117 protein-coding genes and 1 tRNA gene (2 of these 118 cut by a window edge) are annotated in these 111,386 nt (G+C 63.0%); 51 read left to right on the top strand and 67 right to left on the bottom strand.

Annotation, left to right across the window (positions count from 1 at the left end):
• Together AV059_RS19720 and AV059_RS19715 are read left to right on the top strand one after the other, a co-directional pair.
• Positions 1-646: the 3' portion of a DUF1611 domain-containing protein gene (locus tag AV059_RS19720; RefSeq protein ID WP_058997279.1), read on the top strand. Its footprint begins 365 nt before the window's first position; only the last 646 of its 1,011 coding nucleotides appear in the window; its start codon lies beyond the left edge, outside the window; it ends in the stop codon at positions 644-646.
• Positions 643-1,680, top strand: coding sequence for a dipeptide epimerase (locus AV059_RS19715; protein WP_058997277.1), 1,038 nt, complete (start codon positions 643-645; stop codon positions 1,678-1,680). Before AV059_RS19720 ends, AV059_RS19715 begins: the two co-directional genes overlap by 4 nt.
• A gap of 43 nt (positions 1,681-1,723) precedes the next feature.
• Here the strand turns inward: AV059_RS19715 and AV059_RS19710 are convergent, their stop codons facing one another.
• Positions 1,724-2,197 (bottom strand): peroxiredoxin, encoded by a 474-nt coding sequence (locus AV059_RS19710; protein WP_058997276.1) that lies wholly within the window; start codon positions 2,195-2,197, stop codon positions 1,724-1,726.
• Between the two features lie 333 nt (positions 2,198-2,530).
• Here AV059_RS19710 and AV059_RS22150 point away from each other — a divergent pair, with 333 nt between their 5' ends.
• Positions 2,531-3,841, top strand: coding sequence for a hypothetical protein (locus tag AV059_RS22150; RefSeq protein ID WP_195156686.1), 1,311 nt, complete (start codon positions 2,531-2,533; stop codon positions 3,839-3,841).
• A 1-nt stretch (position 3,842) separates the two neighbouring features.
• Here AV059_RS22150 and AV059_RS19705 read toward each other — a convergent pair whose 3' ends face one another.
• From AV059_RS19705 to AV059_RS19695, 3 genes are all read right to left on the bottom strand, one after another.
• On the bottom strand, positions 3,843-5,762 hold the full coding sequence (locus AV059_RS19705) for a hypothetical protein (protein WP_058997275.1): 1,920 nt from the start codon (positions 5,760-5,762) through the stop codon (positions 3,843-3,845).
• A 57-nt stretch (positions 5,763-5,819) separates the two neighbouring features.
• Positions 5,820-6,332, bottom strand: a complete 513-nt coding sequence (locus AV059_RS19700; RefSeq protein WP_058997274.1) for a gamma carbonic anhydrase family protein — start codon at positions 6,330-6,332, stop codon at positions 5,820-5,822.
• Between the two features lie 111 nt (positions 6,333-6,443).
• Positions 6,444-6,875 (bottom strand): universal stress protein, encoded by a 432-nt coding sequence (locus tag AV059_RS19695; protein ID WP_058997273.1) that lies wholly within the window; start codon positions 6,873-6,875, stop codon positions 6,444-6,446.
• 181 nt (positions 6,876-7,056) lie between these two features.
• Between AV059_RS19695 and AV059_RS19690 the strand changes: the two genes are divergently transcribed.
• The 5 genes from AV059_RS19690 to AV059_RS19670 all read left to right on the top strand — a co-directional run bounded on the left by AV059_RS19690 (position 7,057) and on the right by AV059_RS19670 (position 13,716).
• On the top strand, positions 7,057-7,623 hold the full coding sequence (locus AV059_RS19690; RefSeq protein ID WP_058997269.1) for an HTH domain-containing protein: 567 nt from the start codon (positions 7,057-7,059) through the stop codon (positions 7,621-7,623).
• A gap of 58 nt (positions 7,624-7,681) precedes the next feature.
• Positions 7,682-9,610, top strand: a complete 1,929-nt coding sequence (gene thrS / locus AV059_RS19685; RefSeq protein ID WP_058997267.1) for a threonine--tRNA ligase — start codon at positions 7,682-7,684, stop codon at positions 9,608-9,610.
• A gap of 94 nt (positions 9,611-9,704) precedes the next feature.
• On the top strand, positions 9,705-10,745 hold the full coding sequence (locus AV059_RS19680; RefSeq protein WP_058997266.1) for a hypothetical protein: 1,041 nt from the start codon (positions 9,705-9,707) through the stop codon (positions 10,743-10,745).
• 49 nt (positions 10,746-10,794) lie between these two features.
• On the top strand, positions 10,795-11,697 hold the full coding sequence (locus AV059_RS19675; RefSeq protein WP_195156685.1) for a diacylglycerol kinase family protein: 903 nt from the start codon (positions 10,795-10,797) through the stop codon (positions 11,695-11,697).
• A 90-nt stretch (positions 11,698-11,787) separates the two neighbouring features.
• Positions 11,788-13,716 carry an SLC13 family permease gene (locus AV059_RS19670; RefSeq protein WP_058997262.1) on the top strand — a complete coding sequence of 643 codons (1,929 nt, stop codon included), beginning with the start codon at positions 11,788-11,790 and terminating at the stop codon, positions 13,714-13,716.
• A gap of 18 nt (positions 13,717-13,734) precedes the next feature.
• On the opposite strand, the gene AV059_RS19665 is transcribed toward AV059_RS19670, so the two are convergent.
• Entirely contained in the window at positions 13,735-14,577 is an 843-nt protein-coding gene (locus AV059_RS19665; RefSeq protein WP_007189024.1) for a PspA/IM30 family protein, read from the bottom strand.
• Between the two features lie 60 nt (positions 14,578-14,637).
• Here AV059_RS19665 and AV059_RS19660 point away from each other — a divergent pair, with 60 nt between their 5' ends.
• From AV059_RS19660 to AV059_RS19635, 7 genes are all read left to right on the top strand, one after another.
• Positions 14,638-15,231 (top strand): alpha/beta hydrolase, encoded by a 594-nt coding sequence (locus AV059_RS19660; RefSeq protein ID WP_058997261.1) that lies wholly within the window; start codon positions 14,638-14,640, stop codon positions 15,229-15,231.
• 135 nt (positions 15,232-15,366) lie between these two features.
• Complete coding sequence (locus tag AV059_RS22565) at positions 15,367-15,540, top strand: hypothetical protein (protein WP_195156684.1); 174 nt, start codon at positions 15,367-15,369, stop codon at positions 15,538-15,540.
• A gap of 66 nt (positions 15,541-15,606) precedes the next feature.
• On the top strand, positions 15,607-15,798 hold the full coding sequence (locus AV059_RS19655) for a hypothetical protein (RefSeq protein ID WP_011224820.1): 192 nt from the start codon (positions 15,607-15,609) through the stop codon (positions 15,796-15,798).
• Between the two features lie 77 nt (positions 15,799-15,875).
• A complete protein-coding gene (locus tag AV059_RS19650; RefSeq protein ID WP_058997260.1) occupies positions 15,876-17,537 on the top strand; it encodes a CTP synthase in 1,662 nt (553 codons plus the stop codon).
• Complete coding sequence (gene guaA / locus AV059_RS19645; RefSeq protein WP_058997259.1) at positions 17,537-18,454, top strand: glutamine-hydrolyzing GMP synthase; 918 nt, start codon at positions 17,537-17,539, stop codon at positions 18,452-18,454. The genes AV059_RS19650 and guaA overlap by 1 nt, the downstream gene beginning before the upstream one ends.
• On the top strand, positions 18,451-18,762 hold the full coding sequence (locus tag AV059_RS19640) for an NAD-binding protein (protein WP_058997258.1): 312 nt from the start codon (positions 18,451-18,453) through the stop codon (positions 18,760-18,762). Before guaA ends, AV059_RS19640 begins: the two co-directional genes overlap by 4 nt.
• A 151-nt stretch (positions 18,763-18,913) precedes the next feature.
• Positions 18,914-19,882, top strand: coding sequence for a hypothetical protein (locus AV059_RS19635; protein WP_058997256.1), 969 nt, complete (start codon positions 18,914-18,916; stop codon positions 19,880-19,882).
• 10 nt (positions 19,883-19,892) lie between these two features.
• Here the strand turns inward: AV059_RS19635 and AV059_RS19630 are convergent, their stop codons facing one another.
• The 5 genes from AV059_RS19630 to AV059_RS19610 form a co-directional block, all read right to left on the bottom strand.
• Positions 19,893-20,567: an MBL fold metallo-hydrolase gene (locus AV059_RS19630; protein ID WP_058997255.1), complete on the bottom strand. Its 675-nt coding sequence runs from the start codon at positions 20,565-20,567 to the stop codon at positions 19,893-19,895.
• Between the two features lie 69 nt (positions 20,568-20,636).
• A complete protein-coding gene (locus AV059_RS19625; RefSeq protein WP_058997254.1) occupies positions 20,637-21,749 on the bottom strand; it encodes a glutamate-cysteine ligase family protein in 1,113 nt (370 codons plus the stop codon).
• Positions 21,750-21,975: 226 nt separating this feature from the next.
• Entirely contained in the window at positions 21,976-22,800 is an 825-nt protein-coding gene (locus AV059_RS19620; RefSeq protein ID WP_058997253.1) for an aldo/keto reductase, read from the bottom strand.
• Between the two features lie 80 nt (positions 22,801-22,880).
• Positions 22,881-23,846 (bottom strand): hypothetical protein, encoded by a 966-nt coding sequence (locus tag AV059_RS19615; RefSeq protein WP_058997251.1) that lies wholly within the window; start codon positions 23,844-23,846, stop codon positions 22,881-22,883.
• 206 nt (positions 23,847-24,052) lie between these two features.
• On the bottom strand, positions 24,053-25,030 hold the full coding sequence (locus AV059_RS19610) for a MogA/MoaB family molybdenum cofactor biosynthesis protein (protein WP_058997249.1): 978 nt from the start codon (positions 25,028-25,030) through the stop codon (positions 24,053-24,055).
• 112 nt (positions 25,031-25,142) lie between these two features.
• Here AV059_RS19610 and AV059_RS22560 point away from each other — a divergent pair, with 112 nt between their 5' ends.
• The 3 genes from AV059_RS22560 (at position 25,143) to AV059_RS19600 (ending at position 27,538) form a co-directional block, all read left to right on the top strand.
• On the top strand, positions 25,143-25,307 hold the full coding sequence (locus AV059_RS22560; RefSeq protein ID WP_195156683.1) for a hypothetical protein: 165 nt from the start codon (positions 25,143-25,145) through the stop codon (positions 25,305-25,307).
• A 128-nt stretch (positions 25,308-25,435) separates the two neighbouring features.
• The gene (locus tag AV059_RS19605) at positions 25,436-25,756 is read left to right on the top strand and encodes a hypothetical protein (protein WP_058997247.1); all 321 of its coding nucleotides are present in this window, start codon (positions 25,436-25,438) and stop codon (positions 25,754-25,756) included.
• Positions 25,757-25,798: 42 nt separating this feature from the next.
• Positions 25,799-27,538: a histidine kinase N-terminal 7TM domain-containing protein gene (locus AV059_RS19600; RefSeq protein ID WP_058997245.1), complete on the top strand. Its 1,740-nt coding sequence runs from the start codon at positions 25,799-25,801 to the stop codon at positions 27,536-27,538.
• A gap of 10 nt (positions 27,539-27,548) precedes the next feature.
• On the opposite strand, the gene AV059_RS19595 is transcribed toward AV059_RS19600, so the two are convergent.
• The 3 genes from AV059_RS19595 to AV059_RS19585 all read right to left on the bottom strand — a co-directional run bounded on the left by AV059_RS19595 (position 27,549) and on the right by AV059_RS19585 (position 29,619).
• On the bottom strand, positions 27,549-28,247 hold the full coding sequence (locus tag AV059_RS19595; protein WP_058997243.1) for an SDR family NAD(P)-dependent oxidoreductase: 699 nt from the start codon (positions 28,245-28,247) through the stop codon (positions 27,549-27,551).
• Positions 28,248-28,372: 125 nt separating this feature from the next.
• Positions 28,373-28,936, bottom strand: a complete 564-nt coding sequence (locus AV059_RS19590) for an NUDIX domain-containing protein (protein WP_058997241.1) — start codon at positions 28,934-28,936, stop codon at positions 28,373-28,375.
• A gap of 47 nt (positions 28,937-28,983) precedes the next feature.
• Complete coding sequence (locus tag AV059_RS19585; protein ID WP_058997239.1) at positions 28,984-29,619, bottom strand: helix-turn-helix domain-containing protein; 636 nt, start codon at positions 29,617-29,619, stop codon at positions 28,984-28,986.
• Positions 29,620-29,812: 193 nt separating this feature from the next.
• Between AV059_RS19585 and AV059_RS19580 the strand changes: the two genes are divergently transcribed.
• From AV059_RS19580 to AV059_RS19565, 4 genes are all read left to right on the top strand, one after another.
• The gene (locus AV059_RS19580) at positions 29,813-30,226 is read left to right on the top strand and encodes an SRPBCC family protein (RefSeq protein WP_228841845.1); all 414 of its coding nucleotides are present in this window, start codon (positions 29,813-29,815) and stop codon (positions 30,224-30,226) included.
• Positions 30,227-30,339: 113 nt separating this feature from the next.
• Positions 30,340-30,645, top strand: coding sequence for a CGCGG family rSAM-modified RiPP protein (locus tag AV059_RS19575; protein ID WP_058997235.1), 306 nt, complete (start codon positions 30,340-30,342; stop codon positions 30,643-30,645).
• Positions 30,646-31,719, top strand: a complete 1,074-nt coding sequence (locus AV059_RS19570; protein ID WP_058997232.1) for a radical SAM/SPASM domain-containing protein — start codon at positions 30,646-30,648, stop codon at positions 31,717-31,719.
• A 65-nt stretch (positions 31,720-31,784) separates the two neighbouring features.
• Positions 31,785-32,432 (top strand): helix-turn-helix domain-containing protein, encoded by a 648-nt coding sequence (locus AV059_RS19565; RefSeq protein ID WP_058997231.1) that lies wholly within the window; start codon positions 31,785-31,787, stop codon positions 32,430-32,432.
• Positions 32,433-32,447: 15 nt separating this feature from the next.
• Here AV059_RS19565 and AV059_RS19560 read toward each other — a convergent pair whose 3' ends face one another.
• The 5 genes from AV059_RS19560 to AV059_RS19540 all read right to left on the bottom strand — a co-directional run bounded on the left by AV059_RS19560 (position 32,448) and on the right by AV059_RS19540 (position 35,881).
• Positions 32,448-33,608 carry a hypothetical protein gene (locus tag AV059_RS19560; protein ID WP_058997229.1) on the bottom strand — a complete coding sequence of 387 codons (1,161 nt, stop codon included), beginning with the start codon at positions 33,606-33,608 and terminating at the stop codon, positions 32,448-32,450.
• 1 nt (position 33,609) lies between these two features.
• Positions 33,610-33,843: a DUF2249 domain-containing protein gene (locus AV059_RS19555; protein ID WP_058997228.1), complete on the bottom strand. Its 234-nt coding sequence runs from the start codon at positions 33,841-33,843 to the stop codon at positions 33,610-33,612.
• A gap of 110 nt (positions 33,844-33,953) precedes the next feature.
• Positions 33,954-34,250: a hypothetical protein gene (locus tag AV059_RS19550; protein WP_058997226.1), complete on the bottom strand. Its 297-nt coding sequence runs from the start codon at positions 34,248-34,250 to the stop codon at positions 33,954-33,956.
• A gap of 28 nt (positions 34,251-34,278) precedes the next feature.
• Positions 34,279-34,557 (bottom strand): winged helix-turn-helix domain-containing protein, encoded by a 279-nt coding sequence (locus tag AV059_RS19545; RefSeq protein ID WP_004593670.1) that lies wholly within the window; start codon positions 34,555-34,557, stop codon positions 34,279-34,281.
• 202 nt (positions 34,558-34,759) lie between these two features.
• A complete protein-coding gene (locus tag AV059_RS19540) occupies positions 34,760-35,881 on the bottom strand; it encodes a pyridoxal phosphate-dependent aminotransferase (protein WP_058997224.1) in 1,122 nt (373 codons plus the stop codon).
• Positions 35,882-36,132: 251 nt separating this feature from the next.
• Here AV059_RS19540 and AV059_RS19535 point away from each other — a divergent pair, with 251 nt between their 5' ends.
• Positions 36,133-37,965 carry a S8 family serine peptidase gene (locus AV059_RS19535; RefSeq protein ID WP_058997223.1) on the top strand — a complete coding sequence of 611 codons (1,833 nt, stop codon included), beginning with the start codon at positions 36,133-36,135 and terminating at the stop codon, positions 37,963-37,965.
• A gap of 146 nt (positions 37,966-38,111) precedes the next feature.
• Here AV059_RS19535 and AV059_RS19530 read toward each other — a convergent pair whose 3' ends face one another.
• From AV059_RS19530 to AV059_RS19525, 3 genes are read right to left on the bottom strand one after another with little or no spacing between them, the layout of a single operon-like run.
• A complete protein-coding gene (locus tag AV059_RS19530) occupies positions 38,112-39,275 on the bottom strand; it encodes a thiolase family protein (RefSeq protein WP_058997221.1) in 1,164 nt (387 codons plus the stop codon).
• Positions 39,276-39,330: 55 nt separating this feature from the next.
• The gene (locus AV059_RS22555) at positions 39,331-39,486 is read right to left on the bottom strand and encodes a hypothetical protein (RefSeq protein WP_195156682.1); all 156 of its coding nucleotides are present in this window, start codon (positions 39,484-39,486) and stop codon (positions 39,331-39,333) included.
• A gap of 46 nt (positions 39,487-39,532) precedes the next feature.
• The gene (locus AV059_RS19525) at positions 39,533-40,300 is read right to left on the bottom strand and encodes a MarR family transcriptional regulator (protein ID WP_058997219.1); all 768 of its coding nucleotides are present in this window, start codon (positions 40,298-40,300) and stop codon (positions 39,533-39,535) included.
• A 137-nt stretch (positions 40,301-40,437) separates the two neighbouring features.
• Between AV059_RS19525 and AV059_RS19520 the strand changes: the two genes are divergently transcribed.
• On the top strand, positions 40,438-41,118 hold the full coding sequence (locus AV059_RS19520) for a metallophosphoesterase (protein WP_058997216.1): 681 nt from the start codon (positions 40,438-40,440) through the stop codon (positions 41,116-41,118).
• Between the two features lie 37 nt (positions 41,119-41,155).
• Complete coding sequence (locus AV059_RS22550; RefSeq protein WP_195156681.1) at positions 41,156-41,314, top strand: hypothetical protein; 159 nt, start codon at positions 41,156-41,158, stop codon at positions 41,312-41,314.
• A gap of 36 nt (positions 41,315-41,350) precedes the next feature.
• Here the strand turns inward: AV059_RS22550 and AV059_RS19515 are convergent, their stop codons facing one another.
• Positions 41,351-42,604, bottom strand: coding sequence for an NAD(P)/FAD-dependent oxidoreductase (locus AV059_RS19515; RefSeq protein ID WP_058997214.1), 1,254 nt, complete (start codon positions 42,602-42,604; stop codon positions 41,351-41,353).
• 83 nt (positions 42,605-42,687) lie between these two features.
• Here AV059_RS19515 and AV059_RS19510 point away from each other — a divergent pair, with 83 nt between their 5' ends.
• Together AV059_RS19510 and AV059_RS19505 are read left to right on the top strand one after the other, a co-directional pair.
• On the top strand, positions 42,688-43,860 hold the full coding sequence (locus AV059_RS19510) for a pyridoxal-phosphate dependent enzyme (RefSeq protein ID WP_058997212.1): 1,173 nt from the start codon (positions 42,688-42,690) through the stop codon (positions 43,858-43,860).
• A 105-nt stretch (positions 43,861-43,965) separates the two neighbouring features.
• Positions 43,966-44,979: an alcohol dehydrogenase catalytic domain-containing protein gene (locus tag AV059_RS19505; RefSeq protein WP_058997210.1), complete on the top strand. Its 1,014-nt coding sequence runs from the start codon at positions 43,966-43,968 to the stop codon at positions 44,977-44,979.
• A 45-nt stretch (positions 44,980-45,024) separates the two neighbouring features.
• Here AV059_RS19505 and AV059_RS19500 read toward each other — a convergent pair whose 3' ends face one another.
• Positions 45,025-45,444 (bottom strand): universal stress protein, encoded by a 420-nt coding sequence (locus AV059_RS19500; RefSeq protein ID WP_058997209.1) that lies wholly within the window; start codon positions 45,442-45,444, stop codon positions 45,025-45,027.
• Positions 45,445-45,688: 244 nt separating this feature from the next.
• Here AV059_RS19500 and AV059_RS19495 point away from each other — a divergent pair, with 244 nt between their 5' ends.
• Positions 45,689-46,579: a universal stress protein gene (locus tag AV059_RS19495; RefSeq protein ID WP_058997207.1), complete on the top strand. Its 891-nt coding sequence runs from the start codon at positions 45,689-45,691 to the stop codon at positions 46,577-46,579.
• An 18-nt stretch (positions 46,580-46,597) separates the two neighbouring features.
• On the opposite strand, the gene AV059_RS19490 is transcribed toward AV059_RS19495, so the two are convergent.
• From AV059_RS19490 to AV059_RS19460, 7 genes are all read right to left on the bottom strand, one after another.
• On the bottom strand, positions 46,598-47,221 hold the full coding sequence (locus AV059_RS19490) for a J domain-containing protein (protein WP_058997205.1): 624 nt from the start codon (positions 47,219-47,221) through the stop codon (positions 46,598-46,600).
• Between the two features lie 96 nt (positions 47,222-47,317).
• Positions 47,318-48,076 carry a proteasome assembly chaperone family protein gene (locus AV059_RS19485; protein ID WP_058997203.1) on the bottom strand — a complete coding sequence of 253 codons (759 nt, stop codon included), beginning with the start codon at positions 48,074-48,076 and terminating at the stop codon, positions 47,318-47,320.
• A 5-nt stretch (positions 48,077-48,081) separates the two neighbouring features.
• Positions 48,082-48,264: an RNA-protein complex protein Nop10 gene (locus AV059_RS19480; RefSeq protein ID WP_058997201.1), complete on the bottom strand. Its 183-nt coding sequence runs from the start codon at positions 48,262-48,264 to the stop codon at positions 48,082-48,084.
• 30 nt (positions 48,265-48,294) lie between these two features.
• A complete protein-coding gene (locus tag AV059_RS19475) occupies positions 48,295-49,095 on the bottom strand; it encodes a translation initiation factor IF-2 subunit alpha (RefSeq protein ID WP_058997199.1) in 801 nt (266 codons plus the stop codon).
• Between the two features lies 1 nt (position 49,096).
• The gene (locus AV059_RS19470; protein ID WP_004963588.1) at positions 49,097-49,270 is read right to left on the bottom strand and encodes a 30S ribosomal protein S27e; all 174 of its coding nucleotides are present in this window, start codon (positions 49,268-49,270) and stop codon (positions 49,097-49,099) included.
• Positions 49,271-49,272: 2 nt separating this feature from the next.
• Entirely contained in the window at positions 49,273-49,551 is a 279-nt protein-coding gene (locus AV059_RS19465) for a 50S ribosomal protein L44e (protein ID WP_004593654.1), read from the bottom strand.
• 139 nt (positions 49,552-49,690) lie between these two features.
• Positions 49,691-49,954 carry a hypothetical protein gene (locus tag AV059_RS19460; RefSeq protein WP_058997196.1) on the bottom strand — a complete coding sequence of 88 codons (264 nt, stop codon included), beginning with the start codon at positions 49,952-49,954 and terminating at the stop codon, positions 49,691-49,693.
• 174 nt (positions 49,955-50,128) lie between these two features.
• On the opposite strand from AV059_RS19460, the gene AV059_RS19455 reads away from it, so the two are divergent.
• A complete protein-coding gene (locus tag AV059_RS19455; RefSeq protein WP_004593652.1) occupies positions 50,129-50,401 on the top strand; it encodes an HAH_0734 family protein in 273 nt (90 codons plus the stop codon).
• Between the two features lie 56 nt (positions 50,402-50,457).
• On the opposite strand, the gene AV059_RS19450 is transcribed toward AV059_RS19455, so the two are convergent.
• Positions 50,458-52,776: a DUF2298 domain-containing protein gene (locus AV059_RS19450; protein ID WP_058997194.1), complete on the bottom strand. Its 2,319-nt coding sequence runs from the start codon at positions 52,774-52,776 to the stop codon at positions 50,458-50,460.
• 117 nt (positions 52,777-52,893) lie between these two features.
• Between AV059_RS19450 and AV059_RS19445 the strand changes: the two genes are divergently transcribed.
• From AV059_RS19445 to AV059_RS19435, 3 genes are all read left to right on the top strand, one after another.
• A complete protein-coding gene (locus tag AV059_RS19445) occupies positions 52,894-53,661 on the top strand; it encodes a glycosyltransferase (RefSeq protein WP_058997193.1) in 768 nt (255 codons plus the stop codon).
• Positions 53,661-54,143, top strand: a complete 483-nt coding sequence (locus AV059_RS19440; RefSeq protein WP_058997191.1) for a GtrA family protein — start codon at positions 53,661-53,663, stop codon at positions 54,141-54,143. Before AV059_RS19445 ends, AV059_RS19440 begins: the two co-directional genes overlap by 1 nt.
• Positions 54,144-54,217: 74 nt before the next feature.
• Positions 54,218-54,292: transfer RNA gene (locus AV059_RS19435), tRNA-Met, on the top strand.
• 293 nt (positions 54,293-54,585) lie between these two features.
• On the opposite strand, the gene AV059_RS19430 is transcribed toward AV059_RS19435, so the two are convergent.
• The 21 genes from AV059_RS19430 to AV059_RS19330 form a co-directional block, all read right to left on the bottom strand.
• Entirely contained in the window at positions 54,586-55,056 is a 471-nt protein-coding gene (locus AV059_RS19430; protein WP_058997189.1) for a hypothetical protein, read from the bottom strand.
• Between the two features lie 93 nt (positions 55,057-55,149).
• Positions 55,150-55,719 (bottom strand): hypoxanthine/guanine phosphoribosyltransferase, encoded by a 570-nt coding sequence (gene hpt, locus AV059_RS19425; protein WP_004518711.1) that lies wholly within the window; start codon positions 55,717-55,719, stop codon positions 55,150-55,152.
• A 44-nt stretch (positions 55,720-55,763) separates the two neighbouring features.
• Entirely contained in the window at positions 55,764-57,668 is a 1,905-nt protein-coding gene (locus AV059_RS19420) for a hypothetical protein (RefSeq protein WP_058997187.1), read from the bottom strand.
• Entirely contained in the window at positions 57,665-58,153 is a 489-nt protein-coding gene (locus AV059_RS19415) for a hypothetical protein (RefSeq protein ID WP_058997185.1), read from the bottom strand. Before AV059_RS19415 ends, AV059_RS19420 begins: the two co-directional genes overlap by 4 nt.
• An 85-nt stretch (positions 58,154-58,238) precedes the next feature.
• Complete coding sequence (locus AV059_RS19410; RefSeq protein ID WP_058997184.1) at positions 58,239-58,718, bottom strand: type IV pilin; 480 nt, start codon at positions 58,716-58,718, stop codon at positions 58,239-58,241.
• A gap of 263 nt (positions 58,719-58,981) precedes the next feature.
• Positions 58,982-59,560, bottom strand: a complete 579-nt coding sequence (locus AV059_RS19405) for a hypothetical protein (protein WP_058997689.1) — start codon at positions 59,558-59,560, stop codon at positions 58,982-58,984.
• Positions 59,561-59,672: 112 nt separating this feature from the next.
• Positions 59,673-60,137 (bottom strand): type IV pilin, encoded by a 465-nt coding sequence (locus AV059_RS19400; RefSeq protein ID WP_058997687.1) that lies wholly within the window; start codon positions 60,135-60,137, stop codon positions 59,673-59,675.
• 194 nt (positions 60,138-60,331) lie between these two features.
• Positions 60,332-62,113, bottom strand: coding sequence for a Na(+)/H(+) antiporter subunit D (locus AV059_RS19395; RefSeq protein ID WP_058997181.1), 1,782 nt, complete (start codon positions 62,111-62,113; stop codon positions 60,332-60,334).
• Entirely contained in the window at positions 62,113-63,810 is a 1,698-nt protein-coding gene (locus tag AV059_RS19390; RefSeq protein WP_058997179.1) for a cation:proton antiporter, read from the bottom strand. Before AV059_RS19390 ends, AV059_RS19395 begins: the two co-directional genes overlap by 1 nt.
• Positions 63,807-65,300: a monovalent cation/H+ antiporter subunit D family protein gene (locus AV059_RS19385; protein WP_058997176.1), complete on the bottom strand. Its 1,494-nt coding sequence runs from the start codon at positions 65,298-65,300 to the stop codon at positions 63,807-63,809. Before AV059_RS19385 ends, AV059_RS19390 begins: the two co-directional genes overlap by 4 nt.
• Complete coding sequence (locus AV059_RS19380) at positions 65,293-65,649, bottom strand: cation:proton antiporter subunit C (protein WP_058997174.1); 357 nt, start codon at positions 65,647-65,649, stop codon at positions 65,293-65,295. Before AV059_RS19380 ends, AV059_RS19385 begins: the two co-directional genes overlap by 8 nt.
• Positions 65,649-66,122, bottom strand: a complete 474-nt coding sequence (locus AV059_RS19375) for a Na(+)/H(+) antiporter subunit B (RefSeq protein ID WP_058997172.1) — start codon at positions 66,120-66,122, stop codon at positions 65,649-65,651. The genes AV059_RS19380 and AV059_RS19375 overlap by 1 nt, the downstream gene beginning before the upstream one ends.
• On the bottom strand, positions 66,119-66,670 hold the full coding sequence (locus AV059_RS19370; RefSeq protein ID WP_058997171.1) for a DUF4040 domain-containing protein: 552 nt from the start codon (positions 66,668-66,670) through the stop codon (positions 66,119-66,121). The genes AV059_RS19375 and AV059_RS19370 overlap by 4 nt, the downstream gene beginning before the upstream one ends.
• On the bottom strand, positions 66,667-66,987 hold the full coding sequence (gene mnhG, locus AV059_RS19365) for a monovalent cation/H(+) antiporter subunit G (protein WP_058997170.1): 321 nt from the start codon (positions 66,985-66,987) through the stop codon (positions 66,667-66,669). Before mnhG ends, AV059_RS19370 begins: the two co-directional genes overlap by 4 nt.
• Positions 66,984-67,259, bottom strand: a complete 276-nt coding sequence (locus AV059_RS19360; RefSeq protein WP_004963535.1) for a cation:proton antiporter — start codon at positions 67,257-67,259, stop codon at positions 66,984-66,986. Before AV059_RS19360 ends, mnhG begins: the two co-directional genes overlap by 4 nt.
• Positions 67,252-68,292 (bottom strand): monovalent cation/H+ antiporter subunit E, encoded by a 1,041-nt coding sequence (locus AV059_RS19355; RefSeq protein ID WP_058997685.1) that lies wholly within the window; start codon positions 68,290-68,292, stop codon positions 67,252-67,254. Before AV059_RS19355 ends, AV059_RS19360 begins: the two co-directional genes overlap by 8 nt.
• A 152-nt stretch (positions 68,293-68,444) precedes the next feature.
• A complete protein-coding gene (gene coaBC, locus AV059_RS19350) occupies positions 68,445-69,611 on the bottom strand; it encodes a bifunctional phosphopantothenoylcysteine decarboxylase/phosphopantothenate--cysteine ligase CoaBC (protein WP_058997169.1) in 1,167 nt (388 codons plus the stop codon).
• 71 nt (positions 69,612-69,682) lie between these two features.
• Positions 69,683-71,227, bottom strand: a complete 1,545-nt coding sequence (locus AV059_RS19345; RefSeq protein WP_058997167.1) for a hypothetical protein — start codon at positions 71,225-71,227, stop codon at positions 69,683-69,685.
• Complete coding sequence (locus AV059_RS19340; protein ID WP_058997164.1) at positions 71,224-72,549, bottom strand: DUF58 domain-containing protein; 1,326 nt, start codon at positions 72,547-72,549, stop codon at positions 71,224-71,226. The genes AV059_RS19345 and AV059_RS19340 overlap by 4 nt, the downstream gene beginning before the upstream one ends.
• A complete protein-coding gene (locus tag AV059_RS19335) occupies positions 72,546-73,286 on the bottom strand; it encodes a hypothetical protein (protein WP_058997162.1) in 741 nt (246 codons plus the stop codon). The genes AV059_RS19340 and AV059_RS19335 overlap by 4 nt, the downstream gene beginning before the upstream one ends.
• The gene (locus AV059_RS19330; protein ID WP_228841844.1) at positions 73,286-74,398 is read right to left on the bottom strand and encodes a DUF4129 domain-containing protein; all 1,113 of its coding nucleotides are present in this window, start codon (positions 74,396-74,398) and stop codon (positions 73,286-73,288) included. Before AV059_RS19330 ends, AV059_RS19335 begins: the two co-directional genes overlap by 1 nt.
• 101 nt (positions 74,399-74,499) lie before the next feature.
• Here AV059_RS19330 and AV059_RS19325 point away from each other — a divergent pair, with 101 nt between their 5' ends.
• Positions 74,500-75,558, top strand: a complete 1,059-nt coding sequence (locus AV059_RS19325) for a M48 family metalloprotease (RefSeq protein WP_058997161.1) — start codon at positions 74,500-74,502, stop codon at positions 75,556-75,558.
• A 70-nt stretch (positions 75,559-75,628) separates the two neighbouring features.
• Here AV059_RS19325 and AV059_RS19320 read toward each other — a convergent pair whose 3' ends face one another.
• Complete coding sequence (locus AV059_RS19320) at positions 75,629-76,369, bottom strand: NAD(P)/FAD-dependent oxidoreductase (RefSeq protein ID WP_058997158.1); 741 nt, start codon at positions 76,367-76,369, stop codon at positions 75,629-75,631.
• Positions 76,370-76,524: 155 nt separating this feature from the next.
• On the opposite strand from AV059_RS19320, the gene AV059_RS19315 reads away from it, so the two are divergent.
• The 6 genes from AV059_RS19315 (at position 76,525) to AV059_RS19290 (ending at position 81,818) form a co-directional block, all read left to right on the top strand.
• Positions 76,525-77,739, top strand: coding sequence for a proteasome-activating nucleotidase (locus AV059_RS19315; RefSeq protein ID WP_058997156.1), 1,215 nt, complete (start codon positions 76,525-76,527; stop codon positions 77,737-77,739).
• A gap of 127 nt (positions 77,740-77,866) precedes the next feature.
• Positions 77,867-78,448 carry a DUF420 domain-containing protein gene (locus AV059_RS19310; RefSeq protein ID WP_058997154.1) on the top strand — a complete coding sequence of 194 codons (582 nt, stop codon included), beginning with the start codon at positions 77,867-77,869 and terminating at the stop codon, positions 78,446-78,448.
• A gap of 61 nt (positions 78,449-78,509) precedes the next feature.
• Entirely contained in the window at positions 78,510-79,733 is a 1,224-nt protein-coding gene (locus AV059_RS19305) for an HD domain-containing protein (RefSeq protein WP_058997152.1), read from the top strand.
• Between the two features lie 21 nt (positions 79,734-79,754).
• Positions 79,755-80,780 (top strand): amidohydrolase family protein, encoded by a 1,026-nt coding sequence (locus AV059_RS19300; RefSeq protein WP_058997150.1) that lies wholly within the window; start codon positions 79,755-79,757, stop codon positions 80,778-80,780.
• Positions 80,781-80,813: 33 nt separating this feature from the next.
• Positions 80,814-81,266 (top strand): SHOCT domain-containing protein, encoded by a 453-nt coding sequence (locus AV059_RS19295; protein WP_058997149.1) that lies wholly within the window; start codon positions 80,814-80,816, stop codon positions 81,264-81,266.
• A 72-nt stretch (positions 81,267-81,338) separates the two neighbouring features.
• Positions 81,339-81,818, top strand: a complete 480-nt coding sequence (locus AV059_RS19290; RefSeq protein ID WP_058997147.1) for a universal stress protein — start codon at positions 81,339-81,341, stop codon at positions 81,816-81,818.
• 20 nt (positions 81,819-81,838) lie between these two features.
• Here AV059_RS19290 and AV059_RS19285 read toward each other — a convergent pair whose 3' ends face one another.
• From AV059_RS19285 to AV059_RS19270, 4 genes are all read right to left on the bottom strand, one after another.
• The gene (locus tag AV059_RS19285; RefSeq protein ID WP_058997144.1) at positions 81,839-82,786 is read right to left on the bottom strand and encodes a biotin--[acetyl-CoA-carboxylase] ligase; all 948 of its coding nucleotides are present in this window, start codon (positions 82,784-82,786) and stop codon (positions 81,839-81,841) included.
• A gap of 63 nt (positions 82,787-82,849) precedes the next feature.
• Positions 82,850-84,694, bottom strand: a complete 1,845-nt coding sequence (locus tag AV059_RS19280; RefSeq protein WP_058997142.1) for an acetyl-CoA carboxylase biotin carboxylase subunit — start codon at positions 84,692-84,694, stop codon at positions 82,850-82,852.
• A gap of 140 nt (positions 84,695-84,834) precedes the next feature.
• Positions 84,835-85,140 carry a hypothetical protein gene (locus AV059_RS19275; RefSeq protein WP_058997140.1) on the bottom strand — a complete coding sequence of 102 codons (306 nt, stop codon included), beginning with the start codon at positions 85,138-85,140 and terminating at the stop codon, positions 84,835-84,837.
• A gap of 2 nt (positions 85,141-85,142) precedes the next feature.
• Positions 85,143-86,693 carry an acyl-CoA carboxylase subunit beta gene (locus AV059_RS19270; RefSeq protein WP_058997138.1) on the bottom strand — a complete coding sequence of 517 codons (1,551 nt, stop codon included), beginning with the start codon at positions 86,691-86,693 and terminating at the stop codon, positions 85,143-85,145.
• 141 nt (positions 86,694-86,834) lie between these two features.
• On the opposite strand from AV059_RS19270, the gene AV059_RS19265 reads away from it, so the two are divergent.
• Positions 86,835-87,458: a uracil-DNA glycosylase family protein gene (locus tag AV059_RS19265; RefSeq protein ID WP_058997135.1), complete on the top strand. Its 624-nt coding sequence runs from the start codon at positions 86,835-86,837 to the stop codon at positions 87,456-87,458.
• Positions 87,459-87,504: 46 nt separating this feature from the next.
• Here AV059_RS19265 and AV059_RS19260 read toward each other — a convergent pair whose 3' ends face one another.
• Positions 87,505-88,296 carry a winged helix-turn-helix domain-containing protein gene (locus tag AV059_RS19260; RefSeq protein ID WP_058997133.1) on the bottom strand — a complete coding sequence of 264 codons (792 nt, stop codon included), beginning with the start codon at positions 88,294-88,296 and terminating at the stop codon, positions 87,505-87,507.
• A gap of 224 nt (positions 88,297-88,520) precedes the next feature.
• Here AV059_RS19260 and AV059_RS19255 point away from each other — a divergent pair, with 224 nt between their 5' ends.
• Positions 88,521-89,501 (top strand): DMT family transporter, encoded by a 981-nt coding sequence (locus AV059_RS19255; protein WP_058997130.1) that lies wholly within the window; start codon positions 88,521-88,523, stop codon positions 89,499-89,501.
• Between the two features lie 472 nt (positions 89,502-89,973).
• Here AV059_RS19255 and AV059_RS19250 read toward each other — a convergent pair whose 3' ends face one another.
• From AV059_RS19250 to AV059_RS19240, 3 genes are all read right to left on the bottom strand, one after another.
• A complete protein-coding gene (locus AV059_RS19250) occupies positions 89,974-91,311 on the bottom strand; it encodes a sodium-dependent transporter (RefSeq protein ID WP_058997128.1) in 1,338 nt (445 codons plus the stop codon).
• Positions 91,312-91,538: 227 nt separating this feature from the next.
• Positions 91,539-92,249, bottom strand: coding sequence for an SDR family oxidoreductase (locus AV059_RS19245; RefSeq protein ID WP_058997126.1), 711 nt, complete (start codon positions 92,247-92,249; stop codon positions 91,539-91,541).
• Positions 92,250-92,344: 95 nt separating this feature from the next.
• The gene (locus AV059_RS19240) at positions 92,345-93,301 is read right to left on the bottom strand and encodes an NADPH:quinone reductase (RefSeq protein WP_058997124.1); all 957 of its coding nucleotides are present in this window, start codon (positions 93,299-93,301) and stop codon (positions 92,345-92,347) included.
• 342 nt (positions 93,302-93,643) lie between these two features.
• Here AV059_RS19240 and AV059_RS19235 point away from each other — a divergent pair, with 342 nt between their 5' ends.
• Positions 93,644-95,899, top strand: coding sequence for a methyl-accepting chemotaxis protein (locus tag AV059_RS19235; protein WP_058997123.1), 2,256 nt, complete (start codon positions 93,644-93,646; stop codon positions 95,897-95,899).
• A gap of 2 nt (positions 95,900-95,901) precedes the next feature.
• Positions 95,902-96,612, top strand: a complete 711-nt coding sequence (sop2, locus tag AV059_RS19230) for a sensory rhodopsin II (protein WP_058997121.1) — start codon at positions 95,902-95,904, stop codon at positions 96,610-96,612.
• Between the two features lie 163 nt (positions 96,613-96,775).
• On the opposite strand, the gene AV059_RS19225 is transcribed toward sop2, so the two are convergent.
• Together AV059_RS19225 and AV059_RS19220 are read right to left on the bottom strand one after the other, a co-directional pair.
• A complete protein-coding gene (locus AV059_RS19225; RefSeq protein ID WP_058997119.1) occupies positions 96,776-97,108 on the bottom strand; it encodes a hypothetical protein in 333 nt (110 codons plus the stop codon).
• A gap of 141 nt (positions 97,109-97,249) precedes the next feature.
• The gene (locus AV059_RS19220; RefSeq protein WP_004518753.1) at positions 97,250-98,209 is read right to left on the bottom strand and encodes a transcription initiation factor IIB family protein; all 960 of its coding nucleotides are present in this window, start codon (positions 98,207-98,209) and stop codon (positions 97,250-97,252) included.
• Between the two features lie 265 nt (positions 98,210-98,474).
• On the opposite strand from AV059_RS19220, the gene AV059_RS19215 reads away from it, so the two are divergent.
• Together AV059_RS19215 and AV059_RS19210 are read left to right on the top strand one after the other, a co-directional pair.
• Complete coding sequence (locus AV059_RS19215; RefSeq protein ID WP_058997117.1) at positions 98,475-98,999, top strand: hypothetical protein; 525 nt, start codon at positions 98,475-98,477, stop codon at positions 98,997-98,999.
• Positions 98,996-99,721, top strand: coding sequence for an RNA methyltransferase (locus AV059_RS19210; protein WP_058997114.1), 726 nt, complete (start codon positions 98,996-98,998; stop codon positions 99,719-99,721). Before AV059_RS19215 ends, AV059_RS19210 begins: the two co-directional genes overlap by 4 nt.
• A 3-nt stretch (positions 99,722-99,724) precedes the next feature.
• Here the strand turns inward: AV059_RS19210 and AV059_RS19205 are convergent, their stop codons facing one another.
• Complete coding sequence (locus AV059_RS19205) at positions 99,725-102,199, bottom strand: bacterio-opsin activator domain-containing protein (protein WP_058997112.1); 2,475 nt, start codon at positions 102,197-102,199, stop codon at positions 99,725-99,727.
• 299 nt (positions 102,200-102,498) lie between these two features.
• Between AV059_RS19205 and AV059_RS19200 the strand changes: the two genes are divergently transcribed.
• Positions 102,499-102,987 carry an HTH domain-containing protein gene (locus AV059_RS19200; RefSeq protein ID WP_058997110.1) on the top strand — a complete coding sequence of 163 codons (489 nt, stop codon included), beginning with the start codon at positions 102,499-102,501 and terminating at the stop codon, positions 102,985-102,987.
• Positions 102,988-103,039: 52 nt separating this feature from the next.
• Positions 103,040-103,459, top strand: coding sequence for a hypothetical protein (locus AV059_RS19195; protein ID WP_058997108.1), 420 nt, complete (start codon positions 103,040-103,042; stop codon positions 103,457-103,459).
• Here AV059_RS19195 and gatE read toward each other — a convergent pair.
• Positions 103,456-105,327, bottom strand: a complete 1,872-nt coding sequence (gatE, locus tag AV059_RS19190) for a Glu-tRNA(Gln) amidotransferase subunit GatE (protein WP_058997106.1) — start codon at positions 105,325-105,327, stop codon at positions 103,456-103,458. The genes AV059_RS19195 and gatE overlap by 4 nt on opposite strands.
• A gap of 88 nt (positions 105,328-105,415) precedes the next feature.
• On the opposite strand from gatE, the gene AV059_RS19185 reads away from it, so the two are divergent.
• Positions 105,416-106,210 (top strand): hypothetical protein, encoded by a 795-nt coding sequence (locus AV059_RS19185; RefSeq protein WP_058997104.1) that lies wholly within the window; start codon positions 105,416-105,418, stop codon positions 106,208-106,210.
• A gap of 33 nt (positions 106,211-106,243) precedes the next feature.
• On the opposite strand, the gene AV059_RS19180 is transcribed toward AV059_RS19185, so the two are convergent.
• Positions 106,244-106,540, bottom strand: coding sequence for a hypothetical protein (locus AV059_RS19180; protein ID WP_058997102.1), 297 nt, complete (start codon positions 106,538-106,540; stop codon positions 106,244-106,246).
• 158 nt (positions 106,541-106,698) lie between these two features.
• On the opposite strand from AV059_RS19180, the gene AV059_RS19175 reads away from it, so the two are divergent.
• Positions 106,699-107,202 (top strand): GNAT family N-acetyltransferase, encoded by a 504-nt coding sequence (locus AV059_RS19175; protein WP_058997101.1) that lies wholly within the window; start codon positions 106,699-106,701, stop codon positions 107,200-107,202.
• A 286-nt stretch (positions 107,203-107,488) separates the two neighbouring features.
• Here AV059_RS19175 and AV059_RS19170 read toward each other — a convergent pair whose 3' ends face one another.
• Complete coding sequence (locus AV059_RS19170) at positions 107,489-108,895, bottom strand: class II fumarate hydratase (protein WP_058997099.1); 1,407 nt, start codon at positions 108,893-108,895, stop codon at positions 107,489-107,491.
• A 561-nt stretch (positions 108,896-109,456) separates the two neighbouring features.
• Here AV059_RS19170 and AV059_RS19165 point away from each other — a divergent pair.
• Together AV059_RS19165 and AV059_RS19160 are read left to right on the top strand one after the other, a co-directional pair.
• The gene (locus AV059_RS19165) at positions 109,457-110,521 is read left to right on the top strand and encodes a carbohydrate ABC transporter permease (RefSeq protein ID WP_058997097.1); all 1,065 of its coding nucleotides are present in this window, start codon (positions 109,457-109,459) and stop codon (positions 110,519-110,521) included.
• On the top strand, positions 110,518-111,386 hold the 5' portion of the coding sequence (locus AV059_RS19160) for a carbohydrate ABC transporter permease (protein WP_058997095.1). 61 nt of this gene lie beyond the right edge of the window; the window shows 869 of its 930 coding nt (coding positions 1-869); the start codon lies at positions 110,518-110,520; its stop codon lies beyond the right edge, outside the window. Before AV059_RS19165 ends, AV059_RS19160 begins: the two co-directional genes overlap by 4 nt.

The following is a 111,386-nucleotide window of genomic DNA, read 5'->3' as shown; positions in this document are numbered from 1 at the left end:
CGACCTCCGCAAGCCACCCGAAGACCTGACCGTGGCAGCAGGGACCGCCGGCGACGTGGACGCGACGGTCGTGACGACCGTCGGCACCGACTGCTCGACAGGGAAGATGACTGCCTCGTTCGAGATTCGCGACGCGGCGCGGGAACGCGGCCTCGACGCTGCCGTCGTCCCGACCGGCCAGACTGGCATCGCCATCACCGGCTGGGGCATCGTCGTCGACCGCGTCATCGCTGATTACGCCGCCGGCGCGGTCGAGCGGCTGGTTGAAGAAGCGCAGGCGGCGGACCTCCTTGTCGTCGAAGGACAGGGTGCGCTGGCACATCCGGCCTATTCGGGTGTGACGACGAGTATCCTCCACGGGTCGGTCCCGGATGCGCTCGTCATGTGTCACGAGGCTGGCCGCGAAGTCATCCACGGCTACGAGTCGTTCGACATTCCACCGCTCCCCGAGTACGTCGACATCTACGAGCGTCTGGCCGCGCCAATCTCTGATGCCTCCGTCGTCGCGGGAATGTTGAACACCCGCCACCTCGACGACGATGCGGCCGCGGATGCTGTTGCAGAGTACAGCGACGCTCTGGACGCACCGGCGACTGACCCGGTCCGCCACGGCGTTCCCGACGAGGTACTGGACGCCATCCTATGAACTGGCGCGTCGACCGCTACGACCTGCCGCTGTCGAACCCATTCGGCATTTCGCGGGAGACCAGCGAGACCAGCGAGACCGTCACGGTTGAACTCTCCCACGAGGGAACCACCGGCATTGGAGCCGTCACGCCGTCGGCATACTACGACGAGAGCGCTCAGTCAGTGGCTCAAACGCTGCCGTCGCTCTGTGAGACCGTCGACCGCATCGGCGACCCACACGCCCAGCAACGCATCGAGCGGGACCTCGCCGAGCAAGCGCCGGACCAGCCAGCCGCCCGGATGGCACTCTCTATTGCCATCCACGACCTCGCCGCTCGGCAACTGGACCTGCCGCTGTACCACCAGTGGGGGCTCGACTCCGACGCGGTCCCGCCGACCACCTACACGGTCGGCATTGACTCACCCGAGCGGATGGCCGAGAAAGCAAGGGAGGCGGCCAACACCGGCTTCGGCCACCTGAAAGTCAAACTCGGGACCGACGACGACCGGGCGCGACTGGACGCGGTCCGGGACGCTGTTTCCGACGCCGAGATACGGGTCGACGCCAACGCCGCTTGGACTGCACAGGAAGCTATCGACAATGCGGACTGGCTTGCCGACGCTGGCGTCACGATGCTGGAACAGCCGGTTGAGGCTGACGATATCGACGGCTTGCGCCGCGTGACCGACGCGACCGAAATCCCCGTCGCCGCCGACGAGTCCTGCGTGACTGCGTCGGACGTACCGCGGGTCGCTGACGCCTGTGATATTGTCAACGCCAAACTGGTCAAATGCGGCGGCCTCCGGCCCGCAACCCGACTGCTCAACGCCGCCGACGCCCATGGCCTCGACTTGATGCTCGGGTGTATGGTCGAGTCCAACGCCAGTATCGCCGCAGCGGTCCACCTCGCACCGCTTGTCGACTACGTTGACCTCGACGGGGCGCTCTTGCTGGCAACAGACCCGTACGCCGGCGTGCCGTTAGAGGGCGACGTGTTCGACCTCACCGCAGTGTCGGCCGGCACCGGGGTCCGGCGGACACGAGACGCGTAGCTCCGAGGTCGTAGAATAAAAATCAGGTTCGCCCGGTGACTACTTACGCCGACTTGACAGCGTCCAGCAGCTCTTCGTAGTCCGGCTCGTTGGTCGGATCGTCGGCGACCCAGCTGTAGGCGACCTCGCCGTCGTCGTCGACGACGAACACGGCGCGGTTTGCAACGCCGAGCAGCCCGAGGTCTTCGATATCAATTTCGAGGTCGTAGTCCTGAATCGCCGACCGGCCCATGTCACTGAGCAGGTCGAACTCCAGCCCGTGCTCATCACGGAAGGAGTTCAGCGAGAACGCCGAGTCGGCGCTGAGGCCGAGGACCGTCGCGCCGGCGTCGTGGAAGTCACCGAGGTGCTCCTGCAGGGCCACCATCTCGTTGGAGCACGGCGGTGTGAACGCGCCCGGGAAGAAGGCCAGCACGACCGGCCCATCACCAAGGTGGTCGCTCAGTTCGAAGTCCTCTACCTCACCGTTCGCGATTGTCGCCGAGATGTCCGGCGCTGTGTCGCCTGTGGATACCATCACCCGAATATAACGGCGTCAGCCGAATAAATACCCGCCATCCGGCAGGGCGGTCTCGGCTCCGATCAGTCTTCTTTGTCCGCTTCCTAATGGAGTATTTTGAAGCGACCAATCCCAAGACTGAGGAACTCAAGTGAAATTGCCTGGGGTTCGACACAGATTGACTACAGCTCTCACCCACCGAGAAGAGTGGCCACATCATACTCCCGCTGGTAGAATATAGAGATACTCCGACACGGGTCTGCCGCAAGTCTTGATCCGGCGACGATGCTACAGATTCGATTTTGTTGTCAGATTCACCAAGAGTTTATAACTTGAGAAGAACTATGTATTATGCCCTCCATCACTCGAAGGAAACTTCTCAGAACGGCCGCTGCCTCGGGCGGTCTGCTGACGGCTACAACAGGCTCTGCTCGCAGGGTAGAGCTATCTTGGAAAGACCGTCAAAACGTGGAATACGTAGACACAGCTTTTGTTGGCGATAAAACATTTATTTTGCGTACATCTGATATTGAAGATGGTAAAAACGAGGGGCTTCTTGTCTTCGATGAAGACGGACTGCAAGAACAAATCTCACTAGAAGGCAGTGCATTCCCTGCTGATTTTCACTCACTGGCAGCCTTTGATGAAGAGGTACTTATTGTCGGAGAAAATTCAAAAAATAACCCTGTCGTCACTTCGATAACCAGTGCTGCGGAAATCAATTGGCAGACGCAGGCCAGCCCGGGACCGTATATGAAGTGGGTCTGTGCCAATTTGGCCAACGAACAGATTATTCTGGTTGGACTTGACCATGGAACGGCAACTTCCAGAACGAAAATAGCTGGCATTGATCGTCAAAGTGAAGAAATAAATTGGGTGGTTGATGCATTTTCCCCCGACTTCTTTGCAGAGTCAATACACCCATATGAAGATGGTTGTATAATCGCCGGTACCACTTCCACTTCTGAGGGGCACAGTTGGGTAGCTAGAATATCTTCCACAGGGGATATTCTTTGGGAGCGATTCTATGATGATCAAGAATACGCTAATTTCCTCTCAGTCTCTAGTACCGGCCAGGGAAAAATTGTCCTCTTAAGTTCTGATAGGGAGTCAAAGACAGCGTATAAGCTACTAACCTTGGATAGTGATGGGCAAACAATCTCGAGTATAAAGGAGTCCGTTCCTGGTGAATATGACCGCTCATTCGATCTATTTAGCGATGATCCGGAAGGTGGTTACATTGTGGTATCCGGACAGATTGCATCTACACTTGCTGTCGGCAAGGTAGATAGGTCTGGCCGGCTACAGACTATGCGGACCTACTCACCATGGAATGAACAGTTCAGTCCAGAGGCGGTCCACACGGTTTCAAACCAAATTAGGGTAATAGGGCATTTCATCTCTCCGGATGTTAGCTCTCCAGGAGTAGTAGCCATTCCACGCCCACTGGTGGGAGCAGAAACTAAGACACAGGAACGTACCTCAATACAAACTGAGTCAGCCACTTTCCCTCAAAACGACACCACCACCACCGAACCGCCATTGACCGAAACAACTGATGGCTCAGGACCGGGACTGGGTCTCCTGACTGGGATTATATCGACTGGACTCGTGTCCGTCTATACTGTACTTAAGAGGCAAAGCGAGACCGAAAACCGGTAGCCTACATCCATTCAGCGAAGGAATGGTGCTCACGACTTGCCTCAATGTAGTCCCGCTGCATCGACTGGATGGCTGTCGAGAGGTTGTTGCCGTCGTCGAGGTACTCGCGGACGCGAGCGATCTTCCAGTCGCTCGGGGTCATACCGGCTTCGTAGCGGGCTTCAATCGGGTCGAGATACTCGTCGATGCGAGCCTCGGGCACGCCCTGCTCGGCTAGCCCCAGACGGGCGTACTGGAAAACCTCGTCGTAGATGTCGTCGTGATCAACCGTCCGCTCGCCCTCGGCCGTCACCCACGAGAGGTCCGCGTCAGAGCCGTCCTGTGCGGCGCTGTAGAAGCTCCGCTTGGCCTCCTGCCACGGTAGTTCCGCGGCGGGGTGGTCGGCGACGACTAGCCCGCGGATGAGGCCGACCGTCAGCGCCTGCAGCCCGATCATGTCCTTTGCGTGTGGCTGGGTCGGGAGCGGGCGGTACTCGATGCGGAGCGACTTTTCGGTGCTTGCCCCGTCGACGGGCGCGCCGCCGACGACACAGCGGAGCCAGCGCCAGTAGGTCCCGCGCTTGTGGTCGAACTCCCAGAACTCGTCTTCGAACCCGGTCCGGTCGTCGTCGTGCAGGAACTCTCGGAGGAACGGTGCGAACAGGTCGTCATTGACGACGCGGCCGACGACGTCCGTCGTGTCGTCGAGGTCCCGCGGGACCCGGACCTTTGGGTTATCACTGGTGTTGACCGACTGCTCAAAGGCCGCGATTCGGAGTTCGTGGTGGGTGTTCGCACAGAGCCACTCGCCGTCGGTGTCACCGTACATATCGGCAGGGAGGAACGGCGAGTTCACCGACAGCGCAAGCAGCGGCCCGAGCGTCCGGATCGCGGCGTTGTAGTACTCGGGGAACGCCGCGGCGTCCGGAATCTGGAGGTGAGGCTGGATCGAGGTGGCCAGCGACTCGAACAGAATCGTCGGGAACGACCCGCTGTACCCCGGCACGTCGAAGTCGATGCTGCCGCCGGCGTGGTCCAGCGCTTCGTTGTCTAGCGCCACATATCTGGGAGCCTGCCGCATATTGTCCGCGAGGACAACGCCGTCGTTCGTCTCGTGTGCCGAGAGGTACTGCTCGCTGCCTTCCTCGGGTGGGATGGTCCACATCGCGTCGAGGACGAGTTCGCAGTTGTGCTTGCTCGCCTGCTGGCGGGCCTGTTTCGTCTGCATCTCCACCGCCGTTGTCTGGACCTCCATCCCGGTCTGGTCGAAGCTGTTCGGCTCGGTGTTGACTTCGGCGTTGTGCAGGCCCAGTTCCTTGTTGGCCTCCCCCTCGAACACCACATCTGGCAGGCGGGTCAGCCGCCCCTTCCAGTCCTCGGGGTCCATGTACGGCTCGTCACTTTCTTCCTCGACTGACGACTCGACGGCCGGTTCGGCCTCTTCTTCCTCTGGCGTCTCCGGTTCGTCCTCTGCCAGCGGGCTGTCCGGGTCGATGTCGAGTGACGGCCCCTCTCCGGGACCGAAAGAATCCTCGGGCTCGTCGGCGGTTTCGCCAGCATTCTGGTCCGGAGACGCATCGCCGTCGGGTTCCAGTGGATTACTATCGTCTGGCTCCAGTGATGCGCCACCGCCGCCTTCCGGTTCCGCCGGCGCGTCGAGTGACCCGCTCCAGGCCGCGCTTCCCGATCCGCTCAGGTCGTCGTTCAGTTCCTCCTCGGTGGCTTCCTCGCTGTCTTCCCCATCGTCCGGTTCGGGCGGGTCCGGCTCGGCGTTGATCGCGTATAGCTCGATTTCCAGACCGACGGAGAACGCCTCGTTGTCGAACTCCCCGGCCTCGATGGCGTTCCGGAGCTGCATCGCCTGTTCGTCGACCCGCTCAGTGAACGCCGCGGCAGTCTCGTCAGCGAGCGACCGGGTCACCAGGTCGACGATATCGTCCATGCACGGTACTGTGTGGGTTCTTCCATTATAAGTGACCCGTCGTTGTCCGACGGGGCGTTACTCGAAGAGGTCTTCGTGGCGGGCCGCGAGGTTGGCGTAGTCGCCGGAGCTGAACGCCTCGAACACCTCGTTGGGGTCAATCGTGGTCTCGGATAGCGGCGTCACTGTGGCCGGGCTCCCACGGACGAAGGATTCCGCGGGCACCTCGTAGCCCGGTGGAACAACCGTTCCCATCGCGACGATAGAGCCCTCGCCGATGGTGGCATCGCTGACCGTCGAATTGAACCCGACGAGCGCACCGTCGCGCACATGAGCGTCGTTGAGGACGGCTCCGTGGCCGACCATCACCTTCTCGCCGACGGTCGAGGCATGGACGATGGCGCCGTCACCGATCGCCGATTCGCGGCCCACCTCGACGGGGGCCACGTCGCCGCGCAACACGACACCGGGCCAGACGTTCGCGTTCGGGCCGACGGTGACATCACCCACTAGTGTCGCCTCGCGGCTGACGTGGGCGTATCCGTGAATATCTGGCGTGGCTCCTTCGAAGGCGTACTCTCGGCTGTCCATACTGCCACCATCGTGTCGGCGGCTCGAAAAGATACCGGTCAGAAGGGGGTGCTACCGGTCGTATAGCCGCTGTCGCGTCCGTCCTCACTGCACCCGTCAGTGAACACCGGGCTATTCGATGTGGACGACGAGAACGGGAACGGGTGCGCTCTGCACGACGCGCTCGGTGACGCTCCCGAGATTAGCGACCCGGTCCCGTCCGGTTCTGCCGTGGGTCCCCATCACGATGAGGTCGATATCCTCCTCTTCGGCGTAGTCGGTAATCGTCTTGTGGGGAATCCCTTCCGCCATGGTCGTGACGACCTCGACGCCGGCCTCCTCGCCCCCAACCACGATGTCGTCAAGCGCGACATCTCCCTCTTCCTCCAGCGACTGACGCACCTCGTCTTGATTGGCCTTGTCGGCCGCGACGTAGAGCCGCCTGTCCACGACGTACAGTCCATGGAGCGTCGCGTCGTTGTCGCGCGCGATCGAGGTGGCGTGTGCGAGCGTCTCCGTCGTTCCCGAACTGCCGTCTGTGGCCACGAGCACCGAATCGTACATATCCGGCTTCTCATGCGAACTGTGCCCACATAGTACTCCCTATCACGCTGACACGGCCCGTGGCTGTCCAACCGACGGTGTAACCGTCGATTCAGTTTCCGTCGTTCAGTGTATAACTGTTCTAACCATTATTTGTCAACAGGAATACTTTTGCCAGTAGCTACCCATTAATTTCTATACGATGCAGGGGAGCACGCAGCCAGACGGGACACGGGCAGAACTGTACGTTCGTTCACTACTGCCCGACGGGCACACGCAGCAACAGGCTGCGGTCATCGATCGACTTCAGGGGCTGTCGGACACTGATGCTCTGTCAGATGTCTCTGTTCAGGTTATCGGTCGGCAGATACCGTCCACACCAGCGGAGGCACGGACCGAACTCGGCCTATTCGCACTCAACCGAGTGAGCGTCTTTCAGGAGTGGGCAAAACGCAACGGATGTTCACTCGAACCTGCGTTTCAGGTCCGGTCGGTTGACTCCGAAATATCGGGAGAGCAGTACCGGGCACTTGTGTTTCCGGTCCAACTATTAGCCGAGTACGCTGGCTCGGAACTCAAGTGCGTGACGCCGCACACGACCGATGGAGAGACCGTCACTGTCATGGACCGGCTTACCATGATCGAAGGCGAGGAAGAATCGACGTTCGCATCGCTGGAACGGGCAAGCGCGGCACGGCCGCCGGCCCAGTCCGAGCTGTCGGCGGCCGACACCGCCGACGAGGATTCGGACCCGCCGTTACCAGAGTAACGCCAGCGTCGCCCGCGTCTCAATACACTTATCCCCGGCCGCCGTCGTATCCTCGGGTATGAGTACGGTCACGGTCACGCTGCCCGACGGGACCCCACTAGAGGTCGAACGCGGCAGCACGGTCGAGGATGTCGCCTACGAAATCGGGCCAGGGTTAGGTGACGACACGGTCGCCGGCGTCGTCGACGGCGACCTTGTCGACAAACACGCGCCGTTGACAGCAGACGTCAAACTCGAAATCGTCACCGAGAGCAGTGACGAGTATCTCGACGTGCTTCGTCACTCCGCCGCCCACGTCTTCGCACAGGCCCTGCAGCGCCTCTACCCCGATGCCAAGCTCACAATCGGGCCGTGGACCGACAACGGGTTTTACTACGACATCACCGGCGTCGATATCGACGAGGACGACCTCGAAGCCATCGAGGCCGAAGCCGAGGAGATCATCGAGGAGGACCTTGACATCGAACGCGAACTCGTCGACCGCGACGACGCCTTCGAACGCTACGAGGATAATCAGTTCAAACAGGACATCCTCGAAACCGAGGCCGCGGACGACGAGGAGGTCTCTTTCTACACCCAGGGCGAGTTCGAGGACCTCTGTCAGGGGCCCCACGTCGAATCGACCGGCGAAATCGGCGGCTTCGCTCTGCTTGAAATCTCCGCCGCCTTCTGGCGCGGCGAGGAGGAAAACGAGACGCTGACCCGCGTGTACGGAACCGCCTTCCCGACGGAGGACGCGCTCGATGAGTTCCTCGAACAGCGCCGCAAGGCCGAGGAGCGCGACCACCGCAAGATCGGCCAGGAGATGGACCTGTTCTCCATCGACGAAACGACCGGGCCGGGCCTGCCGCTGTACGAGCCCAACGGCAAGAAGATCCTCAACGAGCTGACGGACTACGTCGCCGGCCTCAACCGCGACGCCGGCTACGACGAGGTCGAGACGCCCCACGTCTTCCGCACCGAACTCTGGAAGAAGTCGGGCCACTACGAGAACTACGTTGACGATATGTTCCTGCTCGATGTCAACGACGAGGAGTACGGCCTGAAGCCGATGAACTGTCCCGGCCACGCCACTATTTTCGAGCAGAACTCCTGGAGCTACCGGGACCTGCCGGTGCGGTACTTTGAGGACGGGAAGGTGTACCGCAAAGAGCAGCGCGGCGAACTCTCCGGGCTCTCCCGGACGTGGGCCTTCACCATCGATGACGGCCACCTGTTCGTCCGCCCGGACCAGATCGAGGAAGAAGTGCTGGCGACGGTCGACATCATCCTCGACACGCTGGACACGTTCAATCTCGACTACACTGTCCAGTTCGCCACCCGGCCCGAGAAGTCCGTCGGCGGCGACGAGATCTGGGAGAAAGCCGAATCCCAGCTTGAATCCGTCCTTGACGAGCAGGACATCGACTACGTCGTCGAGGAGGGCGACGGTGCCTTCTACGGCCCGAAGATCGACTTTGCCTTCGAGGACGCGCTCGGTCGTCACTGGGACGGCCCGACTGTGCAGCTGGACTTCAATATGCCCGAGCGGTTCGATCTCTCCTACACCGGTGAGGACAACGAAGAGCACCGCCCGGTGATGATCCACCGCGCGCTGTATGGCTCCTACGAGCGGTTCTTCATGGTGCTGACCGAGCACTACAACGGGAAGTTCCCGCCGTGGCTCGCTCCCGAACAGATCCGCCTGCTGCCAGTCAGCGACGATAACATCGCCTACTGCGAGGAGATTCAGGATGAACTCGACGACTTCCGGGTCACTATCGAGGACCGCTCCTGGACCGTCGGCAAGAAGATTCAGCAGGCCCACGACGACCGCGTTCCCTATATGTGTGTCATCGGCGACAACGAGGAGGAAGCCGGGACCATCTCGGTTCGTGACCGCAAGGAACGCGAAGAGAAAGACATCGACATCGCCGAGTTCCGCGACCACCTCGAAACCGAAGTCGAGCAACAGCGCACCGCGGTGACGTTCCTCGCCGGCCGATAGCTGCTGTTCGCTCGGCCGATTCTCGCTGCCGATGTGCTGACTCCCGGGATGTGTCGGGCACGTCCTTTTAACCCCGGCGGGCGAGCCGACCTGTATGACCACTGACAGCGGTGAGTCGAGCGACACCATGCGGGGGCGCGCCGCCGGCGATACGCGACTCCTCTGGTTCCTCCTTGATGCGGACCGCTGGCTCGTTACCGCCCTCCTCTCCGGTGTCCTATTTTTTGGGGTTCTCGCAGCCGGACACTTGCACCCCACACCGGCTATGACGCTGCTGACTCGCGGTGACCCGGTCGAAACGCTGTTCCAGGCGCTGATTACGGGGACCATAACCGCAGTAACACTGGTCCTGACACTGAACCAGCTCGTCCTCTCACAGGAACTCGGTGCGGTGGGTGATCAGCGCGAACGGATGGATGGGTCGATGCAGTTCCGCGCCGACGTTGCTGACGCCGTCGACACGCCAGTCAGCCCCGCCGAACCCTCGGCGTTCCTCCGGTCGCTGGTCCGCGGGACCACCGAACGGGCCGAGAATGCCCAGAACGCCGCCGAGGGGGCGGCGCTCGATGACGACCTGTCGGCGTTACTGTCGAACTATCTGGCGGACGTGCGAACCAACGCTGACAGCGTTACCGAGCAGCTCGAAGGCGGAACCTTCGGCGAGTTCGATGTCGTCAAGGCCGCGTTGAACTACAACTACTCCTGGAAGCTGTATGCCGGCCGGCGCATCCGGGAAGCATACGCCGACGAACTCACCGACGAGGTCGACGACTCGCTTGCGGAACTCGTCGAGATGCTCGAACTGTTCGGCCCGGCCCGGGAACACTTCAAAACGCTGTATTTTCAGTGGGAGCTGTCCGCCCTCTCCCGAACATTGCTGTACGTCGCCATCCCGGCGCTTACCGTCGCAATCACCTCGTTGTTGTTCCTCGATGTGCAGGATTTCGTCGGCGTCACAGCCGGCGTCCCCGACGCATTGTGGCTCCTCGCGGTGACGACGACAGCATCCCTGCTTCCGTTCACAGTCCTGATATCGTACATCCTCCGTATTGTCACGATAACCAAACGAACGCTCGCAATCGGCCCGTTCATTCTCCGCGAGACGAACCGGAGTGTCGACGTCGACTGGGAGTGACGCCGGCACATCACCACGGTATAAGTGCTGGTCCGGACTCGCTATGACTATGCAGATTGGTTCGCGTCGGTGTATCCTCAACTCCGTCAGCGGCGACGGCGAGCACGCCGACTACGTTCCGCGGCTGATGAAGGCACGCGGGTTCGAGGTGTACGAAACCGAGGCGGCCGGCGACGCGGTCGAACTCGGCCGCGAGGCCGGGCGGGCCGAGGCCTCTGAGGTCGCCGTCTGTGGCGGCGACGGGACGGTGAACGAGGTCGTCCGTGGGCTCGACGACGTCGGTCACCTCGACTCGGTGACGCTGAGCGTCATCCCGGCCGGGACGGCGAACCTGCTGGCCGGGAACATCGGTGTCACGGACATCGAACACGGCGTCGAAATCGCCGATGTCGGAGAGGCGCGGCCGGTCGACGTGGGTGTCGCCGGCGACGAACCGTTTCTGGTCTCCTGTATCGCCGGCCTCCCCGCTGACGCCAGCGTCTCGACATCAGGCGACCTCAAGGAGCGGTTCGGCACGCTGGCGTTTCTGCTCACTGGCGCACAGGAGGCGCTCCGCTTCGACGGGCTTGACATCACTATCGCGGCTGTCGGCGAGGACGGGCCGTTCACCTGGTCCGGCGAGGCTACCTGCCTGCTGGTGGGCAACGCCCGCAAGTTCGTCGCTGAGGGTGGGCAGGCAAACATGGAAGACGGGCTGCTCGACGTGGCCATCGTCGAACAGATGCCCACGGGAAACCTCGTCGCGGAGGCCATCGGCCAGCGGCTGCTGGCGCTGGATACCGACGGGGTGACTCACGTTCGGGCGGACGAGATTACCGTCGATGGTCACGACGAGGCAATCACATTCAGCCGGGACGGCGAACTCAGTACGCACGAGATGCTGTCGCTGTCGGTGCGTGAGACCACACTGACGCTGCGAGTCGGGCCGGGCTACGAGCCGGACCCGCAGTGAGGCCGGTCGGCTGGCACACCTGTCCGACAGTGGGGTGACCGGTCCGAATGGCCCCTGACGCTTTTGCCGCCATCCATCGAGGGAACTGGTATGCCCTCGCTCTCGATGGGCGCGCTCGTGGTTTTCGCGCTCGTCGCCGCCGCGCTGACGCTGTTTGTCACCGAATGGCTCCCGCCCGACATGACGGCCATCGCCGTCCTCGTTGCGCTGGTCGTGCTGGAACCGTACACCGGCGTCCCGGCGCGGACAGCCATCGAGGGGTTCGCCAGCCCGGCGGTGGTTACTATCGTCGCGATGTACATCCTCAGCGCCGGCGTCGAATCGGCTGGCGTCGTCGACTGGTTGGCCGGACGACTCGCGGCGCTGACCGGTGGCGACGAACGGCGTCTGCTGACTGCCATCGTCGGCACGACGGGCGTCAGCGCGGGCTTTGTCAACAATACGCCCGTGGTTGCCGTCTTCATCCCGCTGGTCACCGGGCTCTCGGAGCGATACGGTATCTCGCCGTCGAACCTGCTACTGCCGCTCTCCTTCGCAGCGATGCTCGGCGGAACGCTCACGCTGGTCGGTACCTCGACAAACCTGCTCGCGAGCGACCTCTCGGCGCAGTTGCTTGACCGGTCGTTCTCGATGTTCACGCTGACGCCTGTCGGTGTCGTCATCCTCGCTGTCGGCGTGGCCTACCTGCTGACGGTTGGTCGGGCGCTCGTCCCCGAACGGGTCCACCCCGCGGCCGACTTCACGGAGGAGTTCGACATGGACCGCCACCTGTCGCAGTTACAGGTGCGGGACTCGTCGCCGCTGGTCGGACTGACGGTGCAGGAGGCGCTGGAAGGCGGCGTCCCAGACGATGTGGTTGAAGCAGTCGTGGACGTGATCGATGCGGGAGAGTCGCTGCCGACCGAGGCCACCGTCGAACAGGTCCTCGCCGCGAGCGACCCACTTGACATCGACGTGCTCCAGATCGACCGCAACGGCGAGTCGTTCTTCGCGACGGCCACAGACCGGCCGCTCGAACCCGGCGACGTGCTGACGGTCCGTGGCAACCGCCAGGCCGTCAACCAACTCGCTCAGACGCTCGACCTTCGGGACCTCGCCCGTGAGTCCGTTACGGCGGACCTTCTGGCGGAGAGCGGCCATCTGGGCGTTCTCGCGGAGGCCGTCATTCACAGGGAGTCCCGGCTCCGCGGGCGAACGCTCGCCGACGTGCAACTGCGCAGTCGGTTCGACGTGACGGTCCTCGCCGTCCGCCGCGGCGACGAGATCATCCACGAGAATCTCGCAGCGGTCGAACTGTCCGCCGGCGACCTGCTCTTGCTCCAGACGCCTCTCGACGAGGTGGGCCACCTGCAGGACGAGGGGTACCTGGTCCTGACTGAGGGCCCCCCGGAACTGTTCGATGCGCTTGAGGGCGGCCCACCCTCGCTTGACGCCGCTGCGGCGGTCCCGCTCGCGACCCTGCTCGCCGTCATCGCGCTCGCAGCGCTGGACCTGCTGCCCATCTATATTGCCGCGCTGGGCGGCGTCGTCGCCACGGTCGCGACCGGCACACTGAGCGCGTCGAGGGCCTACGATGCGGTGAGCTGGAATGTCGTGTTCCTGCTCGCCGGCCTGCTCCCGCTCGGCCAGGCGATGCAGGCCACCGGCGGAGCCGCGTTCGTCGGCGGGCTCCTTGTCGACGCCGCCGGCGTCCTCCCGCCGCTCGCGCTGCTGGCGCTGGTGTACCTGTTGACGGCCGTCCTCGCCAGCGTCATCACCCCGCCCGCGACCGTCGTACTGATGATCCCGATCGCCGTCGCCACCGCCGCCGAGATCGGCGTTTCCGGGTTCCCGTTCCTCGTCGTCGTGACGTTCGCGGTCGCGACGGCCTTCCTGACACCCATCGGGTACCAGACGAACCTGATGGTGTACGGCCCCGGCGGCTATCGCTTCACCGACTTCGCGCGCGTCGGCGGACCGCTACAACTGCTTCTGTGTGCCGTGACGACGCTCTCGGTGTCGGTCGTCTGGCCGCTGTAAAAGTCCCGCGTCGGCGCGTTACTGCTCGTCCTCTTTCAGTTCGTCAAGTTCCGACTCAACCTCGCTCTCGTCGACGTCGACCTGCGTACTCTCGTCGGCGAGTTCCTGTTCCAGCTCGGCCTCGGAGACATCTGCGTCGCTTGATCCGCTGTCGCCGTCCTCGGCTTTCCCCATCTCGGCTTTCAGCGTGTCGAGTTCGGCGTCGACTGACCCTTTCTGTCGGACTTCTTCAAGCTCCCGCTCCAGCGAACTCTCGTCCGATATCTGACTTTCGAGAACACCGTCTTCCCGGAGTTCGTCCATCGCCTGCGAACGAGCTTCCATGTCTTCGGTCCGTTCCTCCGCACGCTCGATAGCCTGATTGATATCCTGCATCTCGTCGCCCGCGCCGGTCATCGCCTCGTTGACGCGCGCCGACGCCTTCGCGGCCTCGTGGCGAGCCTTCATCGTTTCCTTCTTCGTCCGGAACTGCTCGATCTGTTTCTGGAGTTCGTCTTTCTGCTCGACCAGCTGGTCCTGTTGGCTCTGTAAGTCCTGTATCTGGCCTTCCAGATCCTCGATCTGGCTCATCTTCTGCTTTTTCTTTTCCAGCGCCTGGCGGGCGAGGTCCTCGCGGTCCTGCTCAACGGCCTGGCGCGCCTGTTCGTTGTGCTTCTCGACGTTCTCTTCGAGGCGGCGCTTCTGAATTTCCAGTCGCTTCTTTTGGGTCGTCAGGTCCGCGATGCCCTGCTTGACATCTTGCAGTTCGTCACGCAACTGCTCGTAGCTGTAGTCGAGGGTCTCTGTCGGGTCCTCCGCTCGGTTCAGGACGGCGTTGAGCTTAGAGCGGATGACGTACGACGCGCGCGAGAGGATTCCCATGTATGCGCATTGGTCTCTCCAACCTTAAATTTCTTACAGAGGGCTGGCGAGTGAACACGTATGACTACCGTCGGGATCTCGGGTGGGCGAGACGTCACCGCATCGCTTGACCGGCCAGCATCGGACACCGTCGTCGTCGCGTGCCCGCCCCACCCGAAGTACGGTGGCTCCCGGTCTGATAGTCGGCTTACGGCGGTCAGCGACGCGCTCGCCCCCGAAATCGGCTGTCTCCGGTTCGACTACGGCGCGTGGGACGAGGGCCGTGGCGAGCGGGCCGACGCCGAGAACGCGCTGGCGTGGGCCGACGAGCGCTACGACGCAGTCGGCCTGTTTGGCTACAGTTTCGGCGCGGCTGTGGCGCTCTGTGCGGCCGCCGAGGCCGATAGCGACGCCGGTCCAGCGGTCCTGTCAGTGCTTGCGCCGCCCGCCAGCCTGACTGAGAATCTCGATGCGGCCGCTGCGCTTGATGCCATCGACTGCCCGGTACAGGTCGTGGTCGGGGAGCGCGATGCGACAGTCGACTGGGAGCCGGTCGTTGACCGGGCTACCGAGCTGGGCCAGACGGTTGAGCGCCTGCCAGCCGACCACCATTTCGTCGGGCAGAGCGGCCGTATCGGCGAGACGGTTGGGCCGTTTCTCCGCGACCACCTGTAGCTGCTGGGAACCCGGTGTTCAGAGTCCGCGGTCGATTCCTGTCGCCGGTTCAGCGCCCAGTGAAAATGTAGCTCAGGCACCACACCTGCTGGTCAGTATCGAAAGACAGAGGCGCTGCCGGCTCGACTCCATACTATGAACCGCCCGCTCTCGTTTGCTGCCGTGTCATTTCTCGCCACGCTGGTGACGCTGTTAGTGCTGATGCAGACGGCACTCGTCGCGGGCGGGCCGCTCCGGGCACTCGTGCTCGCCTCGGTTGGTGCCATCGGGACGTACTTCGCCATCCGGTCCGGCGTCCTCAAGCCCTGACCGTCGCCGAACCTGCCCACCAATACCGAAGATACATTTATACTATATAACAATAAATAATGTTGTATGTCAACGCGAACCAGGGCGGCGGTGTCTCACTCGACGCGGCACGGCGTCGTCTCGCTTCTGGGCGGGTTCATCGCCGGGTACCTGTTGTTTATCGCCATCGGCTCTAGTCCCAGTGATGCGGTGTTTTCGGCGCTGTCACTTGCCGCGCTCGTGGCTGCGTGGCGCGTCCTCACGCAGCCCTCACTGTAGCCGCGTTGACACTGCGACGGGGTGGCGAACAGTGCGCGCTCCGAAACCGTTTAGACTACGCGGGGTTCACCGTCGGTATGCCGACCGAACCCGAAACGGACTACGACCCGGAACTGGGTCGGAAGTTCATCTTCGTCACCGGTGGCGTGATGTCTGGCCTGGGGAAAGGCATCACTGCCGCCAGCACAGGTAGATTACTCAAAAACGCCGGGTTCGACGTTACAGCGGTCAAAATTGACCCGTATCTGAACGTCGACGCCGGTACGATGAACCCCTTCCAGCACGGCGAGGTGTACGTGCTCAAAGACGGCGGGGAGGTCGACCTCGACCTGGGGAACTACGAGCGGTTCCTCGACATCGACATGACCTTCGACCACAACGTTACCACGGGGAAGACCTACCAGCACGTCATCGAGAAGGAGCGGTCCGGCGACTACCTCGGTCGTACGGTCCAGATTATCCCGCATATCACCGACGACATCAAGCGCCGTATCCGCGAGGCTGCCGAGGGCAACGACGTCTGTATCATCGAAGTCGGCGGCACGGTCGGGGACATCGAAGGGATGCCGTATCTCGAAGCGCTCCGGCAGTTCGCCCACGAAGAGGACGAGGACGATATTCTCTTTACCCACGTCACGCTCGTCCCATACTCGAAAAACGGCGAGCAAAAGACCAAGCCGACCCAACACTCCGTGAAGGAACTGCGCTCTATCGGTCTTCAGCCCGACATTCTGGTCGGCCGCTGCTCGGACAAACTCGATATCGACACCAAAGAGAAGATCGGGTTGTTCTGTGACGTGCCGACGGAAGCCGTCTTCTCGAACCCCGATGTCGACGACATCTACCATGTCCCGCTGATGGTCGAGGAGGAAGGACTCGACCAGTACGTGATGGAAGAACTCGACATCGCCTCGGAGGCACTGCCCGAAGACGAGCGGGAGAACCGCTGGCGCGACCTCGTCACCCAGAACACCGAAGGCGAGGTCGAAGTTGCGCTCGTCGGCAAGTACGACCTCGAAGACGCCTACATGTCCGTCCACGAGGCGCTGAAACACGCCGGCCTTGAGAAAAACGTCGACGTGAACGTCCGGTGGGTCAACTCCGAGAAGATGAATGACCACCATGCTGACCGGATGCGCGAGGCCGATGCTATCGTCGTGCCGGGCGGCTTCGGTGCCCGCGGCACGGAGGGTAAAATCGAGGCGATCCGGTACGCCCGCGAGAACGACATTCCGTTCCTCGGCCTGTGTCTCGGCTTCCAGATGGCTGTCGTCGAGTACGCCCGCAACGTGCTGGATCTGGACGACGCCCACTCGGCGGAACTGGAGGAGGACACACCACACCCCGTCATCGACATCCTCCCCGAGCAGTACGAGATTGAGGATATGGGCGGGACGATGCGACTGGGGGCCCACGAGACCGAAATCGACGCGAACACGCTCGCCGCGACGCTGTACGGCGGCGAGTCCTGTACGGAGCGGCACCGCCACCGCTACGAGGTCAACCCCGAGTACATCGACGACCTCGAAGCCGCCGGGATGAAGTTCTCCGGCTACGCCGAAAACCGTATGGAGATACTCGAACTCGGACCCGAGGACCACCCATACTTCATCGGGACGCAGTTCCATCCGGAGTTCCGCTCCCGACCGACGCGTGCCAGCCCGCCCTTCGTCGGCCTGCTTGAGGCCGTGCTCGGAGACGACCCCCACACTGTGACGACTGAGGAGGTGAGCCACTGATGGTGAACGTCGACGAGTTCATCGAGGAGGCGAAAGCCGAAATCGCCGAGCAGATCGGGGACAAGCACGCCGTCATCGGGCTCTCCGGCGGCGTCGACTCCTCGACGGCCGCCGCGCTGGCCTACGAGGCTATCGGCGACCAGCTCACCGCCGTCTACGTCGACACCGGGCTGATGCGGAAAGGCGAGACCGACGAGATCCGCGAGACGTTCGATTACATGGACTCGCTGCGCATCGTCGAGGCACAGGACCGCTTCCTCGACGAACTCGAAGGCGAAACCGACCCCGAGGAGAAGCGCCACATCATCGGCGAGCAGTTCATCCGGGAGTTCGAGACAGTCGCCCGCGAGGTCGACGCCGACTACCTCGTGCAGGGGACTATCTACCCCGACCGCATCGAAAGCGAGGGGACGATCAAGTCCCACCACAACGTCGGCGGCCTCCCCGAGCGCATTGACTTCGACGGTATCGTCGAGCCGATGCGGGACCTCTACAAGGACGAGGTCCGCGAAGTCGCCCGCGCGCTCGACCTCGAAGAGATCATCTCCGAGCGGATGCCGTTCCCCGGTCCGGGACTCGCCGTCCGTATCATCGGCGAGGTCACTGAGGAGAAACTGGAGGTGGCCCGCGAGGCCAACCACGTCGTCGAGGAGGAACTGGAGGAGTACGAGCCGTGGCAGGCGCTGGCCGCCGTCATCGGCAAGGCCACGGGCGTCAAGGGCGACAACCGCGTCCACGGCTGGGTCGTCGCCGTTCGCTCCGTCGAGAGCCGGGACGGCATGACCGCCCGCGCACAGGAACTCGACTGGGACACGCTCCAGCGCATGCAGTCGCGCATCACCGGGGCGCACGAGAACGTCGCCCGCGTCGTCTACGACGTGACCCACAAACCGCCGGCGACAATCGAGTACGAATGAACGTCGTTCTCGTCGGCTCGGACCCCAACGGACTCACGGACGCGCTCGAAGCCGAAGGACACACTGTGACGGTCGCTGACGTAGGCAACCGCCCCGGGCTGGAGGAGGCCGGCATCCACGAGGCGGACGTGTACCTGCTGACTGAGATGTCACAGGCCACCTCGATCGCTGTTGCGAAGGATCTCGCCCCCGACCTCCGGATCGTCGTCTACGCAGAGGGCTCCCTGCCCGACTTCGCCAGCCGACAGACGGACCTCGTCGTCGACCCGGACTTGCTCGGCTCCGACGCGGTCGCCGAGGAACTGTAGGATAGCCCGGTCTTTTCGTGTCTATGACGTCCACCTAGCAGTACCAACAGCCGGTCCGGTTGCACACTCTTGCTGTTGAAGAAGAGATAATTTAATACATTCTTCGACGGATTTAATAGGAAGATTAAGAGAGTAGATACCGGATACACCTATGCTAGCGATTCAGGCCGTCACGGAACGACCGCTTTTGCTGCAAGCGAACGTCACTGAGCGCATTATCGCGTTTCTGACAACACTCGTCGCCGACGGCGTATCGGCCGTCGGGACGATACTGATTGCGACAGTCATCCTCGCCATCGGTTACGGGGTCGGCGCGTACCTCGACGACGCGGTGTACGACTGGACGCTCGAACGCGGGCTCGACGACCGCGCCGAGGAAACGCCGGTGTCGGTCGTCACAGCGGAGTCGGATCCGGTCGCGTCCGCAGCAGGTCTGCTCGCCCGATATCTCGTCTATCTGGTCGCTGTTCTTGCGGCGGTCAGAACGCTGAACATCAGCGAGCTCCGGACGCTCGCCGCGACGCTGTTTGGGTACGTTCCGAACATCGTCGCCGCCGCAGTGTTCTTGGTTGTCGGATTCGGTCTCGGCCGACTGCTGGGCACACTCGTCCCCGGCCTCGTCTCCCGGCCCGGTCTCACGGAGAAGTTCCCGGAAACGCACCTCGGACAACTGCTCGACGCTGGCAGCGGTACCGTTGGCAGAGTGGCTGGTCTAGTCGTCGAGTACTACGTCTACGCGGCGGCCGTCTACGTCGCTGCGGCGACGCTCACTCTCGCTCCCGTCGCGGCCCTGCTTCGTGATGGATTGGCCTACGCGCCGACCTTCGTCGGTGCTCTCGTCGTCCTCGTTCTGGGGGCACTAGTTGCTGACCACGTCGGCGACGTGGTCACGTCGGTCGATGCTGCCGAAGAGTGGGTCTCGAAGCCGCTTCTCTCGGGAACGCTGCAGGCGCTCGTCTACCTGTTTACCGCCGTTATCGCGCTCAACCTCGCGGGCGTCGACTCGCTGCTGCTCGCCGTGTTGTTGCTCGCGGTCGTGTTCCCTGTCGGGATCGGGTTCGCGCTGGCGGTCGGGCTGGGCGGCCAAGACTTCGTGGCTGGCCGGCTCAGTAGCGACTAAGCCAGCCGTTTCACAGCGTCGCTGCCAGCTCACTGAGTTTTGCGGAACCCTCTTCCTCGAAGGGGACGCCGTGGCCCGGGACAGCGATCTCAAACCGCGGTGCGCGCTCGACGAACTCACTGATACTCTGCGTGACGGCGGCGGTATCGTAACTCAACAGCCACGGCGAGGGCTCGAAGCGGCCGCCGTCCTCACGGACGAGGTCGCCCAGCAGTCCCAGCGATAGCGACTCGCTGACGTAGCAGACGTGCCCCGGCGTGTGTCCAGGGGTGTGATACGCGGTGAAACTGCCAACGGTATCGCCGTCAGCCAAGGGGACGACATCGTTGTCCGGCGCGTCCAGAAACGGTGAGACGAGTCGCTGGAACGCACCTTTGTGGTTTCCCAGCGGCGGCGACCGCTCACCGGTGACCAGCGGTGCGTCCCGCTTGCCGACGTAGATGGGCACGTCGATGCCGTCGAAGGCCGTCAGTCCGCCGACGTGGTCGAGATCGAAGTGTGTGAGGAGGATTCGGTCAAGATCCCGGAGTTCGTAGCCGGCCTCGCTCAGGCCGGCGATGAGCCCGTTGCCGTGCCAGGGCAGCCCCGTGTCCACGAGCGTGAGTGCGCCGTCGTCGTCAACGAGCGTCGCGTTGACGCCCGTGAGATCGTACCACCAGACATCATCGTCGAGCGCCGTTACCATAGCGCGGGATTGGTGTGGCGATTCCTAAACCCTTGGTCACCACTCCGTCTCGGCGAGCCGACTCCGGTTCTAATCGAGTGCGACCGGCGCAGCCTGTCGCACATCGTCCTGAAGTCGGTCAGCGTGTTCGAGCCGAATCTCGCGAGCATCGTGAGGTGTGACCGGTTCTGGTCTGTCGAACGTCGGCGCGACCGGTTCGTACGCGTCCACGTCGAATCCCATCCGGTCGAGATACGACCGAACGCTATCGCAGGTGGCCCCGTCCCGGATAGCGTCGTTCGCGTACGAAAGGACAGCGTCGAACTCCGGGAGCACGATTTCGTCGTCGGTAACGCGGCCCGTTTCGCCCTGGATACGTACTTCGGTTTCCCTGAGGTGGTCCATGAGAGACGCAACAGCATCGGCGAGTTGCAGGACCTGACTCGGGAGTGCAGCGTCGGGCGACCGCCACTCGACGGTGCCGAACTCGGCCCGAAGCTGGACCGGCGTCCAGATCGTGCTTTCGGGCTCGAAGTTCGCTGCGACAGTCCGGCGGTCGACACCAGCGTCAACAGCCGCGGTCACGAACTCATCGTAGCGCCGTTCGAGCCGGCGGTCCCACTCTGCAGTGCCGTCGAGATACGACCACAGCCAGCCCTGGTGTGGCACTGAGTTGTACGCCATCCAGCGGTACAGCTTCGAGCGCGCACTGTCGGCCAGCCGCCGGCCACGGAAGTACGGCGAGGATGAGACGAGCGCTAGCGCGGGGTCAATGGCAATCAGCGCGTTCAACTGGTCGATTTCCCGCCCCGACTGCTGTTCGACATGGATGTGCGTGCCGGCACAGTGGCGGACGTACTCGAAATCGTCGCCGACGACACAGTTTTGAATCCGGGTCCGGTCACACGGAATCTCCTGAATCTCGTCAGCGTTGACTGGGGTCGAAAGCGGCACGAGCCCTTTCCCGAGGTCGTCGGCCCGTCGCAGCACAGACCCGAGCCGGTCAAGGAGTTCCTTGCGCAGTTCTGTCGCTGTCTCACACGGGGTCGTCTTGACTTCCAGCAGGGGCTCGACGAACTCCCGCTCTGCCCCAGGGGTTGCGTCGACGAGCGCGCCCGGTTCGACCAGCCGGCCCACGTCGTCGATGACCCAGTACTCCACTTCGATGCTCCGTCGTATCGGATCGGATTCGTGTACTGACACAGTGGCCTCGCTGTGGGTTCAGCGGTGTGTTCCCGCGCCGAAATACAGTGGTAACACACCACACAAAAGCTGCGGCCAGACGGCTTATCATAGTTGTGTGATTAGTAATATTTGCCACACCAAGCGACACGATTACTGGGGTAACTGCTATAAAATACACCATACGTGCCACGAAATGCGGAATACTCTCCTATCCAGAGATCGTTGGTTCGAAACGGAACACCGCTCAGAACGGCAACTGCGACCGGACGAACTGCACGCCGGTCTTGACCTTCGACGGGTCCCGAATCCGTTCCATCTCCGCGTCTGTGAGTTCGAAATCGAAGACTGCCAGGTTCGCTTCGAGGTGTTCGCGGCTGGATGCCTTCGGAATCGCGGCCACACCGTCCTGCTGGAGGAGCCACCGGAGCGCGACCTGCGCCGGGGATTTCCCGTATTTGTTTCCGATCTGGACGAGCGCGGGGTCGTCAAGGACGCCGCCGCGGGCCAGCGGGCTATACGCGGTCAGGAGCACGTCGTGGATGCGACAGTAATCCAGCAGTTTCCGCTGGTCCCAGTAGGGGTGGTACTGGACCTGATCGGTGAAGATAGGGGCCGAAGAAATGTCCCGCGCCCTGTCCAGCAGCGACGGCGAGAAGTTGCTGACGCCGATGTGGCGGACCAGCCCCTCCTCGACGAGGTCGTTCATCGCCCCGAGCGTCTCCGACAGCGACGCCATCCACGGGGTGTTCGGCCAGTGGATGAGCAGGAGGTCCAGATAGTCTGTTCCCAGTTTGTTCAGGCTCTCTCGTGTCGACCGGCGGACGCTGCGCTCGTCGCGATTGGACCCGTCGAGCTTTGTCGTCAGAAACACGTCCTCGCGGTCGACTGTGGCGGCCTCTATCCCCAGCCCGACCTGCCGCTCGTTGCCGTAGGCCTGTGCTGTGTCGATGTGGCGATAGCCCATCTCCAGGGCCGTCTCGACAGTTTCGCGGCAGGTCTGGCCAGTGAGCTGCCACGTTCCGAGGCCAAGTGCGGGGACCGACGTCCCCTGAACCTGAATGTCGTCCATGTACGGTGTTGGAGGGGGCCGGTGAAAAGTCAGTGGCTCCGATGTGTCGCGGCCTCGAACCAGCCAGCGCTACTGTGGCGTCACTTCTCGAAGATTGTTCCGCCTGAACCGACTGCGATGTCGGTGCCGCCGCGGACGACGGCCGTCAGGTTCTCGCCGGCGGGGGTCTCCTCCTGTGTCCAGTCGCCACCACCGAGGGCGTACACCTTGCCGCCGCCACCGACCGTGTAACCGGTGCTGTCGTCGTCGGTGACCTCGATATCGCGCAAACCGGCGTCGCCTGTGTCGGTCGGCGTCCATTCAGAGCCGTTCCAGTGGAACACCATACCGCCACCGCCGGAGACCCACACGTCGTCCGGGCCGTCGGAGTCGACGCCGTAGAAGTTTACGTTGGCGTCGGCGAGGCCGATCTTGTCCCACGTCGACCCGTCATCGGTGACGAAGACGCTCTTGTTGCCGTCGACGATATGGCCCGAGCGGACCCCGTGGAAGTCGACAGCGTTGATGGCTGACCCGGACCCGGGCGTGGTGTAGTCCCACGTCTCACTCGCGCCGTTCTCGAAGCTGTAGTACATCTTGCCGGAGTCGCCGGCGACGTAGACGTTTGCCTCGCCAGCGGTGCCGGTGACGGACACGTCGTTGAAGTTGTTGGTGACATCCATCGGCGCGCTGTGGTCGGTAAGCACGCCCGACTCCACGTCGTACTCGCCGATAGCCCCCGAGGCCCCGACGAACCAGAGGACCTTGCCGTCGTCGGTCACGTCGGCCCCGTAGAGACTGTTCCCATTGCCGGTTGGGCCGCCGCCGATGACCTTCCGCCAGCCCGTGCTGGTTCGTTCGAGGACGATACCGCCACCCGCCACCGCGTACGCGCCGGTGGCCGTGTATTCGACGTCGTGGAGGGTGTTCCCGGTCGGGGACTCGACGGACTCCCAGGGACCGGTCGCCGCAGCCGTCCCGGAGAGGGCCGCCCCACCCAGTGCAGCCGCAGCCGTCGCGCCGATACCCTTGAGTACGCCGCGTCGTGTCGCGTTGCGATCGGACATGGCATCAGGTCCTGTGGACTGTCTCCACTTCAATGGGGGACGCAGTTAACGACCTTTCACGGCGATTTAACCGTTTAAACGACCGATATTCGGGAGGATACCCCGTCCGCCGTAGAAAAATTGACGGCCCGGAACGAACCGGCAAATATCACGTTAAGTCGGGTAAACGGACACAAGACTGATACCACGAGTCCGCCGGCTGTGGGTCAGGACAGTTCAGCGACGAGCGACGGGGCTTGCGCCGCGATGATCTCGTCGATAGCGACACGGGCCGCCGCTGGGTCCGCGGGCAGGCAAAACACCGGGGTCCCGTCGGCGATCCCGGCCGTCGCGCGGACAGCGATGACACCGGTACCCTGCTGTTCGAAGAGGAGGCTCCGGTACACTTCCTCGAATCCCGGCAGGGCCTTTTCGAACAGCGGGTGGACCGCTTCGAGCGTCTGCTCCGATGGAGCGATACCAAGGCCACCGGCAGTGACGACGACCGCCACGTCGTCGCGCCCGACCAGCCTGTCGACGGCCCCTTGAATGCCGTCGTAGTCTCCCCGCAGGCGCTCGCGGGCCGTGACCGTCTGCCCGGTCGCTTCGAGTGCTGTCTCCACTGCCTCGCCCGTCGGGTCGCCTTCCGCTGTCGCCGTCCCGACCGTGACGACGGCGGCGGCAACCGACTGCTCCTGCGACGCGTCGGCCTGGGCTACTGCCTGCGCTGTCGTCTCATCCGTCGCCTGAACCGCCGCTTCCTGCGGTGTATCCGCCGGTTCGGTCGGTGCCTGTGGCTCAGAGAGAGGGTCCTGGTGGGGGGCCTCATCAGGCTCCTGTGTCGCCTTATCAACTCCCCCAGTGTTCTGTGTTTCATCCGCTGGCTGGCTGTCTGTACTTTGGTTCGCCGCCTCGTCGATTCGTTGTGTAGCAGAGCCGTCGGTTTCGGACTCCGATGTGTGTCCGTCACTACCCTCCGCAGTATCATCCGTTGCAGGAGTCTCTGTGCTGTCAGCCTCACCTGCTGCTATATCGTCGTTTTCCGCCGCTCTGTCGGTCGCTTCGGTGGGCTCCGAACTGGCGGCCTCGGTATCAGTATCGACTGCCGCGGATTCCTCGTCGTCCCCCGTCTCGCCCTCGTCTGTCTCGTCGTCTTCCCCGTCAGTCGGACCCCGGCGTGTGTCACGGGACTGGAAATCCACCATACTTCTCCATCGGTTGCGGTGGATAAATACCCTGACGACCGTTTGCAGGACTGTAATACATATAATATCTGAAACCGACAGTATTAAAATATAGCAATAGGAAATAAAATGTATGGTTGGGAGCTACCACGTCGTCTGCCATGAGTGTGCGTTTGAGGGACTCTACGAAGACTCGTCGGTCGCGGAGGGACAGCGGGACGCACACGTTTCCGACAGCGGCCACCGGATGAGCCTGCGTGACATCTCAAGCCAGGAAGCCCCCGGTCTGTCGCAGTAGCGGGACCGTTAGCGTTTTGCACACGCTTGCCTGACTCCGAGATATGCAGCCACGTTGTTCTGTCGGTATTACTGGAGGTGGGCCCATCGTGACACACCGTTCGAGCGGGCGCGACGGGGTGCGTGCTGATGGCTGACGACGAGTCTGGCTACGTCCACCGCTCTGACACAGAGCCACAGTCCACGGATGCGTCGCGTGCGGACCGTGAGATGGGCACGGAAGCCGCCGACGGCCCCGAGTTCGGGACGAGCGGCTGGATTCTCGTCGGGATGATCGGCGTGGCGTTCCTCCTCGTTCCCGGCGCAATTTTGCTCTTGCCGTCCGCACAGGTTGTCATCCGTAGCTTCGGACTCACGCTTTGGGATGCCTATCTCACGCTCCCGCTCGTTCCGGCGTTCGTCCTCGGTGCGCTCGCGGTGTGGTCCGCGGTTCGCTCGCAGTCGGGGTGACCGAGAATAATTATATCAGGGACGCCTTTGCTAGGCTACTGAATGGTCCTGTCGCCGCTTACTGTCGTTTTATTGTCGGGTGTCGTCGGAATGGGCGTCGCCTTTCTCGTGTGGCTCCACCGGGACCGGCCGGGGGCAGGACCGCTGGCAGTGTTCGTCGTCGCGGCGAGTCTCTGGGCTGTTGCGTACGGTATCGAACTCGCTGTGCCGGGGCTATCCACCATGGAGCGACTCGTCCAGGTACAGCTGACGCTCTCAGTAATCATCCCCGTCGCGTGGCTCGTGACGGTTATCGAGTACACGGGGCACCCACACTGGCTCACGCAACGCCGAACAGCGCTGTTGCTCGTCGAACCGGCGGTGTTTGTCACGCTCGTGTGGTCGAACCATGCCCACGAACTCATCTGGTCCGGCCGCGAAACCCAATTCGTCTCAGCATCGTCGGTGACGCTCGTTCCCGCGTTCGAAGTCATGTACTGGGGTCACATATCGTATATATTGCTGTTAATCCTTGCCGGCGGGGTCCTCCTGTTCCGGATGCTGTTCCGGTCGAACCAGGTCTTTCAGGGTCAAGGGCTCGCGCTGCTGCTCGCCATCACCGTCCCGACAGTCATCCAGACGCTGTTTGTGCTTGATGTGGTTCCAACCACGTTTAATCCGACAAGCCTTGGGTACGTCGCGTCGGGGGCCGTCCTCTCGGTCGCCATCCTCCGCGGGCAACTACTTGATGTGGCACCGGTGACCCGGGAACTGGGTCGGGAAGCTATCTTCACGGAAATGGACGACCTCGTCATCATTGTCGACGACGAACGCCGTATCGTTGACGTCAATGCGGCCGCCACGGCGCTGTTCGACGGTGACCAGAACACGCTTCTGGGCCGTTCGCTACCGCAGGCGTCACCGACACTCGCCGAAACAGTCCCCGGCCCGGGTGAGCGAACGCAGACCGAGACGGCCCTCGAACGCGACGGCAGTGTCCGGTACTACGACGTGCGCGTGATACCGCTGTACCGCGCGTACGGCGTTGTTTCGGGCCATCTTATCAGCCTTCGTGATATCACAGGCCGCCGGCAGCGTGAACAGCGGCTAGATGTGCTCAACCGCTTGCTCCGTCACGATATCCGAAACGAGATGAACGTCGTCAAGGGGAACGCGGACTTGCTCAGGGATACGGCCGATGCCGACGAACGCGAGCGACTCAACCGTATTATGAGCACAGTCGACGACATCGTCGACCGCAGCAACAAGATCGGCCGAGTCACCGAAGCTCTGGAGACCGAACAGCACAGCCCGACAGCGCTTCAGCAGCTGCTAGAATCGGTTGTGAGCGATGCCCGGGACCGCCACCCTGACGTGGCGATCTCGCTCACCTGCGAGAATGACATCTGGATACGGGGCGGTCCGTCGGTCCTCATCGCGCTGGAGGAGCTGGTCGAGAACGCTGTCGAACATCAAGCGACCGATGCGGGGCCAGTTGCGGTCGAAATCACGGCGACACGGGCCGATGGAACGCCGGGTGTCCATGTGGCCGTTCACGACAACGGTCCCGGTATCACCGACCACGAGCGCGAGGTTATCCGCTCGGGAACCGAAACGCCGCTCAAACACGGCTCCGGTGTCGGGCTCTGGCTCGTCAACTGGATCGTTCGGAACCTCGGCGGCCGGATGTCGTTTCCCGACACGGACGAGCCGGGAACGACTGTGGAGCTGCAACTGCCGGCGGCTGAGCCAGCCCACGCAACGGACGAGCCCGCGGCAGTCCACAGCGAGAACGCTGATTGATCCCGGCTGCCTACCACTCGATTTCAGCCTTGTCGCGCCAGAACCGCCCGCTCGGCGCGTCGGGTTGGAAGCGAGCGAGCCACACTGGCGTCTCAGCCCCTTTTTCGGGCGTTCGTGGGGCACTCCCTTCGGTCATGTCCGTCTGGACGTAGCCCGGACACACCGAGTTGGCGACGAGACCGTCGGCCGCGTACTCGCCGTCGAGGTACTTCGTCAGCCCGTTGACGCCGGTCTTCGAGATGCGGTAGGCCGGTGTGCCGCCCGATTGGCTCTCGGTGATGGCGCCCAGCCCAGAGGCCATGGTGACGACGCGGCCGCCCGCCTCAGCCAGCAACAGCGGGAGGGCGTACTTCGTCATGAGCACCGCTCCTCGGAGGTTCGTGTCGAGGGTGTGGTCGATAACGTCGGTCGGCATCTCGTCCAGCGGTTCCCGTGAGTCCATCACGCCGGCGTTGTTGACCAGCACGTCGAGCCGGCCCTGCTCGCGCTCGATGCGGTCCACCGCGGCGACCATCCCGTCGTCGTTGGTCACATCGAGTTCGATAGCGTGTCGGTCCGTAGCCCCGATGTCGTCGGTATCGCGAGCGCCGGCGTACACCGTCGCGTCGAGGTCGACCAGCCCGTCGGCGATTGCCTTCCCGATGCCCCGCGTAGCGCCGGTGACGAGTACGACTTGTCCGTCGAGAGAGTCGTACAGCGGAACGTCCATACCCGGCGTTAGGCGGCGGGGCCGAAAAGGAAACGGGTCGGGGTGGCGTCACTGCAATGCCTGCAGACTGCGCTGCTAGTGACTCCCCGAGCGCCGGCGTACACCGTCGCGTCGAGGCGTCGGCGTTACCGTTCTTCGTCCCGGCGCATCGCGATCTCGAACCAGGGGCAGAGGCGGAGCTGACGGTAGTACTCGGGGTGTTCCCGGAGTCGCTCGTAGGGGACCCACATGAGGCCGTCGACCTCCTCGGGGTTCGGTTCCAGCGAGGTGTCGTGGAGTGTGGCCTGCAGGACCGCACAGACTTCCCATTCGAGACCGGCGTTCTCGTAGTAGCGTTTGTACTCGAACCGGTCGGTCACGCGGAGGTTCTGGTACTGCGAGGGGTCGATGCCCAGTTCCTCTTCGAGTCGCACCTCGGTGGCTTCGACCTGCGTCTGGCCCTCGACAGGGTGGGAGGCGACGGTGCCGTCCCAGTGTGTATCCCAGAGGCGTTTGTTCGACGCGCGCTGGGCGAGCAGAATCCGGTCGTTCTCGTCGAACAGCAGGGCAGTGAACGCGCGGTGGCGAACACCCTCGCCGGTGTGGGCATCGAGCCGATTGACCAGCCCCTCCGCGTTGTCGTCGGCGTCCACCGCGATAATCTCTTGTCGGGCGTTTTCGTGCGTCTCGTCAACCGCGTCGGAACTCATATGTCGTACCTCTCTCAGAGGCGCGTATTACGCGCTTCGACTTACCCTCACCGCGCGGGGAGGTCCGAGACGAACTGTTTCAGGATCTGCTCCTCCGCGCGGTGGAGGGTTTCACTGCAGGTCGACTTCGCGATACCGACGCGGTCCGCCAGTTCCGTCAGCGAGCACTCCCGCGGCGTGTCGTAGTAGCCCGCGTCGATGGCCTCCTGTACCAGTTCCAGTTGGCTCTCGGTGAGCACCTGCTCGGTTTCGAGGTGTTGCTGGATACGGTCGACGCTGAAGGAGATGCCGAACTCCTCCAGTTGCTCGCCGAGTTCGGAGAGTCGCTCCTGTGGCGCTGATATCTCCCAGACAGCCTCGCCGTTGGACAGGGTAAACGGCATCTCAAGCGGGACACCCGAGCCCTGCACCGGGAAGAGCAGGAGTGGCATCGAAGTCTCGAACTGCACCAGTGCGCTGTCGTCCCGGTGAGAGAGTATCTCAAGAGTCGTGACCGACTCGCGATTTTCGATATCACGGAGAACCGCTGGGAGGTCGTCCGATGTGATCTCCGCTAACCCGACACCGGAGTCCTCGCCTGGGAGCGCAGACAGGATGCGAAACGTCGCGTCGTCGTACGCTCGTGAGACGTCGCCGATCCAGATTTCATCCGGAATCGTGAGCGTGAGTTCAGCGTGTGGCATTGGTGTATCCGAATATATTCGCCCAACCCCCGCGGCGATATTCCCGAACATGTTCGTTTAGTTTGGGTGAGAATAAGAAACTTGGGGCGTACTGTCACACGCTGTCAACACGAGGCTAAGCCGGTCAAAACCACAGCGTCGAACATCTCCGGGTATGGCGAACGCTTATTCCGCCGGCCACTGGCCGTCTGGTATGGAGCGCGTCTCACTGACTCGGACGGTCCCGGCCGATCCAGAAACAGTCACTGCCCTCATAACTAATGTGGAGCCGTTTATGCTTGCGGCAGGGTTCGATGAGGTGACACTCGACGGCGACGACCTCGGCATCACGAACCGCGTCGGACTCTTTGAAATCGAACTGGACCTCGAAATCGTGGAGACCGACGCAGTGCTGCGGTACGAGCAACGGCAGGGCATCTTCGAGTCGATGATGACAGAATACACGGTCGAGGCCGTCGAGGGAGGGACCGAAGTCACGGCGACGACGGAGTACAGCGCGCTCGACCTCCCGGTGCTCGGCGAGATGATCGATTCGACCGTTATCTCGCGACAGCGCAAGAAGGAACTGAACAAGCAGTTCGACTGGCTCGTCGAACAGGTGACGTAGCACTACGTGTGATTGGGGCTGTTCGGACGAATTCCTCTCCGCAATCCGTTGTGTATAATGGCCCGAACATCTTCGGGAGAGGACCGAGGGACGCCCGCCGTCAACCGGTACATATGAGCCATTCCCACGAGGACGTGCCGCCGGTGACAACCGAGGTTCACGACAACTCCTGGTCGGCGAACCTGGAGACGCCCGCACACGCCGAGGACCCCGACGTGGTCGTCGAACAGGCCATCGACGCCGTCGAGATGACGACGGCTGGGAACCACGTCAATCTGGTGAGCCACGCCGACCACGGCCACCCGGAAACCTATCTGTTCGACGCGCTGGAGGAAGCATTCGGTGATACGATCACAACGGAGTACGTCCAGCAGTGTGGCTGTGGGGGCCACGTCACCCGCGTCCACAGGGAGGCATAGATGCGCGGGAAACTCGATCTCGACGAGCAGCCGCTGGTGCTGATCTGGGAGGTGACCCAGGCCTGCGAACTGGCGTGCAAGCACTGCCGGGCCGACGCACAGCCGCGCCGCCATCCCGACGAGCTCTCGACGGCGGAGGGGAAGGCGCTGCTGGACCAGGCCCGCGACTTCGGTGACGGCCAGCTGGTCGTCCTCTCTGGTGGCGACCCGCTCGCCCGCGAGGACCTCCCGGAACTCGTCGACTACGGGACCGAGCAGGGACTTCGGATGACGCTGACCCCCAGCGGGACGAACTCCATCACGCGAGACCGACTGATCGAACTCGACGACGCCGGACTCCGGCGGCTGGCCCTGTCCATCGACGGCGGCGACAGCGAGTCTCACGATACCTTCCGGGGCGAATCCGGGAGCTTCGAGGCGACGATGGAGGCCGCCGAGGCGGCTCGTGACCTCGACATTCCACTGCAGATCAACACTACCGTCTGTGCTGAGACGGTTGAGCAACTGCCGGCTATCCGGGACCTCGTTGCGGACCTCGACGCGGTGCTGTGGTCGGTATTTTTCCTCGTTCCGGTCGGCCGCGGGCGAGTGTTGACGCCGATTGATCCCGAGCGAGCGGAGCGCGTGCTGTCGTGGCTCCACGAGGTCAGCGACGAGGCCCCGTTCGGCCTCAAGACGACTGAAGCGCCCCACTACCGGCGCGTCGCGATGCAGAATCAGGAGGAGGGGGCCAGCGGGCTCAAACGCCGGATGGGCATTCGCGCTGGCAAGGGATTCGCCTTCGTGAGCCACACCGGCGAGGTGTTCCCCTCCGGATTCTTGCCGAAATCGGCGGGCAGTGTCCGCGAGGAAAGCGTCGTGGACATCTACCGGGAGTCATCCCTGTTCCAGCAACTCAGGGATGATGACGCGCTGACGGGCAAATGCGGGGCCTGTCGATACCGAACAGTCTGTGGCGGCAGCCGGTCGCGGGCGTATGCGACGACAGGGGACCCACTGGCTGCGGACCCGCTGTGTGACTACCAGCCGGATGGGTTCGAGGGATCGGTTCCCGATCAGCACCCAGCAGATTGAGGGGGTTTTTCACTCCGTGGGAACGCGCCTCGCCCGTTTTGTAATGTGGTCTCACAGTAACTTATATGAGCGACTCCGGCATTAGAGTGGAGCTGTCGGTCGACACCCCTGGAGCCTGTCCGGTGGCGAGCGTCTCGGACGAGGCGGGCGCGGCCGTGACCGACGTCGCCCGAAGCAGCCCAGATGCAGACGGGCAAGTCATCGAAGAGTTCACCGCGACGGGCACTGACGAGGGAGCAATCGAGGCCCGGGAGGACATGGACAAGGTGTTCGCGACGGGTAACGGGGCCCGCTACCAGTTCTCCCGGTCGCGAACTGAGTGCGTCTGCGAGGCGGTCGAAACATACGACTGTCCGGTCGCGGATATCCGCGCCGAGGGCGGTCAGCTCCACTTGACCTTCCACGCTCCCGATGTCGACCGGGTGCGCGCTATCGTGACACGGCTGAAGGAACTGTACGACGGCGTCTCGCTCCGATCGATGCGGCGGAACGGCGACGTTGACCCGGTGGACTCGATTCTCGTCGACCGAAGTAAACTCACCGACCGGCAGCAGGAGGTGCTCGAAACCGCTGTCGAAATGGGGTACTTCGAGTATCCGAAAGGGGCCAACGCCGGCGACGTGGCGTCGGAACTGGACATCTCCGTCTCGACGTTCGCGGAACACCTTGCCGCGGCCCAGACGAAACTGCTCGACAGCATCATCGCGGAGTAGGCCACGCCGTCGCTACTACTGCCATCGACGAGCGAACGCCGCCAACAGGAGATACGTATAGAGGAGTGCGCCGAGGGCGCCACCCGCTGTGCCGACCGATCTTATCCAGCCGAACCGACCGATGAGACCGAGTAGCTGAATGCCGATCCCACCACCGAGCAGTCCAATCGTTACCAGCGCCGTCCGGTCATCAGCGTAGGGCCAGACGCCGACGGCCGGCGGATAGAACTGGAACGCCGCCCCGACCACAGTGAGACCGAGAAAGCCCGCCAGCATCGCCCGATAGTGTGCGCTGACCAGCGCCGGGCTCCGTCCAGTTACGGCGAGAGCCAGCCCGAGTCCGATACCGACGACTCCGGCTACGACCGCTACCAGCACCGCGTAGAATCCGACGCGGCGGCGCTCCGACCGCAGGAACAGGACCAGATACGACAGCGTGAATCCCGCGACTGCGACAGCTTCGACGATGCCACCGGTGAGGAGGAGTCTCCGGTCGAACAGCCCGAATCCCAGCAGCGCGGGACCGACAGCGCCGGCAGCGACGACGACCACGACGACCGGTTGCGGTACTTCAGCGACCAAGAACCGGGGAAACAGCCGGAAGCCGACGCCGAAGACGAACAGCGCGGCTGTCCCTGCGGCGAGTAAGTGCGACAGTTGCTGTGGGAGTACTGACCCAAAGCCAGCAGTGGTCGCGAGCGCGCCACCCGCGGCGAGTGTGAGGTAGCAGAGCGCTATCGGGACTGCGACGTTGGCAGTTCGGTCGACCGGCTCCCGATGGGCGTTCGCACCGCCGGTCCCCGTCGCAGCGCCGGTGACATTGTCACGAACCGTCCACCCCAGCGTCCCGAGAAACACCGCGACGCCGCCGACCCAGAGCGCAGTCCCGACTGGCCGGAGCCACGGTGGACCGAGCGGTGTAAGCGCCAGCCCTGTTGTGCCGAGGACGGACAGCGGGAACTGGACGGCAGGCCCCAGTTCCCACGCGAGGTCCCGATCGAAGTACGACGGCACGAGCGCGTAGGCCTTCCCGAACAGGACGTGCAGGACGAACCCGTACAGGCCGAGCGTGACGACCATGCGGCGGGGCGCGGCGACCGCCATTGCGGCGTGGAAGCTGACGAAAAACAGCGCGCTGACGGTGACGAACCACCGTGAGACGCGCTCGGGACGCATCTCACTCCGGCCGGATCGTGACGTGCCACTCCTCGTCGGCGACCTGTTCCGTGTCGTACTGGTACCCCTTCTTCGAGAGGACGTCGTACAGCGGCACCGGTTCGAAGCTGTTCACCAGCCGGAGCGCCTCGCTTTCGCTGACAGAGTCGAGGGCGTTCATGATCTGTTCGAACGGTTCTCCGTCGACGTCCCGAACGTCGAGTTCCTGTACCGACTCCTGGTGATCTGTGCTCATACGTTCGATGACGGTCCCCGCCAGTCAGGCGCTTGTCCCGAACGTGTTCGGGCGACAACACGGTTTCAATACGGAGTCTCCGAAAACGAACCGTCGCCGCCACCCGAAGGTTACCGGAGCGTCGTATAGCTCAGGCCGGCGATGGCGATAAACTGCAGCGAGCGCAGGACCAGCACGGCCTGCTGGACGTGTGGGTCGCCGGCGTAGAAGCTCTGCATCGAGAAGAAGAAGTAGACGGCGATGGCGTTCTCGGTGAGCATCGCGACGGCGAAGGCGATGAGGCCGGCGACGAGTCCCGTCCGGAATGTCGCGTAGTTACGGACCCAGACGCCAAGCAGCGGGAGCAATAGCAGGACGTTGAGCCCCGCGAGCGCCGCTGCGGCGGTGATGAGCGGTCCCATCGCCATCAGCGCCACCTCTCTACATCTGTCTCCGTCATTCGTCCATCTTCTCCACTATCTCCTCGAAGGTGTCGCGGTAGTTGTCGAACCGATCGGTCAGGAAGTAGAGTTTGGCGTACTCCTCGTCGCCGGATTCGACCACGTCGTGGTCCTCTAGCTGTTCCATGTGGTGTCTGATCGTCTTGTAGCCCACGTCGAGTTCGTCGGCGAGTTCGTTGGCGTTCATCGGTCGGTCCGAGAGAGCGTCGATGATACGCGCCCGGTTGGCGCCGCCGCGCGTCGCCGTCAGCAGATACCAGAGCGCTTTCTCCATCCCACTGTCCTCCCGGGAACTGTGTCTGCCCGTCGTATAGTCCTGTCTCTCCCCGTCGAACAGCGCGCTGGACTCGGATGTATGTGCCACGATGGGATACGAGAGTCAAGACAGGCGGCAAATAAAGCGTTTCTTCACACTCTCTTCCGAGACTGTTCCAATTTCGGGACGACTGTCCGCGGGCCCACTCGCCTGCGAGCGCTCAGCGGACTGCCGCCGTCGCGTCGGCCATGATGTCGATTGCCTCTTTCAGCGTCTCCATGTCCGTCGCGTAGGAGATGCGGGCGTAGCCCGCGCCGTGTTCGCCGAAGGCGTCGCCGGGGACGACGACGACACCGCGGTCGATGACTTCGTCCACCCAGCCGTCGGGGACCTTCGGCATCGCGTAGAACGCGCCTTTGGGCGTCGGACAGTCCAGTCCCATCTCGTCGAGTCCGTCCAAAAGCACGTCCCGCCGCTCCTGGAACGCCTCGCGCATCTCCGACACCGGCTCTTGCGGGCCGGTCAGCGCCGCCTCGGCAGCGTACTGCGCCGGGGCCGACGCACAGGCCTGAGCGTACTGGTGGACCCGCAGCATCCGCTCGATGCGGTCGGTCGCGCCGGTGACCCAGCCGAGCCGCCAGCCCGTCATCGAATACGCCTTCGAGCAGGCGTTGACGATGACGACGTTGCCCGTCTCGCTGAACTCCGCCGGCGAGCGGTGCTCACCCTCGAACACCTGATGTTCGTACACTTCGTCGGAGATACACAGCACGTCGTGCTCGTCGGCGATACGGGCGAACTCCCGCATATCTTCCGGGGACTGCACTGCCCCGGTCGGGTTCGCGGGCGAGTTTACGACAAACGCCGCCGTGTCGTCGGTGATTGCCTCCTCGACCGTCTCGGGGGCCATCGTGAGGTCCTCGCGCAGTGGGACAGGTCGCGGCGTCCCGCCGGCCAGATGGGTCAGCGCGTCGTAGGAGACGAACCCCGGGTCCGGGAAGATGACCTCCTGCCCTGCATCGACGTGTGCCTCCAGCGCGATGTGCAGCGCCTCGCTCCCACCCGACGTGGCAATGATGTTTCCGGGGTCGACGTCGAGGTCGTTATCCCGCTCGTGTTTGGCGGCAATGGCTTCTCGGAGTTTCTCGGTTCCCTTGTTCGACGTGTAAGCGTCGACCTCTCCCGCCTGAATTGCCTCGACAGCCGCTTCGCGTGCGTGCTCCGGCGTCGGGAAGTCCGGCTGGCCGAGGCCGAGGTTGATGGCGTCCTCGCCCGCCGCCTCGAACACTTCGCGGATGCCCGAAATCGATACCTGCTCTACCCGTCGGGAGAATCCAGTCATATTCTGTTTGGGGGCGGCCGGCCCGATAATTCTTCCTTGTGCTTCGGTAGCATTAGCGGCGTCCGCCTGTTCTGTCGCTATTGCCGACGGGCATAAACACTTTTAGCGTTCATAACTGTCACCTTATATATCAAAACTCGAAACAAACACGTATTTATAAAGCAGCATATATAATTTTGTTTATTAGGTACCGGGCTGCATGAGGAATTATATATTAATTTTATAACCCACCCATATTTATTGGGAGTCGGATGTCCCGACATACCCTGCCGAAACCGTCCAGAAGATCAGTTATCAAGGCACTTGGCTCCGCCGTAACCGTCGCAGCTTTTGGTGGCGAAGTCAGCGCATCACAGGAATCTGATACAGAAGAATATCTGATCGGTGTATCGAATAATAGGAACGCTTCAGACGTTTATGACAAAATAAAAGAACGGTCCGACCTCGAACAGCTCGATATCCTCGACGTGAACGAGTCACTTTCGTATCTTCGCTCAGCAGTCCCGCAAAAATTCAAGGGCGACATCCTTCCGACAGTCGAAGGAATTGACGGGGTCAAATATACCGAATTTAACCATGTTCGCGAGCCGATCGCCACGGTTCCGAACGATCCGAAGTTCGACAGCCAGTACGCGCCACAACTGGTCAATGCCCCGAAAGCATGGGACATTACGTTCGGAAGCGAAGACGTCACCATCGCCGTCATAGACACCGGTACGGATTACACCCATCCCGACCTCGACGGGCAGTTCGGGAGCCAGAAAGGACGTGACTTCGTCGATGACGACGACGACCCCGCCCCACAATCTGCTCAGCATGGGACACACGTCTCCGGCATTGCTGCCGGCGAAACGAACGACGAAACCGGAATTGCAGGTGTCAGTAACTCCCGGCTTCTGAGTTGCCGTGCACTTGGCCCGAACGGGGGCCGAACCGCCGATATCGCTAACGCTGTCGAGTGGGCGACCGACCAAGGGGCGGACATTATCAATATGTCTCTCGGTGGCGGCGGCTACAACCAGACAATGAAAAACGCCGTCTCGTACGCATGGAATCAGGGTGTGCTCCTCATCTGTGCAGCCGGTAACCATCAGGACGGTGATCCCCCAAGCCAGCAAGACGTATCGTACCCAGCGGCCTACGAAGAATGCGTCGCCGTTGGTGCCGTCGATAAGAACAAGAGTCCGACCGAGTTCTCGAACTACGGCGAGAAGGTCGACATTGCGGCACCGGGTAATGACGTACTCTCATCTGTTCCAGGGGGAGACTACGCGCAGTTCCCCGGGACGTCGATGGCGAGTCCTGCTGTCGCTGGCGTTGCTGCGCTTGGACTGGACAGACACGATTGGCCCGTCAGCCAGACCCGACAGAACCTTCTCGACACTGCCCAGCCACTGGACGCAGACGGCCAGTTCGTCGGTTTCGGCCTCGCGGATGCATACAACTTCGTAACCGTCGGTGGTGGAACCGAAAACGAACCGCCGATCGTGACGCTCAACGACGACTCACGAACTGTCACTGTGAATAAGGAGGTCATCTTCGATGCCAGCGGCTCCCGTGACCCCGACGGCTCGATAACGAACTACCGCTGGGAGTTCGGCGACGGCTCTGACCCCATCGAAGGTGCGGACGCGACGGAGGTCAGCCACACATACACCAGTACCGGCGACTACACCGTCACCGTGACTGCGACTGACAACGACGGTGCCGAGGCAACCACGTCAGTCAGCGTCTCCGTCACTGATGAATCGAAAGACCGTCTCACCGAAGAGCTGTCCGGGTCACTCGATGGGATGCTCGATTATGACAAGCAGACGTACTCCCTCAAGACGGAGTCGCCCATGCAGCTGATCCTCAGCCTCGATGGCCCATCTGACGCCGATTTCGACCTGTATGTCTCCTTCGACGGCCGCACACCCACTCCGAACGACTACGATCGCGCGTCCTATACGCAGGACAGTAACGAACAGATAATCATCGACGATTTCTCACAGATCAGCGAGATCGGCATACTCGTGTATGTCTACAGCGGACGCGGAGACTACACGCTCACACTGGAGGAAATCGGAAAAACAAGCTCGTAATCTAATTGCTGTTCTATCGTTTTGACTGATCCCATGCGTAGCGTCCCTCTCGCTTTCCACTTTCAGTTCAGCGGGATTTCACGCTGGTTTTGAATCGCAATCGCGCCGCCACCGCCGACGCTCACTCACCTCGTCGCTGGCGGGTTCTACCGGACCACAGACATCGCAATCGCGCCGCCACCGCCGACGCTCATCCCCACGATGCCGCGGTGATGATCCGCTCGCTCCATCGCGTACAGCATCGTGGTCGTGAGGATACCGCCGCTAGCTCCGATAGGATGCCCGAGCGCCACCGCGCCGCCGAGCGGGTTGTGCTTCTCGGCGGGGATGTCGAGTTCGTCGGCGACGTACACCATCTGCGCGGCAAAGGCCTCGTTGAGTTCGAAGTGGTCCACGTCGGCCACTGTGAGGTCGTTGCGCTCTAGGAGCTTCGACACCACGTCCCGTACAGCGATTGAGAACTCCGACGGGTCGCGGTAGGCAACCGCGTAGTCCTCGACGTGGGCCATCGGTCCCAGCCCCTCGCGTTCGACCGTCTCGGCGTCGGCCAGCACCACTGCACCCGCGCCATCGGAGAGCTTCGAGGCGTTGCCGGCGGTGATCGTGCCTCCGTCCGCAAATGCCGGCGGGAGCGCCGCCAACTGGTCTACCGTCGTGTCCGGGTGCGGCCCTTCGTCCTCGGTCACGAGCCCGTCCGCCGTTTCCACGGGAACCAGTTCCTCGGTGAACTTCCCGGACTGGATGGCCTCGCCGGCCCGATGGTTGCTCCGCCGAGCGTACTCGTCCTGGGCCTCGCGGCTAATGTCGTGCTCGGCGGCGATTTCCTCCGTCAGCGTGCCCATGTGCGCGTCGTAGTGTTTGTCCCACAGTGAGTCCCAGATCATCGCGTCGACGAGGTCGCTGTTCCCGTGCCGGCGGCCACCACGCATTTCGGGGACGAGATACGGCGCGTTCGACATCGACTCCATGCCACCGGCGAGACACACCGACGCCCGACCGGCCTCGATGCGGTCGGCGGCGGTCATGATCGCCCGCAGCCCCGACCCCGAGGCCTCGTTCAGCGTCGTCGCGGCGACATCGTCCGTCAGTGGCGACTCGACGACGACCTGTCTGGCCGGCACCTGACCGACGCCGGCCTGCACCGCGTTTCCGAGGCCAACCCAGTCGACACTGTTTTCGTCGACGCTGGTCCGATTAAGCAGTCCCTCGACAGCTGCAGTACCGAGCTCTATCGCGCTTCGCTCTGCGAGCCCTCCCAGCAGTTCACCGTGTGCGGTGCGTGCGCCGTCTACCAGAACCACATCCGTCATACGGGCTACATGAACCTGAGCCTACAATACTGTTCGCCCGACGATGGACGGCGTCTTACTCCTCGCTCGCCGTCCGTAGCTCCTCGATGGCCGTTTCCAGTCGCCGGAGCGTCGCATCAGCGTCGGTGTAGCCCTGCTCGTACTCGCCGTAGGCGTCGTCGGCCTCGTTCAGGAACGCCTCGACAGCGTCGTGGATCTCGTGGTCGCTCATGGCTGTCCCGACGGTAGCCGACCGGAAAAGTCTCGCTACTCGCGGATCACTGCGTCACGTCGTAGTCGACGCTCGCGTCGCGGAGGGCATCGGTCGCACGACCGACGGTGTCCTGTGTCGCGACGACGACAGCATCAAGTCCCCGGGATGCGGCGTCGGCGGCCACCTCACCCGCCGCGAAGTGCGTCGTCGGTTCGATGCCGGCATCGCGGAGCGCGACGACGGATTCGACGCCAGCGGCGGTGACGATGGGGACGTCCGCACAGGCCGCGGCGATGTCATCGATGTTCTCGACTGGCCCCGACCGGACTGGCGGGACCTGTATCACGCTGACGTGGCCGGGGTCGAGGTCAATGACGCCCTCGAAGCCGGTGACACCGACGACTTCGCCCTCTGCGGCGCTGGTCGTCGTCACGCCCGTCGCGTCGCCGCCGCCGGGGTCGGCGTGCAGCAGACCATCTGACAGCGAGAGTGTCACCGTCTCGCCTTCCGCCAGGTCTGCCGTGGCGATAGCGGCGTCCTCCTGCACGCTACCGAGCACGTCGTCGGTGACGTGGTCGGCAAACCGGCGCACGTCGGTGGCGGACTGGAACACCCAGTCGACGCCCTCCTTGGTGACGCGGTAGCGCGACCGCCCTTCCTTCTCGACGAGGCCGTCATCGACGAGCTCACGGATATACTCGCTGACGGCCTGGCTCGTCACGCCGACAGCGTCGGCGATTTCGCCCTGACTCACTGCGGGCTGGCGCTCGGCAATCTCCACGAGGACCCGAAACCGCGTCGCGGCCCGCTTGTTCTCCAGGACGTCGACCATACAGGAGTCACGGGAGTCGCAGGTAAAAATACCACCGACACTGTCAGGCCGAGATAGCGGCTGCGGTCCGGCTACCTGCGGTGGACCTCGTCGCCATGACCGACAATATAAGCCTCGCCGGTGCTGACTGAACGGCGATGACAGCCAGCTACGACGACAGGTCGCTCCTGCTCGGGGAGACGCTCGTCGTCGCGGACCTCCACGTCGGCCGGGGCACCGGCGGGAACCTCGAACTCCCGGTCGGGTCCGGTTCGGACATGGTCCAGCGGTTCCAGTCACTCGTTGAGCGGCACGACCCAGCGGAGGTCCTCGTCGCCGGTGACCTGCTCCACTCGTTCCAGACCGTCCCCCGGTCGGTCGAGAGCACCGTGGCGGGGCTCAAAAGCGCCTGCCAGTCGGTCGGAGCGCGCCTGCTCGTGACGCCGGGTAACCACGACACGATGCTCGATAGCGTCTGGGACGGCCCGACCGAGACGACATACCGGATCAGCGACACCGTCGTCTGTCACGGCCACGAGGCCCCCGACGTCGACGCCGACCGCTACGTCGTCGGACATGACCACCCGACGATCAACATCGAGGGGCAACGCCAACCCTGCTACCTTGTCGGGAGCGGGCAGTACCGCGGCAGCGACGTCGTGATGCTCCCGTCGTTCAACAGGCTGAACGCCGGCGTGGAGGTCAACGAGATGCGGGCCAGCGATTTTCAGTCTCCACTCGTTACTGATGCCGACCGACTGGAGCCAGTGGTCTGGGACGAGAGCGGGCGCGAGACCCTGTCGTTTCCGCCGCTAGGGGAGTTCCGGCGCATGCTATAACGGTAAGTATTTGAGCGACGACGGTGGACGCTGGAATATGGTTCAGACAGAAATCGCGCTGGGTCTCATCGCGATTACGCTGCTTTCGCTACTGTTGCTGTACTTCGCGACAATAAAGTACGTCTCTGAAGTCCTCAAGGGGGAGGGGCACGACGACAACGAGGGAAACACGAATAGCGGCGGTCCAGCCGCATAGACCGCCGTCCCTTCGAGAGCTGTATCGGCAGTCCTGTTATCGTAGCAGATCAGCGGCGACCTTGCCGCTTTCCAGCGCACCCTGTATCGCTGACCAGCGGGTGTAATCGCCCGCTAGGACGGCACTGCCCTCCGGCGCTGTCGGGTCCGGGAGCGAGTCCCGATACCCCGGCGGCTGGGCGAACTGCGAGAGCGGGACGCGGTCGGTCCGGAGCAGTTCCAGCGCCTCGAAGCTCGCGTTCGGATACCACGATTGCAGCGCCGCCCGGACTTCGGCGGCCAGTTCCGCGTCGTCTTCTTCCGGCGTTCCGAGGAACGTAGCGCTGTATAGCTCCATCCCAGCCGGCGCGTATTCGCTGGCGACGGCCGATAGCGGCGCGACGGTGTTTGGCCGGTCGTCTGCCGCGTTGAGGATGATACGCTGTCCGGTCGTCGGGGCGCGGTTCGTCGGAAGCGCGAAGTACTGGGTGACACAGCCGACCGGCTCGGTCGGAATGGCGTCGATGTCCGTCAGCTCTGCCGCCGTTTGTGGGTCCGTCGCGACGACAGCACTCTCGGCCGCCACTGTCTCGCTGCCTACCTCGGCAGTAACCTCTCCCTCGTGGGCCTCCAGCTCTGTCACGGGCGCGTCGGTTTCGATGGTCGCGCCCGCCGAGCAAGCGCGGTCGGCGAGCTGTCGCGGCATCGCCTGCATCCCGTCGGCGGGGACGAATATCTCGCCCTCGCTCAGCATCTTGTAGGTGTACTCGAAGATGCTGCTGTCCGTGCCCAGCGAGCGGTCGAGCGTGATACCGCCGTAGAAGGGCGCGGCGAACCGCTCGACGAACCGTTTTGAGAATCCGTAGTCGGCGAGGTATTCTCGGATGGTTGTTCCGCCCCGGGAGAGCAGTTCGACGGGTTCGACGCCGGCCAGTTCGCGCTGGAGTCGGAACAGCCTGAGCTTGTCGGCCGTGCGCACGTCGGTATTGAGCAGCGTCTGCGGTGCGGCGGAGGGATTCCGGAGCGGGTCCGACAGCACCGAGCGGTGATTTGGGCTGGCGATGGTGGCCCCCGGCGTAAACGTCCGTGGAGAGAGCGCCTCGATGTCGAGTTCCCGCTTCGCCGCTGGGTAGGCGGTGAACATGACCTGAAACCCGCGGTCGAACGTGTAGCCGTCCTCGTGAACTGTCCGGACGCGACCGCCCACGTCCGAGCGCTGCTCGAACACTGTCACGTCCCGACCCGACTCCGCCAAGTGGCGGGCAGCGACCAGCCCGGCGAGTCCCCCGCCGGCGACGACGACGTCTGTCATACTCTCCAATTCGACCGCCCGGGACAAGAGGGTGCTGAAGCGGGACCGGACCACACTTGGTTGTCCCGTCCACAGAGAAAGACATGGAGACGACTGCGGCGTTTCGCGGCCTCATCTGCACGGCGTGTGGCACGGAAACCGACAGCACGGCCGACCGCTGTCCCGACTGTGGCGGGGTTCTCGTCGGTGACTACGACGTTCCGGACCTGACGCCCGCAGCACTGCCCGATGCGACGGGACCGAGCCGGTACGAGCCGCTACGACCGTTCCCGGAAGACGTGACGGTGACGCTTGACGAGGGGGCGACGCCGCTGGTATCGGTTCCGGATCTGGCCGAGGAACTGGGCGTTGACTCGGTGTACGTCAAAGACGAAGGGCGCAATCCGACGGCCTCGCTGGGCGACCGCAAGCTCTCGCTCGCTGTCACCGCTGCCGCCCAGCGCGGAGCTGAGCGCGTCGCGACACCGTCGACGGGGAACGGCGCACAAGCCAGCGCGGCCTACGCGGCCCGCGCCGGCATTGAGTCGAAGGGATTCGTCCCCTCGCGCTGCCCGTTCCTCAACAAGGCGATGGTGAACGTCCACGGCGGCGATATGCGCGTCGTCGAGGGCCGGTACGACGACGCCGTCTCAGTGTTCGAGGAGGAACTGGCCGACGCGTCCGACGGCTGGGTTCCGGTCGCGCCCGGCCATTCCTTCCGCATCGAGGGAGCCAAATCTGTCGCGTTCGAGACGGCCGACGACCTCGACTGGACGGCCCCCGACGCGGTGGTCCACCCCACTGGCCACGGCGAGACGCTCGTCGGTCTCGAACACGGCTTCCGGGCGGCCGCCGGCAGCGGGCTCACGGAGTCGGTGCCACAAATCTACGCCGCACAGCCCGACTCGACGGCCGCCATCGCGGATGCCGCGAGCGAGGGTGCGAGCGAACCGGCGGCCATCGAGCACCCTGACACCATCGTCGGCCCGCTTGAAGTCCCCGACCCTGCCGCCGGCGCTGCGGCGCTCGACTCGCTTGACCGCTCGGGCGGCGACGGCGTCGCCGTCTCAGATAAGGACATTCTGGCCGGCGCGGTCGACGGCTGCGAGATGGGGCCGGAAACCGGTGCGACCGGTGGGACGGCAATCGCCGGCGCACGGGCGCTGGCTGACGATGGGGCTTTCGACGATGACGATGTCGTCGTCCTGGTGAATCCTGTCGCCGGGAGCAAGGAGGCAGACCTGCTACGCAGTCACCTCATGAGCCAGGGCATCTGAGAAATCGACCGGCACACCCGAGAGCGGGTCCGATACCGCCGCCGATCAGGCAGGTATCCCACACTTCGATGTTGTTTATACGGCTCTGACCCATTCACGAACCTAATGCGCGTTGCAGCGTTCAGCGAACTCACTGGCCCGGACGGCGTCTCGGTCATCAACCAACCGACCCCTGAACCCGAACGCGGCGAGGCGGTGGTCTCCGTGGAAGCGTGTGCCATCAACCGCCACGACCTCTGGGTTCTTGAAGGAGATTCAGCGATGGTCGACACGGATGATTTGCCGTTTGTCAGCGGCCTCGACGTCGCCGGAACCGTCGACGCCGTCGGCGATGGCGTTACGGCTGTCAAACCTGGGGACCGCGTGGTCCTCTGTCCGAACGAGACCTGCGGAACGTGTCGCTACTGCCGTGAGGGGCCAGAGAACCTCTGTGAGAACTTCTCACTGTACCACGGTGGCCTCGCCGAGGCGGCCCGCGTGCAGGCCGACCGCCTCGTCAGGCTGCCCGACAATGTGGAACCGGTCGACGCGGCCGCGCTCCCGACGGCCTACATGACGGCTTTCCATATGCTCCGCCGGGTCGACGCCGGACCGGGCGATCTGGTGTTCATTCCGGGCGTCACCGGCGGCGTCGGCGTCGCAGGCGTGCAACTCACGTCCGTTCTCGGCGCTCACAGCGTCGGGACCTCATCTTCAGCGGCGAAGCTAAACCGCGTTGAGTCGCTCGGGCTAGACTACGCCATTGAGAGCACCGACCCGGACGAGATTCGGGCGGCAGTCACCGAGATTGGGACGGTTGATGGCGTGCTTAATCACCTCGGTGGTGAGTACACGCAGGTCGGTCTGGACGTTCTCCGTCGCGGTGGCCGGATGGCTGTCTGTGGCCGGACCGCCGGCGGCGCATCCGAAATCGACATTCCAGACCTGTTCCTCGGTCATAAGCGCGTTATCGGGAGTACGATGGGGACGCAAGGCGATTTGGAACGACTCGTCGACCTCGTCGCTGACGGCGAACTCACCCCGGAAATCGAGGCGACGTACTCGCTGGAGGAGACCGGGGCAGCGTTTGCGGCGATGCAGGACCGCGATAGCGTCGGAAAGCTCGTCGTGACGCCGTAGTCACGCCTGGGGCCTGCGGTGTTGCTTGCCCTCAGCGACCGCCACTCACCGTGCGATGATGACTGGAACAGGCGAGTTACGGAACACTTTCTGGGCGACGTTCCCGACGACCAGCCGATCGGCCAACGAACCGCCGTGCGTTCCGAGCACGACCGCATCGAAGTCGGCGGCTCGATTCAGAATCGCCCGCGCCGGGTGACCCAGTTGCACTTCGGTGGTTATCTCCGCATCGTACTCGGCGGCGAGTTCCCGAGCGTCGTCGAATACCTCCTCCGCACGCTCCTCGGCGGCCGCTTCGATGTCATCCGCAAGAGCAAGTGCGGTGGCCGCTCCCCCCAACGGTGACGGTCCGCCCACGACGTGTAAGACAGTAACCTCCGCGTCGGGATGGTTCTCAAGGGTGTACTCGAGCGCTTGCTGGGCCATCTCTGAGTCGTCCATCGGAACGAGAATCTGTGCGATCATATCACGACTACGGTCAGGCTGTGGATAAAATGATGGTGCGCCCGGCTCAGACACGCGACAGATTACCACCGGCTGTGAACGACCCGCTATCTTGCCAGCGGCTTCTGGCAGGTGCGACGTCCGTTGAACGAGGCGTGCAAGATGCAGTACGCGTATGCAGCACAGGGTGGTATCAAATTCACTCTGCAACAGCCTGGTGAGAATCGAGCGTAGTGTTAAATCAATCGCCTGTCAAACCGTGGCTATGAGCCAAACAATCAACTCGATTCTCGTGCCGACCGACGGCAGTGACGGGGCACGGATAGGGGCCCGGCGGGGTATCGACCTTGCTGCCACGCTCGGTGCCGACCTCCACGTACTGTCAGCGGTTGACGCCCGTGATATTGAACCAGATCTGAATTCTGACGGGCAGACCGACCGGGAGCGTCTCCTCGAAGAGGAGGCAGAACGGGCGGTGGATTCCATCGCCAGACTCGCCCGGGCACATCTCTCTGGGCAAATCACGACCGCTGTCGAGTCGGGTATCCCGTTCCAAGTGATCAACGACTACGTCGACGCTCGCGACATCGATCTCATCGTTATGGGGACGCAAGGACGGACAGGGTTCGAACGGGTAGTCCTCGGGAGTGTTGCAGAAAAGACGCTCCGCACCGCCGATGTCCCGATCGTCACGGTAACTCCAGACGGGGATATCGTCGAAATCGGCGACCAGCGGTACGACAACGTTTTGCTTCCGACGGACGGCAGCGAGGGGGCAGAACTCGCGGTCGAGTGGGGAATCACGCTAGCTGAGGTGTTTGACGCAACGATACACACGATGTATTCCGTCGATACGAGTCGCTTCGGCGGCGCTGAGGGGTCAGCAGAAATTCACGATGCGCTTGAGCAAACCGGCCAGGAGGCACTCGAGACGGTCCATGAGCGTGCCAGAGATGCAGGCGTCAGTGTCGCTGGTAATATCGCAAGCGGTCCGGCCGCACGCGCGATTCTCTCCTACAGCGAGGAACACGATATCGACCTCATCGCGATGGGAACACACGGCCGGTCCGGCCTCACGCGATATCTGACCGGAAGCGTCACCGAGACAGTGGTACGTAATGCGACTGTCCCGGTCTGTTGTGTCCCGATGCAGTGACAGGTCTTCCGTCTCTCCTTACGATGCCCGCTGTCTCGACGCACCGGATGCGTGCTGTTTCGCAGTCGTGTATGCCTCTCTGACGCGCTTGAACTCGTCCTCGTTGCCGCCGTGGTCTGGGTGGACCTCCTTGACGCGCTCACGGTAGGCCGATTTCACGTCGTCCAGCGACGCGCTCTGGGTCAGGCCCAGTTCGCTGAACGCCTGCACTGTCGGGTGTGGTTCATCCTCAGGGTCCGGGCCGAGATTGACTTCGGGCGTTTCGAAGGGCAGGCGCGCGCCGAGATAGACCCCCGGCATCTCGTGTTCGACCAGTACGGGAACGGTCGGCGACCGTTCGATGCGGTAGTACGCCCGGGCGTCGAACGTGATCGCCACGTCCCGTTTCGGCAGGTAGAAGGCGACGTGCTGCCCCTCGACGAAGTGGTTCTCGGCGAACTGCTCGTCGATGGCGGTGAGGTACTCGCGAAGCTCCGCCCGGCGTCGCATCTCCCCGCCGTCTGTCGCCTGTCGGTTCGGCCGCTTGGCCGGGAACACACGGTTCGCGAGGACGAACAGCCCGGCGACGACGAGGGTTCCGGCGACACCGAGGACGAGTCCGAGGAGCAGCCACTCCGGTAGGACGCCCGGTTCTGTCTGCACGACCCTCTGTTAGGCTCCAGTGGTAAAGAAATTCCCGCTCTCCGGTAGCATGGCCCCGAGGTCGCCAATACCGGGACACAGGGGCCCCAATCCGTATCAGCCGATGTACCTGAGGTCCTCGTCGGCGGGCGACGGGGAGTTCTGCTGTTCCATCTCCTGGATCTTCCGGACGACCTCCTCCATCTCGTCGGCACGGTCTTCCAGGGAACTGTAGTCGACTTCGAACCCGATGACCTCCTGGAGGATTTCGAGGACGGCCTGCGCGCTCTTGGGATCGACCAGATAGCCCGACGTCTCGCCCATGAGGCAACTGGCCGGCACGTCGCGGCGTTTGCTCAGGCCCAGCAGCAGGCCGGAGACGCCGACGATACCGCCGGCTGGTTCGTCCTCGCGGAAGGCCACGCCAGCGTCTTCCAGCGTTTCCTTGAAATCCTCGGTCGTCGTCGCGCCGAGTACGTCGTACTCCTCGATGAGTTCGCCGGTCGGGACGCCGCCGAGGGCGAACACCCGCTGGACGCCGAACTCATCGGCGATATCGAGGAACGTGTCGGTCAGGCCGTAGTGGCCCTGGTTGTCTTGGGCCTGGTGGTCACCAGAGAGGACAAGCAGGTCCTGACCCTCTTCGGGGGTGACAGCGTGGAATTCGGCGCAGGCGAGCTGTGCCTGGCCCTCGTCGATGCTGACCTGCGGTGGGAAATGCGTCGAGTAGACGCGGCGGACGAGCTCGCTTTCGAGCTCCTCAAGCAGGTGCTCTGCGGCGAGTTTGCCGACGTGACCGACGCCGGGCAAGCCCTCGACCAGTACCGGTTCGTCAAGGTCGGGGTCCGCTACGCGCTCGATGTCGAATTCGTCCATACGGCTTATTCGCGGCGGCGGCGCTTAAGAGAACGTCGATACTCGCCGTAGCTGTCTTCAGGGGAGAACGGCGCGGGTGCGCTGTTGACCGCTTCGGCCCCGCACTCCGGACAGGTGTCGTCCAGCGTGTACACCGGCTGGTCGTGTTCGGACTCCCAGACGGCACACACGTGGATATCCGATTTCATCGGTGGTGAATCACTGGAGCAACAACCGGCTTACTCGTCGTCTTCGCTGCGTTCGCGGTGGAACTGCCCCGACCCACCGTGTTGTTCGACGACTTTCGCGGCGCGGTCTGCACTCTCTTCGAGTGCATCCTCGGCGGTCTTATAGTCAGGCGCTTGCACCTGAATGCGGTACTCGGGCGAGCCGACGTAGGTCACTTCGAGTTCGATCTCATCGGGGACCTCGCCGTTGCCCTCCGCGGCCTGCAGCGCTTCCTTGATGATGTCGACGCCGTCGCTTTCGGGACAGGACAGGTCGACGTAGCCGGTGACCTGTACGTACGGCACTGAGACGTTGTTCCGGGCCGTCTGGACGATAGCGCCGATCTCCTCCTCGGAGAGGTCGACGTCTTCGAGGGCGTCGTTGCCGTGGATCGCCGCCGACTCGAACCCATCGTACATCGATCCGAACTCCGACAACAACTCGTTCGCGATGGCGGCGTACGTCTCGTCGTCCAGGTCCTCGCCAAAGGCCAGTTCCATCCAGTTGTCGGCCTTCTGCTCGTTTTTCCACTCCTGAATCTTCTCTTTTCGCTGGTGGTCGTTGACGTCTTTGATCGAGAGGTCGATCTGCTGGGCACTCTCGTCGACGTCAAGCACCTTGGCAACGACTGTCTGCCCTTCGTTGACGTGGTCGCGGACGTTCTTGATCCATCCGCTGGCGACCTCGGAGATGTGACAGAGGCCGCGCTTGCCCTCGTACTCGTCGAGGTCGACGAAGACGCCGAAGTCCTCGATCTCGTCGATCTTGCCGACGACGAGTTCGCCCGGTTCGGGCCAGCCGCTGTATTTCATCCTATCGGGCCTCGACGACGGCGGTCACTTCGCCTTCGATGTCGGCCTTGCCGCCCGTCGGGCGGGCGATGGTGTGGCCACAGACGGCACACGAAACTTCGCTCGCGGCCTTCTCGAAGAGAGACTGTTCGTTCTCGCAGTCGGGACATTCGACGGTGATGAAGCTTCCTGCCATCGTTACTCCTGGAACTCCAGTCGGCCGGCACGCCATCCTTCGCGGAGGTGGGCCTTCCCACACTCGCCACAGCGGTACTTGAGGTCCGTCTTCTTGGTAGGCTTGTCGCCACCCGGGACCTTCGAGAACTTCCCGTCGTTCCCGATACCGGAATTACGCTCGCGCTGGCGGTCGATCCACTTCATGCCGGTCTGACGGCCGCTACGGACTTTCTCGACCTCGTGTTCCTGGTGCTCGTTACAGTGCGGACAGTACGTATTGAATCGTCGTGGCATCTGCATAGATATCGGCCTTACCGAGCGATTTGACGTGCCCGCTTAAAACCCGTTTGGTTCGCACCTGCTGTGTGCCCCACAGTACCGTCCCTGTCACACGACTAACCACCATATTCAGCCCGTCCGCGTTCCACCATCGCTCCGGCTACTGGAACCGGGCTGACGGCCCACTAGATTCGATTCGGACTGCCCCGAACACACCAGACTCCGAACCCGAAAGCAGTTCGAGATTCACCGCTTCACCAGCAGAGAGCGACCGTAGCTTCGTCGCCAGTTCGCTGTCGATGTAGTCCACAACCTCGTAGGTCTCGTCGGCTTCGACGTCCCGAAGCTCCATCCGTCCGTCCTCGTCCATCGGGCTGACGACGACTGAGGCCCGCTCGCACGACCGCTGCTGTTGTTTCAACATACACGACTGTCGCTATTCCGGACATATAAATCTCGGCTATCAGGCTGTTAAGCATATAGACACGACCGGTAACAATATAAGGACATTCTAGTTACAGGTACTCTCTGTCGGTTGCTGTGCTGTGTCGCAATCGCCTTCGAAGTCACTAAGTACGCTGTTGGCAAAGGAATGGCCATGAAGAAGCTCATTATCCACGGCGACCCGGGGCTGCGAAAGGGCGGCCGCATCGAGTACGAGGACGAGGAGTACGAGGTGTTCTCGGTCTCGCGGCAGGGCGACTGGCACGGCCCGGACCGGCCACAGCTCTGGTGTACTATCGGCTCAGAAGACGAGGAAGAGACGTTCAAGAGACAGGAGTACATCCCGATGCATCTGGACACAGACGACATCGAAGCTGAGGCCGTCACCGTTCTCCGCGAGCGCGCGCCGCCGAACGCCGAGTCCTGAGTGGCCCGCATCATTCCCTGAAAACTCGCCGTTCGCCCACGTAATCCGCTTCTTTTTCAGAAGTACTCCGGTCGGACCTGATAGATCGTGACGCCACCGGCTCGTTTCGCGACGGTGACGCCCTGTAGCTGGTCGACAGTCACCTCGCCGTAGCGGGCTCGTTCGGCCGGGCCGACGTAGATGTAACGCACATCATACGCTTCGAGAAGACGGCGTTGCTCGGATGCGTCGCCGGTGTAAATCGTCTCCACGTCGTCGACGCGGCGGTCGTACACCGTGTCGTTGCGGTACTGGGCCTCGTGGGTCCAGCCTGCAACGGTCGGCAGTCCGGTCAGACTCGACGGCGCGCTCGCGCCCTTGCCCTCGCTGGCGTCCCACTCGTAGTCCGCGGGGGCGGCCGTGACGATAGTCGGCCGTCCGGTCGTCGTCTCGTCGAGCCACCGGATTGCCTCGGCTTCCTCGGGATGGTCGTCGTCGAGGTACGCCAGCCCGTCCAGCGTGGGCTCGCCCGCGGCGTCGACATGGTTCGAGAGCGCGAACACGCCGTACAGGGACGCTGAACAGACCAGCAGGGCGACGAACGCACGGACACCCACGCTCGTCCACGCTCGTGCCTGCTCGCCGCTCGGCCGCCAGCGGGTGAGCAGCCACGCCAGCACGGGGCCGGCGGCGACCCCCCAGAGCACCCACACCTGCATGTACGTCTTGAAGACGGTGTTCATCCGCCCGATGTTCTCCCTGACGAAGACGAATTCGACGAGGAAAACGAGGCCTGCGCCGGCGAGAATCAGCACGGCCTCGAAGCCGACGGGCCGGTCGCCACCGTCAGCGAGCGCCGGGACCGCGTCGACGGTTCGGTCAAGCGTCGGCGAGCGCGCGAACAGCCACGCGCCCAGTAGCAGGGGAACGAGCAGGCCGACGGCTGCGACATCAAGCGTCGCTGCCAGTGCCGCCGTACCCACAGTCACAAGGCCGACAATGCGGGCTGGACTCTGCCCGACGGCACGGCCGGTCTGTGCATACAGGTACAGCCAGAACGGGGCGACGAACAGGCCGTGAACGGCCAGCAGCTCAATCAGCGAGGTCCGGTCGGGGAGGACTGCTATCTCGCGGCCGCTCGCCGGGCCGAGCCAGAACGGGAGTGACCAGAGCAGTCCCAGCGCGAGGACGCCACCGGCGACGGCTAAGCCCATCCCGATTCGGATACCTTCCTGACCCGGTCCGTTCAGCCGGAGTCGCTGTCCGACGGCTTCCGGGAGGAGCGTCGTCGGATCGGCTGGCGCGACGGTGACAGTCAGCAGCGCCAGGCCGCCCATCGACGGGAACGACCACGTGTTCGTCACGGCCATGATGCCCGCAACGGCCGGGAGCGCGCCGAAAAGCAGTGCGAGCCGCCGTCGACGCTCGGCGGCCGGTGTCTGATAGTAGCTGAAACAGAGTGCGGCGGCAAGCAACAGGAAGCCCGTGCTCATCATATGGGCGTGCATGTCGCCGTTAAGCCAGGAGAACAGCGGGAACTCGTCGATGACCAGCGCAGCGCCGGGCTCGTACGTGCCGAAATCAGCTGCCGTGTCCTCGATGACGCGGCTCGCGTCCCAGTAGCTGAACGAATCCGGCCCCGCTGCAAGCCCCTTCAGTTCGTAACCCGCCCGCTCGGCAACGCTCTGGCTCAGCCCGCCCGGCAAAAGCCAGACGACGAACTTGGCGGGTGTCGATAGGTTGCTGGCAAACCCAATACAAAACACAGTGAGCCCGGCGGCCAGCCGCCGCGGGAGGCCGCGCTCGCTCGCGACAGCGCCCGCCAGTCCGTACGCCGCCGTGACCAGCGTCGCATAAAAGCCCGCCAGCGCGAGATTGTACGCGAACTGTCCGGCAGTGCCCGTTATTCTGGTGAGAATCGCCGCAATGAGATGCCCACCGTAGTAGTACGCGACTGGCTCGCCGGCGAACCACATGTCCTCCAGCGGGAGGCTGTCAGCCCGTACGAGCGACTGCAACAGCCCGAAATCGAGGAACTTCTCGCCGCCGATTGGGACAATTGCTGGGTCGAGTGCCCGGATGCCGACGACGAACAGGAACGCGACTGTGAACACGCCGGCCGTCTCCGCATACGTTCGGGGATTCGGTTCGCTGTCCTTTCGCCAGACAGCCAGTGTACTCACGGCGAGCACGGCGACACCGAGCCAGATGCCGAGTGTCAGCGACAGGCGACCGACAAAATAGGTGACCAGCCACAGTATCGAGACGGCGACCGGGACGCCGAAGGCGAGTCCGCGGTCGGCAAAGCGTGGGAACAGCAGTCCGGCGACGGTCCCGCCAGCGTACAGTAACAGGAGGTAGAGGACGAGCCAGGTGGCAAGGAGCCCGTATTCCATCACTGAAGGGACCGGTTCGCTGGCCTATACGCTTTTTCGTTGCTCCCGCGATTATCGGCTGACTAGGAACCAGTAGCTTCGAACTGTTTTTACTTCCGCCTGTCCGACTACTCGGCAATGTCGCGTTCCGTCGGGGTTGTCCTTCCAGCCTACCGTCCCGACATGGACCAACTCGGGAACTATATCGCCGCCATCGACGATGCCCTCACCCCGCAGACAATTGTTGTCGAGCTCGATGCACCACGGGATGGCGTCCCTGTACAGCTCCGTTCGCTCCCAATCGAAGTCCACACCGTGCCCTACCGTCGCGGGAAAGGCGCAGCGATCACCGCTGGATTCGAACGGTTGGAGACCGACGTGCTGGCGTTTGTCGATGCCGATGGGTCGACACCGGTCCGCTCGCTCGAACGCATACTGGACCCGGTAACCGAGGGCCGAACGGACCTCGCCGTGGGTTCCCGTCGTCACCCGGACGCGACGGTCGCCACCCATCAGACATTCGCTCGCCGGTTCCTCGGCGACGGCTTCGCGTGGCTCGCCGGCCAGTTGCTTGACGCGCGGTTGTATGACTACCAGTGCGGTGCGAAAGCCATCGACGTGGCCGCGTGGGAGCGCGTTCGCGACCACCTGTACGAGCCCGGCTTCGCGTGGGATGTCGAACTGATCGCCATCGCAGCGGCGCTGGACCTGCGTATCGAAGAGGTGCCGATAGAATGGGAAGACAAGCCCGGCTCGACGGTGTCGCCGATACGAACGTCGATAGACCTGCTCGAAGCACTGCTGACGGCTCGCCACCGATCGAAGCAGCTGCGCGATGATCGCCTTCATACGGCTCTGGCTGAACACCTTGACGAACCAACCGCCCTTATCGAGAAGGACCGATGATGGACATCGAACAGCAGGTTCGACGCATCGTTCCCGACCGGTTCGAGTCACTTGTGTCGGGCGTCCGGTTCGGCCAGTTCGTCTCCGTCGGCGTCGTCGGTGCGATCAGCGACAACACGGTGCTCGCCGTGCTCGGCCTGGTTTTTGGTGTGAGCGATATGTGGGCCAAAGCCGCCGGCGTCGAAACGGCGATTCTCGTGATGTTTCTGGTCAACGAACACTGGACGTTCTCCGGTCAGGGTGCCACCGGCCGTCGTTCGTTCGCCAAGCGGCTCGGCAAATCCCATCTGGTCCGGTCCGGCGGTGTCGCGGTCCAGCTTGCCATCTACTGGCTGCTCACGCAGTGGCTGACGGTTGAGCTTCTCGTTGCCGGAACTGACCTGTGGTTCATTGCCGCGAGCCCACTCGCCATTGGCGTTGCGATGCTGGTCAACTACGTCGCCGAGAGTATCTTCACGTGGCAGGTCCATGCGGACGGGTGAGCATAGCGCGTTACTAACTCACGGACGGCACTCGAATCACAACCCTTAATGAGGGGACCGGACTACGAGATAGTAGCGGGATGGGATAGCCAGGAGATTCCGGCGGGCTCATAACCCGCAGATCGGTAGTTCAAATCTACCTCCCGCTATATTCTGTCGCTCACAAATTCGTGAGCGGCTGGAGTAGTCCAGTAGATTTGAAGAAGGTTACAAGCGATCAAAGAGAGCGACGTGAACGTGGTTCAAATCCACCTCCCGCTATCATTTTGCCGAACTCACTCTTCCAGTGAAGCGTTTCACCATCGAACGACGCTGAGTTCGGCAATTATAGTTGAGAAGATTTGAACGAGAGAACGCCGAGTGATAGTGAGGTGTTCGCGTTGTTCGAATCTACCTTCTGGGACATTTCTCGCGTTGTAGACTGCTTTCAGCCTGTTCACCGCTATTGCTCATTGCTGTGGAGGTACCCTTCTTTCGCCGCCGTCAGTATCCGGTACAGCGTGGCAACCAGCGCAACAACGAGCAACACGCCAAGGACCTGTGCAGGCGTGTTCTGTGTCTCGAATGCCCACGGGAGCGACAGCACTAAAAACCGGACAGAGACGATAAGCCCAGCGAGGGTCGTAACGGCGACCAACAGATACCGGGCAACACGCTGAAATGGGCCGCCGCGGTCCATCGTCTCGAGGCCGTATCGCTGTACCATCGCTCCTTCCAGTGCCAGCCAGAGCGCCAGCAGTGCGGCCACACTGAATCCGACGGTTCCAAGCGGGTCCGGAATCCTGAGCGCGGTTAGTCCGGCGACAATTCTGCTTGCGCCGACGAGCAACGCGAGCGTCAGTGGCCCAAGCAACACAAGTGAACTGAACAGGGCGGCGAAATCCCCGGCGAGGGATCGAATGGAGGGAGACACAGCAGCTAGTGTCGATTCAATCTCTTGTAAATCCACTGGTGACTTCTGGCGGCCCGCTTTCGGCTCGCTACAGGAACCGTATTAACAGCCGCCTTAGTCGTCGCCGTGCTCGTCGACGATGGTGACCTCGCCGTCGATGACCTGAACGTTGATCAGCGTCTTGGCGTCGTACCCCGCTTCGTCGAGCTTGTTCGTCCCGTCGGCTTTCTTGATGACACAGACGATGTCACGGATGTCCGCGCCGATGTCTTCGAGTGCGCCCGTGAGTCCGGCCAGCGTCCCGCCGGTCGAAAGCACGTCGTCGAGGACGAGCACCTGGTCGCCCTCGTACACGTCGTTGACGTACATCTCGCTCTCGGAGTAGCCAGTCACCTGAGACAGTGACACTTCCCCGTCGAGCCCGTACTGACGCTTGCGGACGACGACGAGTGGGATATCGGTCATCAGCGAGACGGCTGTGGAGATGTGGATACCCATCGCCGCCGGTGTGACGATCTTGTCGACGTCGTCGAGCTCTGCCTTCCGAATGATTTTGATGACGATTTCGCGCAGAAGTTCCGGTCGAAGCATCGGGACCCCGTCGCTGATGGGGTGAACGAAGTAGTGATAGCCTTCCTTCTCGATAATTGGCGCTTCGAGTAGGGACTTCTTGAGTCGGTCCATGCTGGCGGTACTACAAGCCCGTACTAAAATTCTCCGTCACCGACTCAGTAGAGCGCCAGCAACTCACCGAGTGCTCGCATCATCGGCAGGAGGTGCGCATCTCCCAGTGCGTAGTACTCGACGCTCGTCAGCAGTAGAAACACAGCCGCCACGCCCGTTGCAGCACCGAGAAGCACTGCACCTGCCTGCCCAGCCACTCCTTTCGAGCGACCACACAGTGCCCAGATACCGAGTGGAACAGCAACCCCAAGCGCGAGCAGCGCATGTAATTGGAACGCTTCGCCGACGCCGTTCACTGTCAGCGCGACGAACACTACGGTCACCTGCCCGCCGATCAGCACTGTCCCCGCAACTGTCCAGAGGAACAGGTGCCAGTGATTCGCGAGGCTCTGGCGTACCACTGGGAGCCGCACGAGCAGATACACGCCGAGTGGATAGAGCGGGAACAGATACCGGGCGGTCACCTGTGCGTGCAGTGGCAAGCGACTGTTGTACAGCAGGACGACGCCGACGAACGCCGTTATCGCGAACGCGTCCACGACACGGTCGGCGCTGAGTGTCCGGTCAGCCACCGACGATGGCAAACGCAGCCGTCGGATGACCGGGAGCACTCCGAGCATAGCGACGAGAACCGGCGCGGATTCGAGCAGTGAGAGATTGACGGATTCCTCACCGGCGTTGTCGAGTGCTCCGGTCGCGCTTCCTGACCGGACGAACGCGTGATACACGTCGGCTGGCTGCTGGCGGAGCGTTTCGAATCCCGAAACGAGTTCGCCGCCGAGCAGCAACAGTGGTTGCATTCCGCTCTCGATGATCCCGAGCAGAGGTGCTAGCGGCGTGAGCACTCCTCCGGACGCGCCACCACCGCCACTACCGCCACTACCCCCGGCACTGCTCGCAGCATTGCTACCGAGGGAGCCGCCGCCGGAAACCAGTCTCGGCGGTTTAATCGGGGAACCGGAGATAGCGACATTAGTGATAATGAACGGCAGCAGGGAGAGGGCGAAGACGACGCCGATACGAGCGAGCGTCCGCGGGCTGTTGTCCGGGGCTGTCGGGATATCGACCAGCGCCAGGGCGACACAGAGCAGGAGCGCTTCCGGAGCGTGTACCCACGCATATAGTCCAACCAGCGCGTACGCGAGCGCACGGAAGGTCTGCCGTTGCGTGATAACTGCCCCGTCTGCTGGCTTACGGCTCCGATAGAGACAGTACGCGATGCAGACGACGACCGTTCCGGTGACGGCGTGGCGCTTCGGTATTGACGCCCAGAACGCGAGCGGTGTCCCGGCTGTGAGCAGCACGGCGCTCAGGAGCCCCAGCCGAGGCGTTTGTATCCGGCTGAGGACCCGATAGAGTACTACCGGCGTGAACGCTGCGATGAGGAGATGCGTCAGTTGCAGCGCGTACAGATGGATTCGACCGGCATCGAGCGGCTGCGCCAGCGCCACGTTCAGCCCGAACAGTCCCAGGACGGCGGCGGTGCCGCCGTAGAGAACCCAGTCACCGTCGGTGTAGTAACTGCACTGAACCACCAGCGCTAACAGCGCGAGCGACCAGAGCGCAACCAGCGCAATGCGGAGTTCGACGATGGCGGTGAGCAGGTCAAGCATGAGCACGAGCGGCAGCGAGAGGACGATGACGCCGTAGTTGCGTGCGTACCACTGGCCGCCGTATCTGCTCGCCCCCGGCGTTTCTAGTCCGGGGCCGTAGGCAGCTTCAGTCATTGCTAGCTGTCCGTTCGAGAGGCTGTACAACCCATTTGCCAGCGTATAGGAATCGTTTATCAGGAACGCCGTCCGCCACAGCAGCCCGAACAACACGACCGTCGCGAGAAATACGGTCAGGCCGTGTCGGTCACCGAACAGCACCGAATACGCCGTCTCGCGGGTGTTCGACAGCGCGGATGTCCGCTGTCGGAGACGCCCGACGAACTCCGTCGCCGTCATTCGACCACCGATATCGTGACGTTGCGCGCCGCCACCACGCCATGGCCCGACCCGTCGCGCTTGCTTACCGTCACTGTCCCGTTGTACTGCTTGCGTTCTATCTCCCCGTCGGTGAACGTATCGGACGCCAGCGTCAGCTCGTACGTGCCTCCGGTCGAGTCATCCAGAAAGTGATTCGTCGTCCGTGTGTAGCCCACTTCTTGGATCGTGAGTTCGTAGACGAGCGTTGGCCGTCCGGTACGATTCGCGAACTCTACGCGTACCGGTGGCGCATCAAGATAGTAACTCGCCGCGCCGTAGGACCCCTTCTCAAGCCTTACTTCCTCCGGCATTTCAATCTCGGAAACCGTGACATTGCCCGTTTCGAGCGCGATCGGCTCTGGTTCCGTTGCCAGTGTCACGCCGGGGACCAGCGGGCCAGAAAGCAGTGTAACGCCGAGCATAACGGCTATCACACTGGTGGTAACGGCCCGCGTTCCTTCCATTGTTACCAGTCACTAGATATCTGGCAATAAAAGTGTCGTGGAGGGAGTTTTATTATTTACTGACTGGAAACGGAAATAAATTTAGTTACGCCTCAGGACCAGAGTCCTGTGCGAGTGTTGCAGAGGAGTCGCCTTCTTGCGTTTCGTAAACAACCCGCAGATCGTAATTGTTCTCGACAGCGATTGTCAACTGGTTTCCTGCCGTAATCTCGCTCGTACTTGCTGCAGTTCCCCAAGTATTGCCAGAGTTACTATCGGTCAACTGCTCACTAGTAGAGGGGGTGTCACCATCTGAAGTAATTCCACTGCCTCGGATGTACATCTCCTGTCCGCTAATTGTGTCACCACCATCGTGGGTGACAGTGAGCGTACCGTAAGGGGCTGCTGACTGGTCGTAGTCCCATGAGAAGCTAGCCTGCGGCGTTGCCTGCTGTGCCTGGTCGCCAAGACCGAGCACAAAGGAGGCGATTACTGCGGCCAGAATGACCGTGATTGCGACCATCAGGATGACCCCGATGACCGGCGACACTGCGTCGTCGTCGTGGATGAGTTGTTTGATATCCATGTTTGTTCGACGCACACCGCGAGTGTGACCCGAGTAGGAACCCCCTATAGATCGAAGGATTTCCTTACCGGCTCGCGGGGTGTGCTGATTCAACCACATGGGAGGGACCCACTTATACTCACAGTACGTTTTAGCCGTTCAACGTTGCCTTGAAAGCCTTCAAGGCTGGCTGTACCGCCAGAATTCGATACGGCGGTATTTCGATAGTTTAGCGGCAAACGAGACAAACGAAACGGCACAGGCCGTGAAACAAACTGCGTGCTTCAGTCGTCGGAGCCGGCTTCCTGCGCCACATACTCGGTTAGTGTCATTTCACGACCGGCGTAGGTGTGATAGCCCGCGGAGACACTGAGTACAACCGCGATCAGCGTGGCCCAGACCAGTGGCGGAATTGCCGTGAAGGGATAGATCCCAACCCAGAGGATTGTTACGATTGCCAGACTGACCGCGCCGAGCGAGAGGTAGTACTCGCGCCAGGGGAACTCGCTTCCCGGCACGATTTCGAGATAGACAGTGAGTTCTTCCGTGTGTGCAGTCTTGGAAATCGTCCCGTTCTCGTCGTCGTAGTCGATGATACCCGTCTCATCCATCCGCGGGAGATGAGACTGTTGTAACGTGGTGTACACGCGTTTCCGCTGCGCGCTCGTGACTGCGGTGTTCGGGCAGTCGTACTCCTGTGCCGCGACGTGTGACGCGAGGTCACCGAGCTGTACTGGCCCGTCGTGTTCTCGTAGATACTGAAGCGTGTACCGACGCCGTTCGTTCTGCAGAACGTCGAATATCTCGCCTTTTGAAAGGTCATCGTCCGAAGCGGAGTCCGACCGTTCTACCTGCTTGCTCATGTCATTTTCTCCGATCCCCACCACCCATCGCAGGGAATACAGCGAACATCAGGGCGTTCATCGGTTATAAACTCACGGGTTTTGGTGCCGGAAAAAACGAGATGTTGCGAGTTTATGCGCTCGGTCCGGATGCGGTGGCGAGCGTTGCGGAGTTGTCGCCAGTAGCTGACTGGTAGACTAGGTTGATAGTGAAACTTTCCGTATCAACCCCGACGGTGACGCTATTACCTGCGACGACCTTACTATTACTCCCACTGGCTTCCCCGTTCCACTGTGTGTTGTCCGAGGTTATATCGGGGGTCTCGCCGTCGGTACCACTGGCGATATCGCCTCTGAGATACAAGTTACTCGCTTTAATTGAGTCACCACCGTCATGTGTAAACTCAACCCAGTCGTTTGCATCCTCGTAATCCGTACTAAAGCTAGCCTGTGGAGCCGTGTTACTGACCTGGTCGCCTAGGCCGAGGACGAATGTTGCGATAACGGCTGCGAGGATGACCGTGATTGCGACCATCAGGATGACCCCGATGACCGGCGACACAGCATCGTCGTCGTTGAAGAATCGTTTGAGTTCCATTGTTGTGTCCGCACGCATCAACAGGTCCCCCTGTTATGCCGTGCTTATCGAATCGTGGCTATGGAGATATATAAGTCTGCACCTGTATTATCAGAGCCTGTAATTACCCTATTTGTTAACAGCTATTCTGGGGTGCTTGAACCCAGATCTAGCCGACCTGATCCACGATTATCACAGAAGATGTTTTTAGAACTTCATGAAAGGGCCAGCAGTGCTACCGTAACGAAGACCGCGAGGATGAGGATGCTGAGTCCGATGCCGGCCCGCATCGGATGTATGAGGGTGTCGTCGTCGCGGAGCCGCGCAATTACGTCGTTGGGGGACGTCACCGTCCGCGTGACGATACTCGTGGCCTGAACCACTGCGCGGTCGACGGCGGCGTACAGTTCGGTCACACCGACAACGAGCCCGCGGGAGCCATAGAAGACAGCGGGGTTGTACACCGAATCGATATCGGGAACGCGGCCGAGCTTCGAGAGGGGCTTCTTAGTCACCGCGAAGCCAATCAGCCCGAGGACGGCCAGAACTACACCCTCGATGACGTGGGGAATAGTGTAGGTCTTGTAGACGTGGTGAACGACAGCCTCGCTCGTAACGTCGAACGGAAGGATGGCGAACAGCGCCGTGTCGTACACACCGTAGATGACACAGAGCGCGGCTACGGACACCATTGCCACGCTCTGCAGACGGTTCGCGTCTGGGACGCTGCTGTCGTACTCGCCGTGGAAGAACGCGTAGTAGCCGAACTTGATGAACGACATGAACGTGCCGACGCCACCCAGCAGTAGCATCCACTCAAGCGTATAGAACTCACCGAGCGGGAGCGGTCCCTTGCCGAAGGTATAGTGGCTCCCGGAGATGATGATCCCCTTGCTGACGAACCCGTTGAACCCGGGGAAGCCGGCGATAGACAGCGCAGCGACGGAGAACGCTCCTGCCGTGATCGGCATCTCCCGCCAGAGCCCGCCGAGTTTCTTCAGGCTCTCCGTCCCAGTCCGGTAGATGACGACACCGGCGGTCATGAACAGCAGGCCCTTGTAGAGAATGTGGTTGAACACGTGGGCGAACGCGCCAGCCTGTGAGAGAGCGCTCCCGATACCGACGCCGGCGACCATGTACCCGACCTGTGACTGGATGTGATAGGAGAGGAGCCGTCGCATATCGTTCTGGAACAGCGCGAATAGCGCGCCGAAGATAGCCATTCCGCCGCCCATGTACGCGATAGCCTCGTGGCCGTTGGGGAACGCGCGGTACATCCCGTAGACGCCGGTTTTTGTCGTGAACACGCAGAGGAACACGCTGGCGGCGATGTGTGGGCGCGGATAGGTATCTGGCAGCCACGCGTGCAGGCCGATGAAGCCGACATTGACGCCAATACCGATCGCGGCCAGCGCGGCGGCCAGCCCGGTCGTAATACCGGCCGTTTCCGGCCCGCCTGGCACTGACGCGAACAGGAACGTCTCCACATTGACGTAGTGCCGAAGGATGGCGGCCATCAACAGCGTGCCGCCCAGCCCGTGCAGCAGGGCATACCGGAACCCAGCCCGGACCGCCTTACCGCCGTAGTGCCACACTAGTAGCGTGCTCGTGACGGCCATCAGCTCCCAGAAGAAGATGAGCGTCAGCCAGTCGCCAGCGAAGACGGCTCCGAAACTGGTCGCGACGTACGAGAGGGCGTACCCTGTCTGTGTCGTGTTGGCCTCGCTGGCATAGGAGTAGAGCACGGCGACCGCGGCGATGAGTCCGAAGATGATGCCCATCAGCCGAGAGAACGGGTCGACGTTCAGTAGCACGGCGTCGAACCCAAGGAACTGGGTCTGGAGATGTGCGCCCTCCGGGACCGCAAGCGCCCACGGTACCGCGAGAGCGGGCACGAGCGCACCGACCGCGTGTCCGGCACGCCGCGGAAGCCGGGACACGACGATTGCCAGCGCCAGTAGTACGACGACTGGCGGGACCATTGTCAGCGCCGACATCAGGCCATCACCCCCGGCAGATTACCGACAATAGTGTCGACGATCCGCAGGAAGACAGCCGTGTACGGCACTGTCCCCAGCAGGAGCGACAGCGTGGCCGCGGTGAGTATCGGCCCGAGCATGAACCACGTGCTTTCGCCGCCGCGCCAGCCGCGGTCGTCCCAGCCCCCTGCGGGCGGGCCGCCGTGGTGTTCGTGCTCCTCGTCGTGTTTCCCGAGGTGGTCGACGTGCTGTGGGTCTGGAACCTCACCTTCGTCGGAGTGGTCGTCGGCATCGTCCGAACCATGGCCCTCACCGCCGTCGGCTCGAACCTCGTCTCGCCCGCCAAGCGGTCCGCCGATGAGTGGCTTCTCGTCGTGGCTCTCCGGCGATTCGAAGTACGCCTGATAGACGATGGGCCAGAAGTATGCAATGTTGAGGACGCCGGAAACCAGCAACGCGGCGGCAAAGACGAGCCCGCCATTGAGGCTCAGCGCACCGATGACGAGATACCACTTGCTGACGAAGCCAGCGACCAGTGGAATCCCGGCCATCCCGGCCGCGGCGACGGCAAAGGCGGCCATCGTCAGCGGCATCCGCTTCCCAATGCCGGCCATGTCGCTGATGTCGTCGGTGTGGGTCTCGACGTGTATCGCACCGGCACAGAAGAACAGTGTCAGTTTCATGAACGCGTGTGCCGGAATGTGGAGCAGGCCGCCCGTCAGCGCCTGTCCGTGGAGCAGTCCCAGCCCGAGCACAATATAAGAGAGCTGGCTTATCGTCGAATACGCCAGCCGTCGTTTGAGGTTGTCCTGTCTGAGCGCGATGATACTCGCGGTCAGGAGAGTAAACGCCGCAATCGCGGCCAGCGGGAGGCCGACGCCGAGTTGCTCCATCGTTCCCGTTCCGTACACATCGAGGACGACTCTGGCGATGCCGAACACGCCGCTTTTGACGACTGCGACGGCGTGCAGCAGGCCCGACACCGGCGTCGGCGCGACCATGGCATCCGGGAGCCAGGAGTGCACCGGCATCAGTGCGGCTTTGACGCCGAAGCCGGTCGCCAGCAGGGCGAACGCCGCCCGTGCCAGCGTCGGGTCGGCCGTCGCGAGGCCTTCGAGCCCGCCGGGGGTAAACGCGGTCGTTCCGGCGAGGACGAACACTAGAACCGTGCCACCCAGCACGGCGACCCCACCGCCGAAGGTGTACGCGAGGTACTTCCGACCGGCAGCGCGAGCCTCGTCGGTTTCGTCATGGGTAACAAGCGGGTACGTCGACACTGTCAGCAGTTCGTAGCAGACGAACAGCGTCAGCAAGTTCGACGCGAAAGCGACGCCGACCGCCGACGCGAGGCTGGCCGCAAAGGAGGCGAAATAGCGCGTCTGTGCGTGTTCGTCCAGCCCGCGCATGTAGCCGATGCTGTAGAAACTGGTGACGATCCACAGCAGACTCGCAAGCAGGCCGAACAGCAGCCCGAGCGGGTCGACGCGGAACGCCAGTTCGATTCCGGTGGCCAGTTGCCCGAACGAGAAGACGTACCGCGTCCCCGAGAGGACGCCGGGGACCATGCTCGCGACGATAGCGAACTTCGCGACTGCCACCGTGATGGTCACCCCTTCCCGCACGTTCGGACGGCGTTTGAGCGAGAGAATTACGGGGATAGCCACCGCGGAGACGAGGATTGCAAACAGCGGTCGAAGTGATGTGATATCAGTCATTGGTTTAGCAGGGGTGGAAGCGTCTCTCGAAGCACCTGTTCAAGCATCGGGACGGCTGCAGTCAGCGCGACCGCGAGTGCGGCCGCGATAACGACGACAGCAATCATCCCGAACGAAACTGCCTGTCCGCTCCCGTCTGTTACGGGAGCCTCGTCAGGCTTCGAGTGGATGGTCGCCTCGGCGAAGTACAGCCGCTCGACGAGGCGGGCGAAGTACGCAAGCGTCAGCAACGTACTCGCGAGCAACACGGTCACAACGGCCCAGTTCTCGGTGTTGACTGCGCCGAGGACAATGTACCACTTGCCGACGAAGCCGACCGCCGGTGGAACGCCGACCATCGCCAGCGAGAGCACGGCAAAGGCAAACGCCGAGATCGGGACGCGGCTCCCCATCCCAGCGTAGCCGCTTACGGTTGTTGCACCCGTCTTGCGCTCGATAACGCCCGTCGCAGCGAACAGCCCGCCCTTCATCACCGCGTGGCCGAGCAGGTGGACGGTCGCGCCAACGACGGCCAGCGGGGTAGCGATGGCGAATCCAGCGACGACGAGGCCGAACTGCGACACTGAGGAGTACGCCAGCATCCGCTGGACGCTGTCCTGCGAGACAGCGAGCGCACTTCCCGCGATGATACTCACGCACGCCAGCCCGACCAGCGCCCAGCGAGCGATGGGCACAGCCGTCAGGAACTCCACCGTGAACACCGAAAACAGCAGTCGAGCGAGCGCGTACGCCGAGACCGTCGAGACGAGCGCAGAAATGAACGCGCTCACCGTATCCGGGGCGTTCGCGTAGGCGTCGGGCTGCCAGGTGTGCAGCGGGAACAGGGCAACCTTCACCGTCAGCCCGCCGACCATCAGCCCGAACGCGGTCAGGACGAGCGTCGAGTCGTAGGCCGCCATCTCTCCGAGTTTGGTCGCCAGGTCGGCCATGTTGAGCGTGCCCGTTGCCGCAAGCAGGTAGCCGATGCCGAGCAGGTACAGCGAGGCCCCGATGGTCCCGATGATGAGGTACTTCAGCGCCGCGACGGCGGCGCTGGCGTCCCGGCCACTCGCCACGAGACCGTACGCCGCAAGCCCCGTGATTTCGAGGAACACGTAGAGATTGAACACGTCGCCAGTGACCGTCATGCCCGTCAGGCCGGCGACCAGCAGGAGGTACAGTCCGTAGAAGGGGCCCGAGTGCGGGCCGGCCTGCCGAGCGTACGCGAGCACGCCAAGTGACACAACAGCCACGAGCAGGGCGACGGCACCGGAGAGCCCGTCGACGACGAGTTCGATGCCGTACGGGGCGGCGAAACCACCGACCGCGTAGGAAACAGTCCCATTTGTGCCGACGGTCCACGCGAGCAGTCCGGCCAGGCCGGCCTGCCCGAGGAGTGTCACCGTCGCGACGGGCCACCCGGCCCGGTCGCTCACGAGACTCGCGGCCAGCGGTATCGCGCCGCCGACGATCGGCAGGACGACCAACAATACGGGGAGTTGTTCAATCATAGTAGAGCTGTTTGAGCTTGTCTTCGTCCAGCGTACCGTACTCGGTGTAGATGCGGATGATAAGTGCCAGCGCCACGGCGGTCAGGCTCACCCCGACAACGATAGCGGTCAGGATGAGGACGTGCGGCAGCGGGCTGACGTAGGGGCCGCCACCCTCCTTGATTATCGGCGGGTTCCCGCCAGTCCGGAACGCGAGCGTGATGAAAAACAGGAAGATGCCCGTCTGGAAGATGTTCATCCCGATGACTTTCTTCACGAGGTTCCGGGACTCGATGAGCATATAGAGGCCGATACCCAGCAGCAGCATCACCGCGAAGTAGTTGTAGTGTGAGTTCAGCAATTCTAGCATTAGTTTTCACCCTCCGGTTCGTCGACGGCGTGGCCGAACCCCGCCGCAAGCAGGAAAAAGAGGCCGATAGCAACGCTGGCGACGATACCACCGATGGCCAGTTCGACAAGCTCGATGGCGTAGGCGACCACGTGCGAGATGAACTGTTCGTACAGGTGATATTCGAGGAAGTTCCCACCCAGAACTATCGTTCCCAGACCGATGGCTGCGAACGTGAGCACACCACCCGAAGCGAGCGCGGCGACAACGCGAACGTCGAGCCACTCTCGCGCCGCGTCGATACCGTAGGCAAACGCGAGCATCATCACGACTGACCCGGCGATGACCCCGCCCTGGAATCCCCCGCCGGGGGAGTTCGCCCCGTGGAACATCACGAACAGGGCGAAGGTGAGCACGAACGGCGCGACGACCCGCACCGTCGTCATGATGATGGTACTCTCGACGTACAATCCGGTTCGCTCGTCGCTACTCATGCGAAGACCTCCTGTCTGAGGACGGTCAGCGCCGCGACGCCGGCCGAGAAGACCACGACAGCCTCACCCAGCGTGTCGAACCCGCGGTAGGCTGCGAGCACGGCTGTCACCGCGTTCTTGACCTCTGTGTCCGCGTATGCGTTTTCGAGGTAGTACTGTGTCACCTCGCCGCTGACGACGGGGTTTGGGTGTACCGTCCCGTCCGCCCCGACGGGTGGCAGCGACGGAACGGTCGCAATCATAACGACGACGAACCCGCCGACCAGTACGACAGTCCGGGCGCTGATCGACTCAAACAGGCCGTTTTCCTGTGGCCGAACAGTGTTTGCCAGCGCCAGGATGAACAGTATCGTCATGATGCCGGCCCCGACAGCCGCTTCGGTTAGCCCCACGTCGGGGGCCTCAAGCATCACCCAGATAATGGAGATGCCGAGGCTGTAGGCGGCAAACGCCATCAGTGACGCCAGCACGTCACGGAGTACGGCCGCGCCGATAGCACAGCCCAGCACGAACACCAGCAACACTGCCTCAATGAGTGAGAGGGTCATGATTTGTCCTCCTCATCGCCGGCAGTCCACGGCTCGATACCCTGGTCCTGTGCCGCCCGGGCGATGGCGTGGGCAGCGGTGGGGTTGGTCAGAAACATAAACACCAGCAGGAAGACAGCCTTGATCGTCGCGAGGTCGGTCTGAATCGCGAGCGCGGCGGCCCCGATAGCGAGGACGGCCCCCAGCGTATCGCTTTTCGATGCCGCGTGAGCGCGCGTGTACACGTCCGGAAGTCGAACGATACCGATCGAGGCAACGCCGCCGAAGAACGCCCCGACCAACGCGAGCGCGACAATCGCCCACTCTGTCGGCGTCATAGCACACCCCCGTGTTCGACGTTGAACTTCGAGAACGCTATCGAGAGCAGGAAGTTCAACAGGGCGTACACGAGCGCGATGTCGAGGAACAGCGGCTTATCGAGCGCGCCGGAGACAAGCGCGATAGCGATGACGGTGTTCGTCCCCATCACGTTGACCGCGATGACTCTGTCGTGGTCCGTCGGTCCGGCGAACACGCGGTACAGCGACACGATGGCGAACAGGACGAACGCGCTAGCGATTGCCAGCAGCGCCACCTCAAACTCAATCATCGTCGGCCACCTCCGGGTCGCCAATGTCACTCTCGACTGTGTCGTCGTCCCCCTGTCCGCGCTCGCGCGGCGAGGGAATGGCTGCTGCCTCCCGGCCGTAGAAAACGAACCGGACAGCTCGTTCGAGGCCGCCGTCGAACAGGTCCTCTCGCGAACTGCCGGTGAGCGAGTGGATGTCAAACGCCTGCTCGGAGACGCTGACGGTGAGCGTCCCGGGCGTCAGCGTGATGCTGTTTGCTAGCGTCGTCACCGCTCCGTCACCCCAGATGGCGGCCTCCAGTTCGACCATCTTCGGGTCGATCGGTAGTGACGGGTGCAACACGACATAGGCGATTTCGAGGTTGGCGATGGCGATTTCCTTGAGCAGATACGGGACGTACATCGCGAACCGGGCGACCTGTCTCGGAATCCGGGTCAGCGACGGCTGGCGACTGAACGCGATCGGCGCAAGCAACGCAGTGACGATCGTCGCTGTTATCGCGCCAGTGAGGAAATCCAGCGGTTTGTACGAACTCAACAGCAGATAAAACAGATACGACGCTCCGAAAATGGTGAGATACTTCGGGAGCGTCGCGGCGCGAGCGAGCGCGGTCGACCGTGCCGGCCGCTCGACGGGTGCGGTCTCGACGTCGATATCGCCCCGGACGAGTTCGACCTCGAGCGGCCGAAGCATTGGCGTCGTGCCGCCCGGGTTGAACTCCGGATCGAGGACGACCCGTTCGATGCTGTGTTCGTCGGCGTAGGCCAGTATCACGTCGGCGTAATCGCCGGGGCTGAACAGGTAGCGGTCGGCACCGATAACGCCCAGCTCCACGTCGAGGTTCGACGGCGGGTCAGCACCCAGATCTTCGTCGAGCCAGACTTCGATACGGTCGAGCAGGTCTTTGGCCTGGCCGAGTTCCGTCTGGGCGTCGGGGTCGACGGCGCGCGTGCTTGCGACGGCGACGAGGTGCAGCGACACCTGTTTCTGTCCCTCTCTGGCCGCCGATTCGGCCTGTTCAATGGCGTAGGCGACGGTGTTACGGACCGTCACCGAATCGGCTACTGGCACGAGCAGGCGACGGGGTGGTGGTACAGTCACAGTATCTGTTTAGAAACTCCGAATAGGCGGTTCGTCGGGCAGTACTGTCGTTATCGGACCGGAGCCACGGAACACGCAAAACTATTTCGTAATCGGTTACGCGGTCAGCCACGACTGGACAGATGGTCACCGATTTCGTCGGCGACACGAGCGCCCAGCCCTTCCTTTTCTCCGACGTACTCCGTGGCCGCGTCTGCATCGACGAGCAGGGCGCGCGTCTCGTCGGCCCCCATCACGTTCGCGTCGTTAGCGACCACGAAGGCCAGCCCGGCCCGCTCGCGTATCTCGCGGGCGCGCTCGACCAGAGTTTCGTCGTCGCCTTCGGTTTCGACTTTGAACCCGACGATAGGGAGATCCGGGTGGTCCGCCCGAACGGTGTCGATGAGCTTCGGCGTCGGTTTGAGCGTCAGCGTCAGTTCCGCCTGTCCGCTCTTGATCTTCTCCGGAGCCTGCTCGACGGTGTAATCTGAGATGGCGGCTGCCGAGACCAGCGCGTCGGCGGAGGCAGCGACCCGACGGGTGGCCGCTGTCATCTCCGCAGCGGATTCGACCTGCTCGACAGTGGCGTACGGCACGTCTTCCCCGTCGTGGACCAGCGTCACGTCGGCTCCGCGGACGTAACAGGCCCGCGCGACCGCCCGGCCAGTCCGTCCCGAGGAGCGATTCGAGAGCGTCCGCACGGGGTCGACTGATTCCGTGGTCGCGCCAGCAGTCACGACGACGTGTTCGTCCGCCAGCGGTCGGTCGCCCGCGGCCTGTGCAGTCGCTGTGACGATGGCTTCCTCAGTTGCGATCTTGGCTTTCCCCTCCTCGATTCGCGGATCAACGAACTCGACGCCCCAGGACTCGACGCGGTCGATGGCGTCCAGCACGCCGGGGTGGTCGTACATCGGCTCGTGCATCGCCGGCGCGACGACAACCGGCACGTCAGCGCCGAGGGCGGTCGTCGCACACGTCGTCACGGGCGTGTCGTCGATGGCGCCCGCAATCTTGCCGACGGTGTTTGCCGTCGCCGGGGCGAGCAGGAGTACGTCCCCCCAGCCCGACCGACCACAGAGCTCGACGTGCTCGACGCTGCCCGTGATTTCGGTAACTACCTCGTTGTCCGTCGCGAATTCAAGTGCCCACGGGTGGATGATGCCAGTCGCGCTGTCGGTCATCACGGCCCGGACGGACGCCCCCTGTCGTCGGAGTTCGTGAGCGAGCTCCACCGTCTTGACGGCCGCAATAGACCCCGAAACCCCCAGAACGACGTTGACTCCGGTCAGCATACCTGCCGGTTCGCGGTGCGGGGGTAAAAGCCTCTGTCTCTTCGGCGGGGCTAGTCGCCGTCAGTAGCGGGCTACTCGCTCCGCTTGCCGCTCCTGTCGCTGCTGGTACGTGGTCCCCCGTCGTGGGCGTTCAGTGCGAGGGTGAAGGCGGCTATCGCAAGCAGAACCAGTCCGAGCGCGACCACCGAACTGAGCGAGAGCCCGGCCGACGTGGTCGGAACCGCCACCGGGATGAGTACGTATCGAACGAGCATCACAAGGAGAATCGCCCCGGCGAGGACGGCCGCAGTACCGGTGACGTGGACGAACTCGCTGTCGGTCGTCTCGGCGTCCCGGCCCAGTTGCTGCCCGATACTGCTGGCGTGCGCGCCGGCGTCCCAGACCAGCAGCGCCGCCGCGCTTCCGACGAGGACGAGTATCGGTGCGAGTCCGCGCTCAGCCCCGAGCAATGTCATGACAAACAGGAGCCCGCTCCCGGCCGCGAATCCCGCCACACGCCGGGACAACAATTCTGCACCGACTAGTTCGGCCAGCACTGTGACGAGTCCGCGGAGGACGACGATCGAAATGAGGACGCCGAGAAGCAACACAGTAGCCGATCCATAGTGACCGGCCCCGGCATACGTGGGCACTACTCGCCGGGTCACGCCAGCGACTGTGAGGATTAGCGCGCCCAGAAGCAGTCCCACAGGAGCTACGATACTGCCGGTCTGCCGCGCCAGCGACCGTCCGGGGTCGTCCCCGAGCCACTGGAGCAGCCACTGCCGGAGCCGTTCGACGATGAGGATACTCAGTAACGCCAGCAGTCCGGCCACGAGGGGGAGATGAAGCGGCCCTCCGAGAGTGGCCCGTAGGGCCGGCCCGAGAACTGGAAGGCTACCGAGGAAGCGGTCGAACAGTCCCTGTGCTGTCGGGACAAACGCCACGAGCAACTGCAGGCCCACGGCGGCTTTGACGTAGCGGTCGATGTCCCACCAGCTAGTCCCAAGCAGGTCCAGCCGCCCGAGCGCCCGGTCGGTCGTCGCCGTGGGTGCCGGAATCCACGACTCCAGCGTCGTCGTGGTTTTGTCCAGCAACAACAGGGCGAGGAGGACTCCGGCCTGTAGCGTCACGAAACCCACGAGCGGATGGACCGAGAAGCCGACGACGACACGGACGAGCACCCAGGGCAGCCTGACGGCAGCGGCAACAGCACAGACGATTGTGACGCAGATGCCGACCACCAGTACCACAAAACTCTCGTCGAGCATCGCCGTGAGTTCGTCCGTCGCGTCGGTCGGTGGCACCAGTCCGCTACTCGCGTCGATGACGACGAGTGTGGCGGCCAGCGGGAATCCGAGCGCCACAACGAGCGACCAGTAGTCAGTCGCCAGCAGCGCAGTACCACAGAACACGCCCGCGCCGATGACGACGGCGACGCTGCCGCCGGCGATGCGTTCGTGGATATCGCTGCGGAGCGCCCAGACCCCAGCTGCGATACAGAGCCCGCCGCCGAAGCCGGTCAGGACTGGTATCGCGTCCGCGACAGCGACAGCGAGGACGAGCGAGACGAGCACCGCGACCATCCCGGCCAGCGCCGCGCTCGATGCCGCCGGCCGACTGTCGAGTTCCGTCATGCCCACCGCTCCGTTGCGCGAATGAGGGCTTTTGCGAGCGGTTCCGCAGGCGTCCAGTCGACGACTCGGACCGTCCCTCGAAGGCTGTCGAGGCGGGCCGTTCGGTCGATTCGTTCGACGGTACTGCCCGGGCTGTCCCCGGTCGTCATGTCCGGGCTGACGACTGTGACCGCGTGTCCGTACGCGGCGAGCCGTTTCGCCGCATCGGCCGCCCGGTCGTCGAGCAGGGGCGTACAGAACACGACCTGTGACTCGCTCGGTATCGAGCGGTCGAGCGTCGCCACCGCGTCACCGCCGTCGGCGATGCCGTACCTGTCTGCCATCCCGGTCGGCGACTGCATTCGCCGGGTTCGGGTGTTGGTGTCGAGTAGCGATGAACCACGGGCCCCCGAGGACCCGGTTGACGCCCCGCTCAAAGTCTCCTCTAGAAACGCCTCCAACCGCTGCTCCTGTGCCCGGTTGGCCGACGGCTGGAGCGTCTCACAACTGTCGTAGACGGCGGCACCGACGCGGTTGTCCATTCCCAGAAGCGCCGAGCCGACCTGCTGGGCCGCATAGGCACAGAACTGGACAGCCGTGGGGGCGTCCGCTTCGCCCGCAACGGGGTGTCGGGAATCCACTAGTGTGATGACGGTGGCCGCTCGCGTCTCCTTGAACTCGACTGTCGCTAGCTCGTTCGTCTTCGCGAGGCGGTTCCAGTCGACGCGGCTCATCGGGTCCGAGGACTGGTGTTCACGGATGGCGTAGAAGGCAAGCCCGTTCCCGCCGGCGTCTGTCGGCACGCGCCCGGACTGGGAGAGTGTCTGGCCCGAGAGCGGGACGGTGTCCACACTGGCATTGCACGAGAGCGTCGTCTCGACGGCGACCTGCTCGGCGAACTCGACGGTCCCGGTCAGGTTCCGGCAGACCACTGCCACGTCGGTGAACGCGTGGTCACCGCGCCGGGCTTCGACGGTGTAGGTGACCGAATCCGACATTCCGGCTTCGAGGTGGGTACCAAAGCGTGGGGAGCCCTCGACCACTTCCAGCCGTTCCGGGACGCCGTCGAGGACGCGAACGTCGGGCAGGGTCGCGTCCCCGTCGTTCGTGAGCGTCAGCGTCACTGTCACCTCCGAGCCGGGGAGCGGGTCGGCCGGTTCGAGGTGGCGCTCGATTGTGAGCGTCGGCTCCGGGTCACCGATGGCCGCCTGATAGGCCGCGTACACCAGCGCCACCGCTGCGACCATGAAAATCGCCGGGTTCCCGGTGACGATGCCGGCCCCGCCGGCCACCAGCGCGGCCGAGACGCCGACGTTGCGCTGTGTGGTCTCGCGCGTTCTCACGCGCGCTCACCCCGCTGGAGGCGGCGTATTTCGGCCGTCGCCGCCTCGACCTTTCGGTCGAACCCCTCGCCGCTGGCCCAGTCCCGTAGCTGCATCTCGATCGGCGGGTCGGGCGCGTCCGGGCCGCCGAGGAAGGTGGCTGCCCGGCGGTTGTCCGTCCACGAGCCAGTGCGGACTGCCCGGGCCGCCGCCTCCATCGACATATCTGCCGTTTCGACCAGCATCTGTCGTACAGCCTCACGGAGCCTGTCCCTGATCTCCGACGCATAGCTCGCTTCGAGGCCGTTGTAGGGATCGACACGCCCGTCGATTTTTGTGAGCAATTCGTCGATGTCGTCGCCAACCAGCTCGCCGGATTCCGCCGGTATCGCTCCCGGCTCCAGTAGCTCATCGAGCAGTTCCGCCGGCTCGTCGTCCCCGTCGTCGCGATACGGGTCACACGGCTGGCTCCCTTTTATCGGCGGCAGCGTCGAATCCTCTGTCCGGACAACCGTGTACAGGCCGAAGAGGCCGACAGCGGCGGCGCTGACGCTTGCAACAAGCTGTAGTTGCCTGGCCGTCCCGCTCCCAACGTCCGGAAGAACTGAGGGGAAGGTAACGATGAACACTGCCCCGGCAAGCGCGGTGAGTCCCAACAGGGTGTACCGGACGAATCTGCGCCCCGGTGTCGGGCGTTCGACACTGACGTCGATGGTTGCGCTGGCAGTGTCCCCCTGCTGTGACTTCGCGTCACTCATCAGTCGTCACCTCGGCCGAGGAGCTGTCTGAGGGCGGTCCGAGCCGATTCCGTTCGGTCGCCGGTCGCCGACCGCCCGCCGTATTTGACCTCCCGGAAGAGGGTTGTTAGCCGGCGTACGGGCTCTGCTGGAAGTCCGCTGTCGATAGCCCGGCGAGCGTACTCCCCGGGCGTCGCCGTCTCTGGGTCTGACACTGACACGCGGTCAGCTAGCAGTGCCCAGGCCTCTTGCACCGACAGTGAATCGATGTCCGGGCCGTCGTCCGCCTCTGCCGTCGATTCGGTGGCCGTTGACTGCCTGGACTCTGTGTCCGACGAACCAAACAGCGACGGGCTGTCGACGCCACTCCGAACGGAGGCAAGGAAGCTGCCGGTCCCGCTGAAGCCGCTGAGGGCTCTGAACGGCGCGACTGAGAGCGATCCGAGCGCACTCGGTAGGCCGGTGACCCCTCGCAGTGACATCGCACCGACCGACCCGATTCCGGTTGTCAATCCGGTCAAGACACCGCCGGAGACGGTGCTGATTCCGGCTCCGACCCGTGAGAGCGCCGCTGACCCCGAGAGCAGCGCGGCCGTCGTCACCTTCGGAATCCGGCCGATGGTCCGCCCAATCGCACCGCTCGAAACCGCCGAGACGACTGTCCCGGCCAATCTGTCGAGGAGCGGGTGCAGGAGAAGTCCGGCGTCTGCCGACCCGTCGTGTTCCGGGTCCGATGCCGCCCGGATGACACCGACTGCGACGACGCCGAACCCGCCGATCAGCGCCAGCCCGAACAGTTTCACCAGAATAGGGGACCCACTATCTTCGCCGTCGCTGGCCGCTGGCGTCTCTGTCGTCGTCTCTGTCGGTGTTGGCGTCGCTGTCGCCGCCGGCTCATCGCTTGTCGCCCGTGGTGTCGTCTCTACCCCATCGCTTGTCGCTATCGGCGTCGACCCGCTGTCGACTTCGCCGGGCGCTGTTCCGTCGGGCGTGACCGGTTCGCTCGCTCGGCTGTCGAGGGGGCCGCTCGACTCGAACTCGACGCCGAGCGCGCCGGGAAACAGCGCCGTGCCGAACAAGACAGCGACTGCACAGAGGAGGGCGAGGGCGGCACGCACCAGCTTTGTTGACACTACGGGAGCGTTTCCGGCGGCAGAGTAAATACTTTCCCTCACTGTGGGACTGTCTGAGCAGAAGACCTTTCATCCGCTGTGGGTATAGCAGAACTATCCCTATGCGGACACTGACCCGCCGTATGCTGTGGACCCTCCTGCTCCTCCTCGCCGTCGATATCGCTGTGGTCGCGACCGCGGCGGTGCTCCTGACGCCCTGGCTTGCGCCGGTGCGGGACGCCGTTGCCACCGCCCTCCCGTTCGGTGGGGCGTCGGCACGCATCGCCTGGTGGGTAGCCGTTCTCACCCCTGCCCTCGTGGCGTTTGTCTGGGCACAGCTCCGATACACCAGCGCGCAGACGATGGCCGAGGTCGACGCCCGCACCGTCGGCCCCGAGGAGTACCCTGACCTCCACGAACGAGTGCAGCGGCTCGCGCAACTGGCCGACCTCACGCCGCCACGGATTGCCGTCGCGGATACCGACGTACCAAACAGCTTCGCTATCGGGACGCTTGGCGGCGCGACGGTGGTCGTCAGCGAGGGGCTGCTGTCGACGCTTTCGGGCGACGAACTCGACGCGGTGCTGGCCCACGAACTCATGCACGTCGCCAACCGCGACGCGACTGTCATGACGCTGGCCAGCTTCCTCCCGTCGCTGACCAACGGCGAGTACGACCCGCTTGGGGATCTGCTCCCGGGCGGGAGCCGCTACGCGCTCGGGCTGGTCGCGCTCGGTCTCTCCTACGTGTTCAGCGCCCGGGTGCTTGCGGCCCCCTTCGGAAGCCTCTCGTTCACGTTGGGGTTCCTGTTTCTGTTCGCGGTGACGGTCCTGTTCGGCGGCGTCGCGCTGGGCGTGTTCACCGCTCCCGTCGTTGTTCTGGGGCGGTCGCTGTCGCGCGCTCGTGAGTTCGCCGCCGACCGGAGCGCGGCCCAGCTGACCGGCGACCCCGCCGCGCTCGTCAGGGCGTTAGAGACGCTCGACGACAGGGGCGGTGACCGCCCAGAAACCGACAAACGCTCCGCGTACGCGGGCGTCCGCGGACTGTGCTTCCTTCCATACGGGTTCGACACGGATGCGTCGAGCGATTCGTCGTCCATCGAAACACGCTCTCACCCACCGACAGCCGAACGGATCGAGCGACTGCAGTCAGTCGCACGCACGCTCGAAACAGGGCCATAGCGACTGCTCTAAGCCGTTTCGGGACCGACCGTCGTACGGTCGAACCGGGAAACTGTTACAGCAGTCCCTATCAGTCTGAATCCTGATCGACGCTCGGATGCATCGTCGGCTCCCCCGGCATCGGTTCCTCGAAGTACCGTCGCATGACCTCCAGTGACTCCTGTTCGCGTTTCTTGCGTTCTGCCTCGTCGATCTCCTCACAACCCGGCGGAACCGGTCGGTCGCGGCCGGTGAAATACCCCTCCGGCGCAGTCCAGTCGTGATAGAAGTCGATATCGGAGTCCTCTAGCAGTGTGAGCCCGACCTGTGCGCCGTGGCCCGCGGCGACGATGGTCTGGTGGTGCTGCTCGGCCAGCCGGCCGGCCGCGTACAGTCCCTCGATATCGGTCCGACCCTGTTCGTCGGTCGAGATGAACTGCTTCGACCCACGGTCGATGAGCGAGAGATCCAGCCCTTCCAGATACGACGGGTCCGACCAGGAGGCAGCGATGAGGAACCTCCCGTCGTAGGACTCGCCGTCGGCGCAGGTCACTTCGAAGCCTTCCTCAGTTTCCGCCACCTGCTCGGCTTCGCCGTCGATGAACCAGACACCGGCGCGCCGCGCCTGTGCCCGCATGAGTTCGAGCAGGAGCCGAGGGTTGATTCCTGCCGGGAATCCGGGGTAGTTCTCCAGGTGTGCGTTGCGGTTCAGTATCGACTCATCGGTCGAGATGATCCGGGTCGACAGGTCGGCGCGAGCGGTGTAGATCGCCGCCGACAGTCCGGCGACGCCGCCGCCCACGATGATGACGTCTTCGCGGTCGGTTGGCATGGACAGGTGTTCCCAGTGGGGGCCAAGAAACGTGCCGGTTTGAGACCTATAGACGGGGAGCGGCCAGTAGCGGCCCCCTCAGGGCGCACGTCGGGCGATACAGTTTCTGAGACTACCCGAAGCCTCATAACGATACACCTACTAAAGGCGTCGTAATGACCGACACCGTCGACGAGGTCGATATGCCGTACGACGATGACGCGTCTCAGCAACAGAAGATCGAGGCGCTGCAGGAGCGGCTAGAGGTGCTCGAATCGCAGAACGAGGAGATGCGCGACAAGCTGCTGGACGCGAACGCGGAGAACAACAAGTACCAGCAGAAGCTCGAACGGCTCACGCACGAGAACAAGAAGCTCAAGCAGTCACCGCTGTTTGTCGCGACCGTTCAGGAGCTCTCCAGCGATGGCGTGATTATCAAGCAGCACGGCAACAATCAGGAGGCCCTGACAGAGGTCACCGACGAGATGCGCGAGGATCTCGAACCCGACGACCGCGTCGCCGTCAACAACTCGCTCTCTATTGTCAAACAGCTCGACGACGAGACCGACGTTCGCGCTCGCGTGATGCAGGTCGACCAGTCGCCGGATGTCACTTTTGCCGACATCGGCGGCATCGAAGAGCAGATGGAAGAGGTCCGCGAGACCGTCGAGATGCCGCTGAAGAGCCCGGAGATGTTCGAAGACGTGGGCATCGACCCACCGAGCGGCGTCCTGCTGCATGGCCCGCCCGGCACCGGGAAGACGATGCTGGCGAAGGCCGTCGCCAACGAGACCGACGCGACGTTCATCAAGATGGCCGGCTCCGAGCTGGTCCACAAGTTCATCGGCGAGGGCGCGAAGCTCGTCCGCGACCTGTTCGAGCTGGCTCGTCAGGAGGAGCCCGCCGTCGTCTTCATCGACGAGATCGACGCTATCGCGGCCAAGCGGACGGAGTCGAAGACCTCCGGCGACGCCGAGGTCCAGCGGACGATGATGCAGTTGCTCTCAGAGATGGACGGCTTCGACGACCGCGGTGACATCCGCATCATCGCGGCGACAAACCGCTTCGATATGCTCGACCGGGCCATTCTCCGCCCCGGCCGCTTCGACCGCCTCATCGAGGTTCCGAACCCCGACCTCGAAGGTCGCAAGCAGATATTCCAGATCCACACCCGCAGCATGAACGTCGCCGACGACGTGGACTTCGAGACGCTGGCCGAGGATATTCAGGACGCCTCCGGTGCTGACGTGAAAGCCATCTGTACCGAGGCCGGGATGTTCGCCATCCGCGACGACCGGACCGAGGTCACGATGGCTGATTTCCACAACGCTTGGGAGAAGATTCAGCAGGAAGAGACCGACGACGAGGACGTTTCCCGAACGTTCGCCTGATTTCGGCAGCGCTTCGTTCCGATTCTCCGTGTTTTTCGGGTCAGTAGTCACCGCTACGACCCGCAACTGCGCTGTCGTACTCGCCCGTTTCAGAACACAGTTACCATTCCGGTCCTGAATCATGGGTATGGCCGTCGCAGACACACTCCAGTCGCGTGCCCGCGCTCGTCCGCGGCTCGTCACCGCCGTCGTCTCGGTCGTTGGCTACGCGCTCGTGTTCGGCGCGTTTGGTGGCGTCTTACCGTTGCCAGAGTTCTCGAATGACACCGTTATTCTGCTAGGTGATGCAATCGCCGTCGTCAACAGTATCGCCCTGCTCGCAATCGTCGCTGGCGTCTACTTCATCAAGAACAATCAGGTACAGAAACACCGTGCGGCGATGCTGACTGCGTTCACGCTCATCATGGTGTTTCTGGCGCTGTATATACTCAAGGTCGGCGGCGGCTTCGAGAAGGAAATCGTCGCCGAAGGGTTCGTCTGGACGGCGTACATCGTGATGCTCGCTATCCACATCCTGCTATCCGCGGTGTCCGTGCCCGTCGTCGTTCACGCGGTCGTCCTCGGGCTGACCCACTCTCCCGCCGAGCTCAGAGAAACAATCCACGCCCGTGTGGGTCGTATCGCGGTCTCCGCTTGGGGGCTGAGCCTCTTTCTCGGGCTCGTCACATACGTCATGCTGAACCACATCTACGGCTGGGTCCCTCGCTAGCCTCGGGTTTTGCGTGTCGGGTGGCGAACGATTTTGTCGGCCGCCGCCGTAGGCCGCGGCAATGACCACAATCAAGGACAGCGTCCACGACCACATTGAGGTGCAGGGCGTCGCGGCGGCGTTGCTCGACACGCCGCCGGTCCAGCGGCTCCGGCACATCTCCCAGCTCGGCACGGTGACGCTCGTCTACCCCTCGGCGAACCACACTAGATTCGAGCACTCGCTGGGTGTCTATCACCTCGCGGACCGAGCGCTGTCCCACCTCGGCATTGAGGGCCAGCAGGCCGAACGAGTCCGCGCCGCAGCGTTGCTCCACGACGTGGGCCATTCGCCGTACAGCCACAACGTCGAGGCGCTCATCCACCGCCGGACGGGCAAGTACCATGACGACGTGGACGAACTGCTCGGTGACGGTCCTGTCGCGCGGGTGCTCTCGGAGCACGGCCTCAATCCGGACCGCGTGGCCGGCCTCGTCGCCGGCGAGGGCGAACTGGGCCAGCTCGTCTCCGGCGAACTGGACGTCGACCGGATGGACTATCTGGTCCGCGACGCCCACCACACGGGTGTTCCATACGGGACTATCGACCACGAGCGGCTGGTCCGGGAGCTGTGTTTCGTCGACGGCGAACTCGTCTTAGACGAAGGGAACGTCCAGACGGCCGAGTCGCTCCTGCTCGCGCGGGCACTGATGAACCCAACCGTCTACCAGCACCACGTCGCCCGCATCGCCAAATCGATGCTGCGGCGCGGGACCGAAGAACTGCTCGCCGCGACTGACACGACCGCCGAGACGCTCCGCCGGTGGGACGACAACGACCTGCTCGTGGCGCTCAGACAGTGCGAGGCGACGGCGGCGTACGCGCGGCGGCTGACCCAGCGGGACCTGTACAAGCGCGCCGTCTGGGCGGAGTGGCAGTCCGTGCCCGACGAGGTGCTGGCGGCCGACCACGACGCGGTCGGTGCGATGGAACAGGCTATCGCCGACGAAGCGAACGTCGACAGCGACGCCGTTGTACTCGACATTCCGCCAGAACCGTCGATGACCGAGTCGAGCAGCCGCGTGCTGGTCAACGGTGAGGTCCGCCGGCTCGGCGAGCAGTCGACGCTGGTCAACGCCATCCGCGCCGCCCAGCGCGACCAGTGGCGGCTTGGGGTCTATGCGCCGGAAGCCGAGAGCGAGCGGGTCGGTGCGGCGGCGATCCGTGAACTCGGACTCGACCTTGACGGGGCCAGAGTCCGGGACGTGCGGACGGGTATCCATGCGACCCTCGATGAGTTTAATTGAGAGAACGGGCGAAGGGAGAGTATGATTCTCGAAGGGACGATTCTGACGGGACGGTCGTTCGAGGCTATCGAGGGCCGTGTCATCGTCGAAGACGGAGAGATAGCCGCCGTCGAGGAAACAGCGGTCGACAGCGACGACATCGTGGTGCCAGCGTTCGTCAACGCCCACACCCACATCGGCGATTCTATCGCAAAGGAGGCCGGGGAGGGTCTCTCGCTGGAAGAACTGGTCGCGCCGCCGGACGGCCTGAAACACCGCTTGCTCCGCGATGCCAGCCGGGACGAACTGGTGGCCGCGATGGCGCGGTCATTGTCGTTCATGGAGCAGTCCGGGACCGGCGCGTTCGTCGAGTTCCGGGAGGGCGGCGTCGAGGGCGTCCGCGCGATTCGAGACGCGCTGTCCGGGTCGGACCTCGAAAGCGTGATCCTCGGGCGCGAGACGACCGACGCGATGGAGCTGGCCGACGGGTTCGGCGCGAGCGGGGCCAACGACAGCGAGTTCGGGCCGGAACGGCGCGCGACCCGACAGGCCGGGAAGCTGTTCGGCATCCACGCCGGCGAGGCCGATAGATCCGACATCAACCCCGCACTTGACCTCGACCCGGACTTTCTCGTCCACATGGTTCACGCCGAGTCGCTGCATCTCGAACGGGTCGCTGACAGCGAAATCCCCGTTGTGGTCTGTCCCCGGTCGAACATCGTCACCGACGTTGGCCGTCCGCCGGTCGAAGAACTGGCCGACCGGACGACGGTCGCTCTCGGAACGGACAACGTCATGCTCAACAGTCCCTCGATGTTCCGCGAGATGGAGTTCACCGCGAAGCTGTACGACCTTTCGGCCCGCGAGGTGCTGCGGATGGCCACGGTCAACGGGGCCGAAATCGCGGGGCTTGGCGGCGGACTCATCAAGACCGGGCAGCCGGCACGCCTGCTGGTGCTCGATGGAGATTCTGACAATCTCTCAGGAGCACGGAACCCCGTTCGGGCAGTCGTTCGTCGGGCGGAAACGGCCGACGTTCGGCGCGTCGTCCACCCGGAGTCGGAATAATTCTTATCACTGCGGGAATAGTATCATCGGGCGATGCCCTCCACCACCGACCGTGCCCAGAGCACACCAGTAAAAGTACTGCTGTATGGCCTGTTAGGCCTTGTCTCGTTGTTTGTCGTCTTCGCGGCTGTGAGAGTTGCGTTCGGACTGTTCTTCGGTCTTATCGGCATCATACTGGGACTCCTCTCTCTGGCCGCCACCATCGGGTTCATAGTGGCCATCGGCTACGCCGTGTACTGGGTCGTGTCAGAGGTCTTCGGTCAGGACGAGGCGACAGCGTCGACAACTGGCGCGTCACGGGCACAGGCCGCACACACGACTGGCGAGGCCAACGAAACGGACCCTGTCGATCGGCTCTCCGAGCGCTACGCTAACGGGGAGATTACCGAGGCGGAACTGGAACGCCGACTTGAACAGGCCCTTGACGGCCCGTCCGTGGATGACTCCGGGACAGCGGAGTTCGAACGGGACCGAGAGTTGAACTGACCCATCTCTGGCTTGATTGTTGAATGTTATCTCTTACCAAACTATATCCGTTCAGCCAGTCAATAGTACAGTATGTACGACAGGATACTGGTACCAACAGACGGGTCGGCGGGGTCGAAAGACGTTCTCAGACACGCTAAAACACTTGCAACGGCCCACGACAGTGAGATTCATGCGCTGTACGTCGTCGACATCGGTCGGTTCTCGACGCTCCCGCACGAACCGACATGGGAGGGCGTCACCGACTCGCTCCACCGCGAAGGTGAGATGGCGCTGGACATGGTGGAACGTCTCGTTGCCGACGACGTGGCTGTCACGCGAGCCACGACCGAGGGCAGCCCGAGTCGGGAAATCGTCGAATATGCGAGCCAGCACGGCTGTGACCTCATCGTGATGGGGACCCACGGTCGCGGCGGCATCGACCGCCTGCTACTGGGCAGCGTCGCCGAACGGGTCGTCCGGTCAGCCACTGTTCCAGTCGTCACCGTTCCGGTGGAGACAGCGATGCAAGACCTCTCGGAGGACGAACAGCCTGCTGGCGTCCCACAGTGACGTATCTCCTGTCGTCGCGCTTACTCCGTAACCGGGCGGAGATGCTCACAATCTCCCGCTGAAACGACCTCTGTACCTGATTCTGTCTCGATGACGAGCGCGCCCGGGAACTGGACATCCACGGCTTCGCCCTCGATGGGGCCTCCGGGTGTCTCGACCCGGACTTTTTTGCCCAGCGTCGTCGCGTACTCCCGCCATGCCTCGACGACGTGCTCCGTATCCTGTTGCAACGCGTTGAACTCCTCCAGTAGCCGTTGCGTGAACAGGCGTCTGTCGATCGGTTCACCCCGTTCGGCCGAGAGGCTTGTCGGGTTCGCTTCGCTGGGTAAGTCCGAGGGGTCGACGTTCGCGTTGACACCGATCCCGACGACGACCCAGGAGACGCGGTCGGCCTCGCCCTCCATTTCTGTGAGGATGCCGACCAGTTTCCGCTCCTCGTCGCCGTGGCGGACGAGCACGTCGTTGGGCCACTTGATGCCGGCCTCGACGCCGGCCTCACGGGCCGCCCGTGTCACCGCGACAGCGGCCGCGAGCGTGAACACCGGCGCGTGGGCCATCGGCACGTCGGGCCGGAACAGCACGGAGAGCCAGATTCCACCGCTAGGCGAATGCCAATCACGGTCGAGTCGCCCCCGGCCACCGGTCTGTTCGTCGGCTAGCACCACAGTGTCCGACGCCCCCTCTGTCGCAAGGTCTCGGGCGCGTGCGTTCGTGCTCGGGATACTGTCGTGGTACTCGACAGAAAACGGCGCTTCGAGTCCGTATTCGACCGCGCTCGCCCCGAACTCCGGGACCGAATCGAGGTCGTAGCCCGCGTCGTCGCTACGGATCTCGAACCCCTCGTCGCGGAGCGCTTCGACGTGCTTCCAGACAGCGGAGCGGGAGATATCCAGTTCGTCAGCGAGGGTCGGCCCCGAAACAGGACCGTCGGCCAGTGCATCGAGCACCCGGTGGCGTGTGTCGTTCATATCCGGGGCTTCGACCGGCCGGAATAAAAGCCGTCTGCAGCGCGCGGCGGGCAGTCCGCTCGCTCACCCGATCACAAAGAGCAAGTCGCCCATGTCGACGGATTCGCCCTCACTGACGGCTACGTCGTTGACAGTGCCGCCGCGTTCGGCGACGATGTCGTTTTCCATCTTCATCGCTTCGAGCACACAGAGGACGTCGCCGGCCTCGACCTCGTCGCCTTCTTCGACGTTGACCTCCAGAATCGTCCCCTGCATCTCCGCGGCGACCTCCTGCCCTTCGGCGGTGGTGGCACTGCCGCCGCCGCTGTCGGAACTACTGCCGCCCCGTGGTCGCTGTGGCTGGCTCCCGCCGTCGGCGTCCACGTCACCGACGTTGATCGGCGGTGCGCCGCGCTCCTCGAGGTCGACCTGGAAGCGCTTGCCGTTGACCTCCACGGTAAATTCGCGCTCGACGATCTCCTCGTCCTCGTCGCCGTCGGATTCGGTGACAGTACCCCACTTCTCCTGCGCCTCTTCGATACGCGTCCGGTCGAGTTGTTCGTCGAGGTACTTCGTCGTGTGTGTGCCGCCGACGAACTTCTCGTCGGTAAGCATCAGGCGGTGGAACGGAATGACAGTCGGGATACCTTCGATGTCGAAGTCCTTGAGTGCCCGTTTCCCGCGCTCGATACACTCCTCGCGGTCCCCGCCGTAGGTGATGAGCTTCGCGATCATCGAGTCGTAGTCGGTGACGAGGTCGTCGCCCTGCCGGAGCGCGTCGTCGAGGCGAACGCCGATCCCGCCCGGCGGGTCGTATGTATCGAGGCTGCCGCCGGTCGCGGGCGCGAAGTCGTCGGCGGCGTTCTCGGCGTTGATGCGGAACTCCATCGCGTGCCCTTCGATTTCCACGTCGTCCTGCTCGAAGGTGATTTCCTCGTCCATCGCCACCCGCAGTTGCCACTTGACGATGTCGATGTCGGTGATTTCCTCTGTGACGCAGTGCTCGACCTGAATGCGGGTGTTGACTTCGAGGAAGTAGAAGTTCGCGTCTTCGCCGAGCAGTTCGCCTTGCTCCCGGTCGGTGTCCTCTTCCACGAGGAACTCGACGGTGCCGGCGTTGTAGTAGCCGGACTCGCGGACGCCACGGCGGGCGGCGTCGCCGATCTTCTCGCGGAGCGCGTCGTTCAGGGCCGGCGAGGGCCCCTCCTCGATGACCTTCTGGTGGCGACGCTGGAGCGAACAGTCACGCTCGCCCAGGTGCCTGACGTTGCCGTGGTGGTCGGCGATGATCTGGACCTCGATGTGGCGGGGGTTCTCCAGATAGCGTTCGAGATAGACGGAGTCGTTCGAGAAGTACGCTTCTCCCTCCCGCTTTGCGCTTTCGAGTTGCTCCTCGGCTTCCTCGGGGTCGTGGACGATTTTCATCCCGCGGCCGCCACCACCGCCTTCGGCCTTGATTGCGACCGGGAAGCCGTTCTCCTCGCCGAACTCCACGACTTCCTCGGGGTCCTCGACCGGGTCGGTGGTTCCCGGGACGATTGGCACGTCGGCCGACTGCATGATCTTGCGGGCCTTCGTCTTCTCGCCCAGTGCTTCCATCGACTCGCTCTCGGGGCCGACCCAGGTGACGCCCTCCGTCTCTTGGACGCGTTCGGCGAAGTCGGCGTTCTCCGCGAGGAAGCCGTACCCTGGGTGGATGGCGTCGGCGTCGGCCTGCTTGGCCGCGTCGATAATCGCTTCTTGATCGAGATAGGAGTCTGCGGCACGGGCCGGGCCGACGTTGTACGCCTCGTCCGCATACCGGACGTGCCCGGCGTGCTTGTCGGCGTCAGAGTAGACGGCCACTGTGCCGATGCCCAACTCCTCGCATGCGCGCATCACGCGCACCGCTATCTCCCCGCGATTAGCGACGAGCACCTTATCGAACATACGCCCTCATACTGAGAGTCGGCCCATAAAACTATGCGCAGATAGCGGCCAATCTTACATATATAATCATGTTAGTATGGAACATACCCGCAAATCCAGCCACGGCGTCGCCAATCAACTGACAGAAGAACTGTCCGCGGTTAGAACCGTTCGGTGCGCCCGGCGGCACTCCAGGGATCGGTTGGCGCGTCCGAGCGGACCCGAACGGACCGCTTCTGCGTGGCTTCGACACGCCCGGAGAACGACCACTGTTTGCCGTCCCAGGAGTCTCCGTCGTCTGCTGCCGCAGCCGTTGCGGCCGCTGCCGCCGCGCGCTGGCGGTCGGTGAGGTGCGCGCCGACAGCGACGGCGATGGCGGCCGCCTCGTCCGTCGAGGCATCGTCGAGCTGTGCAGCGATCTCCGCGACCAGTTCGGCATCGACAGCTGAGTCAGTGTCAGCCGCCATCGTCACAGTGGGATGTTGCCGTGCTTGCGGTCGGGCTGGTCTTTGCGTTTCCCCCGGAGGAGGTCCAGATCGTCGATGAGCCGCGGGCGGGTCTCCTGGGGTTCGATGACATCGTCGACGAAGCCCCGTTTGGCCGCGGTGTAGGGGTTCGCGAAGGCGTCCCGGTACTCGTCGATGAGTTGCTGCCGCCGGGCCTCCACGTCGTCGGCGTCTTCCAGTTCGTCGTCGTAGAGGACGTTGACCGCGCCCTTCGGCCCCATCACGGCGATTTCGGCCGTCGGCCAGGCGTAGTTCATGTCTGCGCCGATGTGCTTCGACGCCATCACGTCGTACGCGCCACCGTATGCCTTCCGCGTGATAACGGTCACCAGCGGCACGGTAGCTTCGGAGTAGGCGTACAGGAGCTTCGCGCCGTGATTGATGATGGCGTTGCGTTCCTGGTCCTTGCCGGGCATGAACCCGGGCACGTCGACGAACGTGAGGATCGGGATATTGAACGCGTCACAGAACCGGACGAAGCGTGCGCCTTTCCGCGAGGCGTTGATGTCGAGCGTGCCGGCGTTGACTCGCGGCTGGTTGCCGACGACGCCGACGCTGTGGCCGTCCATGCGGGCGAATCCGATGACGATGTTGCGCGCAAAGTCTTCGGCCACCTCGAAGAAGGAGTCCTCGTCGACGATACGCCCGACGACGTCCGTCATGTCGTAGGGTTTCTGTGGCGCGTCGGGAACAGCCGACTTCAGTTCCTCATCTCGGCGTTCGGGGTCGTCCCAGGGTTTGACCCGCGGCGGGTCCTCGACGTTGTTCTGCGGGAGATACGAGAGGAGGTAGCGAATGTCGTCCATCGCGTCCTTCTCGTCGGCGGCCGTGAAGTGGGCCACCCCGGACTCGGAGGCGTGGGTCTTCGCGCCGCCGAGTTCGTCGAAGCCAACCTCCTCGCCGGTCACCGTCTCGATGACGTCGGGCCCGGTGATGAACATGTGGCTGGTCTCCTCGACCATGTAGACGAAGTCCGTAATCGAGGGGGAGTACACCGCGCCGCCGGCACACGGCCCCATGATGGCCGAGATCTGCGGGACGACACCGCTAGCCTGCTGATTGCGGTGGAAGATGTCGGCGTAGCCCGCCAGCGAGTCGATGCCCTCCTGAATCCGCGCGCCGGCGGAGTCGTTCAGCCCGATGATGGGCGCGCCCGTCTCGATGGCCTTGTCCATCACCTTACAGACCTTCTGTGCGAACGCCTCGCCCAGCGACCCGCCAAAGACGGTGAAATCGTGGGCAAAGACGTAGACACGCCGACCGTCGACCTGGCCGTAGCCGACGACGACGCCGTCTCCCGGTACTTTCTTGTCGGCCATATCGAAGTTCGTCGAGCGATGTTCACGGAGCGAGTCAATCTCGACGAAGGTGCCGTCGTCGAGGAAGTAGTCGATGCGCTCACGCGCGGTGAGTTTCCCGCGGTCGTGTTGCGCCTCGATTCGTTCCTCGCCACCACCTCGTTCGGCCTCGGCTTTTCGTTCCCGAAGGTCCTCGACACGGTCATCGTGGCTCACGCGATATCACTTCTCCCGGACCGGAGCATATCCGTCTCCTTGCGGGCATCCGAGAAAAGCGTTATCAAACTTAACCATTATTTCTCGTATTCGATAACCGAAACCGGCGGAGTTTTGAGCGACGACCTGCTGCTATGGCGCGTGAAGAACGTCACGGCCCGCCAGCACAACCCTTTCGGCTTCGACGCACCGTGTGAGCCGTTTGTGCCGGGGTACGGCGACGCCAACGCCCACTTCCACGTCATCGGTGACCACCCCGGCGTCCACGGTGGCACGACCTCAGGCATCCCGTTTACCGACAACGCTGCGGGTGACCGCCTCCAGCGGGCGCTTGTCGAGGCCGGACTGCTTGCCGAGACTGGCACGCCGCCAACCGTCGAGAAGACGTATCTATCGTATCTGTATATGTGCGGCGGCGATCCGCCGACAGAGGCGGACTACGACGATCTGGAACCGCTGTTCGACACGGAGCTCCGGGCCATCACTGCTCACGTCCTCCTGCCTGTCGGTGAGCGGGCCACGCGACACGTGTTCGCGAACACGACATCGGAGCCGACCGAGTCGGTCGATATGGATGCGCGCCACGCCACGGAGGTCGTCGGCAGCGGCTGGCTCGTCTATCCAATCAAGGAGCCCGCGGAGTGGAGCGATGAGGACGAGGACGCCCTTGTCGACGTGCTGACTGCGCTGCTGAAGACCGACTATCGCCGCGAGGCGGACCTCGGGCGGTTCCTGCCGAACGACGATCCGTATCTGGTCCGGTAGCGGTTCTATTGATTCTTACAGCGGCTCCAACGATCAGAAACAGTGGCTACAGCGCCCACTCGTCCGAGAGCGGCTCGGCGGACGCCCAGTAGGTGTCGAACGTCTCGATAGCCCACTCGCGGACGGCCGGCGCAGTCGTATCGATCGACGCCTGCAGAACGCCGTTGTCGTCCCGCAACAGCAGATGGACCACGTCGTCGGCGATCATCACCGCAAGTGGCACACCGTCGTTCCGGATCCGGACTGACGCGTCTGGTTCAGCACGCAGCGATTCGAGCCGATTCCGGAGTCGGTCGTCCGCCGCCAGCGCGTCTATCGCGCCGGGCGAGAACACGCCCGAGAACCGCTGTTCGCCAGCGGTGACCCGCTCCTGCACGACCCGAATCGCCTGATTGTTGAACGCATGGGAGAACGTCCGGACTTCCTCGGCGTCCCGAAGCAGGTCGAGCAGTCGCTGGACCGGCGCGTTCGGGCGCGTCTGGCTCGGGACGGTTATTCTCGCGTCGGCCAGATGTTGCAGGTCGAAGTCCATCGCATCGGTAGGGAGATACTGGACGATGTCGCGAAGTCGCCGCTCGGTTTCGAGGCTGCCGAGCAGGTCGGTGAACCCGTCAGCAACGATGTGGCCCGTTGCCGTGGCGACGTACTCGCCCCCTGTTCGGCGAATCCACGACCGCTCTTCGAAGTCAGCGATAATACGTCCGAGCGTCGCCTGTGACGCGCCGGTTTCGGCCGCCAGTTCCCCGCGTGAGTGTGGCTCTGCCGCCAGAAGCCGCAACACCTCGACCCGGTTCGAGGAGAGCGCGAGGAACTCAATCTCTTCGAGCGCCGATTCCATACCGCCACGTTAGAGAGTCCGTCCTAAAGCGCTTTCGTAGTGTGAAATAATTTCACACCGTGTATATCCGCCACGGGTGTTCGGCCGTTTCGCGTTATGTAATATTTTCTAAACGGGCCTATAAGCATCGATACCGTACCATAGAGTACGATGATTCAGGTCTCTCTCCGTGCTCTCTCTGTCGGCTGTGCAGTCGTATCAGAAAAAATATACGAGGTGGCAGTATGATTTCGCGCCGGACGTTCGCCCTCGCCGCCGTTGCCAGTGTCCTGCTTGGCGGAACCTTCGTCGGCGCGAAGGCCGGACTGTCGTATCTCCCGCCGCTTCTGTTCGTCTCCCTCCGGTTCGATATCGCCGCCGTCGTGCTCCTCGGCTACGTCGTCGTGACGCGATCCCGGGACGAACTGCTCCCGCAGACCCGCGGCGACGTGCTGGGGATTCTCTCGACGGGCCTGTTCGCGCTCGGTCTCGCGAACGCACTGATATTCGTGGGCCAGCAGTCCGCTACCAGCGCGGTTGCCGCTATCATCTTCAGCCTCAATCCGATACTGACGCCGGTGTTCGCCGCTCTCCTGCTCTCCGACGAACGACTTTCGGCCCGCGGCGGTCTCGGGATGGTAATCGGCCTGCTCGGTGTCGGTCTCGTCGTTAGCCCCGACCCGGCAATGCTCCTGAGCGGGGGCATCGGCAAGCTAATCCTGTTCGCTGGCGCGGCTAGCGCGGCGCTGGGGAGCGTGCTCATTCGGTGGTCCGGTGGTGGCCTGTCGAGTACAGTCCGAACCGCGTGGGCGCTCCCTGTCGCTGCCGCGCTCTGTCACTCGCTGAGCATCGGCATGGGCGAATCAGCGGCCACGGCGGTCTGGTCCCCGACCGCGATTGCGGCCCTGCTGTACGTCGGCATCTTCGCCGGCGCAATCGCCTACATCGCCTACTTCGGCCTGCTCGATGTCACCGGGGCAATCCAGGCTAACCTCATCTTCTACGTAGTCCCCGTCGTGTCAACGCTCGGCGGGTGGGCCTTGCTCGGTGAGGCAATCACCCCGACCGCAGTGGCGGGCTTCCTGACTATCTTCACGGGGTTCGTGGTACTCGGCAGCGAGTCGGTCGACATCCGCGGACTGCTCCCGGGTACTACCGACGAGGCTGACACCGTGTCAGAGAGTCTCGGGATTACGGACGAACCGCGCGGGTTCGAGTCCGACTGAGATGGACGGTTGGGAGGTCATATGCCTGCTGTCACCCCTATTTAGACTGGATAGTACACTAAGCCCGTCGGCCACAGAGATTCAGCAAAGTATTCACCCCACCGTCATGTATATCCAGGGACATGAGTATCGGCGAAAATACACGCATTCGACGACTATTGATACCGATAGGCGGACTGGCGCTAGTGCTTCAGTCGATAGCGTTTGAGGGTACCTTCGGACTTGTGGAGCGTCCCGGTGTTTCCGGACTCCTCAGAGACGTGCTGAGCGGTGGTCTATTGCTGGTAGCAACGGTCTGTCTCTTTGGTGGCGTGTATCTACGCCTCCACGATTCGTGAGAGTCATGCAGCCCTACTCTACGTCCGTCTAGTCTGTCACGGCTGAAAAAACATCCCGCGACGAGCGCACACACTGAGCGGTCACTGCGAACTGCCGAGAAGAAGGTCCGCGGGAAACCGATGCCGTTCGTCGGTTATATCGGCGGGATGATCGCGGGGTCCTCAGCGAGGAACAGCGTCTGCAGGCCGAGGGCCAGCGTCAGGATGACGCCGAGGATGACCACCGTTCGGACCATCCAGAGCCAGGTCGGACCGAATGCCCGGAGCCCGCCCGTCCCCTGTCGGAGTTCGGCAACTGCGTTGGAGGAGAGCACCCAGCCGACGAACACCAGAATGAGCAGCACTGACAGCGGGAGGAACAGCTTGTACGCGAGCGTGTCGAACCAGCCGAACCACGCCAGGTCCCAGGCTGACGGCAGTCCCAGAATGAACAGCCCAACCCCGAGCATCGCCGACAGTGACACCCGTGAGTATGACGTGTTGTCAACGCCGTAGGAAACTGCAACCTCAAGGAGGCTGATGGCAGAGGAGATCGCGGCGATGAGGACAACGCCGAAGAACACGATGCCGAGGAGTCGCCCTCCGGGAAGCTGTGGGAACGCCGACGCCATCGCGACGAAGATGGCTGACGGACCACTGGTGTCGGGGCTGACGTTGATGGCGAAGAGAATCGGGAACACGACCAGCCCGGCCAGCACACCGACGAGCGTGTTCGTCACGACAATAATGCCACCATCCACCGGGAGACTCTCGTCGTCACCGATGTACGAGGAGTAAGTGATCATGGCTGCCATCCCCAGCGAGAGGGTGAAAAACGCCTGTCCAACTGCGAACGGGATCAGGTCACCGGCGTTCGCCGCCAGCGTGGAGAAGTCAGGTGAGAGGAAGTAACTGTAGCCAGCCCCCGCTCCCTCAAGCGTGGTAACCCAGGCCGCCATCCCGAGCATGAGAATCACGATACTGGGGACCATCACCTTCGTCGCCTTCTCGATACCGTCCTCGACACCCACTGCGACGATGCCGACACAGATCAGCAGGAACAGCGCCTGTCCGGCGACAGCTTCCGGGCCACTGGAAATAGCGCCGAAGTACTCCGCGGAGTTTCCGAAGTATGCGCCCGTCGCGCTTCCGAGGATATACCGCATGACCCACCCCCCGACGACGTTGTAATACGAGAGAATCCAGAAGCCTGTAAAGACGCCCAGACCACCGACGACCCGCCACTGCTTGAATCCGAGTTCAGCAAACGCGTCGACGGCGTTACGATTCGTTCGCCGTCCGATGATGAACTCTGCCAGCATTGCCGGGAAGCCGATGAGCAACACGGCGACGAGATAAAAGACGAGGAACACTGCCCCGCCGTTTGTCGCGGTCTTGAACGGGAACTGCCAGATGTTTCCGAGGCCGACTGCGCTACCGATTGCTGCGAGAAGGAACCCGAGCCGTGAGGCCCACGTTTCTCTGTCACTCATTGTGATGCGGCATATTCTTTTGGGGTATAAAAACCACCATGATTCAGGTTCGCAATACCACCCTATAATGTCAGAGTAAAGACACTATCTGTGAAGCCAAACAGCAGCAGTCGGGAGATTCGCACTGATCCCGCTCTGTCCGCCGTTTCTCGACAATGCGGATACGTAACTACGAGAAACGCGGGATTGTGGCCGAACAGTAGGCAGACCAGATACAGCCAACAATATCAGACCTCGCCGTACACCGGCACCGCCGCACCGCTGGTCACGGTTGCGGCGTCAGCACAGAGGAACAACATGACGCCGGCGATATCTTTCGGATCGACCCACGTCTCGAAGTCAGCGTCGGGCATCATCTCGCGGTTCATCGGGGTATCGATGACGCTGGGCATGACGGCGTTGGCTCGCACGGACCCGAGGTTCTCCGCCGCGATGGTCTCTGTTAGCAGTCGGACGCCGGCTTTCGACGCTCGGTAGAGTCCGTCGCCTGCACCGCCCTCAAGTGACGACCGCGCGGAGACAGAGACGATCGCGCCCTCGCCAGCCCGCAAGTGTGGAATCGCGTGTTTCGACGCCAGAAACATCGTCTTCAGGTTCACGTCGAACAGGAAATCGAACGTATCCGCATCCGTCTCGTGGATCGGTGTGCCGCCGCGCCATGTTCCGGCGATGTTCAGCAAGTAGTCCAGCCGCCCGTGCTCGTCGACGACCGCGTCGATGGTGTCGGCGACGTCGTCCTCGTCGCTGAAGTCCGCCCGGTAGAAATCCACACGCTCGGGGTCGGCCAGCAGGAAATCCTCGGTGTTCGGTTCGACAATATCACTGCCACAGACGGTCGCCCCGGCCTCGAGGAAAGCGTTTGCGACCGCACTACCCAGCGCTCCGCCGACGCCCGTAATCAGTGCTACCTCGCCGTCGAAATTAAACTCAGCTGACATGGATGGGTCCACGGATAGTAGGTGGATAAATGCTCACCCCCGGAAACGCGAGGTTCGAGTCCGTGGACCGACGACGGTGGTCCGCAGTAGCCGGTCTACGGCGTGACGACGAGTTTGCCGAGGAAACTGTCGTTGCGCACGTCGTCGTGAGCCGCCGGGACCTCTGCAAGGTCGTAGCGGCGGGCGATGACCGGCGTCAGCTCGTCGTCAGCCATGAGCGTCGCCAGTCGGTCTAGCACCGCGCCGAACTCGGGCGTGTTGAACATCGAGACGTGATGGACGCTGAGGGCTTTCGCCCGGCAGCGTGGGACATTCTCGAACGTCGCTGCGGGGTCGGTGTTCCCGATGGCGGCGATCCGCGCGCCCTGGGCAGCCACCTCGGCGTCGAACGCGAGGTAGTCGTCAAGGCGGTGGTCGAGAATCACGTCTGGCGCGCCGGCATCGACCACGGCGTCGGCGAGGTCGTCCCGACTGTAGTCGAGTACGTCGTCCGCACCGAGGTCGGCCAGTTGGTCGTGGTAGGCCGGTGACGCTGTCGTCGTCACTCGCGCCCCGTTTGCCGCAGCCAACTGGACCGCAACGTGGCCGACACCGCCGCTTCCGCCGTGAATCAGCGCCCGCTCAGCCGGCTCCAGCGCGCAGGCGTCGACGAGCGTCTGCCAGGCGGTGACGCCGACGAGCGCGACGGCCGCGCCCGCCTCGGCGGATACCCCTTCGGGGAGCTGTGCCAGATGCGATTCGGGAACAGTGACGTACTCCGCGCAGGTCCCCTGAAGCCAGTTCCCCAGTCCGGTCGCGAACGCCCGGTCGCCCTCGGTGACGGTGGTCACGCGCTCGCCGGTCGCGGCGACGGTCCCGGCACAGTCTGAGCCGGGTATCCAGGGCAGTTCGCCTGGCTCGTAGTCGCCGCTCCGGAAGTACGTATCGACCGGATTGACCGCCGCTGCCTCGACTTCGAGCAGGACCTCCTCCGGACCTGGTGTTGGTCGTTCGATGTCGTCGACGCGGAGCACGTCCGTCCCACCGTATTCGTGGAATCGTACAGCACGCATTGCGGTATGCGTCAGGTGGTATCGGCAAAACCTTTCCCCACAGTCCGATCGGCTTCTGATATGGTTTTCATATCGCGGCAGGTGAAGCGAAATCGCCGGCAGCGAACGGGTGGGGTCGGTGCCTATCTCTGCGACTGTGAGGTATATCAGTAGAGCAATAGAACGCCCCAACGGTAGCCGTTCCGAAGCGACGGATTCCACAGTTGGTTGTGGTGCTTATCATCGGTGAGAATTGCGCAACAACCCTTTATTAGCAGGTTTGTGTAGAATTGGGTGATGGATTCAAATAGGGACTCGCCGCTCCCGAGTTTTATTGCTGGCAGTTATGCCGCCAGGCTCGGGTTGGCGCTTTCATTCGCGATAATTGTTATTATCGCTGCCGGAGTCCTGACAAGCGTACAGGCGTCCGCCACGCTCGAGGAGGACGTGGCGGACGACATCACGGCGCTGTCAGAGACGCAGGCCGCACAATTAGACGATTGGCTGACGACATCGCGCCGGGATGCCCGGTCGGTGTCGCGACTCCCCGTGTTCACTGACGGGACGAACACGGAGAAACAGCAACGACTGGAAGAGTTACGATCCAACGAGGAACTGCCGCCCGGTGTCGTCGCAGTGCACTACTTCGACACCGAGACAAACGAGATTCGTGCCAGTTCGAATCAGGATTTCATCGGGGTCAACGCTGCCGAGCAGGGCGCCCCGTTCGCTACGGACCCGCCACAGTTCGACGGTCCCGACGACACGCACGTGACGGAGCCGTTCTCTGTCTCGGTCGTTGACCATCCGATAGTTGCCGTCGTTTCGCCGGTCCCCGGTGACGAAGACAGAGCGCTCGTGTACATGATCGACCTCCGGGAGAAGGCCGATCAGATATCGAATCAGCGCGAGGGATCGTTTACCACGGTCGTCAACACTGACGGCGAGTTCGTTTCCCACCCCAACACCTCGATGATCGGGTCGACGGCACCGATCTCGCAGATGGCGTCGAACCCGCTGAGTACGCTCGGATCTGGTGAGAGTGTCTTCCACGAAACAGACCGTATGCTGATGGGACTGAACCGACTCGAATCACATGACTGGGTCGTTATGGTCCACGCTGATCGCCAGAACGCGTACGCCCTGAGCGAGCAGATCAACTCCGATCTCATCGGGCTCATTTTGCTTGCCGTCGTCAACCTCGGACTCATCGGGGTCACTATCGGCGGAAACACCATCGCATCGCTGCGGCGGCTTTCGGTGAAGGCCGAATCGATGGCAGGGGGTGACCTCGATGTCGACCTCAGCACGTCACGCGAGGACGAGTTCGGAACGCTGTACGCGGCCTTCGACAATATGCGGGCGAACCTTCGGACGCAGATATCCGAAGCCGAAACCGCACGGCAGGAAGCCGAGGAGGCCAAAGAGCAGGCACAGGCGGCCCGTGAGGACGTCGAATCCGAACGCAACGAGATGGAGGCGCTGACCGGCCACCTCGAACTCAAGGCACAGCAGTACAGCGACGCGCTCGCCGCCGCCGCTAACGGTGACCTCACCGCACGGGTGGAGACGGACAGTATGAACGAGGCGATGGCAGAGGTCGGCGAGGACATCAACACGACGCTGGATGCGCTCGAAGACACTATTGCCGACATGAAGGCGTTCGCGGCCAACGTCATCCAGTCCAGCGACCGCGTCAACTCGAACGCGGAACGGGTCGACCGGGCCAGCAAGCAAGTGTCGAAGTCGATAAACGAGATCTTCGAAGGCACGACCGAGCAAAACGAGGGGCTCGAATCGGCAGCCGCCGAGATGCAGAACCTCTCGGCGACCGCACAGCAGGTCGCCTCCTCCGCACAGCAAGTCGCCGACACGTCCCAGTCGGCCGCCGAAGTCGGTGAAGACGGCCGCGAAGCCGCCCAGGAGGCCATCACGGAGATGAGCGCCATCGAGGACGAGACCGGCGAGACCGTCGAAGAGATCAACGCGCTCGACAACGAACTCGACGAAATCGGCGAGATTGTCGGCGTCATCACGAGCATCGTCGAGCAGACGAATATGCTCGCGCTGAACGCCTCCATCGAGGCCGCCCACGCCGACGGTGATGGCGAAGGGTTCGCTGTCGTCGCAGACGAGATCAAGGGCCTCGCAGAGGAGACCAAAGAGGCCGCCGCCGACATCGAACAGCGTATCGAAGGCATCCAGGAGCAGGCCGGCGACACCGTCGAGACGATGGAGTCGACCAGTAACCGGATTACTGAAGGCGTCTCGACGGTCGAGGAGACTGTCGACGCGCTGGAGACCATCGTCGAGTACACGGAAGAGGTCGACACCGGTATCCAAGAGATCGACCGGGCGACCGAGGAGCAGGCCCGGACTGCACAGGACGTGATGGGTACCATCGACGATCTGACGACGATCAGTCAGCAGACGGCGACGGAGGCCGACACCGTGGCCGGTGCGGCACAGGACCAGTCCGCGTCCATCGACGAAGTATCGGACTCCGCGACGGAACTCAGGCAGCGGGCTGACGACCTCGAATCGCTACTGGACCGCTTTACGGTCGAAAATTCGGCCGGGACGGACACTGACAGCACGGCTGTGGTGGGGGACGACTAACAATGGCAACCATAACGACCTGGTTCACGCTGGGACTACTGGGTGAACTGCTCGGGACGGCTGTGCTGGCGTACGGCTACACGCTCGTCCCCGAAGAGACGCGGAAGCGGTACCTGCTGTTGATAGCTATTCCGGGTATTGCCATCGTCGCCTACGCCCTGATGGCGCTTGGCTTCGGTTCGATACAGAGTGGCGGCCACACGGTGTACGTGATCCGTTACATTGACTGGCTGTTGACGACGCCGCTCAACGTCTGGTTCCTGGCGCTCCTCGCCGGCGCAAGCCGGGAAGACACGGTGAAACTCGTCGTCCTGCAGGCGTTGACTATCGTCTTCGGGTTCGCCGGTGCAGTCACGCCATCGCCGATTAACTACGCGCTGTTCGCGGTCGGTGCAGCGCTGTTCGGTGGCGTCGTCTACCTCCTCTACCGGAACATTGCGGCGGCTGCGAAGTCGACCCTGTCCGACATAGAGATCAGCCTGTACCGCACGCTCCGGAACTTCGTCGTCGTCCTCTGGATGGTGTATCCGGTCGTCTGGCTACTCGGCGCGGCAGGACTGGGGCTAATGGACGTCGAAACCGCGACGCTCGTGATCGTTTATCTCGACGTGGTCACGAAAGTCGGCTTCGGCGTCATCGCCTTGCTAGCGATGATGGACCTCGGCTCAGTCGGCGAGACTGCTGAGGAGCCGACGGCGGTTGCAGGGGACTAGCGAGAGCCTGCGAAGGCTCTCGAAAATGCGAGCGGGGAGGAACGACCCGCGAGCACTGAGTCGCCCTCGAAAATGCGAGCGGCGACGGAAGGAGTCGCGAGCGGTCCCGATTTTGCGAGAAATTCACTACACGCCGTTGTATCGCCTCAGCCGCGCCGGTCTTTCAGGACCGCTCCTCACTGACGCCACCAGACGGTTCTGCTTCGTCAACCGAATCGGTTACCTCGGTCTCCTCGACGGTATCGAGTGCCTCCGGAAGCTGGTCTTTGATCAGCCAGAACGTCAACCGGTAGATACCGTACCCGAGCACGACGAACAGCACTAAGTCGATGAGATACAGTTCGACGAACTCGAGGAGGGAAATCTCACTGAGTGCGAGGTTCCCGGACAGGATGAGAAACTCTAGCGTGGCGAGGACGAATAACGCGGGTGCAAAGAGGATCACCAGTCCGATGATGAGAATCCCGATCCGTTTCTGGGAGGGGGAAACAGGCATACCTACGGTTCGCTGCCTAGGCAGATAGTTCTACGCGTTACTTGTTGCCATGCACCAATTACCCGTACTGTGCTATAGCTGGCAGTACCGTGGAGTGAACGGCGGACAGCGAGAGTATCGAGTGAAAAGAAGCGCGGCCAGTCAGTGGATGCCCATCGCTTCGATCTGCTCCTGATACCGGTTCCGGATGGTGACCTCTGTCACCTGCGCCACGTCGGCGACCTCGCGCTGGGTCTTCTTCTCGTTGCACAGCAGCGAGGCGGCGTAGATGGCCGCGGCGGCGTAGCCGGTGGGTGATTTCCCCGAGAGCAGGCCCTGCTCGGCGGTCGTGTCGATGATCTCGTTGGCCTTGGACTGGACCTCTTCGGAGAGTTCCAGTTCGGAGGCAAAGCGCGGGACGTACTGCTTGGGGTCGACCGGCTCCATCTTCAGTTCGAGTTCTTGGGCGACGTACCGATACGTCCGCCCGATCTCCTTCTGTTCGACCCGGGAAACGTCCGAGACCTCCTCCAGACTGCGCGGGATGCCTTCCTGTCGACAGGCCGCGTACAGGCAGGCCGTGGCGACGCCCTCGATGGAGCGACCGCGAATGAGGTCCTCGTTGAGCGCCCGTCGGTAGATGACTGAGGCCACCTCTCGAACCGACCGAGGGACGCCGAGCGCGCTGGCCATGCGGTCGATCTCCGACAGCGCAAACTGCAGGTTCCGTTCGCCGGCATCTTTGGTTCGGATGCGCTCCTGCCACTTCCGGAGGCGGTGCATCTGGCTCCGCTTCTCCGAGGAGAGTGACCGACCGTAGGCGTCCTTGTCCTTCCAGTCGATCTGTGTGGTCAGCCCCTTGTCGTGCATCGTCTGGGTCGTGGGGGCTCCGACGCGTGACTTGGACTGGCGTTCGGAGTGATTGAACGCCCGCCACTCCGGCCCGCGGTCGATGTTCTCGTCTTCGATGACGAGGCCACAGTCCTCGCAGACGAGTTCACCACCGCCGTCGCTAGATATGGACTCCGACTCACACTCGGGGCAGGTCTGCTGGCCCGTGCTCTCGGACTCCTCCTCGCGTTCCTCCTGTTCAGAATCCCGCTGGCGCGTCGGCCGTTCCATGTGTTCTTTTACGGAGAAAAGCCAATCACGTATAAATGTTTGGGCGAGACCAACAGTTTTGCCTGATCTGGACGCCGGCCGCGGATGCTAGATGGAATACTCATGTTAAATTTAGCTAGAACTGTCTATGTTTCGAACGAGCGACGGGTGTAATCGGCTGGCACACCCCGTTCACACTCCACGACGATGATGGAGCGCGGACGGATCGGTAGCGGTCGGCCGGCATATCGCGCTCTTTTAGTCCGGGACTCTCCCACTCTGACGTATGAGCAAGGTCAATATCGGGCTTCGTGGCTGGCGCTTCGACGAGGACGTGCTTGGGTCGGACGGGCGGGTCCGCCCGCTCAAAACCATGGAACCAGAGACCCGGCAGCGGCTGCTGGTGCTCGCAGAACGAGTGGTCGACCCCTGTGACGCCTGCTGGCTGATTCACGGTGACGAAGATATCGAGCAGTGCAACGTCGCGGATGCTATCTACGGCGAGCCGATGGGCGAGGTGGTCGTCTGTTCGGACCACGAGACGGACTTCATCTACTGGTTCCGTGAGGAAGGCGGCGAGGCCTACGCCGGTGATACTGATCTGGCCTCGGCCTTCCACGAGTGGTTCCTCGACGGGAACCGCGCCCCGGAGGGGTACGTCGGTCTCGAACACGTCGATGAAGACCCGACAGCGCTGCCAGAGGCCCCCGACAGGGACGAAGCGATTCCGGGACTCGAAGAGGAAGTCGAGCAGATGGACGAGGAGGACCTCGATACGATCGATATGGACCTCAGCGACCTGGACGTATGATATCGGTCGCCGTCGTCGACGCGGAGACGCCGGGCAACGTCGGCACCATCGCCCGGTCGATGAAGAACTTCGGCCTGTCGGAACTGCTGCTTGTCGACCCGCCGGAGCTAGACCCAGACGGCGAAGCGTATGGCTTTGCTGGCCAGGCCCGTGACGACATCCTGCCGAACGCCCGGACGGTGACGTTCGACGACATCGTCGAGAACTACCACACCGTTGCCTGCACGGCGACGACGAACGAGGACCCCGCCAACCACGTCCGGTATCCGGCGACGACCCCGGCCGACCTGGCCGACTCGCTTCAGGATGTCGAGGGCGACATCTGCGTCGTCTTCGGCCGCGAACGGGTCGGGCTCTCGAACGACGAACTCGCACGGCTGGACGTCATCTGCTCTATCCCGGCCAGCGCGTCGTATCCGGTGTTGAACCTCGGCCAGGCGGCTACAATCGTTCTCTATGAACTGCGTGAGCTAACTGTCGCCGAGACCCAGCACCCCGAGGAACTGCATACGCTCGCCGAGACGCCGGCGGTCGAGGGCCTACACGAGGAGTTCGACCGATTCCTCGGCGCTATCGGTCACCCCGAAGAAAAACAGCACAAGGCTCGACGACTGTTCCGGCGGGTGCTCGGGCGTGCACAACCGACCGGTCGGGAGACCAAGACGCTTCGCGGTCTGTTTCGGCAAGCCCGACAGCGAATCGAGCGTGCCGAAGACGACTGAGGCTCAGTCGAGCTTCTCAGACCCGGTGCCAGATTCAAACAGCGAACCGATGACGGCGTCGTGGGCCTTCCGCAACCGGTAGTGCAAGGTCGGCGCGGAAATGTCGAGTGTCGCAGCCAGTTCCTCCGCGGAGCTCCCTCGCGGCCAGTCGTAGTAGCCGCGTGCATAGGCAGTCTTGAGCGCGGCGGCCTGTTTCGGCGTCAGCCGGTCGCGTATCCGTGTCTGGAAGTCAGTGGCCGTCGAAACCGGCTGGTCGACGTACTGCTTGCTCCGCAGTTCTGTCCCGGGCGCTGTCTCCCGGATCGCCTCGACGACGGCGCGAATCTCGATATCCGGCGCCATCTCCGCTGCGAACCGCAGGTCGCCGTCCGCTGCGACGGCCCGCCGAACGGCCCCGCCGTAGTCCGTGAGCGTGTCAAGCGGCGAGGCGGATATCTCGCCGAGCGCGACTTCGAGCAGGGGAACTTGGTTCTCCGCCGCCGTCTCGACGACAGTACAGGACTCGACAGACGGCGTCTCAGTGAGCGCCTGATATGCCTGGTCGGTGTCCACACCGCTCACGCGAACATAGTGGAGGCAGTTTCCGGAACTGGTTGGGACGCGCCGCTCGAGCGTGAACGAACAGTCGAGCATCGCGGAGAGGGTGGCGAAAACGTCGTCGGACTCCGGCGTCAGGAACTCTAGCTCCACAGTCGTTGCCGCCAGCAGTGACCGCTGGCTGTGGACACGCTGGATAGACAGCGCGATAAGTCGCCCCAGATCGGCCAGGATGTCTGATTCACGACAGCCAATCGTGGCGTCGGTCGATGCGTACACCATCAACACGCCGTACGTGGTCTCACCAGTTGTCAGGGGAACTGCTGCAACGGCAGAGTGGGTCGCGAACAGTGGCTGGTCCGTCTCGGCCTCTGAGTGCGTCGATACGTCGGCGATATCCTCGACGACCTGAACCTCGCCGGTGTCGATGGCGTCGATGGCGAGGCTGTGCTCACCGGGCGAAACCCGCTCCGGCGTTGCCGTGTCAATTCCAGCGGCGGCACTCGGCGTTATTGTCGTAGCACTCCCGCGGCTTCCGGCCCACACGGCCTGGTACAGGTCCGATTCGGTGAGATGCGCACACACTGCTGATTCGATTTCCTCACGTGTCTGTGTGTCCTGTAGCGCCTTCGCGATCTCTCTGCCCAGCACGTTGAGCCGCTGTGCCTGTTTGAGTTCATCACGCTGTCGTTCGAGTTCGGCCTCGCGGTCTCTGTGAGCGGTGATGTCTCGAGCAACGAAGATGACTGTATCGAGGGCGTACGCGCGGCTTTCCAGCGGTGCGACCCGTGCTTCGAACCATCGCTTGCCACTGGAAGCCTGCAGTTTGTACTCTACGGACTGGAACGACTCGGTCCGCAGGGCTGCACGAACGGTCGCCAGGAGCGAATCAGCGGTGTCGTGGGGAAGAAACTCGTGTAGCGTCTGGCCGACAAGCGTGTCCGTATCGTCGACCGTCACCATCGTCTCAGGGTCGGTCAGACAGTCGAGAAATCGCCCTTCTGCGTCGATGATGAAACTGGGGTCTGGGAGGGCAGTATTCAACGCACTTCGCTGTTCCGTGTGGCGCTGTCGTTCGAGTTCGTAGCCTGCCCAGTCCGAGAGCAACCGGACGAACGTCAGGTCCCACTGCGTGAACACTGTCTCGCGTGGTTCCAGCCCGTAGAAGCAGAACGTTCCGTACACGGCCCCGTCGACGATGACAGGCGCACCGATGTAGTTCGCGATTCCCCACTCCGGGTCAGCGAGGTCCGGCGCGTCCGCAGCAACGTCGCTGATTGCGAGGGGTTCGCGGTGTTCGACGACGTGTCTGCAGTTCGGGAGGTCCTCGATGCTGGTCGTGCTGCCGGCTTCGAGGTCGGCAGTCGCCGGTGAAGTGACTGCCTCGAACACGTACTCGTCGCCGTGGACCCGGGAGAGCGTCCCGAACGACGTATCGAGCGTCTCACAGCCGAGTTCTAACAGCCCGTCGAGCTGTTCTGTGAACGTCTGGTTCGCGTCGGTACAGATATCGTAGGCCGCTTCGAGCACTGACTCTCGTTGCTTCCGGGCCGTGATGTCGATATGTGCGATGGACGCGTACCTCGCCCCATCGATGGTGAACGGAGCGGCGCACAACCGGAACCACCGATTCGCCGACGGGGTGTGACATGGGTATTCGAGTTCAAACGAGGACTGGTCGCCGGCGAGGACGGCTCTTATCCCGTCGGCTGCCTGTTGCCCGGTCGCGTCGTCAGCCATGTCAGCGATGTCGAGGTAGTTCGCGCCGAGCGTATTCGGTGTCAGCTCTGTTCCGTTTGCCCGGCCGAACTCGTTCCATGTCTCGTTCGTCGAGAGGATCACCCCGTACTCGTCTACGATCGCAAACATGAGTGGTAGTGTATCCATGGCTGGCCCGTACAGGGCTGGGATATCATGGCCATCCATGACACTTGGGACCATGAGTCAAATGTGGTGGCGAGCTACTTAACGCCCGGTGTCCAGTTAGAATAGTAATATTTGGTCGGGGCACACGTCTACGGTGAATACTATGAAGAAACCGAACACCAGAGCTGTATTCGGGCTGATTTGAACACAGGCTTGGCAAACTAACTACCAGCTGTCCACATACTAACCAATTATCGATTGCCCCGGATATATCATCCATGAATCCGATTCGCCCCGATTTATTCTAGGGACCTAGAGAGAGTGCTTAGGACAGTTACCGCTGTAGCGGGGCACAGGATACTCAACATCTCACTATGGATTCCACTGCCAATCCGGTTCGCGTCGAACTGTTCGTCCGGTCCCTCTGTCCGGGAGATGCAACGCAACAACAGCACTACGTGCTTGACCGGTTACAGGCGCTCGAGGACGCAGGTCGTATCGAGGACCTGTCGATATTGATCTGGGGGCGCCGGATCGAACCGCGGCTCGCACAGCGGACTGCGCAGGGACGACACCTGTTGGAGCGGCTTTCCATGTTCGAACAGTGGGAGCGCGACTCCGATGCCTCGCTTGACGCGTTCGATTGGGAGCACCCGCTGACGAACATGGTTTCTGACGACTCGGTCAGCGTCATCACGCTGCCGATGCTCGCCCTCGCCGAATACATTGACGATGACCTCACGCACGTCGCCCCCTGTACGCGGGATGGAACGGTCCACCGCGTCACCGACCGTGTCAACCATCTCGCGGACACCGCAGACCTGGCCGACGAACTCGAGCACGAGCGTACTGTGGTACAATAGCGTTCAAACTGCTCCCACACCAGACACACTACTCGTCCCCCTCCCAACTAAAATGAATACGAAGCAAACCGAGATTCCGGACTCGCTTTCACTGGACGACCGGCTGTCGCTCCTGTCGTCGCACTACCGACGGTACCTCCTCTACGGGCTTTCACAGTACACGACGCCGGTTTCACTAGCCGTGCTCACGGATACGGTGACCGAATTCGAACACGGGACACCGGCCGAACAGCACCGCGACGAGCGGCTCACGATTTACACGGCCCTCTACCACAACCACCTTCCGCGGCTGGTCGATGCCGGTGTCGTCCAGTACAACCAGTCGGAAGATCTGGTCGATATCGGGCCGAACGCGCCAACCCTCGTTCCGCTACTCAAGTCGACGATAGAACACGACCTGTCGGCGAGCGGTAACGGGCTGACACCGAACGCCGTCGATATAGCCTCCTTACAGCCCGAGCGAAGCAATTAAGCCCGCTTCTGTATCTCCGAGCGCAACACGTCGCTCACCGTATCGCCGTCGGCTTTGCCACGAAGTGCGCCCATGCACTCGCCCATCAGCGCCGAGAACGCGCCCATGCCTTCCTCGGCGACCTGGTCCTCGTGGCGTTCGACGACTTCGGCAACGGCGTCACGGACTTCCGACTCGTCGACGCCGCCCAGTCCTTCCTGCTCGACAGCTTCCTCGGCCGTCAGCGACGGGTTCTCGGCGAGTGCCGTCAGGAGGTCTTCCATCCCCTCACGCGGCACGTCCCCGCCGTCGACCAGCAGAATCGCTCCCCGGAGGTGCTCGTCGGTGAGGTTCCCGACAGACACGTCGTCGCGGCGGAGTTCCGTCAGTGTCGACTCCAGCGTGCCGGCAGCCAGCGTCGGGTCAACGCCCTCGCCCGCCACCAGCGCCTCGAATAGCGGCCACCGCTGGCCGTAGGCGACCTGTTCGGCGAGGCCGGAGCCGAGGTCGAACTCGCTTTCGTACCGGTCGACCTTCTCGGTGAGCAGTTCCGGGGTCTCGACTTCGGTTACGTCGGGCTCCACCGGCGGCACGTCCGTCTCGGGGTACATCCGTGCCGCGCCGGGGAGCGGGCGGAGGTACCGCGATGTAGCGTCTTCGTTCGCATCGCGGGTCTCCTCGGGGACGCCTTCGAGCGCCGTTTCGGCCCGCTCCGCAACGGCGTCGATGGCCAGCTCGGCGGTCTCCGGGTCATCAGCGACGATAGCGACAGCGTCCTCGGGGCCGGCCCCAACAGCGTCCCGCAGCGCCTCGACTTCCGCCTCGGTGACGCCGTAGGCCGGGAGTTCGTCGGTGTGGAAGATGCCGCCAGCGCCGTGGCGCTTAGCGTGGTCGGACAGTTCGGTCCCGAGCCGTCGGTCAGGCTGAATCTCACGGCCCACGAGTCCGTCGAAGCCAGACAGCAGGAGGCCCTGTACTTTGCCGCCCGAGGAGAGCGCCCCCTCGATGACGCCCGAATCCGTGTCCTCGAACACCTCGGTCACGTCCTGTGGTTCGCCGACGGTGGCGTTGCGCTCGGTGAGTTCCTCGGCGATGTCCAGCAGTTCGACCTGCCGGCGGACCTCGTTGCGGACGAGGTCGTCGATGTCATCGAGGCTCTGGACGCCTTTCAGCTCGATCCGTGCGCCCTCGGCGATGGAGACGTTCACGTCCTGACGGATTGTCCCAAGGCCGCGCTTGACCTTCCCAGTCGAGCGGAGGAGCATTCCGATACGCTCAGCGGCCTCGCGGGCCTGCTCGGGCGAACTGATGTCCGGCTTCGTGCCGATTTCGACCAGCGGGATGCCAAGGCGGTCGAGCGAGAAGCGCACGCCGTTCTCGGTTTCCTCGATGCGCTGGCAGGACTCCTCCTCCAGTAGCATATCTTCGATACCGACCGGGCCGGCACTCGTCTCGATGGCCCCGTCGTTTGCGACCAGCATCGAGCGCTGGAACCCCGTGGTGTTCGAGCCGTCGACGACGATTTTTCGCATGACGTTCACCTGGTCGACGACGGACATATCCAGTAGCTGGGCGATTTCGAGCGTCGTCTCCATCGCCTCGCGGTCGACGCGGTGGGGTGGCTCGTCGTCCTCCTCGACGAGACAGGTCGTGTCGTAGGCCAGGTACTCGAACTCCCGGTCGACCATGCTCTCCTCCAGCGCCGCCTCGTCGATTTCCCCGAGCTCGCTCTTGGTCGGGTGCAGATAGCGGGTAAAGGAGCGCTCGCTCTCCTCGGGTTCGCGAATCGTCGTCGGACAGTCACAGAACAGCTTCGTCGCAGTATCGAGTTGCTGGTGAATCTCTAGGCCAGCGACGAGCCCCAGCTCCTCGTAGTCGTACTCGGTCATTGTCGAGGTGTCCGGGACCGGGGGCCAAAAAACGCACCCTTCCCGCGCTCGCCGCCGCCCTTTTGCTTGTCTCGCCCTCACTGTCAGTATGCGCTGGCTGTCGACAGCCGCGGTGGTCGTTGTTCTCCTGACAGCCGGCTGTAACACCTTCGTCGGCGCTGACACTGCTGACCAGCGAACTGTCACGCCCGCCCCGGTCCCAACAGCAGCCGAGTCGGACACGGCAACGTCGCTGGACCCGCCGCCCGGCGTTACCACGGAGCGCCTCGAAAACGTCGCCCTCCTTGCGGCTGCCCACCGGCAGGCGCTCAACGGCACTACCTACACCCTGCACGAACGCTACAGCGAGTTCACAATCGGAAACGACAGCAGTTCCGTCCGGCGCGAAGAGACTGTCGCCGTCGAATCACCGACGCGGTACCGCGACGAGATGATCAGAATGACGACTGACTCGAACGGGACCGTCGAGCGGTACGAACAGTCGACCTACGCCGACGGCACTAACTGGTACGAGCGCCGTGACAACGGCACTGTCGAGCGCCAGCGCGGCGAAGTTCGGTTCAGCCGCGACAAGTACGCCTACCGGACCGCATTCTATCTGAATCGCTACGCCGTGGTCAACCAGAGCGCCACGGCCGTCGTCACACGGGACGGCAGCCGGGCCCACCGGATTCGCGGTTCCGGCGGCGAGATTCCGACCACGGAACGGCTGGAGGAGTTCCGAATCGAACTGCTGGTCGAACCTGCCGGCCTCGTCCGCCGATTCAGCGTCTGGTACCGTACCGAAGATCGCATCGTCGAATACAGCTTCTGGTACGAGGACATCGGCGAGACGACGGCGGAGCGGCCGGCGTGGCTCAACGAATCAACACCGGCGAACTGAGTGAGGTTGGCACGCGACAGCGCACGCCAGCGGCTACAGGCGGTCCGTCTCGGTTCGAACTTCGTCGGTTCCGGACGTGCTCCCGGCCCGGTCATCGTAGTACTTTCGGCCGATGAAGTCGTCGTCGAGATTCCCGACCAGAGAGTTGTACAGCCCATCTGCGGACTGGTACGTGGCTTCGCTGGTCCGAGCCAGTACCTCACTCATTTCGACCGAGTCGCCGTTCTGGGCGACCAGCTCGACATCGCCGAGTTGCCGGACGACAGCGGCGTGGTCAGCGGGGAACTCACAGGCTTGGTCGAACAACTGCAACGTTTCCGAGTAACGCATCTGTATCACATACTCTCTTCAATAATTAAAAAACATTATGGATTTGGATTGTCTTGTGATCGGCTTCGCCGACCAGAGTCGGCTGTTGGGGCGAGTCCTGATATTTCGTTCCAGTCGCGCGGGAAAAAAATATCACACACCGTGACATACGTTTTCATATGACAGCCAGACTGGCAATTCCGGACGATGTAACGGCCATCAATCAGGTGGCGACGGCGGCCTGGGAGACGGATTACCCGGACATCCTTTCGCGCGAAACGGCCGAAGACGGCGTTCGCGACTGGTACGCGCCCGAACAACTCGAATCAGAACTGGTCGAATCACAGACGCTCCTGCTCGTCGCCGAGCGCGAGGAGCACGTCGTCGGGTTCGCACACGCGACGTGGCACGAGACTGACCGCGAAGGCTACATTCTCCGGTTGTACGTCCATCCAGACTACAGGCGCGAGGGAATCGGCCGATCACTGTTAGAACAGACCTGCGAGGAACTGTTCGAGCACGACATCGACCGGATCAACGCGATGGTCCTCTCGGCGAACGAACCGGGAGCCGAGTTCTACGAGGGGTTCGGATTCGAATTTGCCGACGAAAGCGAAACCGAAATCGGCGGCGAGCGCTACCCCGAGAGCCGCTACGTCCTCGCGGACGAGTCGCGGGTCTAGAAGCATCGGTCGCAGTGGCACGATGCTGTTTCCCTGCAATGGCAGCTGCCCGTCGGCACAGAACCGACCAGAAAACAAAGACACAGCGGGGTACACTGCCGTTCGCGGCTCCCGCCGCCGCTCGCACTAATGGGGGCCGCGCTTCGCGCGCCTCTCGCTACTCCTCCACGGCGTCTTACGACGCCGTTCCGGTACGAGAGCCCTCACTCCGTTCGGCCTCTCGCTGCTCACGGGTCACTCTGTTCCCCGCTCGCACTAACGAGGGCCGCGCTTCGCGCGCCCCTCGCTACTCCTCGCCCAGGATGCCACGCTTCGTCATCTTCTCGGGGTCGAGCACGTCGTCGACCTCGTCTTCGTCGAGATAGCCTTCTTCGAGGACGACCTCGCGGATGGTCTTTTCATCAGCGAGGGCCTTCTTGGCGACCTTGCTCGCCTTATCATAGCCGATGGCGGGGTTGAGCGCCGTCGCCAGCGCCATGCTCTGCTCGACGCGCTCGGCACAGTGGTCCGCGTCGGCTTCGAGTTTGGCGACGAACTTCTCGCCGAACACCGCGCTGCTGTTGGCGATGAGCTTGGCCGACTGCAGGAAGTTCGAGGCCAGCACGGGCTTGTAGAGGTTCAGGTCGATCTGGCCCTCTGCAGCGCCAGCCGAGACAGCGGCGTCGTTGCCGACGACCTGCTTGTGGACCTGATTGACCGCTTCGGCGACGACGGGGTTGATCTTCCCGGGCATGATCGAGGAGCCGGGCTGGTTCTCCGGCTGGTCGATCTCGCCGAGACCGTTGCGGGGCCCGGACGCGAGCAGTCGGAGGTCGTTGGCGATCTTGTTCAGCGAGCCGGCGACCGTCCGGAGCGCGCCGTGGGCTTCAGACATCGCGTCGTGGGCAGCCTGGGCCTCGAAGTGGTTGTCCGCCTCGCGGAAGGTGAGGTCGGTCTCCTCGCTAATGTACTCGGCCGCTTTCGCCGGGAACTCGGGATGCGTGTTGAGTCCGGTCCCGACCGCGGTGCCGCCGAGTGCGAGTTCGGCGAGGCGACCGTGAACGTCCTGAACGCGGGAGATGCCCTTCTCGACCTGCGTGCGGTAGCCGGAGAACTCCTGGCCCAGTGTCACCGGCGTCGCGTCCTGCAGGTGGGTTCGACCGGTCTTGACGACGTTGTCGAACTCGTCTTCCTTGGCTTCGAGTTCGTCACGCAGCGTCTTCAGGCCCGGAATCACGTCCTTCTCGACCGCTTCGAGGGAGGCGACGTGCATTGCTGTCGGAATCACGTCGTTGCTGGACTGACCGAAGTTGACGTGGTCGTTCGGGTGGATTTCGCGAGTCCCGATGTCACCGCCGTACAGCTCCGTGGCGCGGTTGGAGATGACCTCGTTGGCATTCATGTTCGACGACGTGCCTGACCCGGTCTGGAACACGTCGACAGGGAACTGGTCGTCGTGCTCGCCGGCGATGACCTCGTCGGCGGCCTCGACGATACAGTCCGCCTTGTCTTCCGGAATCGTTTCGAGGTCGCGGTTCGCCTGCGCGGCCGCCTTCTTGACGACGCCGAGCGCTCGGATGAACCGCCGCCCGAACGTTACGTCGCTGATCGGGAAGTTCTCGACAGCGCGTTGCGTCTGTGCGCCCCAGTACGCGTCGGCTGGCACCTGCATCTCACCGAGACTGTCCTGCTCTGTCCGGTACTCGTCGGTCATACGTCCGGGGGGTGGTCCGCCCGGTCGTAAAACCCACCGGTACGAGTCCGGACACCACTCGGCACAGACCTGCAACTGCCGGGACAGTCGATCACTGAGCACCACGAGTCCCCGGTCGGACAGCGGAGACCGTGGGGTTCAGAACCCGTGACCTGGATAAACGTGTATTATCATTCGGAAATATTAAGTAGAATCTCTCTCCACTTACCATGAGTTCGACGCCACAGAGACGTTCATGACTGATGCCCCCACAATGCTCGGTGACGGCAGTGTGTTGCTGCCGTCGTCGGCTGTCGGGGCCTGATGGGACACCGACGGACATGACACATCGCGAACGCTCGCAGCCGGTGTACCCGCCGCGTTGCAACCGCTCGCTCGGCACGACGACGGGATGGCACACCCGTCATCTGGCGTATCCACCCCGCCTGCCAACCTGTGTTGGTGCGACAGGTGGCGGGTCGCGTGGTCTACGTGCGTGCTGGCTGGCGAGTCTATGTGACTGACGACACATCCGTCGGGACGATGGACGGCGAACTCACGTCGGCGAACCACTGAACAACCATGCGCGAGATACTCAGTAGACTCCTCGCCACCGGAGGGAGGCTCCGGTCGGCGGTATCGAGAGATGAATCGGACGGCGACCAACTGGCAACAGACGGTGGGGCGACGGTGAAGACGACCCGAGGCGATTCGCTTCGCAACTCGCTTCCGGTCGAATGGGAACTCATCGAATCCGCCCCGTTCTGGCTGCCGCCAGTCCTGTTTGCGGCCTTTTTCGTGTACGGCGCTATCGCCTGGAACTTCCTCCTGTCGCTGACCGACTACAGCGGCCTGGGCGGTGCGCAGTACGAGACATTCGATTTCAGTATGTACAGCCGCATGCTGAACGACGGGGCGTTCTGGCAGGCGGCACAGAACACGGTGGTGTTACTTGTCGTGTTCACCGTCCTCTGTCTGGCGCTTGGCCTGTTCGTGGCCATCCTCATCGACCAACAAATACGTTTTGAGAACACGTTCCGAACGATATACCTGCTCCCGATGAGCCTCTCGTTCGTCGTCACGGCGACGATGTGGGCGTGGGTGTACAACGCTCGCAACGGTGTGCTCAATCAACTTCTCCGGGTATTCAATCTCGAAGGGGCCATCGTGGGACTGCTCCGCCCGGCCGGGGTCAACGCCGAGGTCATTCAGTGGCTCTCCTGGAACACGACCGCACTGGCGGCGGTCATCTTCGCGCTCATCTGGCAGTTCAGCGGCTACGCGATGGTCGTCTTCCTCGCCGGCCTCCGGGCGATTCCGACCGAACACTACGAGGCCGCGCGGGTCGACGGTGCGTCGACGGTTCGGATGTACGCGCGGGTCATCATCCCGCAACTCCGTGCCTCCGCGGTGTCCGCGTCGGTGGTGCTGATGGTGTTTGCGCTGAAAGCGTTCGACTTCATCTACGCGCTCCGTGGCTCACAGCCGGGGGCGAACATGGACATTCTGGCAACGATGATGTATCGGGTCGCGTTCGACAGCCTCCAGTGGGCGTACGGGTCAGCCGTCGCTATCGTGCTGTTTGCCCTCGCGCTGCTGGTCATCGGACCGTACCTCTACAGCGAATACCGACGGGGTGAACTATGAGCATCAGAGGCGGCAATTTCATCGACGAACTTCGCAGTACAGAGAACAGTCGGATCGGCCTGTATGCCCTCCTGCTGGCGGGCATCGCGTTCTACCTCTTCCCGGTGGAGACGGCCGTGATGACGATGTTCAAGACCGAGAGTGCGTTCGCCCGGACGCTCCCGTTCGCGCCGCCGGGCACTGACGGCTTCACGCTCGAAGCGCTCAGCACCGCCTGGAACACGCTCCGGCCGGGACTGATAAACTCGCTGTTGATGGCGATTCCGGCGACGATTATGTCGGCGCTGCTGGGCAGTATGACCGCATACGGACTGACGACGATTAGCTGGCGCGGTCAGGTCGGCGTGGTCGTTCTCATCATCGCGGGCATCTTCATCCCCTACCAGGCCGTGCTGGTCCCGCTGGCACAGTTCTGGTTCCAGGTGCTTCCGGGGCTGCTCAACGGCTTCGTCAACACCGTCTTTGGGTTCATCACGGGCGGCAACTGGCAGTATCCGAGCCGTAACGGGTACGTGCAGTTGCTGCAGCTGTCTATCACCCACGCCGCGTACGGGATTCCGATCTGTACGCTGCTGTTCCGGTCGTATTACCAGAGCATCTCCGACGAGATGATCGAGGCCGCTCGCCTCGACGGTGCGAGCGCGTTCAGCATCTATCGCAACATCATCCTCCCGCTGTCGCTGCCGATGTTCGCGGTGACGCTCATCTACCAGTTCACGCAGGTCTACAACGACCTGCTGTTCGCGCTCGTACTCGTCAACGAACCGGCTTCGCAGGTGGCGACCCAGCGTCTCGCGGCGCTCACTGGTGGGGTCGTCCAGTCGTTTAACACCACGATGGCAGGGGCCATCGTCGCAGCACTGCC

This window comes from Haloarcula sp. CBA1127 (assembly GCF_001485575.1).
Lineage (GTDB): Archaea > Halobacteriota > Halobacteria > Halobacteriales > Haloarculaceae > Haloarcula.
The sequence above is the reverse complement of the archived record's forward strand: the minus strand, read 5'-3'. Positions and strand labels throughout refer to the sequence as shown.

Coding starts and splice junctions, on each gene's coding strand:
- AV059_RS22150 (WP_195156686.1), top strand. CDS start 2,531: ATGCCCTCCATCACTCGAAGGAAACTTCTCAGAACGGCCGCTGCCTCG.
- AV059_RS19470 (WP_004963588.1), bottom strand. CDS start 49,270: ATGGCAGGAAGCTTCATCACCGTCGAATGTCCCGACTGCGAGAACGAA.
- AV059_RS19245 (WP_058997126.1), bottom strand. CDS start 92,249: ATGTCAGCTGAGTTTAATTTCGACGGCGAGGTAGCACTGATTACGGGC.
- AV059_RS19560 (WP_058997229.1), bottom strand. CDS start 33,608: ATGCGTCCCGAGCGCGTCTCACGGTGGTTCGTCACCGTCAGCGCGCTG.
- AV059_RS19370 (WP_058997171.1), bottom strand. CDS start 66,670: ATGACCCTCTCACTCATTGAGGCAGTGTTGCTGGTGTTCGTGCTGGGC.
- AV059_RS19345 (WP_058997167.1), bottom strand. CDS start 71,227: ATGACGGAACTCGACAGTCGGCCGGCGGCATCGAGCGCGGCGCTGGCC.
- AV059_RS19480 (WP_058997201.1), bottom strand. CDS start 48,264: ATGAAATCGGATATCCACGTGTGTGCCGTCTGGGAGTCCGAACACGAC.
- AV059_RS19650 (WP_058997260.1), top strand. CDS start 15,876: ATGCCGACCGAACCCGAAACGGACTACGACCCGGAACTGGGTCGGAAG.
- AV059_RS19505 (WP_058997210.1), top strand. CDS start 43,966: ATGCGCGTTGCAGCGTTCAGCGAACTCACTGGCCCGGACGGCGTCTCG.
- AV059_RS19180 (WP_058997102.1), bottom strand. CDS start 106,540: ATGCGTTACTCGGAAACGTTGCAGTTGTTCGACCAAGCCTGTGAGTTC.
- AV059_RS19530 (WP_058997221.1), bottom strand. CDS start 39,275: ATGACGGATGTGGTTCTGGTAGACGGCGCACGCACCGCACACGGTGAA.
- AV059_RS19205 (WP_058997112.1), bottom strand. CDS start 102,199: ATGGTCCCAAGTGTCATGGATGGCCATGATATCCCAGCCCTGTACGGG.
- AV059_RS19320 (WP_058997158.1), bottom strand. CDS start 76,369: ATGCCAACCGACCGCGAAGACGTCATCATCGTGGGCGGCGGCGTCGCC.
- AV059_RS19630 (WP_058997255.1), bottom strand. CDS start 20,567: ATGGTAACGGCGCTCGACGATGATGTCTGGTGGTACGATCTCACGGGC.
- AV059_RS19670 (WP_058997262.1), top strand. CDS start 11,788: ATGCCCTCGCTCTCGATGGGCGCGCTCGTGGTTTTCGCGCTCGTCGCC.
- AV059_RS19655 (WP_011224820.1), top strand. CDS start 15,607: ATGTCAACGCGAACCAGGGCGGCGGTGTCTCACTCGACGCGGCACGGC.
- AV059_RS19635 (WP_058997256.1), top strand. CDS start 18,914: ATGCTAGCGATTCAGGCCGTCACGGAACGACCGCTTTTGCTGCAAGCG.
- AV059_RS19610 (WP_058997249.1), bottom strand. CDS start 25,030: ATGGTGGATTTCCAGTCCCGTGACACACGCCGGGGTCCGACTGACGGG.
- thrS (WP_058997267.1), top strand. CDS start 7,682: ATGAGTACGGTCACGGTCACGCTGCCCGACGGGACCCCACTAGAGGTC.
- AV059_RS19175 (WP_058997101.1), top strand. CDS start 106,699: ATGACAGCCAGACTGGCAATTCCGGACGATGTAACGGCCATCAATCAG.
- AV059_RS19585 (WP_058997239.1), bottom strand. CDS start 29,619: ATGCCACACGCTGAACTCACGCTCACGATTCCGGATGAAATCTGGATC.
- AV059_RS19275 (WP_058997140.1), bottom strand. CDS start 85,140: ATGGCGGCTGACACTGACTCAGCTGTCGATGCCGAACTGGTCGCGGAG.
- AV059_RS19420 (WP_058997187.1), bottom strand. CDS start 57,668: ATGACGGCGACGGAGTTCGTCGGGCGTCTCCGACAGCGGACATCCGCG.
- AV059_RS19440 (WP_058997191.1), top strand. CDS start 53,661: ATGGACATCGAACAGCAGGTTCGACGCATCGTTCCCGACCGGTTCGAG.
- AV059_RS19565 (WP_058997231.1), top strand. CDS start 31,785: ATGAGCGACTCCGGCATTAGAGTGGAGCTGTCGGTCGACACCCCTGGA.
- AV059_RS22555 (WP_195156682.1), bottom strand. CDS start 39,486: ATGAGCGACCACGAGATCCACGACGCTGTCGAGGCGTTCCTGAACGAG.
- AV059_RS19200 (WP_058997110.1), top strand. CDS start 102,499: ATGGATTCCACTGCCAATCCGGTTCGCGTCGAACTGTTCGTCCGGTCC.
- AV059_RS19525 (WP_058997219.1), bottom strand. CDS start 40,300: ATGGTCGACGTCCTGGAGAACAAGCGGGCCGCGACGCGGTTTCGGGTC.
- AV059_RS19460 (WP_058997196.1), bottom strand. CDS start 49,954: ATGTTGAAACAACAGCAGCGGTCGTGCGAGCGGGCCTCAGTCGTCGTC.
- AV059_RS19675 (WP_195156685.1), top strand. CDS start 10,795: ATGCAGATTGGTTCGCGTCGGTGTATCCTCAACTCCGTCAGCGGCGAC.
- AV059_RS19195 (WP_058997108.1), top strand. CDS start 103,040: ATGAATACGAAGCAAACCGAGATTCCGGACTCGCTTTCACTGGACGAC.
- AV059_RS19485 (WP_058997203.1), bottom strand. CDS start 48,076: ATGGACGAATTCGACATCGAGCGCGTAGCGGACCCCGACCTTGACGAA.
- AV059_RS19500 (WP_058997209.1), bottom strand. CDS start 45,444: ATGATCGCACAGATTCTCGTTCCGATGGACGACTCAGAGATGGCCCAG.
- sop2 (WP_058997121.1), top strand. CDS start 95,902: ATGGCAACCATAACGACCTGGTTCACGCTGGGACTACTGGGTGAACTG.
- AV059_RS22560 (WP_195156683.1), top strand. CDS start 25,143: ATGGTTGGGAGCTACCACGTCGTCTGCCATGAGTGTGCGTTTGAGGGA.
- AV059_RS19600 (WP_058997245.1), top strand. CDS start 25,799: ATGGTCCTGTCGCCGCTTACTGTCGTTTTATTGTCGGGTGTCGTCGGA.
- AV059_RS19335 (WP_058997162.1), bottom strand. CDS start 73,286: ATGAGTGACGCGAAGTCACAGCAGGGGGACACTGCCAGCGCAACCATC.
- AV059_RS19515 (WP_058997214.1), bottom strand. CDS start 42,604: ATGACAGACGTCGTCGTCGCCGGCGGGGGACTCGCCGGGCTGGTCGCT.
- AV059_RS19545 (WP_004593670.1), bottom strand. CDS start 34,557: ATGGAGAAAGCGCTCTGGTATCTGCTGACGGCGACGCGCGGCGGCGCC.
- AV059_RS19250 (WP_058997128.1), bottom strand. CDS start 91,311: ATGAGTGACAGAGAAACGTGGGCCTCACGGCTCGGGTTCCTTCTCGCA.
- coaBC (WP_058997169.1), bottom strand. CDS start 69,611: ATGCTGACCGGAGTCAACGTCGTTCTGGGGGTTTCGGGGTCTATTGCG.
- AV059_RS19615 (WP_058997251.1), bottom strand. CDS start 23,846: ATGTCCGATCGCAACGCGACACGACGCGGCGTACTCAAGGGTATCGGC.
- AV059_RS19445 (WP_058997193.1), top strand. CDS start 52,894: ATGTCGCGTTCCGTCGGGGTTGTCCTTCCAGCCTACCGTCCCGACATG.
- AV059_RS19640 (WP_058997258.1), top strand. CDS start 18,451: ATGAACGTCGTTCTCGTCGGCTCGGACCCCAACGGACTCACGGACGCG.
- AV059_RS19590 (WP_058997241.1), bottom strand. CDS start 28,936: ATGAGTTCCGACGCGGTTGACGAGACGCACGAAAACGCCCGACAAGAG.
- AV059_RS19360 (WP_004963535.1), bottom strand. CDS start 67,259: ATGATTGAGTTTGAGGTGGCGCTGCTGGCAATCGCTAGCGCGTTCGTC.
- AV059_RS19455 (WP_004593652.1), top strand. CDS start 50,129: ATGAAGAAGCTCATTATCCACGGCGACCCGGGGCTGCGAAAGGGCGGC.
- AV059_RS19410 (WP_058997184.1), bottom strand. CDS start 58,718: ATGGATATCAAACAACTCATCCACGACGACGACGCAGTGTCGCCGGTC.
- AV059_RS19380 (WP_058997174.1), bottom strand. CDS start 65,649: ATGCTAGAATTGCTGAACTCACACTACAACTACTTCGCGGTGATGCTG.
- AV059_RS22550 (WP_195156681.1), top strand. CDS start 41,156: ATGGTTCAGACAGAAATCGCGCTGGGTCTCATCGCGATTACGCTGCTT.
- AV059_RS19465 (WP_004593654.1), bottom strand. CDS start 49,551: ATGCAGATGCCACGACGATTCAATACGTACTGTCCGCACTGTAACGAG.
- AV059_RS19555 (WP_058997228.1), bottom strand. CDS start 33,843: ATGAGCACAGATCACCAGGAGTCGGTACAGGAACTCGACGTTCGGGAC.
- AV059_RS19215 (WP_058997117.1), top strand. CDS start 98,475: ATGAGCAAGGTCAATATCGGGCTTCGTGGCTGGCGCTTCGACGAGGAC.
- AV059_RS19395 (WP_058997181.1), bottom strand. CDS start 62,113: ATGTCGGCGCTGACAATGGTCCCGCCAGTCGTCGTACTACTGGCGCTG.
- AV059_RS19715 (WP_058997277.1), top strand. CDS start 643: ATGAACTGGCGCGTCGACCGCTACGACCTGCCGCTGTCGAACCCATTC.
- AV059_RS19620 (WP_058997253.1), bottom strand. CDS start 22,800: ATGGACGACATTCAGGTTCAGGGGACGTCGGTCCCCGCACTTGGCCTC.
- AV059_RS19665 (WP_007189024.1), bottom strand. CDS start 14,577: ATGGGAATCCTCTCGCGCGCGTCGTACGTCATCCGCTCTAAGCTCAAC.
- AV059_RS19390 (WP_058997179.1), bottom strand. CDS start 63,810: ATGACTGATATCACATCACTTCGACCGCTGTTTGCAATCCTCGTCTCC.
- AV059_RS19660 (WP_058997261.1), top strand. CDS start 14,638: ATGACTACCGTCGGGATCTCGGGTGGGCGAGACGTCACCGCATCGCTT.
- AV059_RS19705 (WP_058997275.1), bottom strand. CDS start 5,762: ATGGACGATATCGTCGACCTGGTGACCCGGTCGCTCGCTGACGAGACT.
- AV059_RS19510 (WP_058997212.1), top strand. CDS start 42,688: ATGGAGACGACTGCGGCGTTTCGCGGCCTCATCTGCACGGCGTGTGGC.
- AV059_RS19595 (WP_058997243.1), bottom strand. CDS start 28,247: ATGGACGTTCCGCTGTACGACTCTCTCGACGGACAAGTCGTACTCGTC.
- AV059_RS19450 (WP_058997194.1), bottom strand. CDS start 52,776: ATGGAATACGGGCTCCTTGCCACCTGGCTCGTCCTCTACCTCCTGTTA.
- AV059_RS19165 (WP_058997097.1), top strand. CDS start 109,457: ATGCGCGAGATACTCAGTAGACTCCTCGCCACCGGAGGGAGGCTCCGG.
- gatE (WP_058997106.1), bottom strand. CDS start 105,327: ATGACCGAGTACGACTACGAGGAGCTGGGGCTCGTCGCTGGCCTAGAG.
- AV059_RS19285 (WP_058997144.1), bottom strand. CDS start 82,786: ATGAACGACACACGCCACCGGGTGCTCGATGCACTGGCCGACGGTCCT.
- AV059_RS19400 (WP_058997687.1), bottom strand. CDS start 60,137: ATGGAACTCAAACGATTCTTCAACGACGACGATGCTGTGTCGCCGGTC.
- AV059_RS19315 (WP_058997156.1), top strand. CDS start 76,525: ATGACCGACACCGTCGACGAGGTCGATATGCCGTACGACGATGACGCG.
- AV059_RS22565 (WP_195156684.1), top strand. CDS start 15,367: ATGAACCGCCCGCTCTCGTTTGCTGCCGTGTCATTTCTCGCCACGCTG.
- AV059_RS19690 (WP_058997269.1), top strand. CDS start 7,057: ATGCAGGGGAGCACGCAGCCAGACGGGACACGGGCAGAACTGTACGTT.
- AV059_RS19700 (WP_058997274.1), bottom strand. CDS start 6,332: ATGGACAGCCGAGAGTACGCCTTCGAAGGAGCCACGCCAGATATTCAC.
- AV059_RS19680 (WP_058997266.1), top strand. CDS start 9,705: ATGACCACTGACAGCGGTGAGTCGAGCGACACCATGCGGGGGCGCGCC.
- mnhG (WP_058997170.1), bottom strand. CDS start 66,987: ATGACGCCGACAGAGTGGGCGATTGTCGCGCTCGCGTTGGTCGGGGCG.
- AV059_RS19405 (WP_058997689.1), bottom strand. CDS start 59,560: ATGAGCAAGCAGGTAGAACGGTCGGACTCCGCTTCGGACGATGACCTT.
- AV059_RS19260 (WP_058997133.1), bottom strand. CDS start 88,296: ATGGAATCGGCGCTCGAAGAGATTGAGTTCCTCGCGCTCTCCTCGAAC.
- AV059_RS19710 (WP_058997276.1), bottom strand. CDS start 2,197: ATGGTATCCACAGGCGACACAGCGCCGGACATCTCGGCGACAATCGCG.
- AV059_RS19570 (WP_058997232.1), top strand. CDS start 30,646: ATGCGCGGGAAACTCGATCTCGACGAGCAGCCGCTGGTGCTGATCTGG.
- AV059_RS19220 (WP_004518753.1), bottom strand. CDS start 98,209: ATGGAACGGCCGACGCGCCAGCGGGATTCTGAACAGGAGGAACGCGAG.
- AV059_RS19535 (WP_058997223.1), top strand. CDS start 36,133: ATGTCCCGACATACCCTGCCGAAACCGTCCAGAAGATCAGTTATCAAG.
- AV059_RS19210 (WP_058997114.1), top strand. CDS start 98,996: ATGATATCGGTCGCCGTCGTCGACGCGGAGACGCCGGGCAACGTCGGC.
- AV059_RS19240 (WP_058997124.1), bottom strand. CDS start 93,301: ATGCGTGCTGTACGATTCCACGAATACGGTGGGACGGACGTGCTCCGC.
- AV059_RS19310 (WP_058997154.1), top strand. CDS start 77,867: ATGGCCGTCGCAGACACACTCCAGTCGCGTGCCCGCGCTCGTCCGCGG.
- AV059_RS19300 (WP_058997150.1), top strand. CDS start 79,755: ATGATTCTCGAAGGGACGATTCTGACGGGACGGTCGTTCGAGGCTATC.
- AV059_RS19520 (WP_058997216.1), top strand. CDS start 40,438: ATGACAGCCAGCTACGACGACAGGTCGCTCCTGCTCGGGGAGACGCTC.
- AV059_RS19540 (WP_058997224.1), bottom strand. CDS start 35,881: ATGACTGGATTCTCCCGACGGGTAGAGCAGGTATCGATTTCGGGCATC.
- AV059_RS19225 (WP_058997119.1), bottom strand. CDS start 97,108: ATGCCTGTTTCCCCCTCCCAGAAACGGATCGGGATTCTCATCATCGGA.
- AV059_RS19550 (WP_058997226.1), bottom strand. CDS start 34,250: ATGGCGATGGGACCGCTCATCACCGCCGCAGCGGCGCTCGCGGGGCTC.
- AV059_RS19280 (WP_058997142.1), bottom strand. CDS start 84,694: ATGTTCGATAAGGTGCTCGTCGCTAATCGCGGGGAGATAGCGGTGCGC.
- AV059_RS19255 (WP_058997130.1), top strand. CDS start 88,521: ATGATTTCGCGCCGGACGTTCGCCCTCGCCGCCGTTGCCAGTGTCCTG.
- AV059_RS19605 (WP_058997247.1), top strand. CDS start 25,436: ATGGCTGACGACGAGTCTGGCTACGTCCACCGCTCTGACACAGAGCCA.
- AV059_RS19415 (WP_058997185.1), bottom strand. CDS start 58,153: ATGGAAGGAACGCGGGCCGTTACCACCAGTGTGATAGCCGTTATGCTC.
- hpt (WP_004518711.1), bottom strand. CDS start 55,719: ATGGACCGACTCAAGAAGTCCCTACTCGAAGCGCCAATTATCGAGAAG.
- AV059_RS19495 (WP_058997207.1), top strand. CDS start 45,689: ATGAGCCAAACAATCAACTCGATTCTCGTGCCGACCGACGGCAGTGAC.
- AV059_RS19385 (WP_058997176.1), bottom strand. CDS start 65,300: ATGATTGAACAACTCCCCGTATTGTTGGTCGTCCTGCCGATCGTCGGC.
- AV059_RS19170 (WP_058997099.1), bottom strand. CDS start 108,895: ATGACCGACGAGTACCGGACAGAGCAGGACAGTCTCGGTGAGATGCAG.
- AV059_RS19325 (WP_058997161.1), top strand. CDS start 74,500: ATGCGGACACTGACCCGCCGTATGCTGTGGACCCTCCTGCTCCTCCTC.
- guaA (WP_058997259.1), top strand. CDS start 17,537: ATGGTGAACGTCGACGAGTTCATCGAGGAGGCGAAAGCCGAAATCGCC.
- AV059_RS19295 (WP_058997149.1), top strand. CDS start 80,814: ATGCCCTCCACCACCGACCGTGCCCAGAGCACACCAGTAAAAGTACTG.
- AV059_RS19290 (WP_058997147.1), top strand. CDS start 81,339: ATGTACGACAGGATACTGGTACCAACAGACGGGTCGGCGGGGTCGAAA.
- AV059_RS19185 (WP_058997104.1), top strand. CDS start 105,416: ATGCGCTGGCTGTCGACAGCCGCGGTGGTCGTTGTTCTCCTGACAGCC.
- AV059_RS19580 (WP_228841845.1), top strand. CDS start 29,813: ATGGAGCGCGTCTCACTGACTCGGACGGTCCCGGCCGATCCAGAAACA.
- AV059_RS19305 (WP_058997152.1), top strand. CDS start 78,510: ATGACCACAATCAAGGACAGCGTCCACGACCACATTGAGGTGCAGGGC.
- AV059_RS19475 (WP_058997199.1), bottom strand. CDS start 49,095: ATGAAATACAGCGGCTGGCCCGAACCGGGCGAACTCGTCGTCGGCAAG.
- AV059_RS19575 (WP_058997235.1), top strand. CDS start 30,340: ATGAGCCATTCCCACGAGGACGTGCCGCCGGTGACAACCGAGGTTCAC.
- AV059_RS19695 (WP_058997273.1), bottom strand. CDS start 6,875: ATGTACGATTCGGTGCTCGTGGCCACAGACGGCAGTTCGGGAACGACG.
- AV059_RS19375 (WP_058997172.1), bottom strand. CDS start 66,122: ATGAGTAGCGACGAGCGAACCGGATTGTACGTCGAGAGTACCATCATC.